This is a genomic window from Pseudonocardia sp. Ae505_Ps2 (assembly GCF_001932425.1).
GTDB lineage: Bacteria > Actinomycetota > Actinomycetes > Mycobacteriales > Pseudonocardiaceae > Pseudonocardia.
Genome location: NZ_MCIP01000001.1, coordinates 3,355,425 through 3,467,351 on the forward strand (window position 1 = coordinate 3,355,425; position 111,927 = coordinate 3,467,351).

Annotated in this window: 107 protein-coding genes, 7 tRNA genes and 2 pseudogenes (1 of these 116 cut by a window edge); 68 read left to right on the top strand and 48 right to left on the bottom strand. The window is 74.1% G+C overall.

All coding sequences use genetic code 11. The features are described 5' to 3' along the window. Positions 1-107 precede the first annotated feature (107 nt). A complete protein-coding gene (locus Ae505Ps2_RS32050) occupies positions 108-806 on the bottom strand; it encodes a PadR family transcriptional regulator (protein ID WP_170917048.1) in 699 nt (232 codons plus the stop codon). A gap of 291 nt (positions 807-1,097) precedes the next feature. On the opposite strand from Ae505Ps2_RS32050, the gene Ae505Ps2_RS32055 reads away from it, so the two are divergent. Beyond that, positions 1,098-1,451 (top strand): hypothetical protein, encoded by a 354-nt coding sequence (locus Ae505Ps2_RS32055; RefSeq protein ID WP_075333575.1) that lies wholly within the window; start codon positions 1,098-1,100, stop codon positions 1,449-1,451. A gap of 96 nt (positions 1,452-1,547) precedes the next feature. Here the strand turns inward: Ae505Ps2_RS32055 and Ae505Ps2_RS16055 are convergent, their stop codons facing one another. Then, on the bottom strand, positions 1,548-2,045 hold the full coding sequence (locus Ae505Ps2_RS16055; protein ID WP_075553746.1) for a MarR family transcriptional regulator: 498 nt from the start codon (positions 2,043-2,045) through the stop codon (positions 1,548-1,550). A 120-nt stretch (positions 2,046-2,165) separates the two neighbouring features. Between Ae505Ps2_RS16055 and Ae505Ps2_RS16060 the strand changes: the two genes are divergently transcribed. Both Ae505Ps2_RS16060 and Ae505Ps2_RS16065 read left to right on the top strand, forming a co-directional pair. Continuing rightward, a complete protein-coding gene (locus Ae505Ps2_RS16060) occupies positions 2,166-2,609 on the top strand; it encodes a CBS domain-containing protein (RefSeq protein ID WP_020624641.1) in 444 nt (147 codons plus the stop codon). Between the two features lie 120 nt (positions 2,610-2,729). After that, positions 2,730-3,125, top strand: a complete 396-nt coding sequence (locus Ae505Ps2_RS16065; protein ID WP_020624642.1) for a YkvA family protein — start codon at positions 2,730-2,732, stop codon at positions 3,123-3,125. Here the strand turns inward: Ae505Ps2_RS16065 and Ae505Ps2_RS16070 are convergent. The 3 genes from Ae505Ps2_RS16070 to Ae505Ps2_RS16085 form a co-directional block, all read right to left on the bottom strand. Continuing rightward, the gene (locus Ae505Ps2_RS16070; protein ID WP_043279148.1) at positions 3,101-3,568 is read right to left on the bottom strand and encodes a hypothetical protein; all 468 of its coding nucleotides are present in this window, start codon (positions 3,566-3,568) and stop codon (positions 3,101-3,103) included. The genes Ae505Ps2_RS16065 and Ae505Ps2_RS16070 overlap by 25 nt on opposite strands. Before the next feature lie 774 nt (positions 3,569-4,342). After that, a complete protein-coding gene (locus Ae505Ps2_RS16080) occupies positions 4,343-5,170 on the bottom strand; it encodes a glycerophosphodiester phosphodiesterase family protein (protein WP_198932200.1) in 828 nt (275 codons plus the stop codon). Between the two features lie 111 nt (positions 5,171-5,281). Further along, positions 5,282-6,100: an SGNH/GDSL hydrolase family protein gene (locus Ae505Ps2_RS16085; RefSeq protein ID WP_158071505.1), complete on the bottom strand. Its 819-nt coding sequence runs from the start codon at positions 6,098-6,100 to the stop codon at positions 5,282-5,284. A 492-nt stretch (positions 6,101-6,592) separates the two neighbouring features. Between Ae505Ps2_RS16085 and Ae505Ps2_RS33465 the strand changes: the two genes are divergently transcribed. Continuing rightward, positions 6,593-7,591: a M23 family metallopeptidase gene (locus tag Ae505Ps2_RS33465; protein WP_233147588.1), complete on the top strand. Its 999-nt coding sequence runs from the start codon at positions 6,593-6,595 to the stop codon at positions 7,589-7,591. Position 7,592: 1 nt separating this feature from the next. Here the strand turns inward: Ae505Ps2_RS33465 and sthA are convergent, their stop codons facing one another. Beyond that, a complete protein-coding gene (gene sthA, locus Ae505Ps2_RS16095; RefSeq protein ID WP_139318761.1) occupies positions 7,593-9,023 on the bottom strand; it encodes a Si-specific NAD(P)(+) transhydrogenase in 1,431 nt (476 codons plus the stop codon). A gap of 57 nt (positions 9,024-9,080) precedes the next feature. Continuing rightward, a pseudogene (locus tag Ae505Ps2_RS16100) lies at positions 9,081-10,573 on the bottom strand (FGGY-family carbohydrate kinase). 195 nt (positions 10,574-10,768) lie between these two features. Between Ae505Ps2_RS16100 and Ae505Ps2_RS16105 the strand changes: the two are divergent. After that, a complete protein-coding gene (locus Ae505Ps2_RS16105) occupies positions 10,769-11,902 on the top strand; it encodes a DUF4192 domain-containing protein (protein ID WP_075307117.1) in 1,134 nt (377 codons plus the stop codon). A gap of 104 nt (positions 11,903-12,006) precedes the next feature. Here the strand turns inward: Ae505Ps2_RS16105 and galE are convergent, their stop codons facing one another. After that, the gene (gene galE, locus Ae505Ps2_RS16110; protein WP_020623755.1) at positions 12,007-12,975 is read right to left on the bottom strand and encodes a UDP-glucose 4-epimerase GalE; all 969 of its coding nucleotides are present in this window, start codon (positions 12,973-12,975) and stop codon (positions 12,007-12,009) included. A 15-nt stretch (positions 12,976-12,990) separates the two neighbouring features. Then, entirely contained in the window at positions 12,991-13,707 is a 717-nt protein-coding gene (locus Ae505Ps2_RS16115; protein WP_075333573.1) for a metal-dependent transcriptional regulator, read from the bottom strand. Positions 13,708-13,800: 93 nt separating this feature from the next. Between Ae505Ps2_RS16115 and Ae505Ps2_RS16120 the strand changes: the two genes are divergently transcribed. Genes Ae505Ps2_RS16120 through Ae505Ps2_RS16130 form a run of 3 tightly spaced genes read left to right on the top strand, consistent with a single transcriptional unit; the run spans position 13,801 to position 18,660 of the window. Further along, positions 13,801-14,718: a sulfurtransferase gene (locus Ae505Ps2_RS16120; RefSeq protein ID WP_083695801.1), complete on the top strand. Its 918-nt coding sequence runs from the start codon at positions 13,801-13,803 to the stop codon at positions 14,716-14,718. Positions 14,719-14,752: 34 nt separating this feature from the next. Further along, on the top strand, positions 14,753-15,925 hold the full coding sequence (locus Ae505Ps2_RS16125; RefSeq protein ID WP_075553747.1) for an acetoin utilization protein AcuC: 1,173 nt from the start codon (positions 14,753-14,755) through the stop codon (positions 15,923-15,925). A gap of 8 nt (positions 15,926-15,933) precedes the next feature. After that, on the top strand, positions 15,934-18,660 hold the full coding sequence (locus Ae505Ps2_RS16130; RefSeq protein WP_075307111.1) for a bifunctional GNAT family N-acetyltransferase/acetate--CoA ligase family protein: 2,727 nt from the start codon (positions 15,934-15,936) through the stop codon (positions 18,658-18,660). Positions 18,661-19,005: 345 nt separating this feature from the next. Here Ae505Ps2_RS16130 and Ae505Ps2_RS16135 read toward each other — a convergent pair whose 3' ends face one another. After that, positions 19,006-20,655 carry a fumarate hydratase gene (locus Ae505Ps2_RS16135; RefSeq protein ID WP_020624347.1) on the bottom strand — a complete coding sequence of 550 codons (1,650 nt, stop codon included), beginning with the start codon at positions 20,653-20,655 and terminating at the stop codon, positions 19,006-19,008. Between the two features lie 111 nt (positions 20,656-20,766). Here Ae505Ps2_RS16135 and Ae505Ps2_RS16140 point away from each other — a divergent pair, with 111 nt between their 5' ends. From Ae505Ps2_RS16140 to Ae505Ps2_RS16150, 3 genes are all read left to right on the top strand, one after another. Further along, a complete protein-coding gene (locus tag Ae505Ps2_RS16140; protein ID WP_075553748.1) occupies positions 20,767-23,142 on the top strand; it encodes a xanthine dehydrogenase family protein molybdopterin-binding subunit in 2,376 nt (791 codons plus the stop codon). A gap of 353 nt (positions 23,143-23,495) precedes the next feature. Beyond that, positions 23,496-24,335, top strand: a complete 840-nt coding sequence (locus Ae505Ps2_RS16145) for a fumarylacetoacetate hydrolase family protein (protein WP_075553749.1) — start codon at positions 23,496-23,498, stop codon at positions 24,333-24,335. Positions 24,336-24,382: 47 nt separating this feature from the next. Then, positions 24,383-25,117 carry a maleylpyruvate isomerase family mycothiol-dependent enzyme gene (locus Ae505Ps2_RS16150; RefSeq protein ID WP_240051623.1) on the top strand — a complete coding sequence of 245 codons (735 nt, stop codon included), beginning with the start codon at positions 24,383-24,385 and terminating at the stop codon, positions 25,115-25,117. Here the strand turns inward: Ae505Ps2_RS16150 and Ae505Ps2_RS16155 are convergent. Then, positions 25,100-25,900 (bottom strand): hypothetical protein, encoded by an 801-nt coding sequence (locus tag Ae505Ps2_RS16155; protein WP_020624351.1) that lies wholly within the window; start codon positions 25,898-25,900, stop codon positions 25,100-25,102. The genes Ae505Ps2_RS16150 and Ae505Ps2_RS16155 overlap by 18 nt on opposite strands. Before the next feature lie 4 nt (positions 25,901-25,904). After that, positions 25,905-26,072, bottom strand: coding sequence for a hypothetical protein (locus Ae505Ps2_RS32060; protein WP_020624352.1), 168 nt, complete (start codon positions 26,070-26,072; stop codon positions 25,905-25,907). Positions 26,073-26,254: 182 nt separating this feature from the next. On the opposite strand from Ae505Ps2_RS32060, the gene Ae505Ps2_RS16160 reads away from it, so the two are divergent. Then, on the top strand, positions 26,255-27,358 hold the full coding sequence (locus tag Ae505Ps2_RS16160) for a glutamate-cysteine ligase family protein (protein ID WP_075333571.1): 1,104 nt from the start codon (positions 26,255-26,257) through the stop codon (positions 27,356-27,358). 184 nt (positions 27,359-27,542) lie between these two features. On the opposite strand, the gene panB is transcribed toward Ae505Ps2_RS16160, so the two are convergent. Continuing rightward, positions 27,543-28,397, bottom strand: coding sequence for a 3-methyl-2-oxobutanoate hydroxymethyltransferase (panB, locus tag Ae505Ps2_RS16165; protein ID WP_075307105.1), 855 nt, complete (start codon positions 28,395-28,397; stop codon positions 27,543-27,545). Positions 28,398-28,640: 243 nt separating this feature from the next. Between panB and Ae505Ps2_RS16170 the strand changes: the two genes are divergently transcribed. From Ae505Ps2_RS16170 to Ae505Ps2_RS16180, 3 genes are all read left to right on the top strand, one after another. Continuing rightward, positions 28,641-30,203: an alpha/beta hydrolase gene (locus Ae505Ps2_RS16170; protein ID WP_043281037.1), complete on the top strand. Its 1,563-nt coding sequence runs from the start codon at positions 28,641-28,643 to the stop codon at positions 30,201-30,203. A 93-nt stretch (positions 30,204-30,296) separates the two neighbouring features. After that, the gene (locus Ae505Ps2_RS16175) at positions 30,297-31,640 is read left to right on the top strand and encodes a glutamine synthetase family protein (protein WP_075307103.1); all 1,344 of its coding nucleotides are present in this window, start codon (positions 30,297-30,299) and stop codon (positions 31,638-31,640) included. After that, a complete protein-coding gene (locus Ae505Ps2_RS16180; RefSeq protein ID WP_212567639.1) occupies positions 31,637-32,125 on the top strand; it encodes a cupin domain-containing protein in 489 nt (162 codons plus the stop codon). Before Ae505Ps2_RS16175 ends, Ae505Ps2_RS16180 begins: the two co-directional genes overlap by 4 nt. Here the strand turns inward: Ae505Ps2_RS16180 and Ae505Ps2_RS16185 are convergent, their stop codons facing one another. Beyond that, on the bottom strand, positions 32,126-33,340 hold the full coding sequence (locus tag Ae505Ps2_RS16185) for a flavin-dependent oxidoreductase (RefSeq protein ID WP_075307101.1): 1,215 nt from the start codon (positions 33,338-33,340) through the stop codon (positions 32,126-32,128). A gap of 67 nt (positions 33,341-33,407) precedes the next feature. Here Ae505Ps2_RS16185 and Ae505Ps2_RS16190 point away from each other — a divergent pair, with 67 nt between their 5' ends. Beyond that, positions 33,408-36,443, top strand: a complete 3,036-nt coding sequence (locus Ae505Ps2_RS16190) for a bifunctional [glutamine synthetase] adenylyltransferase/[glutamine synthetase]-adenylyl-L-tyrosine phosphorylase (protein WP_075307099.1) — start codon at positions 33,408-33,410, stop codon at positions 36,441-36,443. Here the strand turns inward: Ae505Ps2_RS16190 and Ae505Ps2_RS16195 are convergent. Further along, positions 36,422-37,390, bottom strand: a complete 969-nt coding sequence (locus Ae505Ps2_RS16195; protein WP_075553750.1) for a MerR family transcriptional regulator — start codon at positions 37,388-37,390, stop codon at positions 36,422-36,424. The genes Ae505Ps2_RS16190 and Ae505Ps2_RS16195 overlap by 22 nt on opposite strands. Positions 37,391-37,428: 38 nt before the next feature. On the opposite strand from Ae505Ps2_RS16195, the gene Ae505Ps2_RS16200 reads away from it, so the two are divergent. The 8 genes and pseudogenes from Ae505Ps2_RS16200 (at position 37,429) to Ae505Ps2_RS34035 (ending at position 42,855) form a co-directional block, all read left to right on the top strand. After that, a complete protein-coding gene (locus Ae505Ps2_RS16200; protein WP_075307095.1) occupies positions 37,429-38,322 on the top strand; it encodes a TIGR03619 family F420-dependent LLM class oxidoreductase in 894 nt (297 codons plus the stop codon). 26 nt (positions 38,323-38,348) lie between these two features. After that, positions 38,349-39,062, top strand: coding sequence for a M50 family metallopeptidase (locus Ae505Ps2_RS16205; RefSeq protein WP_226361971.1), 714 nt, complete (start codon positions 38,349-38,351; stop codon positions 39,060-39,062). A gap of 12 nt (positions 39,063-39,074) precedes the next feature. After that, positions 39,075-39,497, top strand: coding sequence for a nitroreductase/quinone reductase family protein (locus Ae505Ps2_RS16210; RefSeq protein WP_075553751.1), 423 nt, complete (start codon positions 39,075-39,077; stop codon positions 39,495-39,497). A 32-nt stretch (positions 39,498-39,529) separates the two neighbouring features. Further along, positions 39,530-39,964: a heme-binding protein gene (locus Ae505Ps2_RS16215; protein WP_020626168.1), complete on the top strand. Its 435-nt coding sequence runs from the start codon at positions 39,530-39,532 to the stop codon at positions 39,962-39,964. 731 nt (positions 39,965-40,695) lie between these two features. Continuing rightward, positions 40,696-40,962: a GlsB/YeaQ/YmgE family stress response membrane protein gene (locus Ae505Ps2_RS16220; protein WP_075307093.1), complete on the top strand. Its 267-nt coding sequence runs from the start codon at positions 40,696-40,698 to the stop codon at positions 40,960-40,962. 182 nt (positions 40,963-41,144) lie between these two features. Beyond that, positions 41,145-41,696: a barstar family protein gene (locus Ae505Ps2_RS16225; RefSeq protein ID WP_139318760.1), complete on the top strand. Its 552-nt coding sequence runs from the start codon at positions 41,145-41,147 to the stop codon at positions 41,694-41,696. 211 nt (positions 41,697-41,907) lie between these two features. After that, positions 41,908-42,105: pseudogene (locus Ae505Ps2_RS34255) on the top strand (cold shock domain-containing protein); the annotation flags it as partial. Positions 42,106-42,135: 30 nt separating this feature from the next. Continuing rightward, the gene (locus Ae505Ps2_RS34035; protein WP_304442463.1) at positions 42,136-42,855 is read left to right on the top strand and encodes a cold shock domain-containing protein; all 720 of its coding nucleotides are present in this window, start codon (positions 42,136-42,138) and stop codon (positions 42,853-42,855) included. Positions 42,856-42,972: 117 nt separating this feature from the next. Here the strand turns inward: Ae505Ps2_RS34035 and glnA are convergent, their stop codons facing one another. Then, on the bottom strand, positions 42,973-44,394 hold the full coding sequence (gene glnA, locus Ae505Ps2_RS16235; protein ID WP_020626170.1) for a type I glutamate--ammonia ligase: 1,422 nt from the start codon (positions 44,392-44,394) through the stop codon (positions 42,973-42,975). A 184-nt stretch (positions 44,395-44,578) separates the two neighbouring features. Between glnA and Ae505Ps2_RS16240 the strand changes: the two genes are divergently transcribed. After that, positions 44,579-45,049 (top strand): RDD family protein, encoded by a 471-nt coding sequence (locus Ae505Ps2_RS16240; protein WP_075307091.1) that lies wholly within the window; start codon positions 44,579-44,581, stop codon positions 45,047-45,049. Positions 45,050-45,059: 10 nt separating this feature from the next. Here the strand turns inward: Ae505Ps2_RS16240 and Ae505Ps2_RS16245 are convergent, their stop codons facing one another. Beyond that, the gene (locus Ae505Ps2_RS16245; RefSeq protein WP_075307090.1) at positions 45,060-45,737 is read right to left on the bottom strand and encodes a GntR family transcriptional regulator; all 678 of its coding nucleotides are present in this window, start codon (positions 45,735-45,737) and stop codon (positions 45,060-45,062) included. A 95-nt stretch (positions 45,738-45,832) separates the two neighbouring features. On the opposite strand from Ae505Ps2_RS16245, the gene Ae505Ps2_RS16250 reads away from it, so the two are divergent. The 10 genes from Ae505Ps2_RS16250 to Ae505Ps2_RS16295 all read left to right on the top strand — a co-directional run bounded on the left by Ae505Ps2_RS16250 (position 45,833) and on the right by Ae505Ps2_RS16295 (position 54,475). Continuing rightward, positions 45,833-46,903, top strand: coding sequence for a LuxR C-terminal-related transcriptional regulator (locus Ae505Ps2_RS16250; RefSeq protein ID WP_083695802.1), 1,071 nt, complete (start codon positions 45,833-45,835; stop codon positions 46,901-46,903). A gap of 245 nt (positions 46,904-47,148) precedes the next feature. After that, on the top strand, positions 47,149-47,550 hold the full coding sequence (locus Ae505Ps2_RS16255; RefSeq protein ID WP_075307088.1) for a heme-binding protein: 402 nt from the start codon (positions 47,149-47,151) through the stop codon (positions 47,548-47,550). Next, the gene (locus tag Ae505Ps2_RS16260) at positions 47,547-48,407 is read left to right on the top strand and encodes an MIP/aquaporin family protein (RefSeq protein ID WP_075307087.1); all 861 of its coding nucleotides are present in this window, start codon (positions 47,547-47,549) and stop codon (positions 48,405-48,407) included. The genes Ae505Ps2_RS16255 and Ae505Ps2_RS16260 overlap by 4 nt, the downstream gene beginning before the upstream one ends. After that, positions 48,404-48,829, top strand: a complete 426-nt coding sequence (locus Ae505Ps2_RS16265; protein ID WP_020626176.1) for a diol dehydratase small subunit — start codon at positions 48,404-48,406, stop codon at positions 48,827-48,829. The genes Ae505Ps2_RS16260 and Ae505Ps2_RS16265 overlap by 4 nt, the downstream gene beginning before the upstream one ends. 3 nt (positions 48,830-48,832) lie before the next feature. Next, positions 48,833-50,554, top strand: coding sequence for a propanediol/glycerol family dehydratase large subunit (locus Ae505Ps2_RS16270; protein WP_075307086.1), 1,722 nt, complete (start codon positions 48,833-48,835; stop codon positions 50,552-50,554). Continuing rightward, on the top strand, positions 50,551-51,141 hold the full coding sequence (locus tag Ae505Ps2_RS16275) for a propanediol/glycerol family dehydratase medium subunit (RefSeq protein ID WP_233147586.1): 591 nt from the start codon (positions 50,551-50,553) through the stop codon (positions 51,139-51,141). The genes Ae505Ps2_RS16270 and Ae505Ps2_RS16275 overlap by 4 nt, the downstream gene beginning before the upstream one ends. Positions 51,142-51,151: 10 nt before the next feature. Further along, on the top strand, positions 51,152-53,020 hold the full coding sequence (locus Ae505Ps2_RS16280) for a diol dehydratase reactivase subunit alpha (protein ID WP_139318759.1): 1,869 nt from the start codon (positions 51,152-51,154) through the stop codon (positions 53,018-53,020). Next, positions 53,017-53,460 (top strand): glycerol dehydratase reactivase beta/small subunit family protein, encoded by a 444-nt coding sequence (locus Ae505Ps2_RS16285; protein ID WP_075307084.1) that lies wholly within the window; start codon positions 53,017-53,019, stop codon positions 53,458-53,460. Before Ae505Ps2_RS16280 ends, Ae505Ps2_RS16285 begins: the two co-directional genes overlap by 4 nt. Beyond that, positions 53,457-53,675, top strand: a complete 219-nt coding sequence (locus Ae505Ps2_RS16290) for a hypothetical protein (RefSeq protein WP_075307082.1) — start codon at positions 53,457-53,459, stop codon at positions 53,673-53,675. Before Ae505Ps2_RS16285 ends, Ae505Ps2_RS16290 begins: the two co-directional genes overlap by 4 nt. Continuing rightward, on the top strand, positions 53,672-54,475 hold the full coding sequence (locus tag Ae505Ps2_RS16295) for a (2Fe-2S)-binding protein (protein WP_075307080.1): 804 nt from the start codon (positions 53,672-53,674) through the stop codon (positions 54,473-54,475). Before Ae505Ps2_RS16290 ends, Ae505Ps2_RS16295 begins: the two co-directional genes overlap by 4 nt. A gap of 91 nt (positions 54,476-54,566) precedes the next feature. Here Ae505Ps2_RS16295 and Ae505Ps2_RS16300 read toward each other — a convergent pair whose 3' ends face one another. Genes Ae505Ps2_RS16300 through Ae505Ps2_RS16310 form a run of 3 tightly spaced genes read right to left on the bottom strand, consistent with a single transcriptional unit; the run spans position 54,567 to position 57,277 of the window. After that, entirely contained in the window at positions 54,567-55,304 is a 738-nt protein-coding gene (locus tag Ae505Ps2_RS16300; RefSeq protein WP_020623524.1) for a DUF4191 domain-containing protein, read from the bottom strand. Between the two features lie 45 nt (positions 55,305-55,349). Further along, a complete protein-coding gene (lipA, locus tag Ae505Ps2_RS16305; RefSeq protein WP_020623523.1) occupies positions 55,350-56,354 on the bottom strand; it encodes a lipoyl synthase in 1,005 nt (334 codons plus the stop codon). After that, positions 56,351-57,277 (bottom strand): SDR family NAD(P)-dependent oxidoreductase, encoded by a 927-nt coding sequence (locus tag Ae505Ps2_RS16310; protein WP_075333568.1) that lies wholly within the window; start codon positions 57,275-57,277, stop codon positions 56,351-56,353. The genes lipA and Ae505Ps2_RS16310 overlap by 4 nt, the downstream gene beginning before the upstream one ends. Positions 57,278-57,359: 82 nt before the next feature. Between Ae505Ps2_RS16310 and Ae505Ps2_RS16315 the strand changes: the two genes are divergently transcribed. Next, a complete protein-coding gene (locus Ae505Ps2_RS16315; RefSeq protein ID WP_075307076.1) occupies positions 57,360-58,292 on the top strand; it encodes an LLM class F420-dependent oxidoreductase in 933 nt (310 codons plus the stop codon). A gap of 16 nt (positions 58,293-58,308) precedes the next feature. On the opposite strand, the gene lipB is transcribed toward Ae505Ps2_RS16315, so the two are convergent. From lipB to lpdA, 5 genes are all read right to left on the bottom strand, one after another. Continuing rightward, positions 58,309-59,031: a lipoyl(octanoyl) transferase LipB gene (gene lipB / locus Ae505Ps2_RS16320; RefSeq protein WP_020623520.1), complete on the bottom strand. Its 723-nt coding sequence runs from the start codon at positions 59,029-59,031 to the stop codon at positions 58,309-58,311. A 10-nt stretch (positions 59,032-59,041) separates the two neighbouring features. Further along, positions 59,042-60,307 carry an NAD(P)/FAD-dependent oxidoreductase gene (locus Ae505Ps2_RS16325; protein WP_075307074.1) on the bottom strand — a complete coding sequence of 422 codons (1,266 nt, stop codon included), beginning with the start codon at positions 60,305-60,307 and terminating at the stop codon, positions 59,042-59,044. After that, positions 60,304-61,194, bottom strand: a complete 891-nt coding sequence (locus tag Ae505Ps2_RS16330; protein ID WP_075307072.1) for a TIGR01777 family oxidoreductase — start codon at positions 61,192-61,194, stop codon at positions 60,304-60,306. Before Ae505Ps2_RS16330 ends, Ae505Ps2_RS16325 begins: the two co-directional genes overlap by 4 nt. 138 nt (positions 61,195-61,332) lie before the next feature. After that, the gene (gene sucB, locus Ae505Ps2_RS16335) at positions 61,333-63,135 is read right to left on the bottom strand and encodes a 2-oxoglutarate dehydrogenase, E2 component, dihydrolipoamide succinyltransferase (protein ID WP_075307071.1); all 1,803 of its coding nucleotides are present in this window, start codon (positions 63,133-63,135) and stop codon (positions 61,333-61,335) included. Positions 63,136-63,189: 54 nt separating this feature from the next. Beyond that, the gene (gene lpdA / locus Ae505Ps2_RS16340; protein ID WP_075333566.1) at positions 63,190-64,581 is read right to left on the bottom strand and encodes a dihydrolipoyl dehydrogenase; all 1,392 of its coding nucleotides are present in this window, start codon (positions 64,579-64,581) and stop codon (positions 63,190-63,192) included. Between the two features lie 201 nt (positions 64,582-64,782). Here lpdA and Ae505Ps2_RS16345 point away from each other — a divergent pair, with 201 nt between their 5' ends. Then, positions 64,783-65,190, top strand: a complete 408-nt coding sequence (locus tag Ae505Ps2_RS16345) for a hypothetical protein (protein WP_020623515.1) — start codon at positions 64,783-64,785, stop codon at positions 65,188-65,190. Positions 65,191-65,216: 26 nt separating this feature from the next. Here Ae505Ps2_RS16345 and Ae505Ps2_RS16350 read toward each other — a convergent pair whose 3' ends face one another. Continuing rightward, a complete protein-coding gene (locus tag Ae505Ps2_RS16350) occupies positions 65,217-66,065 on the bottom strand; it encodes an SDR family oxidoreductase (RefSeq protein WP_051050130.1) in 849 nt (282 codons plus the stop codon). Positions 66,066-66,145: 80 nt separating this feature from the next. On the opposite strand from Ae505Ps2_RS16350, the gene Ae505Ps2_RS16355 reads away from it, so the two are divergent. Further along, positions 66,146-66,718: a hypothetical protein gene (locus tag Ae505Ps2_RS16355; protein WP_212567640.1), complete on the top strand. Its 573-nt coding sequence runs from the start codon at positions 66,146-66,148 to the stop codon at positions 66,716-66,718. A 6-nt stretch (positions 66,719-66,724) separates the two neighbouring features. Here the strand turns inward: Ae505Ps2_RS16355 and Ae505Ps2_RS16360 are convergent, their stop codons facing one another. Next, on the bottom strand, positions 66,725-68,239 hold the full coding sequence (locus Ae505Ps2_RS16360; RefSeq protein WP_255407915.1) for a leucyl aminopeptidase: 1,515 nt from the start codon (positions 68,237-68,239) through the stop codon (positions 66,725-66,727). 209 nt (positions 68,240-68,448) lie between these two features. On the opposite strand from Ae505Ps2_RS16360, the gene Ae505Ps2_RS16365 reads away from it, so the two are divergent. The 3 genes from Ae505Ps2_RS16365 (at position 68,449) to Ae505Ps2_RS16375 (ending at position 72,139) form a co-directional block, all read left to right on the top strand. Beyond that, positions 68,449-69,807, top strand: coding sequence for an amino acid permease (locus Ae505Ps2_RS16365; RefSeq protein ID WP_139320178.1), 1,359 nt, complete (start codon positions 68,449-68,451; stop codon positions 69,805-69,807). A gap of 19 nt (positions 69,808-69,826) precedes the next feature. Further along, on the top strand, positions 69,827-70,954 hold the full coding sequence (gene gcvT / locus Ae505Ps2_RS16370) for a glycine cleavage system aminomethyltransferase GcvT (protein WP_020623028.1): 1,128 nt from the start codon (positions 69,827-69,829) through the stop codon (positions 70,952-70,954). 63 nt (positions 70,955-71,017) lie between these two features. Continuing rightward, the gene (locus Ae505Ps2_RS16375) at positions 71,018-72,139 is read left to right on the top strand and encodes a branched-chain amino acid aminotransferase (protein ID WP_075307063.1); all 1,122 of its coding nucleotides are present in this window, start codon (positions 71,018-71,020) and stop codon (positions 72,137-72,139) included. Positions 72,140-72,162: 23 nt separating this feature from the next. Here Ae505Ps2_RS16375 and Ae505Ps2_RS16380 read toward each other — a convergent pair whose 3' ends face one another. Continuing rightward, on the bottom strand, positions 72,163-73,152 hold the full coding sequence (locus Ae505Ps2_RS16380; RefSeq protein ID WP_075307061.1) for an AsnC family transcriptional regulator: 990 nt from the start codon (positions 73,150-73,152) through the stop codon (positions 72,163-72,165). A 115-nt stretch (positions 73,153-73,267) separates the two neighbouring features. Between Ae505Ps2_RS16380 and Ae505Ps2_RS16385 the strand changes: the two genes are divergently transcribed. Further along, a complete protein-coding gene (locus Ae505Ps2_RS16385; protein WP_233147585.1) occupies positions 73,268-74,710 on the top strand; it encodes an FAD-dependent monooxygenase in 1,443 nt (480 codons plus the stop codon). A gap of 16 nt (positions 74,711-74,726) precedes the next feature. Here Ae505Ps2_RS16385 and Ae505Ps2_RS16390 read toward each other — a convergent pair whose 3' ends face one another. Then, positions 74,727-75,551, bottom strand: a complete 825-nt coding sequence (locus Ae505Ps2_RS16390) for an adenosylcobinamide-GDP ribazoletransferase (protein WP_075333564.1) — start codon at positions 75,549-75,551, stop codon at positions 74,727-74,729. Next, a complete protein-coding gene (locus Ae505Ps2_RS32620) occupies positions 75,548-77,410 on the bottom strand; it encodes a bifunctional adenosylcobinamide kinase/adenosylcobinamide-phosphate guanylyltransferase (protein WP_170917049.1) in 1,863 nt (620 codons plus the stop codon). The genes Ae505Ps2_RS16390 and Ae505Ps2_RS32620 overlap by 4 nt, the downstream gene beginning before the upstream one ends. A 42-nt stretch (positions 77,411-77,452) precedes the next feature. Here Ae505Ps2_RS32620 and Ae505Ps2_RS16400 point away from each other — a divergent pair, with 42 nt between their 5' ends. Next, positions 77,453-78,067, top strand: a complete 615-nt coding sequence (locus Ae505Ps2_RS16400; RefSeq protein ID WP_075553752.1) for a VOC family protein — start codon at positions 77,453-77,455, stop codon at positions 78,065-78,067. Between the two features lie 24 nt (positions 78,068-78,091). Here Ae505Ps2_RS16400 and Ae505Ps2_RS16405 read toward each other — a convergent pair whose 3' ends face one another. After that, positions 78,092-78,757, bottom strand: coding sequence for a DUF3043 domain-containing protein (locus tag Ae505Ps2_RS16405; protein ID WP_020628307.1), 666 nt, complete (start codon positions 78,755-78,757; stop codon positions 78,092-78,094). Positions 78,758-78,795: 38 nt separating this feature from the next. On the opposite strand from Ae505Ps2_RS16405, the gene Ae505Ps2_RS16410 reads away from it, so the two are divergent. From Ae505Ps2_RS16410 to Ae505Ps2_RS16420, 3 genes are all read left to right on the top strand, one after another. Next, positions 78,796-79,911, top strand: a complete 1,116-nt coding sequence (locus Ae505Ps2_RS16410; RefSeq protein WP_075553753.1) for a glycerate kinase — start codon at positions 78,796-78,798, stop codon at positions 79,909-79,911. A gap of 125 nt (positions 79,912-80,036) precedes the next feature. After that, on the top strand, positions 80,037-80,408 hold the full coding sequence (locus tag Ae505Ps2_RS16415; RefSeq protein ID WP_020628305.1) for an iron-sulfur cluster assembly accessory protein: 372 nt from the start codon (positions 80,037-80,039) through the stop codon (positions 80,406-80,408). Positions 80,409-80,532: 124 nt separating this feature from the next. Further along, complete coding sequence (locus Ae505Ps2_RS16420; RefSeq protein WP_139320249.1) at positions 80,533-81,468, top strand: carbohydrate kinase family protein; 936 nt, start codon at positions 80,533-80,535, stop codon at positions 81,466-81,468. 66 nt (positions 81,469-81,534) lie between these two features. Here Ae505Ps2_RS16420 and asnB read toward each other — a convergent pair whose 3' ends face one another. Continuing rightward, positions 81,535-83,481 carry an asparagine synthase (glutamine-hydrolyzing) gene (gene asnB, locus Ae505Ps2_RS16425; RefSeq protein ID WP_075307049.1) on the bottom strand — a complete coding sequence of 649 codons (1,947 nt, stop codon included), beginning with the start codon at positions 83,479-83,481 and terminating at the stop codon, positions 81,535-81,537. A gap of 294 nt (positions 83,482-83,775) precedes the next feature. Here asnB and Ae505Ps2_RS16430 point away from each other — a divergent pair, with 294 nt between their 5' ends. Together Ae505Ps2_RS16430 and Ae505Ps2_RS16435 are read left to right on the top strand one after the other, a co-directional pair. Next, positions 83,776-84,726 carry a cytochrome c oxidase subunit II gene (locus Ae505Ps2_RS16430; RefSeq protein ID WP_020628302.1) on the top strand — a complete coding sequence of 317 codons (951 nt, stop codon included), beginning with the start codon at positions 83,776-83,778 and terminating at the stop codon, positions 84,724-84,726. 16 nt (positions 84,727-84,742) lie between these two features. Then, on the top strand, positions 84,743-85,141 hold the full coding sequence (locus Ae505Ps2_RS16435; RefSeq protein WP_020628301.1) for a cytochrome c oxidase subunit 4: 399 nt from the start codon (positions 84,743-84,745) through the stop codon (positions 85,139-85,141). A gap of 68 nt (positions 85,142-85,209) precedes the next feature. On the opposite strand, the gene Ae505Ps2_RS16440 is transcribed toward Ae505Ps2_RS16435, so the two are convergent. After that, entirely contained in the window at positions 85,210-86,121 is a 912-nt protein-coding gene (locus Ae505Ps2_RS16440; protein WP_075307047.1) for an SDR family oxidoreductase, read from the bottom strand. Between the two features lie 96 nt (positions 86,122-86,217). Here Ae505Ps2_RS16440 and Ae505Ps2_RS16445 point away from each other — a divergent pair, with 96 nt between their 5' ends. Continuing rightward, positions 86,218-86,790, top strand: a complete 573-nt coding sequence (locus Ae505Ps2_RS16445; protein ID WP_075553754.1) for a TetR family transcriptional regulator — start codon at positions 86,218-86,220, stop codon at positions 86,788-86,790. Between the two features lie 36 nt (positions 86,791-86,826). Here the strand turns inward: Ae505Ps2_RS16445 and Ae505Ps2_RS16450 are convergent, their stop codons facing one another. Beyond that, positions 86,827-87,984, bottom strand: a complete 1,158-nt coding sequence (locus tag Ae505Ps2_RS16450; RefSeq protein ID WP_060711624.1) for an acyl-CoA dehydrogenase family protein — start codon at positions 87,982-87,984, stop codon at positions 86,827-86,829. A gap of 140 nt (positions 87,985-88,124) precedes the next feature. Here Ae505Ps2_RS16450 and Ae505Ps2_RS16455 point away from each other — a divergent pair, with 140 nt between their 5' ends. Both Ae505Ps2_RS16455 and Ae505Ps2_RS16460 read left to right on the top strand, forming a co-directional pair. Further along, positions 88,125-89,564 (top strand): sensor histidine kinase, encoded by a 1,440-nt coding sequence (locus Ae505Ps2_RS16455; protein WP_020628297.1) that lies wholly within the window; start codon positions 88,125-88,127, stop codon positions 89,562-89,564. A 20-nt stretch (positions 89,565-89,584) separates the two neighbouring features. Next, the gene (locus tag Ae505Ps2_RS16460) at positions 89,585-90,226 is read left to right on the top strand and encodes a response regulator transcription factor (protein ID WP_043282742.1); all 642 of its coding nucleotides are present in this window, start codon (positions 89,585-89,587) and stop codon (positions 90,224-90,226) included. Here the strand turns inward: Ae505Ps2_RS16460 and Ae505Ps2_RS16465 are convergent. Continuing rightward, positions 90,223-91,998: an NHL domain-containing thioredoxin family protein gene (locus Ae505Ps2_RS16465; RefSeq protein WP_075553755.1), complete on the bottom strand. Its 1,776-nt coding sequence runs from the start codon at positions 91,996-91,998 to the stop codon at positions 90,223-90,225. The genes Ae505Ps2_RS16460 and Ae505Ps2_RS16465 overlap by 4 nt on opposite strands. 77 nt (positions 91,999-92,075) lie before the next feature. On the opposite strand from Ae505Ps2_RS16465, the gene Ae505Ps2_RS16470 reads away from it, so the two are divergent. After that, positions 92,076-92,882 (top strand): DNA-formamidopyrimidine glycosylase family protein, encoded by an 807-nt coding sequence (locus Ae505Ps2_RS16470; RefSeq protein ID WP_075334289.1) that lies wholly within the window; start codon positions 92,076-92,078, stop codon positions 92,880-92,882. 125 nt (positions 92,883-93,007) lie between these two features. Continuing rightward, positions 93,008-93,586, top strand: a complete 579-nt coding sequence (locus Ae505Ps2_RS16475; protein ID WP_075307041.1) for a hypothetical protein — start codon at positions 93,008-93,010, stop codon at positions 93,584-93,586. Positions 93,587-93,604: 18 nt separating this feature from the next. On the opposite strand, the gene Ae505Ps2_RS16480 is transcribed toward Ae505Ps2_RS16475, so the two are convergent. Beyond that, complete coding sequence (locus tag Ae505Ps2_RS16480; protein WP_075333561.1) at positions 93,605-94,276, bottom strand: phosphatase PAP2 family protein; 672 nt, start codon at positions 94,274-94,276, stop codon at positions 93,605-93,607. 47 nt (positions 94,277-94,323) lie between these two features. Then, on the bottom strand, positions 94,324-95,994 hold the full coding sequence (pgi, locus tag Ae505Ps2_RS16485; RefSeq protein WP_075307038.1) for a glucose-6-phosphate isomerase: 1,671 nt from the start codon (positions 95,992-95,994) through the stop codon (positions 94,324-94,326). A 470-nt stretch (positions 95,995-96,464) separates the two neighbouring features. Between pgi and Ae505Ps2_RS16490 the strand changes: the two genes are divergently transcribed. The 5 genes from Ae505Ps2_RS16490 (at position 96,465) to Ae505Ps2_RS16510 (ending at position 100,198) form a co-directional block, all read left to right on the top strand. After that, positions 96,465-96,932 carry a DoxX family protein gene (locus Ae505Ps2_RS16490; protein ID WP_075307037.1) on the top strand — a complete coding sequence of 156 codons (468 nt, stop codon included), beginning with the start codon at positions 96,465-96,467 and terminating at the stop codon, positions 96,930-96,932. 145 nt (positions 96,933-97,077) lie between these two features. Further along, positions 97,078-97,959 (top strand): HipA family kinase, encoded by an 882-nt coding sequence (locus Ae505Ps2_RS16495; protein WP_075553756.1) that lies wholly within the window; start codon positions 97,078-97,080, stop codon positions 97,957-97,959. Then, positions 97,956-98,387, top strand: a complete 432-nt coding sequence (locus tag Ae505Ps2_RS16500) for a DUF3037 domain-containing protein (protein ID WP_083695807.1) — start codon at positions 97,956-97,958, stop codon at positions 98,385-98,387. The genes Ae505Ps2_RS16495 and Ae505Ps2_RS16500 overlap by 4 nt, the downstream gene beginning before the upstream one ends. 95 nt (positions 98,388-98,482) lie before the next feature. Beyond that, positions 98,483-99,610, top strand: a complete 1,128-nt coding sequence (locus tag Ae505Ps2_RS16505) for a phosphotransferase family protein (protein ID WP_233147584.1) — start codon at positions 98,483-98,485, stop codon at positions 99,608-99,610. A 102-nt stretch (positions 99,611-99,712) separates the two neighbouring features. Next, positions 99,713-100,198: a DUF6069 family protein gene (locus Ae505Ps2_RS16510; RefSeq protein ID WP_075307034.1), complete on the top strand. Its 486-nt coding sequence runs from the start codon at positions 99,713-99,715 to the stop codon at positions 100,196-100,198. 2 nt (positions 100,199-100,200) lie between these two features. Here the strand turns inward: Ae505Ps2_RS16510 and Ae505Ps2_RS16515 are convergent, their stop codons facing one another. Then, the gene (locus tag Ae505Ps2_RS16515) at positions 100,201-101,541 is read right to left on the bottom strand and encodes a cytochrome P450 (protein WP_043278555.1); all 1,341 of its coding nucleotides are present in this window, start codon (positions 101,539-101,541) and stop codon (positions 100,201-100,203) included. Positions 101,542-101,667: 126 nt separating this feature from the next. On the opposite strand from Ae505Ps2_RS16515, the gene Ae505Ps2_RS16520 reads away from it, so the two are divergent. Together Ae505Ps2_RS16520 and Ae505Ps2_RS16525 are read left to right on the top strand one after the other, a co-directional pair. Further along, the gene (locus Ae505Ps2_RS16520) at positions 101,668-102,543 is read left to right on the top strand and encodes a metallophosphoesterase (RefSeq protein WP_075553757.1); all 876 of its coding nucleotides are present in this window, start codon (positions 101,668-101,670) and stop codon (positions 102,541-102,543) included. A gap of 56 nt (positions 102,544-102,599) precedes the next feature. Beyond that, entirely contained in the window at positions 102,600-103,943 is a 1,344-nt protein-coding gene (locus tag Ae505Ps2_RS16525) for an FAD-dependent oxidoreductase (RefSeq protein ID WP_020624104.1), read from the top strand. A gap of 65 nt (positions 103,944-104,008) precedes the next feature. Here Ae505Ps2_RS16525 and Ae505Ps2_RS16530 read toward each other — a convergent pair whose 3' ends face one another. Then, positions 104,009-104,305 (bottom strand): hypothetical protein, encoded by a 297-nt coding sequence (locus Ae505Ps2_RS16530; protein WP_075307032.1) that lies wholly within the window; start codon positions 104,303-104,305, stop codon positions 104,009-104,011. A gap of 20 nt (positions 104,306-104,325) precedes the next feature. Next, on the bottom strand, positions 104,326-104,580 hold the full coding sequence (locus Ae505Ps2_RS16535) for a type B 50S ribosomal protein L31 (protein WP_020624102.1): 255 nt from the start codon (positions 104,578-104,580) through the stop codon (positions 104,326-104,328). A 74-nt stretch (positions 104,581-104,654) separates the two neighbouring features. Here Ae505Ps2_RS16535 and Ae505Ps2_RS30435 point away from each other — a divergent pair, with 74 nt between their 5' ends. From Ae505Ps2_RS30435 to Ae505Ps2_RS16550, 3 genes are all read left to right on the top strand, one after another. Next, a complete protein-coding gene (locus tag Ae505Ps2_RS30435; RefSeq protein ID WP_139318757.1) occupies positions 104,655-105,059 on the top strand; it encodes a hypothetical protein in 405 nt (134 codons plus the stop codon). 73 nt (positions 105,060-105,132) lie between these two features. Beyond that, entirely contained in the window at positions 105,133-105,726 is a 594-nt protein-coding gene (locus Ae505Ps2_RS16545) for a helix-turn-helix transcriptional regulator (RefSeq protein ID WP_075307031.1), read from the top strand. A gap of 59 nt (positions 105,727-105,785) precedes the next feature. Continuing rightward, positions 105,786-106,604: an SDR family oxidoreductase gene (locus tag Ae505Ps2_RS16550; protein ID WP_198932197.1), complete on the top strand. Its 819-nt coding sequence runs from the start codon at positions 105,786-105,788 to the stop codon at positions 106,602-106,604. 2 nt (positions 106,605-106,606) lie between these two features. On the opposite strand, the gene Ae505Ps2_RS16555 is transcribed toward Ae505Ps2_RS16550, so the two are convergent. Further along, a tRNA-Gly gene (locus Ae505Ps2_RS16555) sits at positions 106,607-106,682 on the bottom strand. A gap of 113 nt (positions 106,683-106,795) precedes the next feature. Here Ae505Ps2_RS16555 and Ae505Ps2_RS16560 point away from each other — a divergent pair. After that, positions 106,796-107,542, top strand: a complete 747-nt coding sequence (locus Ae505Ps2_RS16560; RefSeq protein WP_075307029.1) for an SDR family oxidoreductase — start codon at positions 106,796-106,798, stop codon at positions 107,540-107,542. Positions 107,543-107,609: 67 nt separating this feature from the next. Here the strand turns inward: Ae505Ps2_RS16560 and Ae505Ps2_RS16565 are convergent. From Ae505Ps2_RS16565 to Ae505Ps2_RS16590, 6 genes are all read right to left on the bottom strand, one after another. Then, positions 107,610-107,684 (bottom strand) — tRNA-Val (locus Ae505Ps2_RS16565). Position 107,685: 1 nt separating this feature from the next. Further along, positions 107,686-107,757 (bottom strand) — tRNA-Cys (locus Ae505Ps2_RS16570). A 30-nt stretch (positions 107,758-107,787) separates the two neighbouring features. Continuing rightward, positions 107,788-107,860 (bottom strand) — tRNA-Gly (locus Ae505Ps2_RS16575). Between the two features lie 245 nt (positions 107,861-108,105). After that, positions 108,106-108,180 (bottom strand) — tRNA-Val (locus Ae505Ps2_RS16580). Positions 108,181-108,199: 19 nt separating this feature from the next. Next, a tRNA-Gly gene (locus Ae505Ps2_RS16585) sits at positions 108,200-108,272 on the bottom strand. Positions 108,273-108,428: 156 nt separating this feature from the next. Next, complete coding sequence (locus tag Ae505Ps2_RS16590; protein ID WP_020624097.1) at positions 108,429-108,857, bottom strand: SsgA family sporulation/cell division regulator; 429 nt, start codon at positions 108,855-108,857, stop codon at positions 108,429-108,431. A 279-nt stretch (positions 108,858-109,136) separates the two neighbouring features. Here Ae505Ps2_RS16590 and Ae505Ps2_RS16595 point away from each other — a divergent pair, with 279 nt between their 5' ends. The 4 genes from Ae505Ps2_RS16595 to Ae505Ps2_RS16610 all read left to right on the top strand — a co-directional run bounded on the left by Ae505Ps2_RS16595 (position 109,137) and on the right by Ae505Ps2_RS16610 (position 111,404). Further along, positions 109,137-109,814 carry a sigma-70 family RNA polymerase sigma factor gene (locus Ae505Ps2_RS16595; RefSeq protein ID WP_060711644.1) on the top strand — a complete coding sequence of 226 codons (678 nt, stop codon included), beginning with the start codon at positions 109,137-109,139 and terminating at the stop codon, positions 109,812-109,814. Positions 109,815-109,840: 26 nt separating this feature from the next. Further along, positions 109,841-110,716 (top strand): anti-sigma factor, encoded by an 876-nt coding sequence (locus Ae505Ps2_RS16600; RefSeq protein ID WP_075307027.1) that lies wholly within the window; start codon positions 109,841-109,843, stop codon positions 110,714-110,716. A gap of 125 nt (positions 110,717-110,841) precedes the next feature. Beyond that, a complete protein-coding gene (locus Ae505Ps2_RS16605) occupies positions 110,842-111,270 on the top strand; it encodes a TIGR02611 family protein (RefSeq protein WP_233147583.1) in 429 nt (142 codons plus the stop codon). A gap of 62 nt (positions 111,271-111,332) precedes the next feature. Next, positions 111,333-111,404: transfer RNA gene (locus Ae505Ps2_RS16610), tRNA-Val, on the top strand. 89 nt (positions 111,405-111,493) lie between these two features. On the opposite strand, the gene Ae505Ps2_RS16615 is transcribed toward Ae505Ps2_RS16610, so the two are convergent. Then, on the bottom strand, positions 111,494-111,927 hold the 3' portion of the coding sequence (locus Ae505Ps2_RS16615) for a tyrosine-type recombinase/integrase (protein ID WP_233147393.1). 601 nt of this gene lie beyond the right edge of the window; 434 of the gene's 1,035 nt are visible here — the last part of the coding sequence; the start codon falls outside the window, past its right edge; the stop codon is at positions 111,494-111,496.

Consider the following 111,927-nt stretch of genomic DNA (forward strand, 5'->3'; position numbering starts at 1 on the left):
TTCGGCGAGCCTCACACCGTGTGGTCTGCTCGTTCGGCGAGCCTCACACCGTGTGGTCTGCTCGTTCGGCGAGCCTCACTCGGTGTGGTCTGCTCGTTCGGCAAGCCTCACTCGGCGAGCAGCCGGTACAGCGCCTTGCGCGCCTCGGTCAGCGCCTCGGTCGCGGACGCCACCTGTGCCTCGGAGCCGGCCTCGGCGACCTGCCGCGCGGCGGCGGCGAGCCGGCCGAGCTCGGTGACCAGACCGCTCGCCGGGTCGGACTCGGCCTCCTCGGCGTCCTCGGCGAACGGCGCCCACACCGCGTCGAGCTCCGCGCGGTGCTCCTCGACGTGCCGGGTGCCCTCCTCGGTCAGGTGCACGACCCTGCGGCCCTCGGTCTGCTCGGAACGCACCAGACCCTCGTCCTCCAGCTGGGACAGCATCGGGTAGACCGAGCCGGGGCTCGGCTTCCACTGCCCGCCGGAGCGACCGGTGATCTCCTGGATGATCTCGTAACCGTGCCGCGGGCCGTCGGCGACGACCGCGAGCACCGCGGTGCGCACGTCGCCGCGGGCACGCTTGCCGCGGCGGCCGCGATGCCCACCCGGGCCGAACCCGGGGCCGAAGGCGCCGGGCCCGAACCCGCCCGGGCCGAAGGGACCGCCGGGGCCGAACGGCCCACCGGGGCCGAACCCGCGGCCGGGGCCGAAGCCCCGCCCGTCAGGGCCACGTCCTCGGCCGCGGGTGCGGCCCCGGCGGTGGCCGGGTCCGCCCTCGTGGCGGGTGTCGTCACGGTCGTCGCCGTGGAAGTCGGGGGTGTCGTGCATGGCTGCCTCCTCCGGGCCGCAGGGGAACCCGGCGCCGCGGTGGCCCCGGGGGTGTCGGTGGGTGCGGGGCCCGAACGGGCTCCGGAACATGTCGCGCGTGGTCATGACGCGTCGTCCTCTCGTCGTGAGCCTCCCTCTTCGATCGGCTCGTGTGCCATCACGATATATCGCGACTGCTCGCCGATGCAACATGGATTGCCCACGAATCTCCTGAGGGTGCGCGCGGCGGCCCGTGGCGGGTTCACTGTCCCGGCGGGCCGGTGGGCGGCCCGCCGGACGTGAGGGGGAGTCGTGGGGCGTCACGACGCAGGGGCCGGTCCGGCCAGCGAGGCACCGGAGGACGGCGAGGCACCGGAGGACACTGCCGAGGAGATCGACCTCAGCGGGGTCTCCGCCGAGCAGCTGCGGGACCGGCTCTCCGCACGGTCCGACGGCCGCGACGACCAGGTCGTCGAGGCCGCGCGCGAGCTGCGGGCGAGCCTGGACCGCCTCGGTGAGGGGCTGGCGGCACGGCGTGCGGCGCTCGTCGGACGGGCGGGGGAGATCGCCAGGGCTGCCGTCCCCTATGTCGGCGGTCTCGTCGCGACCGGAGTGGGGGCGGTGCTGGTGGTGCGTCGGGTCCGCCGTCCGCGCCGCAGTCGGTAGGTCGCAGTCGGGTAGTGCGGCGCGGTCCGACCCGGGCCGCTGCGGGGCGGCGGCCGAGCTCGGCGCACACCCGCAACGGGGCGAAGTCCGTCAGGTTCAGCCCTGGCCGGCGGTCCGGTGCGCCGAGGTCGGGGGCGTCGTCGGGCCCGCCGCGTCGGCCAGCGCGCTCAGCAGCTCCGCCGCACCCGCCCGTCGCTCGGGCGGCACCCGGTCCAGCAGGTCGGCGACCGCGGCGCGCCGGTGGGCGTCGATCTCGCAGATCAGCTCCCGTCCGGCCGGGGTGAGCTCGATGAGCAGGTGTCGTCGGTCCTCAGGGTCGGGTCGACGGTCGACCAGACCGGCCCGGCCGAGACGGACGAGGACGCGGGTGGCGTTCGACGGGTGGACGTCGAGCTCGCGCCCGACCGCGGCGACGTTGGTCTGCCCCGCCTCGGCGACCAGCATGAGGACCCGCAGCTGGGGCACGGTCACGGCATCCCCGGCCGCCGCCACCGCGCGCACGCTGATGCCGGTGAACGCGCGCGCGAGCGCCAGGCCCGCCTCCACCGCCGCGCCGTCCGGGTGATCCCGATCTCGGTCGTCCGTGTCGATCATCCCCGTCCACCTCCCTCACCAGCGATCTTTACCTCGCACTGACCGTTGCGTCGATCAATCTTTGCCATTGCACAACTACTGCGCAAGCGCAACAATAGGGGCCGTCGAAGGGAGAGTTCCATGAAGGTGTCGGACATCCTGCGGATCAAGGGCGACACGGTGCAGACCGTGTTGTCGTGGAACACCATCGCCGAGGCCGCGACCCGGCTCGCCGGACCGCCGGCGATCGGCGCGCTCGTGGTCTCCGACGACGGCCGTCGCGAACGCGTCGACGGCATCGTCTCCGAACGCGACATCGTGCGCCGACTCGCCACCGACGGTGCCGGCCTGCTCGACCTCACCGTCGGCGACATCATGAGCCGGCACGTCGTGACCTGCTCGCCGGAGGACTCGCTCGCCGACGCCATGGGTCTGATGAACCGCTGGCGGCACCGCCACCTGCCCGTCGTCGACGGCGGACGGCTCGTCGGGATGATCAGCATCGGTGACGTCGTCAAGCAGCGGCTGGCCGAGATGAGCACCGAGGCCGGGGTGCTGCGCGACATCTACCTGGCCTCGCACTGACCCGCACTGGCTCGTACTGACCCGCACTGACCCTGGACCGCACGACCGCCCCGGTCGTCCCCGGTGTGACCTGACCGTTTCGCCGGGAACGACCGGGGCGAGCCGTGCGTTGGACCGGACATGACTGCAGCGAGTGCCACCGCAGGTCGCCGCGCCGGCCGCACGGCCGCGTTCGCGACGCTCTTCCGTGCCCTCACCCGTCGTGGCCGCCCCGGCGAGCCCGGACCCGTCGAACGGTTCCGGGCGCTGCCCGCCATGGTCGGCGACGCCTGGCGCGGCACCTACCCGCACCTGGGCAGGGGCCGGGTCGCCCTGTTCCTGGCCGCGCTGGCCTACCTGGTGTCGCCGGTCGACCTGGTGCCCGAGGCGTTCCTGACCGTGTTCGGCCTCGGCGACGACGCGATCGTCGCGATGTGGCTGGGTGGGGCGCTGCTGGTCGAGGCCGACCGCTACCTCGGGTGGCGGCGGACCGCACCGGCGGTCGTCGACGGTCAGGTGCAGGTCGACCGGACGTAGTCCCGGATCCGCTGTGCGGCGGCCTGGTACTCCGGGTCCGTCCGTTCCTGGGCGATCCCCGGGTCGCGGGCGACGGCGAGGGTGTCCCCGCCGTTGGCCTCCAGCAGCGCCAGCTGACGCTCGACGAGCTGGTCCACCCGTTCGAAGTCCGCGCGGATCTCCTGCGGTGCCAGGGAGGTGACCTGCTGGTTCGCCCGCCGCACGTTCGCGGTGACCTCGCCGACGTCGGAGATCGAGCGGCCGATGCCCACCCCGCTGAACGGCTGGGTCGCGGTGCGGCTGGCCTCGACGGCGTCGCAGAACGGGCTGGAGGGACGGTTCTGGGTGGTGGTGACCGGGCGGGACGAGCTCGGCTGGGTCGCCAGCGAGCTGCCGCAGCCCGCCACCAGGAGCAGGGCCAGTACCGCCGGGACGAGCAGTCCTGGCCGCCGTACAGCCGTCATCCCCGATCCTCCGCTCACCGGCCGGGACGGTGCCCGATCCGTGAGTGAAGTCTAGGTCGCGGGGTGTGAGGTGGATGTCGGCGGTGGGTGGGGCTCGTTCCGTTGTCCCGCCCTGGTCAGCCGCCACCGGCGCATCGACACCGACGAGAGGGTTCTGCCCAGCTGGGCAGCGGCGTCCGTCGGCGGGAGACCCAGGACGACCTGGTCCTCCGCTTCGGTCCACCGACGAGGTGAGCTCCGTGCTCGCATTCCCTCGGGACGGCGCCACCGCGCGACGGTCTCCGCTGCGACGAGCTTGCGGGGCAGGGCAAGACTTCCCGGGGGATACAGGAACTCCGCGAGCGCGCCCCTCAGGTAAACCCCGGGGATGCACGGGAGCTGCCGGAGGCGTGACCGACCCGGACTTGTGCCCTGCCGGGAGGCCGAGCGCCTGCAGCTCCTTCCGGAAGCTCCACGCATGGGTCTTCCAGGTGGCGCTCTCGTGGCGTTCGGCGAAGTTGGTCCGCCGGACGCGGGTCCTCACGGTGCTGCGCAGACCGGGGGCGAACAGTCCGACGAAGGCGTCGAGCACGGCGATGTCGCGGACGCCCAGCTCGATCGTCGCCGCTCCACGGTTCCGGTCGGCGGCGCTGAGGTGACCATCGGTCTGGAAGAGGCCGAGGAAGTACGCATGATCCTCAACGGTGGGGTCCAGGTGCGCCATGCCGTCACTGTCGCGCGTTGCCCCGACAGTGAGCGCGGCTCCGCCACGTGTCTCCGACGGTGCGGACCGGGTCAGCCGGCGAGGACCTTCCGCAGCACCCGGGGCCGGTCGGTGATGATCCGGTCCACCCCGGTGGTCGCGACCCGCCGCATGTCGTCGGTGTCGTTGACCGTGTAGACCCCGGTCTGCATCCCGCGGGCCCGGGCCTCGGCGACCAGGGCGGCGTCGACGACCCGGAACGACGGGTTGATCTGGGTGACCCCGTGCGCGGCGGCGTCGTCGAGCCGTGCCGTGGTCGGGCGCCCGCCGAACAGCCATCCGGCCGGGATGTCCGGGGCGGCCTCGGCGAAGCGGCGCATCGCGTCGTGGTCGAAGGACTGCACGACGACGCCGGAGCGGAGGCCGTCGACCTCGTAGGCGACCTCCTTCTCCACGCCCGGGTACCGCGCCGGGTCCTTCAGCTCGACCAGCAGGTCCGCGCGGCCGCGGAGCCGTTCGGCGAACTCGGCGAGGGTCGGGACGCGCTCCCCGGCGAAGGCGGGGGAGAACCACGACCCCGCGTCGAGACGGCGCAGCTCGGCGAGGGTGAACGTGCCGACGGGTGCCAGGGCGCGGGTGGGGAAGACCCGTTCGACGTCGGTGGTGCGGGCGAGCGTGGCGTCGTGGACGAGCACGAGGTGGCCGTCGGCGGTGCGCTGGACGTCAACCTCGACGGCGTCGGCCCGCTGGGCCAGCGCCTCGTCGGCGGCGGCGACGGTGTTCTCCGGGGCGTCGGCGGAGGCGCCGCGGTGCGCGACGACCTCCGGGCCGGTCCGGGGACGGTCGGTGTCGGCGAGGGCGACCGTGGCCGTCGCGAGGAGGGCGGCGGGGACGAGAAGGGTACCGAGCAGGCGTCGCACGAGGTGAGTCCTCAGGATCGGGGGCGGTACCTGGGAACCATCGTGGCGCGGCCGGTCCGGTCGGTGTCGCGCGAGTGTCCTCCGGTGGACGACCCGGCGAGGACCTGGTGGTCAGGGTCGGGTGACGGCCGCCTCGAACGCGGGCAGGTAACCGTCGCGGTAACCCTGGGGGGTCGGGTGGTAAATCGCCGGGGCCGACGCCGGCGGGGGAGTGATCCACGGGTCTGCGGAGCAGACCCCGTGTCCGGCGAACGCGGCGCGGACGTCGACGAACTGGCCCCGGAAGCGTCCGGCTGCGTCGGCGAGGGCGGCGTCGAGGGTGTCGGCGGCCCGGTTCAGCGCCTCCCGGCGGACGGCGTTCGGGACGCCGGGGACGTCGCAGTCGGGGCCCGGCTCGAACAGTCGCGGGTAGCCCAGGACCAGGATCTTCGCCCCGGGGGCCTGCAGCCGGACACCGACGATCGTCGAGATCAGCCCGCCGGGAGCGATCCAGCGGGCGGCGCGCTCCCCGCCCCGGATGGCGCGCAGACAGGTCTCGTCGTCGCGGGCGGTGCTGCAGACGGCCAGGACCGGCCCGAACCCGGTGTCGTTGCCGCCGACGGTGATCGTCACCAGGGTGGTGTCGGCGGAGACGGTGCGCACCTGCCGGGCGATCACCTCGCCGCTGGTGGCGCCGCTGCACGCGACGCTGACGAACGACGCCGGGTCGTGGCGGGCCGCCCACAGCGCGGGGTAGGACGCTGCGCTGCGCCGGCAGTCGCCGGTGGCCGGGTCCGGCCGGGCCCCGACGCCCGCGGCGTAGGAGTCGCCGAGCGCGACGTACCGGACGGGGGCCGCGATCGCGACGGCCGGTGCCGGGTCGGCGAGTGCCGCCGGTGCCAGGACGACCAGCAACGCGCACGTCAGCAGGGGGACCAGGAGGCGGCGCACCCGTTCAGACAACCCCGGCGGCACCCCTGCGGCAATCCGGGCACCGGGTGAGGGGGTGCACGCGCCGTCGACGACGAGGTGCGCCGAACGGGTCCCGGCCGGGCCGCGTCCGCGGACGACATGCCGCGGAGCCGCCGCGCACGCGTCATCACTGTGGGTGAGTGCGTCGAAGGCGATCTGCCCGGCCACGACCACTCGACCCCGGCGCACTACAGGCGGAAAGTCCAGCTCAGGGCATTGTCCGAGGTGGATCGACCGGATCGGCGGCACGGTGAACGGCAGGTGGCCGGGGCGAGTGGCCGGCCTCGTCCGCTCACCGCCCGCAACGTCCCGTCGGTCTCGTGATCACCCGTTCGGGTTTGTCCGTCCGGTGCGTCCGGCTAGCGTCGGAATCAGATCACGGAACGGTCACGAACCGGACGCGGCTTCTCCCCAGGGGGCCGCCCGCTCCCCACGGGTTGTCCGCCGTTCCGCGATCCGGAAGGAATCGTCGTGGCACGGCATCGCTCCCCCCGGAGCCGTCGGACGAGCCTCGCGATCCCGGCCCCGCAGCTCGCGGTGGCCGGGATCGGGGCCCCGGTCGGCTCGTTCCCCGCAGGTCCCTACGTCCGGCGTGCCCGTGACATCCGGACCGAGGACGGTTCGCGCTGGTCGGCGTCCACCCGGATCGCCGCCGCCGTCGTCGCGGTGGGCGGCATCGCGGCCACCGCCCATGCGACCGTCGGCTCCGGCGACCTGTCCGCGGCCGTGACGTCCTGGTTCGACACGGCGGGATCGTCGGCTGCGGGATCGTCCTCGGTGTCGAACCAGAACGCCGCCCTTCCCTCCGCCGTGCCCGCACCCCGGTCCGCCGCGGACACCGCGACCTCCCCGATCGCGGACCCGGCCACCATCGCCTCGCTCGCCGCCCCGGCCGCCGCCCCCTCCGTGGCCGCGCGCACCGTCGCCGCCGCGGACACCGGCCGCGCCAGGGCCGCCTCCGCGGTCCAGGCCGCCACCGCCTCGGTCGACCAGGTCCGCAAGGCCGCCGAGGAGCGCGCCCGGGCAGTGGAGGCCGCCCGCGCCGCGGGCGCCACCGGCGCACTGCAGTCCGCGTCCGCGGGCGGTGCGGTGTCGATCGTGACCGGCCGGGTCACCTCGGGCTTCGGATCCCGCTGGGGCACCCAGCACATGGGGCTCGACATCGCCGCGCCGATCGGTACCCCGATCCACGTGCCTCTCGCCGGCACCGTCATCAGCTCCGGCCCGGCCAGCGGGTTCGGGATGTGGGTCCGGGTCCGGCACGCCGACGGCACGGTCACCGTCTACGGCCACATCAACCGCTCGCTGGTCTCGGTCGGGCAGAAGGTGGCGGCGGGCCAGCAGATCGCCGAGGTCGGCAACCGCGGCCAGTCCACCGGCCCGCACCTGCACATCGAGGTCGTGGACCCGAGCGGAACCAAGATCAACCCGAAGCCGTGGCTCGACGCGAACGGCTTCCGCTACACCTGAGTCAGGAGCTCTGGACCGCCTCCAGCGCCCGGATCTTGTTCGTCGCGTCCAGCGCGGCGACCTTGTAGGCCTCCGACAGCGTCGGGTAGTTCAGGACGGTGTCGACGAGGTAGTCCACCGTCCCGCCGCAGCCCATGATGGCCTGCCCGATGTGCACGAGGTCGGTGGCGTTGGTGCCGAACACGTGCACCCCGAGCAGCCGGTGGTCCTCGGGCGACACCAGCAGCTTGAGCATGCCGTAGGAGTCGCCGACGATCGCGCCGCGGGCCAGCTCGCGGTAGCGGGACAGCCCGGTCTCGTACGGGATCGCCGCCGCGGTCAGCTCGGCCTCGGTCCGCCCGCAGAACGAGATCTCCGGGATCGTGTAGATGCCGATCGGCTGCAGCTCGTGCAGCTCGCGGACCGGCTCGTCGAACAGGTGGTAGGCCGCCAGGCGGCCCTGGTCCATGCTCGTCGACGCCAGCGCCGGGAACCCGATCACGTCGCCGACCGCCGCGATGTGCTCGACCGAGGTCCGGTACTGCTTGTCGACCTCGATGCGACCCCGGTCGTCGGCCTGGATGCCCGCGGCGTCCAGGCCCAGCTCCTCGGTCATGCCCTGGCGGCCCGCCGAGTACATGACCATGTCGGCCGGGATCTTCTTGCCGCTGGCCAGGCTGGTCACCGTGCCGCGGCCGTTCACCTCGACCGAGGACACCTCCTCGCCGAACCGGAAGGTGACCGCCGAGTCCCGCAGGTGGAACTTCAGCGACTCCACGACCTCCGGGTCGCAGAAGCCGAGCATCGAGTCCCGCTTCTCCACCACGGTCACCCGGGTGCCGAGCGCGGCGAACATCGAGGCGTACTCGATGCCGATGACCCCCGCCCCGACGACGACCATCGAGCCCGGCACCCGGCCGAGCTGCAGCACCTGGTCGGAGTCGACGACCCGCTCGCCGTCGAACGCGACGGTGTCCGGCCGGGCCGGGCGGGTCCCGGTCGCGACCACGAAGTGCGAGGCGGTGACCTGGTTGTGGTCACCCCGCCCCGACCCCTCGACGACGACGGTGTGCGGGTCGGTGAAGCGCGCCGTCCCGGTCAGGATGTCGACGTGGTTGCGCAGCAGCTGGTTGCGGACGATCTCGGTCTCCCGGCCGATCACGTGCCGGGTGCGGGCCAGCAGGTCGTCGATGGTGATCTCGGACTTGACCCGGTAGCTGGCGCCGTACATCTCGCGCTGGCTGAACCCGGACAGGTACAGCACCGCCTCGCGCAGCGTCTTCGACGGGATGGTGCCGGTGTTGACGCAGACGCCACCCATCATGTGGCCGCGGTCGGCGATCGCCACCCGCTTCCCCAGCTTCGCCGCGGCGATCGCGGCCTTCTGCCCGCCGGGACCGGAGCCGATCACCAGCAGGTCGTAGTCGTGGGCGGGTGACTCGTCGGCACTCACCCGCACAGCGTGGTGGTCGGGGTTCCGCGCGGCAACCGTGCGGGTGTGAACAGCGTGTCACGGCCGGTAGGAGCGTCTCCGCTCGTCGGCGAGGAAGTGCGCGGTCTCCCGGGTGGCGGTGTAGAGCGAGCGGTAGTGCGGGTGGAAGCGGTCGTACACCTCGCGGGCCGCCGGGTCCGGCTCGATCGTGCGGGCGACGGGGTTCCAGTCGCGCAGCCGGGGTTCGGCCCCGGTCGCCACGGCGGCCAGCCAGGCGTCGCCGAGAGCGGCGCCCACGGTCTGCTCCGGTACGTCCTGCGGGACCCCGGTCACGTCGGTGACGATCCGGGTCCACAGGCCGCCCTGCACCCCGCCGCCGACGGCGACCAGGCGCTTCGTGCCGCCGCCCGCGGACCGCATGACCTCCAGGTTGTGCCGCACGCCGTGCGCGATGCCCTCCAGCGCGGCCCGGTACACCTCGCCGCGGGTGTGCCCGGTGGTCAGCCCGGCGACCACCCCGCGGGCGTCCGGGTCGAACAGCGGTGTCCGCTCCCCGGCGAAGTAGGGGAGCAGCAGCAGCCCGCCGCTGCCCGGCGGTGCCTCGGCGGCCTCGGCGACCAGTCCGGCGAACCCCTCCCCGGTGAGATCGCGCAGCCAGTTCGTGATCGCCCAGGAGGTCGCCATCCCGGCGGCCAGGGTGAACGACCCCGGTTCGACGCCGCGGGTCGTCCACATCGCCGGGTGCGGGTGCGGACGGTCGATGACCTCGATGAGGAACATCGTCGTCCCGTACATGACCATCACCTCCCCGGCGCCGGTGACGCCGGCGCTGGTGGCCTCGGCCCACGCGTCGACGGTGCCGGCGGTGACCGGCAGCCCCTCCGGCAGACCGGTCGCGGCGGCCGCCGCCGCGGTCACCCGCCCGGCGACCTCGGTCGGCCACAGCAGCCGGGGCAGCGTGATGCCCGGGGCGGTGCGCTCGGCCCAGTCGGGCGCCCAGTCCGCGGCGGTCAGGTCGTACATCGGGTCGCACTGGCTGGCCGAGTGGTGGTCGAGCACGTACTCGCCGGTGAGCCGGTGCACCAGGTACGACGAGCACATCAGGAACATCTCGGTGCGCGCGAACACCTCCGGTTCGTGCCGGGCCAGCCACCGCCACTTCGGCCCCACCGCCTGCGACGAGAGCGGTGTCCCGGCCCGGGCCAGGATCGCGTCGACGCCCAGCTCCGCGTTCAGCTCGTCGATCTCGGCGCCGGCGCGGGTGTCGACGCCGTAGAGGATGGCCGGGCGCAGCGGGCGGCCGTCGCCGTCGGCGGGGAGCAGGGTCGGCCCGATCCCCGACACCCCCAGCCCGGCGAGCTCGGTGCCGTCGTCGAGGGCGGGAGCAGCTCCCGCACGATCGCGACGAAGTCGCCCCACCAGACGGCTTCGGCGTCGTGCTCGACGTGGCCGGGCACCGGTTGCGCGGTGTCGTGTGCCCGGTCGGTCCGGGCCAGCACCCGGCCGCCGGCGTCGACGAGGACGCCCTTCGAACCCGACGTGCCGATGTCGACGCCCAGATACACGCGCATGGGACGTTCCTACCTCCCCCGGCCCGTGGTGCACACCGTGCGGGTGCAGAACGTTCGTGCAGGTCGACCTGCCGACCGCCGCGCCGCCCCGAACCATCCACGACACCCCCTCAGGAAGGGGTGTGACGCCCGGCTGTCCACAGCCGGGCGGGTGACGGTGTTCCGCACGCCCTGGCCCGGGCCGACCGTGGTGCCATGACCGCCTGCCCCCAGCCCGAACCCGCCCCGTCGCCGCCCGGGACGGCGGACCCGCCCGACCCCGGTCCACCGGAGCCGTTCGGCCCGCCGCCCCGGCTGGAGAGCCCCGCCGAGCTGATCGCCGCGATCCCGGTGCTGCTCGGGTTCCACCCCCGGGACTCGCTGGTCCTCGTCTCGCTCACCGGCTCGCGTCACGGGGGCGGGGTCGGGCTCACCGTGCGGGTCGACCTCCCGCGCTCGTCGGCCTCGACACGCCGGGTGTGCCAGGAGGCGGTCGGGGTGCTCGTCGGTGAACGGCCGGCCCGGGCACTGGCACTGGTCGTGCGCGACCCGGGCCCGGGCGGGCCGAGCCCGCGCCGGAGCCGCCGGGACATGGGGTCCGCCGCGCGGCGGGCGCTGCTCGACGCCGGGATCGAGCCCGTCGCGGTGCTCTGGGCGACGGGCACCGGGGCGGGGGACCGCTGGGGCTGTTTCGACCAGCCCTGCACCTGCGGCGGCATCCTGCCCGACCCGGCGTCGACCGCCCTGGGGGTCACGGCCGCGGTCCGCGACGGCCGGGCCGTCCTGCCCGACCGCGCTGCGGTGCTCGCCCCGCTCGACGGCGACGCCGGCGCCCGCCGCCGCCGGGCCCGGCTGCGCGACACCGGCGCCGCGCCCGCCAGGGTCTCCGCCGCGGTCGGCACCGCGCTGCTCGACGCCTGCCTGGACGAGGCCGCCGCGAGCCGGCTCGTCGTCGACGACCGGCTGGCGCTGGCCCTGTGCGGCGCCCTCGACGTCGGTGACGTGCGCGACGAGGCGCTGCGCCGCTGCCTGGGCGGCCGCGCGGCGGACGCCGAACAGCTGTGGGCAGTACTGGCCGCGGCCCTGCCGTCACCGCAGCGGGCGCACCCGCTGGCGCTGCTCGCGGTGTGCGCCCTGCTGCGCGGTGACGGCGCGCTCGCGACCGGGGCGGTGCAGCGGGCGCTGGCCGAGCGGCCCGACCACGTGCTCGCCGGGGTGGTGGCGAGCAGCCTGCACGGCACGCGTGACCCGCGCTCACCCGCCGCGCGGTGGGCGGGCCCGCGCGGACTGCGGCGGCTGCTCACCGCGATGCTCGACCCGGACGCGACCGACGACCCGGCCGCCCGGTGAGCCCGTCGGTCGAGGCGGCGGGCCGCTGCTCGGCCGGCCGGCACCCCGGTCGACCGACACCCCGCCGACCGGCACCCCGGCCGGGACACCGACGGCGGTCCGGGTCACCGGGACCGGGCGAACTCCCAGGCGTCGGCGACGATCTCGGCGATCGCGGTGCGCGACGGCTTCCAGCCCAGCTGCTGCGCGGCCTGCTCGCTCGAGGCCACCAGCACCGCCGGGTCCCCGGCCCGGCGCGGCGCGACGACGGCCGGGATCGGGTGCCCGGTCACCGTGCGGCAGGCCTGCACGACCTCGAGCACGGAGAACCCCTGACCGCTGCCGAGGTTGTAGATGTCGTGCCGGCCCGCGACGGCGTGGGTCAGCGCGAGCAGGTGGGCCTCGGCGAGGTCGTCGACGTGGATGTAGTCGCGCACGCAGGAGCCGTCGGGGGTGGGCCAGTCGTCGCCGTAGACCGAGATCGACTCCCGGGTGCCCGCGGCGACCTGCAGGACCAGTGGGATCAGATGCGTCTCGACCGCGTGCCGCTCCCCGAGCGGGGTGTCACCGGACAGGTGCGCCCCGGCCACGTTGAAGTACCGCAGGCTCGTCGCGGCCAGGCCGTGCGCCCGCGCATAGGAGGTGATCATGTGGTCGATCGCGAGCTTGCTCGCCCCGTAGGGGTTGGTCGGCCGGGTCGGCGCGGTCTCCGGGATCGGGACCTGCTCCGGCTCGCCGTAGGTGGCCGCGGTGGAGGAGAACACCAGCCGCGGCACCGCGTGCTCCCGAACGGCCTCCAGCAGCCGGAACGAGGCCACGACGTTGCCGTCCCAGTACTTCTCGGGCTGCTCGACGGACTCCCCGACCAGCGAGCGGGCGGCGTAGTGCAGCACGCCGTCGAACCCGCCGCGGCCCAGGACCTCCCCGGCGCGGGCGCCGAGCTCACCCTCGACGAACTCCGCCCCCGCGGGCACGGCGTCGCGGTGGCCGGTGGACAGGTCGTCGAGCACGACGACCTCGTGGCCGGCGTCGAGCAGGTGCGCGGCGCACACGCTGCCCACGTAACCCGCGCCGCCGGTGACGAGCAACTTCACGTGTCCGGATCCTCCTCAGATCGCGCGGACGAGCACGGCGTGCGCGACCGGCGGAGCGACGGTCGACTTCTCGTCGTCCGAGCTCACCGGCACCGGGTCGCCGAAGCGGGAGATCGGGCCCACCTCGACCGCGTTGCCGGGCACGATCCCCGCGAGCTTCAGCTCGCCCATGAGGTCGGAGTCCAGCTGCACGTGCTCGGCGATCCGCCGGATCTCCACGCGACCGCCGCCGCGGCGGGCCAGCTCGTCGAGCCGCTGCAGGCCGACCTCGAGGGTGGGCGGCACCGACGACGACGCCGAGGTGTCGTCACCGCGCTCCAGCTCCTCCAGACCCGGGATCGGGTTGCCGTAGGGCGAGACGGTCGGCTTGTCGAGCAGGTGCAGCAGCTTGCGCTCGACGTCCTCGCTCATCACGTGCTCCCAGCGGCACGCCTCGGCGTGGACGAGCTCCCACTCGAGCCCGATCACGTCGATCAGCAGCCGCTCGGCGAGCCGGTGCTTGCGCATGACGGCGACGGCGCGGCCGCGACCCTCGTCGGTCAGCTCGAGGTGGCGGTCCCCGGCCACGACGACGAGTCCGTCGCGTTCCATGCGGGCCACCGTCTGGCTGACGGTCGGCCCGCTCTGTCCGAGGCGTTCGGCGATCCGCGCGCGCAGCGGGACGACGCCTTCCTCCTCGAGTTCGTAGATGGTGCGGAGGTACATCTCCGTGGTGTCGATGAGGTCGTTCACATGGGGCCCCTTCGTTCGACGTCCAGTCTACCCAGCGCGGCTCCCGCGCATGGCGAGCCCGTCCGGGGCAGGATGGGGCGCGTGTCCGGATCCATGATCCCCCCTTCGGAACTCGCCGGCCTGCTGGGGCCCGCCCCGGCCGCCGACACCGCGCGACCGGTGGTGCTGGACGTCCGGTGGCGTCTGGTCGGCCCGCCCGGCCGCGCGGACCACGAGGCGCACCGGATCCCCGGAGCGGTGTTCGTCGACCTCGACACCGAGCTGTCCGCCGGCCCCGCGCGCCCGGGGCCCGGCGGGCGCCACCCGCTGCCCGACACCGGTGCGCTGCAGGAGGTCCTGCGCCGGGCCGGGGTCCGTGACGACACCGGCGACCAGCTCGTCGTCGCCTACGACGACCTCGACGGCTCGGTCGCCGCCCGCGCCTGGTGGCTGCTGCGCTGGGCCGGCGTCGCGCCCGGCCGGGTCCGGGTGCTCGACGGCGGGTTCGCCGGCTGGCAGGCCGCACGCCTGCCCGTCGCGGGGAGCGCCCCGGGTGCCGGGGCGCCGGAGCCGGAGCCCCTGCCGCCCGGCGACCTGGTGGTCCGGCCGGGCGGGATGCCCGTCGTCGACGCCGACGGGGCCGCCGCGCTGGCCCGCGACGGGGTGCTCCTCGACGCCCGCGCCGCCGCCCGCTTCCGCGGCGAGACCGAGCCGGTCGACCCGCGTGCCGGGCACGTCCCGGGTGCCCGCAACACCCCGGCCGCGGCGAACACCGGCCCGGACGGGCGCTGGCACCGCGCCGACGCGCTGGCCGAGCGCTTCCGCGCCGCCGGCGTCGCACCGGGCGTCGCGACCGGCGCCTACTGCGGGTCCGGTGTCAACGCCTGCGCCCTGGTGCTCGCGCTGGAGGAGTCCGGCCTCACCACGCCGGACACCCCGGCCGCGCTGTACCCCGGGTCGTGGTCGGAGTGGAGCGCCGACCCGGACCGCCCGGCCGAGATCGGGGACCGGCCGTGGGCCGCGCGGGAGTGACCGCGCCCGCCGGCCTGGCATACGGTTCCGGCCCATGAGCGCTCGCACGTCGGTGGTGTGGACTCCGGAGTTCCTGACCTACCAGCTGTCCGAGGACCACCCCCTCAACCCGGTGCGGCTGGAGCTGATGATGGAGCTCTCCCGCGGGCTGGGCGTGCTCGACGGCGTCGACCTGGTCGTCCCGGAGCCCGCGGGCGAGGTGGACCTGACCCGAGTGCACACCCCCGGCTTCCAGACGGCGGTCAAGTCAGCCCCCGAGTCGCCGTTCGGTGTCGGCCACGGGCTGGGCACCGCCGACAACCCGATCTTCTTCGGCATGCACGAGGCGTCCGCGCTGATCGCGGGCGGCTCGGTCGCCGCCGCCCGGGAGATCGCCGAGGGCCGCGCGGACCGCGCGGTGAACATGGCGGGCGGGCTGCACCACGCGATGCGCGACCGCGCCGCGGGCTTCTGCGTCTACAACGACTGCTCGGTCGCGATCGCCTGGCTGCTGGAGCAGGGCTACGAGCGGATCGCCTACGTCGACGTCGACGTCCACCACGGCGACGGCGTGCAGGACTGCTTCTACGACGACCCCCGGGTGCTGACGATCTCGATGCACCAGCATCCGCTCACCCTGTGGCCGGGCACCGGCTGGGCGGGGGAGACCGGCCGCGGTGCCGGCGAGGGGTACGCCGTCAACGTCTCGCTGCCCCCCGGCACCGGCGACGCGGGCTGGCTGCGGGCCTTCCACGGCGTCGTGCCGTCGCTGCTGGAGTCCTTCCGCCCGCAGGTGCTGGTCACCGAGTGCGGCGCGGACACCCACTCCGAGGACCCGCTGGCGAACCTGGAGCTGTCGGTCGACGGTCACCGGGCGATCTACCACGCGCTGCGCGAGATGGCCGAGACCACCGCGGGCGGCAAGTGGCTGGTCCTCGGCGGCGGCGGGTACGCGCTCTACCGGGTGGTCCCGCGCTCCTGGACGCACCTGATGGCGGTGGCGCTGGACCGCGACCTGGACCCGGACACCTCGATCCCCGCGGACTGGACGGCGCTCGCCGCGACCCGGACCCGGTCGCCGCTGCCGGTGTCGATGTCCGACGGCGCCGACCCGGCGTTCGAGCGGTGGGGCGGCTCGTTCGGCGAGCGCGTCGACTCCGCGATCCTGGAGACCCGTCGTGCGGTGTTCCCGCTGCACGGCTTCGACCCCGACGACCCGCGGGACTGAGACCGACCATGACCGAGACGACCGACGAGACCCCGGCCACCACCCCCGAGCACCCCTACCCGCGGCACTGGGAGGCCGACGTCGTCGCCTCCGACGGCGGGATCGTGCACCTGCGCCCCATCCTGCCCAGCGACGCCGACGCGCTGCTCGACTTCCACTCCAAGCTGTCCGACCGCACCCGCTACCTGCGCTACTTCGGCCCGTACCCGCGGATCTCGGCGCGGGACCTCGAGCGGTTCACCGTCGTCGACCACCGGACCCGGGTCGCGTTCCTGGCGCTGCTCGGCGACGAGATCATCGCCGTCGGCCGCTACGAGGGGCTGACCCCCGGCGGGGGAGCCGCCGCGCAGGACGGGGCCGGCACCGACAAGCCGGTCACCTCCGCGGAGGTGGCGTTCGTCGTCCGTGACGACCACCAGTCCCGCGGGCTCGGCTCGATCCTGCTCGAACACCTCGCCGCCGCCGCCCGGGAGAACGGGCTGTCCCGGTTCGAGGCCGAGGTGCTGGTGGAGAACCACGCCATGGTGCGGGTGTTCCGCGAGGCCGGCTACGGCGTCACGCGGGCCTTCGCCGAGGGCGTGCTGCACCTCGAGTTCGACATCGACCCGACCGAGAAGTCGATCGCGGTCCGCTACGCGCGCGAGCAGGCCGCCGAGGCCCGCAGCGTCGCGAACCTGCTGCACCCGACCTCGGTCGCGGTGATCGGCGCGTCCGCGGACGAGACCAAGATCGGGCACGCCGTCCTGCTGAACCTGCTGCGCGCCGGGTTCACCGGCCCGGTGTACCCGGTCAACCCCGACGCCCGCTCGGTGCGGGGCGTGCGTGCCTACCCGTCGGTGATCGACATCCCGGACGAGGTGGATCTCGCGGTCGTCGCCGTCCCGGCCGCGAACATCGACGAGGTCATGGATTCCTGCCTGGCCAAGGGCGTGAAGGTGCTGGTCGTGATCAGCTCCGGCTTCGCCGACGCCGGTGACGCCGGCGGCACCGTCGCCGAGCGTCGTCTGGTGGCCGAGGCGCGGGCGCACGGGATGCGGGTGGTCGGGCCGAACGCGCTCGGCGTCGCCAACCCCGACCCGGCGGTGCGGCTCAACGCCACCCTCGCGCCGCGGATGCCCGGTCACGGGCGCACCGGGTTCTTCTGCCAGTCCGGCGCGCTCGGCAGCGCCATCCTCGCCAACGCCCGCACCCGCGGGCTGGGGCTGTCGTCGTTCGTGTCGGCGGGCAACCGCGCCGACGTGTCGGGCAACGACCTGATGCAGTACTGGCAGACCGACCCGAACACCGAGCAGGTGCTGCTGTACCTGGAGACCTTCGGCAACCCGCGCAAGTTCGCCCGGGTCGCCCGCAGGCTCGCCCGCACCAAGCCGGTCATCGCGGTGAAGTCCGGCCGGCACACCGGGACGTTGCCGTCGCTCGCCTCGGTCGCGGCGCCGATCGACGAGTCCAGCGTGCAGGCGCTGTTCGAGCAGGCCGGCGTCATCCGCGTGCAGACCCTGCCGCAGATGTTCGACACCGCCCTGCTCATCGCCCACCAGCCGCTGCCGAAGGGCCGCCGGGTCGCCGTCGTCGGCAACTCCACCGCGGTCAACCTGCTGGTCCTCGACGGGCTGCTCGACGAGGGACTGGAGCTGGCGGGGGACCCGGTCGACGTCGGGACCCAGGCCTCGCCGGAGGCGTTCGCCGGCGCGGTCCGCGCGACCCTGGACGGCGACGTCCGCCCGGACGCACTCATCGCGGTGTTCGTCCCGCCGGTCGCGGTGGCGGGCCGGGACCACGCGCGCGCCCTGCGTGACGCGGCGGCCGGCGCCGGGGTCCCGGTCGTCGCGGTGTTCCTGGCCGCGGAGGGCATCCCGGCCGAGCTGTCGGTCCCCGGGACCGACGGCACCCCCGGCCGCGGGTCGGTGCCGAGCTTCGCCAGTCCCGAGCGGGCGACGTCGGCGCTGGGCCGGGTCAGCCGCTACGCGCAGTGGCGCGACACCGCCGTCGGGGAGTTCGTCGTGCCCGAGGGCATCGACGCCGACCGGGCGCGCGACCTCGTGGCGTCGTTCGGGCCGGACGTCACGCACCCCCTCACCGACGACGAGGCGGTCGACCTGCTCGCCTGCTACGGCCTGGAGGTGATCACCTTCCGCCGGGCGAAGGGCGCCGACGACGCCGTCGCCGCCGCCGGGGAGCTCGGCTACCCGGTCGTCATCAAGTCGACCGCGGACCAGTGGCGTCACCGCGGTGACTTCGTCGGGGTGCGCCTGGACCTGGTCTCGGAGGAGGCGCTGCGCGCCGCGCACGCGGAGCTGTCACGGGTCACCGGCTCCGACGAGGTCTACGTCCAGCGGATGGCGCCGAAGGGCACCTCGTGCACGGTGGAGGTCGTCGACGACCCGTCGTTCGGGTCGCTGGTCGCGTTCGGGCTGTCCGGGATGGCGACCGAGCTGCTCGACGACCGTGCCTACCGCGTCCTGCCGGTCTCGACCGAGGACGCGGCCCGGCTGGTGCGGGCCCCGCGGGCGGCGCCGCTGCTCACCGGCTACCGCGGCACCGACCCGGTCGACCTCGCCGCGCTGGAGGACGTCGTGCTGCGGATCGGACGGCTCGTCGAGGACCTGCCGCAGGTCCGCTCGCTCGCACTCGACCCGGTACTGGCCTCGCCGCAGGGCGCGTTCGTGGCCGGCGCACGGGTGACGATCGGCCCGGTGCCCGACCGCCGCGACGCGGGCCCCCGCCGCCTGCGCTGACGCTGCCTGCGCGCCCGCGCGGACGCCGAGCCGCGGCCCCGGGGAGGCCGCAGCCCCGGGGACGCCGTGCCGGGGACCCCCGCGCCACGGAGACCCCCGCGCCACGGAGACCCCCGCGCCACGGAGAACGCCGCGCCGCCGACCGTGCCGCGCCGCCAACCGCGCCAGATGACGCCGCCGCACCCCGCGACCGCGCGCGGCACCCCACGCGAGGGGTGCCACACGACGTCCCGGGGTGCGACGGCGCGGTGCCCACGGCGCGGTGCCCACGGCGCGGTGCCCACGGCGCGGTGGCACGCCCGGTGCCGGAGCGCCCCGGCGGAGCACGCCAGGGCAGCGTCGGGCTCAGGTGCGGAAGGTGACCTGCAGCGTCGGTGCGCTGGTGTCGGCGAAGAAGTCGTTGCCCTTGTCGTCCATCACGACGAACGCCGGGAAGTCCTCGACCTCGATCTTCCAGACCGCCTCCATGCCGAGCTCCGGGTACTCGAGCACGTCGACCTTGCGGATGCAGTCCTGCGCCAGGCGGGCGGCCGGGCCGCCGATGGAGCCCAGGTAGAAGCCACCGTTCGCGGCGCAGGAGTCCACGACCTGCTTCGACCGGTTCCCCTTCGCCAGCATCACCAGGGACCCACCGGCCTCCTGGAACTGCTTCACGTAGGAGTCCATCCGCCCGGCCGTCGTCGGTCCGAACGAGCCGGACGCGTAGCCCTCGGGGGTCTTGGCCGGCCCGGCGTAGTAGACGGCGTGGTCACGCAGGTACTGCGGCATCGGCTCGCCCGCGTCGAGCCGCTCGGCGATCTTGGCGTGCGCGATGTCGCGGGCGACGACCAGCGGCCCGGTCAGCGACAGCCGGGTCCGCACCGGCAGCTGCGAGAGCTGGGCGCGGATCTCGTCCATCGGCCGGTTCAGGTCGATGCGCACGACCTCGTCGGACAGGTCGCCGTCGGTGGTCTCGGGCAGGTACTGCGCCGGGTCGCGCTCCAGCTGCTCCAGGTACACCCCGGACGGGGTGATCTTGGCCTTGGCCTGGCGGTCCGCCGAGCAGGACACCGCGACGCCGACCGGCAGCGAGGCGCCGTGCCGGGGCAGCCGGATGACGCGCACGTCGTGGCAGAAGTACTTGCCGCCGAACTGGGCGCCGATCCCGAAGTTGCGGGTCAGCTCCAGGACCTGCTGCTCCAGGTCGGTGTCGCGGATGGCGTGCCCGAGCGGCGAGCCCTCGGTCGGCAGGGTGTCCAGGTAGCGGGCCGAGGCGAGCTTGGCGACCTTGAGGTTGAACTCCGCCGACATCCCGCCGACGACGATCGCCAGGTGGTACGGCGGGCAGGCCGCGGTGCCGAGGCTGCGCAGCTTCTCGTCCAGGAACGCGGCGAGCCGCTTGGGGTTCAGCAGCGCCTTCGTCTCCTGGTAGAGGAAGGTCTTGTTGGCCGAGCCGCCACCCTTGGCCATGACCAGGAACTCGTAGTACGGGTCCCGGCCCGGCTTGGCGTACAGCTCGACCTGCGCGGGCAGGTTGGTGCCGGTGTTCTTCTCGTCCCAGAAGCTGATCGGCGCCATCTGGCTGTAGCGCAGGTTCAGCTCCTGGTAGGCCTCGAAGACCCCGCGCGACACCGCGGCCTCGTCGTCGCCGCCGGTCAGCACGGTCTCGGTCTTCTTGCCGACGACGATCGCGGTGCCGGTGTCCTGGCACATCGGCAGCACCCCGCCCGCGGACACGCAGGCGTTGCGCAGCAGGTCGGTGGCGACGAACCGGTCGTTGCCGGAGGCCTCGGGGTCGTCGATGATGGCGCGCAGCTGCTTCAGGTGCGAGGGTCGCAGCAGGTGCTGGATGTCGGAGACGGCCGCGCGGACGAGACCGGTGATCGTCTCCGGCGGGACCTCGAGGAAGGTGCGGCCCGCGGCCTCGGTCACGGTTCCCGCGGGCAGGTCGAGCTCGCGGTACTCGGTGTCGTCCGGGCCGAGCGGGAGCACATCGGTGTGGTGGAACTCGGGCATGGCGGGGACGCTACCGGCCGTCGCCGGGCGGGCACCGCAGGTGGAGACGCAGGCGACGTGTGAGACGCACTAACCGGACGACCCTCCGGTTAGTGTTGTAGTGTGGACCACATGCCTGGCTCGATCCTGGGAACCTCCGTCCGCCGCGTCGAGGACGCCGACCTGATCACCGGTGCGAGCACCTTCGTCGGGAACCTGGTCCTCGGTGCCGACGCACCGGCGGGCCTCGCCCACGTCGCGTTCGTCCGCTCGCCGGTGGCGCACGCGCTGCTCACCGGCATCGACACCACCGCGGCCGCGGCCGCGCCCGGCGTCCTCGCCGTCTACACCGCGGCCGACCTCGACCTGCCCGCCCACCACGGCCTGATGGTCCTCAACCCCGCGCTGCCGCGCCCGCCGCTGGCGACCGACCGGGTCCGGTTCGTCGGCGAGGCGGTGGCACTGGTCGTCGCCGAGAGCCGCGCCGCCGCCGTCGACGCCACCGAGCTCGTCGAGGTCGACTACGACCCGCTGCCCGCGGTGACCGACATCGAGGCCGCGCTCGCCGACGACGCCCCGCTGCAGTTCCCCGACCAGGGCAGCAACCTCGCCGCCGGCGAGCGGGGGACCGGCGACCCGCTGCAGGGCGCCGAGGTCGTCGTCCGCGCGCGGATGGTGAACCAGCGCGTCGCGGCCGTCCCGATGGAGGGCAACGCGATCGCCGCCGACCCGACGACCACCGACTTCCCGCTGACCGTGCACGTCTCCACCCAGATGCCGCACGGCTTCCGCACCCAGCTCGCCGGGCTGACCGGGCTGGAGACCGAGCAGGTCCGCGTGGTCGCCCCGCACGTCGGCGGTGGGTTCGGCGCGAAGGCCGGTGTGCTCGCCGAGCACACCGCGACCGTCGTCGCCGCCCGGGCGCTCGGGCGGCCGCTGGCCTGGATCGAGACCCGCTCGGAGAACCTCGTCTCGATGCCGCACGGCCGCGGACAGGTCGGCTACTACGAGCTCGGCCTCACCCGCGACGGCCGGATGACCGGCCTGCGTGTGCGGGTCGTCGGCGACTCCGGGGCCTACGCCGGGTTCGGCGGCGCGCTCCCGCTGCGCACGACCTACCTCATGGCGACCGGCGTCTACGACATCACGAACCTGCGCTACGACGCGGTCTCCGCGCTGACCAACACCACCCCGATGGGCGCCTTCCGCGGCGCGGGCCGCCCCGAGGCCGCCGCCCACCTGGAGCGCCTGGTCGACCTCGCCGCCGTCGAGCTGGGCATCGACCCGGTCGAGCTGCGCCGGCGGAACCTGCTCGCGCCCGACGTCTTCCCGTACACCACCCCGACCGGCGCCCGGTACGACGTCGGCGACTACGACCTGCCGCTGCGCGAGGCCCTGCGCATCGCCGGCTACGACGAGCTGCGCGCCGAGCAGGCCCGCCGCCGCGAGGCGGGCGACCCGGTGCGCCTGGGCATCGGCATCGCGGTCTACGTCGAGGTCACCGCCGGTGGCGGGGGCGGCGAGTACGGCTCGGTGACCGTGCACGCCGACGGCTCGGCGACGGTGTCGGCGGGCACCTCGGCGCACGGTCAGGGACACGCGACCTCGTTCGCGATGCTGGTGTCGGACCGGCTCGGCATCCCGATGGACCGGATCCGCTACGTCCAGTCCGACACCGCGCTCGTCCCGCGCAGCGCCGGGACCGGCGGCTCGCGGTCGCTGCAGCTCGGCGGGACCGCGGTGTCCGAGGCCGCGCACGAGCTCCACGAGCGGGCCCGCAAGCTCGCCGCGCACCTGCTGGAGGCCGCCGCGGAGGACGTCGAGATCACCGGCGACGGCACCTTCGGGGTCGCCGGGGTGCCCGGCGGGCCGACCGTGAGCTGGAGCGACGTGCACCGGCAGGCCGAGGCCACGGGGGAGGAGCTGCACGTCGGCCTCGACTCCGCGCAGGACGGCGCGACCTTCCCGTTCGGGGCGCACCTGTCGGTCGTCGAGGTCGACACCGAGACCGGGCGGGTCACGCCGCTCCGGCACGTCGCCGTCGACGACTGCGGGCGGATCCTGAACCCGCTGCTCGTGGAGGGCCAGCAGCACGGCGGACTCGCCCAGGGCGTCGCGCAGGCGCTGCACGAGGAGGTCCTGTTCGACGACGAGGGCCAGCCGCTGACCTCCAGCCTCGCCGCCTACACGATCCCGACCGCGGCCGACCTGTTCTCCTTCGAGACCTCGACGACCGAGACCCCGACCCCGCTCAACTCGCTCGGCGCCAAGGGCATCGGCGAGTCCGCGACGATCGGGTCGACGCCCGCGGTGCAGAACGCCGTGGTCGACGCGCTGTCGGACCTGGGGGTGCGGCACATCGACCTGCCCTGCACCCCCGAGCGGGTGTGGCGGGCGGTCACCGCTGCCCGCGCCGGGGAGCCGGAGCAGGCGTGGCGCGAGCCGCCCGCGGTCTTCGACGACCTGCCGGTGCGCGGCGGTGGCGCCGAGGACGACGCCGCGATCTGACCCGGCACCGGCCCAGGCCGGTGGTGCCGTGGCGGATCCACACCCGCTGTCCGGCATCCACACCTGCTGCAACGGGTGTGGGCACCGGACAGCGGGTGTGGTTGCGGAGCGCCACGCCGCCGGGCGGGGCGGGGCGGGTGGCGGCGCGCCGGCGGGGGCGGTTCCCGGACGGGGGTGTCCGTCGCCGGGCCGGCGGAACGGGGGTCGCGCTCCGTCGCGGAATCGCCCGTACGGGTGAGTTCGGCGCGTCCACCGGCCGGGATGCGCGCCAACCCACCCCCCGACTGTTCCGCGGCCCCCCGGTGGCGCAGACTCTCGCCGGACGGCAACCGATACCGGGAGGCACCCGCACGATGAGGCTCGCGACGATCCGGACCGCGACCGGGCACCGGGCGGTGCGCGTCGACGGCGACACCGCCGTCGAGACGGGGGAGGCGGACGTGCGGGCGCTGCTGGAGCGTCCCGACTGGGCCGAGCACGCCGCGGGCGCCGCCGGCCCGGTGCACGAGACCGCGGGCCTGGACTACGCGCCGCTGGTGCCGTCGCCCGAGAAGATCATCTGCATCGGGCTGAACTACCGCGACCACGTGCTCGAGATGGGCAACGAGCTGCCCGAGTACCCCACGGTCTTCGGCAAGTACGCGCCCGCCCTGATCGGCGCGTACGACGAGATCGAGCTGCCCGAGCAGTCCGACCGCGTGGACTACGAGGCCGAGCTGGCCGTCGTCATCGGGCGTTCGGTCCGCCGCGCCGACCGCGAGGCTGCGGCCGCCGCCATCGCCGGGTACACGGTGCTCAACGACGTGTCGATGCGCGACTACCAGCGGCGCACCAAGCAGTTCCTGCAGGGCAAGACCTGGGAGCACTCGTCGCCGCTCGGGCCGGTGCTGGTCACGCCCGACGAGCTGCCCGCCGACCCGGCTGCCGGCGGCGCGCTGCGGATCTCCTCGGAGCTGTCCGGGGAGACCATGCAGGACTCCACGACCGACCAGCTCGTGTTCGGCGCGGTGGACCTGGTGGTCTACCTGTCGGAGATCCTCACCCTCAACCCCGGTGACGTCATCGCCACCGGCACCCCGGGCGGTGTCGGCGACGCACGCACGCCTCCGCGCTACCTCACCGACGGCGCCGAGATCGTCACCGCGGTGGAGGGGATCGGCGAGTGCCGCAACGTGTGCCGGGCCGTGCGGTGACGTCCGTACACCCACCCGGGGACGGCCGTGCCGTCGTCCCGCCGCCAGTGAGTGACGCACTGGCCTGGGCCGGCGACGGTCAGGCCCACCTGCGCGGGCTGATGACCCGGATGGCGGGCGAGGCGTTCCGCGCCCCGTCGGCACTGCCGGGCTGGACCCGCGCGCACGTGCTCACCCACCTCGCCCGCAACGCCGACGCCATGGTCAACCTGCTGACCTGGGCGCGGACCGGTGTCGAGACCCCGGCCTACCCCGACCTCGCGTCCCGCGACGCCGACATCGAGGCCGGGGCCGGGCGCAGCTCCGACGAGATCCGCGCCGACGTCATCGCCTCCTCCGACCGGCTCGCCGACGCGGTCCGCGCGATGCCGGAGAAGGCGTGGTCGGCGACCGTGCGCAATCCGCAGGGCGTCGAGATGCCGGTGACGGCGGTGCCGTGGAACCGGGCCCGCGAGGTGTGGATCCACGCCGTCGACCTCGACGTCGGCGCCTCGTTCAAGGACCTGCCGATCCCCATGCGGGAGGTGCTGGTCGCCGACGTGGTCGCGCGGCTGGAGCGCAAGCCCGGCTGTCCGCACGTGCGGTTGGAGGAGGTCCGCACCGGCGCGACGCTGGAGTTCGGTCCAGGGCCCGCCGGGCCGGACGGGGCCGAGCCGCGGGATCTCGGCACGGTCCGCGGCAAGGCGCACGACATCATGGCCTGGCTGCTGGGCCGCCCGTTCGACAAGGGGCTGCGCGACGCCGACGGGAAGATCCCGCCGCCGCTACCGGTCTGGCTCTGACCCCGGCTCCGCCGCGGGCCGGTCGCGGCCCTCGAGCTCGTCCAGGCGCGCGGTGGCCCGGCCGAGCTGGCGGGCCATCTCGTCGAGCCGGGCCTGCAACAGCGCCATCTCCGCGGTGAGCACGGCGACCGCGCCCGCGGCGGCGACCGGGTCGCCGATCACCCCGTCGGCCGCCTCGTCCCCGTGCGGGTCGGGGCGCTCGCCGAACCCCGCCGCGTCGGGTGTGGTCAGCGGGCCCGCCGCGACGTCGTCGGGCAGCAGGGTGAGCTCGGCCAGCTCGGCGAAGCGCTGCGCCGACAGCACCGGACGCGCCCCGGCGCAGCGCAGGCACACCGGTTCCAGCCGGCGCCAGCCGTGCTGCCCGGAGCCGGTGTCGGCCAGCACCGCGACCCGTGCCCCGCAGCGGCACGGTCGCATCCGGATCGTGCGCACCCGCTGCCGGGCGTAACGCAGGCCCAGCTCGTAGCGGCGGAACCGGCCGGAGGCGGCCACCTCGAGCAGGACCGCGCCCTGGTGCTCGGGCGCACACGCCAGCTCGCGGGCGTCGTCGGCGGTGTGGAAGCAGTAGAACCCGCAGTCGCACCACCGCGACGGGCAGGCGTGCCGGCAACCGTGCGCGCACACCGCGTCGTCGACGGTGCGGTAGACGTGCGCCCGCCCGAGTGTCACACCGCTGAAGCCCGCCGTCGTGCCGTCCGCGGACAGCATGGGGAAGGCCAGCTTGTGGCCCTCCAGCGGGCCGGTCGGGTACTCCAGCGGGGTTCGGCGGAACAGCCCGCGCACCCGGTCAGTCCTCGCGGGACCCCGAGTGCGCCGGCTGCTCGAGCGCCGGCGTCCACTCGGTGAACTCGGGCTCGACGGTGCGCCCCGGACGCGGTCGCTCCTGGGCGTCGGCCACCCGGTCGGCCTCGTGGTCCACGGCGAATCCCTCGGAGATCTTGCGGCCCAGCCTCATGACGCCTCCCGTGTGCTCCGGGTCCCGGCCACCTGGTGGACGTGGCCGCCATCACCAGGCTGACCGTTCGTCGCGGGGTTGTCCAGGGCGGAACGGGTGAGGAGCAGACGGGACGGATCACAGCCGGCGCCCGGACCGGCGTCGGTAACGTCGTGTGCCGGGACGGGGACCGGGGGTCAGCGATGCGGGGCGAGGCGCGCTACGGGCTCGAGCACGAGCTCGCGCTGCTGCGGGACGACGGGACGGTCGCCGACCACCGGTCGCTGACCCACGCGGAGGTCGCGGCCGTCGTCGACGAGCTGCCGGAGCTGCCCGACGACCAGTCGGACCTGCGGATCGGCGACGCCGGCATCCGCTGCAAGCGCTGGTACGCCGAGGGCTACGAGCGTCTCGACCCCGACGGCGAGCTGCTCCGGTTCGAGCCCAAGGGCATCGAGATCCGGACCTGTGTGCACGACTCGGTCGAGGCCGCAGTCGACGCGCTGGCCGCCGACGCCGTCACCCTGGCCGGGGTCGCGGCCCGGCACGGGCTGCGACCGGTCGCGTTCGGCCACCACCCCGAGCTGTCGGCCTACCGGTTGGACCCGCCGCCCAACGCCCACGAGCGGGCCCTGATGGCGGCCTCGCCGGAGGAGCGGACCTCCCACCTGCACATGGTCACCTGGGGCCCGGACCTGAACCTGTCGTTCCCGGAGTCGGGGACCGATCCCCGTGTGCTGGCCGACGCGGCGGCGAAGCTGACCTTCTACAGCCCGTACCTGGTGCCGTGGTCGTTCTCCTCACCGTTCCGCGACGGCCGTCCGTGGGGCGGGCTGCCGCCCGGCGCCCCGCTGCTGGCGACCGACCCCAGCCTGGTGCGGCACGCGGGCATCCCCGGCGAGGTGGGGCGGATCGAGTTCAAGGCGTTCGACGCCGTACCGGTGGTCGTGGGGGAGGAGCCCGCCGAGGGTGTGGGCACCGAGCTGCCCGCGGCGCTGCTGAGCCTGCTGACCGGCCTGCTGCGCGACGACACGCTGCCCGGCCGTCGTCGCACCCCGGACGCGGCGGCGCACCGCCGCTCGGCGCTGCGGGGCTGGTCGGACGCGGCGGTCCGGGTGGGGTCCCAGGCCGTCCTCGATGCCGCGGCGACCGCGCTGGCCGGCGACGACGCCCACCTCGCGCGGCTGGCGTCGCTGGCCCGGCGGCTGGCGCGCCGGGAGACCCCCGCGGACCGGATGCTGGCCCGCCACCGCGCGGGCGGCGGCATCCCGGGTCTCGGGCACCCGGTGCCACGCGGAACCGGCTGACCCGCGGGCCAGCGCAGACGGGCAGAGCCGCGGGCCGGCGCGGACCGGCTGACCCGCGGACCGGCTGACCCGCGGGCCGACGCGGACACGGCGGAGCCGCGTGCCGGAGCGGGTCGGCGCGGACCGGAGCGGGTCGGCGGACCAGCGGGGCCCCGGCTGACGCGCGCCGGGGCCCCGGTCCGGCTCAGCGGTAGCTGTGCTCCTCGGCGGGGTACTCGCCGTGCGCCACGTCGGCGGCGAACGCGGCCGCCGCGTCGTGCAGCGCCGAGCCCAGCTCCGCGTACTTCTTGACGAAGCGCGGCACCTTCCCGCGGTTCATCCCGGCCATGTCCGACCAGACGAGCACCTGGGCGTCGCAGTCGGGTCCCGCGCCGATCCCGACGGTCGGGATGCGCAGCTCCCCGGTCACCCGCTTGGCGACGTCGGCGGGCACCATCTCCAGCACGACGGCGAACGCGCCCGCCTCCTGCACGGCCAGCGCGTCCTCGACGAGCCGGTCGGCGGCGTCGCCGCGGCCCTGGATGCGGAACCCGCCCAGCGCGTGCTCGCTCTGCGGGGTGAACCCGAGGTGGCCCATCACCGGCACACCGGACGCGGTGAGCGCCTCGACCTGCGGCGCGAACCGCGCACCGCCCTCGAGCTTGACCGCGTGCGCCCCGCCCTCCTTCATGAACCGGAACGCCGTCTCCTGCGCCTGCGCGGGGGAGATCTGGTAGCTCCCGAACGGCAGGTCGGCGACGACGAGCGCGCTGCGGGCGCCGCGCACCACGGCCCGGGTCAGCGGGATCAGGTCGTCGACCGTGACCGGGATGGTGTTGTCGTGGCCGAACACGTTGTTGCCCGCGGAGTCGCCGACGAGCAGCACCGGGATGCCGGCGTCGTCGAAGATCTCGGCGGAGTAGACGTCGTAGGCGGTCAGCATCGGCCAGCGCCGACCCTCCTGCTTCCACTGCAGCAGGTGGTGGACGCGGGTCCGCTTCGGCGGGGTCGCGGGCGCCCGGTACGGGGCCGCCACCTCTCCGCTCTCCTGTGTGCTCACCGGTGAGCTCCTTCCGTGCCTCGAGGCCCACGCTGGTCGTGGGTCCCCGGGTTCGCCGTCGATGGCGGACGCCAGGGTGGCAGCGCAGGGCCCGGACCGCCCCGTGGTGTGGGCACCCTCACCCGCACCGTGACCCGCGACCGGTCACCGTCGGAGGTCGGTGGCATGCTCACGGTCATGCTCCCTCGGCTGTTGCGACCACGTGCCCACCGACCAGAGGCACCGGCCCCGGCCGGCCGGCGGATGCGCCCGGCCGCGCTCGCCGTGCTCGGCGCGGCGACCCTCGTCCTGGTCGGTGCGTGCGCCGACGCGGGCACCGGTGACCGGTCGCAGGCCGCGCAGAACCCGCCGGATCTCGCGCAGTTCTACGACCAGCAGCTGCAGTGGGGCCCCTGCAACGACTACGCCCCCACCGCGGCCGACGCGCAGACCTACGCCGACCCGCAGTTCGACTGCACCCGGGTGACCGTCCCGCAGGACTACGCGCAGCCCGGCGACGGGAAGACCATGCAGATCGCGCTGCTGCGCAAGAAGGCGACCGGCGCGAAGATCGGCTCGCTGTTCGCCGACCCGGGCGGCCCCGGCGCCTCGGGCACCTCGTTCGTCGCGCGCCAGGCCGCCACCTGGGCCACCAACGGCCTGGGCGACCGGTTCGACCTGGTCGGGTTCGACCCGCGCGGCACCGGAGCGAGCCAGCCGCGGATCCAGTGCCTCACCGACGCCGAGAACGACGAGGAGCGCACGAAGGTCTTCGCCGACCCCTCGCCCGCCGGGATCGCTGCCGCCGAGGCCGACAGCCGTCAGTTCGCCGAGCGCTGCACCCAGCGCACCGGCGCCGACGTGCTGGCCAACGTGGGCACCCGCGACGTCGCGAAGGACATGGACGTCATGCGCGCCGCCGTCGGCGACCAGAAGATGACCTACGCCGGCTTCTCCTACGGCACCGAGCTCGGCACCGCCTACGCCGAGGCGTTCCCGCAGAACGTCCGCGCGCTGCTGCTCGACGGCGCGATCGACCCCACGCAGTCGACCATCGACTCCGCGGTCAAGCAGAACGCCGGGTTCCAGCTCGCGTTCGACAACTTCGCCAAGGACTGCACCAGCCGCCCCGGCTGCCCGCTGGGCACCGACCCCGAGAAGGCGACCCAGGCGTTCCAGGCGATCATGCGCCCGTTGATCGACCGGCCCGCGCGGGTGGGCGACGGGCGCATCCTGAGCTTCGCCGACGCCCAGACCGGGGTCAGCCAGGCGCTGTACGTGTCCCAGCTGTGGCCGGCGCTGCAGCGGGGGATCTCGCAGGTCGCGAACGGCAACGGCGACCTGCTGATGCGCCTGGCCGACCTCTACTACGAGCGCGACGAGCAGGGCCGCTACTCCAACATGCTGCAGGCCTTCCAGGCGATCAGCTGTGTCAACCAGCCGGCGATCACGGAGCCGGCGCAGGCACTGGAGCTGGCGAAGCGGGCCGACGAGGCCGCACCGTTCCGCTCCACCGGCCGCGGCCCGGTCGGCGCCCGCGACGCCTGCGCGTTCTGGCCGGTCCCGCCCACCAGCGAGCCGCACACGCCGAAGGTCGACGGGCTCCCGCCGGTCGTCGTGGTGTCGGTCACCGGTGACCCGGCCACGCCGTACCAGGCCGGGGTGGACCTGGCGCAGCAGCTGAACGGCAGCCTGATCAAGGTCAACGGCAATCAGCACACCGCATCGCTGCAGGGTGACGCGTGCACCGACAAGCTCGCGATCGACTATCTGGTGAACCTCACGCTCCCGCCGCAGGGCGCGGAGTGCACGCTCGCGCCCAGCTGAGGGCCGTCGCCGGGGGTGTGCGGGCGACCACGACCGGGTCGGCCGCACACTTCCGAAACATCCGTGTAACACGGGCTTCCTAGGCTCCGCCGCATGGACCGCCAGCAGGAGTTCGTGCTCCGCACACTCGAGGAACGCGACATCCGTTTCGTCCGTCTCTGGTTCACGGACGTGCTCGGCTACCTCAAGTCGGTGGCGGTGGCCCCGGCCGAGCTGGAGGGCGCCTTCGCCGAGGGCATCGGCTTCGACGGCTCGGCCATCGAGGGTTTCGCGCGCGTCTACGAGTCCGACATGGTCGCCAAGCCCGACCCGTCGACGTTCCAGGTCCTGCCCTGGGAGACCGCCTCGGGTGAGCACTACTCGGCGCGGATGTTCTGCGACATCGCCATGCCCGACGGGTCGCCGTCCTGGGCCGACCCGCGCCACGTGCTGACCCGCGCGCTGAACAAGGCCGGCGAGGCCGGGTTCACCTGCTACGTGCACCCGGAGATCGAGTTCTACCTGCTCCGCGACCTGCCCGGCGACGGCAGCCGGCCCGTCCCGGCGGACTCCGGCGGCTACTTCGACCAGGCCAGCCACGACGTCGCCCCGCACTTCCGGCGCAACACCATCGAGACGCTGGAGTCGATGGGCATCTCGGTGGAGTTCTCCCACCACGAGGGCGGCCCCGGCCAGCAGGAGATCGACCTGCGCTACGCCGACGCGCTGACCATGGCCGACAACCTCATGACGTTCCGCTACGTCGTGAAGGAGGTCGCGCTCACCCAGGGCGTGCGGGCCTCGTTCATGCCCAAGCCGTTCTCCGAGCACCCCGGCTCGGCGATGCACACGCACTTCTCGCTCTTCGAGGGCGACCACAACGCCTTCCACGACCCGGACGACCCCTACGAGCTGTCCGCGACCGGCAAGGCGTTCGTCGCCGGGGTGCTCAAGCACGCCCGGGAGATCACCGCCGTCACCAACCAGTGGGTCAACTCCTACAAGCGCCTCATCACCGGTGGCGAGGCCCCGACCGCGGTGTCCTGGGGCCACGCGAACCGCTCCGCGCTGGTCCGGGTCCCGATGTACTCGCCGGGCAAGTCGTCGTCGCGCCGGGTGGAGGTCCGCACCCTGGACTCCGCGTGCAACCCCTACCTCGCCTACGCGGTCATCCTGGGCGCCGGCCTCACCGGCATCCAGAAGGGCTACGAGCTGCCCCCGCCCACCGAGGACGACGTGTGGGCCCTGACCGACACCGAGCGCCGGGCGCTGGGCTACGAGCTGCTGCCGCAGAACCTCACCGAGGCGCTCGACGTCATGGAGAAGAGCGAGCTCGTCGCCGAGTACCTCGGCGAGCACGTGTTCGACTTCTTCCTGCGCAACAAGCGGTCCGAGTGGGACGCCTACCGCCGGAACGTGACACCGCACGAGCTCGCCACGTACCTTCCGGTCCTGTGAGCGGCTTCGACGAAGAAGAGATCATCCTGGGCCCGCTGCCGAAGGGCATCACGCGGGCCGGCGAGGGCCAGTACAAGCGGGTGTGGAACGTGCTGGGCCACACCTACTGGGCGAAGGCGGTCAGCGAGACCAGCTTCGCCTTCGAGACCCTCGACCCGCCGGGCACCGGGGTGCCGCCGCACGTGCACACCACCCAGGACGAGCACATCCACGTCCTGGACGGGGTGTTCACGCTCTACCTGGACGGGCAGTGGGAGAAGGCCGGGCCGGGCGACACCGTCCTCATGCCCAGGGGTCTGCCGCACGCCTACTACAACAAGGAGCAGGGCGACGCGCGCGCCCTGTTCTGGGTGAGCCCGGCCAGCCGGCTGGCCCACCTGTTCGACCGGCTGCACGACCTGACCGACCCGGCCGAGGTCGTCCGGCAGTCGGCCCTGCACGACGTCGACTTCCTGCCCCCGGGCAGCGTCCCGGGCGCCGACTAGTCAGCGGGTGTTGCCCGACGCCCGGTGGTAGCCGGCGAAGATCTCCTCCAGCTCCCCGGGCGTGATCACCGCGTCGAGGTCGTCGAAGCCGTCGGGCGCGCGGCGCTCGACCTCGTCGATGACCCGCTCCGGGCCGCCCGCCCGGTTGCGGAGCACGACGTCGGCGGTCATCGGCAGCCGCTCGGCCTCGTAGGCGGCCAGCGCCGCCACCGGGTCGTCGCCCGCGGCCAGGTGCCGGGCGAGGGACTCGGCGTCGAGGATCGCCTGCCCGGCGCCGTTGGAGCCCATCGGGACCATCGGGTGCGCGGCGTCGCCGAGCAGCGTGACCCGGCCGTGCGACCAGCGCGGCAGCGGGTCGCGGTCGCACATCGGGAACTCGAAGATCTCCGGTGTCGCCGCGACCAGCGCGAGGTGGTCGACGTCGTCGAGGTGGAAGCGGCGGGCGTGGGCGAGGGTCTCGTCGCGGTCGGCGGGCCGTGACCAGTCCTGACGCTGGGGGGCGGGGTCGCCGTCGGCCCCGGTCGCGATGCACACCGCCCAGTTCGTGAGGACCGTCCCCGGGGCGCTTCCGGCGCCGACCGGGTAGACCACCAGCTTCGCCGCGTTCCCGCCCGCGACGACCATCGAGCGGCCCCCGCGGAACGCCGGCCAGTCGGTCGCGCCGCGCCACATCGACACCCCGTTCCAGTGCGGCGGTCCCTCGTCGGGGAACAGGCCCGCGCGCACCGCGGAGTGGATGCCGTCCGCGCCGACCAGCACGTCGCCGGTTACGGTGGGCAGCGCGTCGTCGGTGAACCGGACCAGGACGCCGTCCGCGGACCGCTCGACGCCGTCGACCCGGTGCCGGGTACGGATCGCGTCGGGCCCCAGCCGTGCGCGCACGGCGTCGGCGAGCATCCGGTGCACCCGGCCGCGGTGCCCGGCGACCTGCGGGAACGCGAACCCGGCCGCTACCCCGCAGGGCCTGCGCAGGATCGGCCGGCCGAGCCGGTGGGCGTAGGTGAGGTCGGTGGTCGCCACCCCGACCTCGGCCAGCTCCGCGGACAGGCCGAGCCCGTCGAGGACCCGCACGGCGTGCGGCAGCAGGTTGAACCCGACACCGAGCTCGCCCGCGCCGGAGCCCTGCTCGAGGACCGTGGACCTGATCCCGGCCCGCTCCAGCGCGAGGGCCGTGGTCAGTCCTCCGATACCCCCACCGACGATCAGGACGTGCATTCCCCGAGCCTGACCGCTGAGCGCCCCTGAGGGAAGGGCCGCCCGCAATGGGGCAGGATCACCGGTCATGGACCGTCGCACGGGGACCTCGCTGGCCCGGCTCGGCCTCACCGGTGAGGACGCGGCCACGACCCTGCGTGGTCTGGGCTGGTGGGCGACCGACGGACCGGTGCCCGGCTGCGAGGAGATCATGTGGGCGCTGGCCCGCAGCCCCGACCAGTCCCTCGCGCTGCGCGCGGTCGAGCGGCTGGCGCAGACCGCCCCGTGGCCCGCGATCGACCGGGCGCTGCGCACCGACCGGGGGCTGCGCGGGCGGCTGTTCGCGACCCTGGGATCGTCGACGGCGCTGGGCGACCACCTCGTCCGCCACCCGGACCGCTGGCCGCTGCTGGCCGACACCGCCGAGCGCGGGGACCCACCGCCGGACCTGGCCCGGCGCACCGCGAACCTGCTGCGCGCGGTCGGCGCCGACCCGGATGCGCCGACGCCGGGGACGGTCGGGGGAGCGCGGGCGTCGCTGACCGGGGCCGAGGCCGTCGCCGCGCTGCGTACGGCCTACCGCGACGAGCTGCTCGGCCTCGCCTCGGCCGACCTGGCCGCCGTCGGGGACCCGGAGCTGCCGGTGATGGAGGTCGACGACGTCGCGGCCCAGCTCGCCGACCTCGCCGAGGCCGCGCTGGCGGCGTCGCTGGCGGTGGCCGCGGCCGAGCAGGACCCGCCGGACGAGCTGCGTCTCGCGATCATCGGCATGGGCAAGTGCGGCGGCCGGGAGCTGAACTACGTCTCCGACGTCGACGTCGTGTTCGTCGCCGAGCCCGGCGGGGACCTCACCCCGGCCGCGACGAAGCTCGCGTCGCGGGTCATGCGCGTCGCGGGGGAGGCCTGCTTCGAGGTCGACGCGAACCTGCGCCCCGAGGGCCGTCAGGGTGCGCTGGTGCGGACCCTGGACGGGCACGTGTCCTACTACCGGCGGTGGGCCAAGACCTGGGAGTTCCAGGCGCTGCTGAAGGCCCGTCCGATCGCCGGGGACCCCGAGCTGGGCCGCTCCTACGTCGAGGCCCTCGACCCGATGGTGTGGCAGGCGTGCACCCGCGACGACTTCGTCGGCGAGGTGCAGGCCATGCGTGCCCGGGTCATCGAGAACATCCCCTCCGATCAGCGCGAACGCGAGCTGAAGCTCGGCCGCGGCGGGCTGCGCGACGTCGAGTTCGCCGTCCAGCTGCTGCAGCTGGTGCACGGCCGGACCGACGACACCCTGCACTCGGGCAACACCCTGGTCGCGCTGGCCGCCCTGTCCGAGCGCGGCTACGTCGGCCGCGACGATGGAGCCAACCTCGCCGCGTCCTACCGGTTCCTGCGCCTGCTGGAGCACCGGCTGCAGCTGCAGAAGCTGCGTCGCACCCACCTGCTCCCGGCCGTCGACGACACCGACGGGCTGCGCTGGCTCGCCCGGGCCGCGCGGATCCGCCCGGACGGGCGCCGCGACGTCGTCGGGGTGCTGGTCGACGAGTGGCAGCGCAACGCCCGCCGGGTGACCCGGCTGCACGAGAAGCTGTTCTACCGGCCGTTGCTGTCGGCGGTGTCCCGGCTGGCCGCCGACGGCGCCGACGCCGTGCTGACCCCGGAGGCGGCGAAGGCACGGATGAAGGCGCTGGGCTGGGCGTCGCCGGAGGGGGCGCTGGGGCACCTGCGGGCGCTCACCGGCGGGGTGTCGCGGGCCGCGTCGATCCAGCGCGCCCTGCTGCCGGTGCTGCTGGACTCGCTCTCGACCAGCCCCGACCCCGACCGCGGCCTGCTCGCATACCGGCGGGTCTCCGAGGCACTCGCCGACACCCCCTGGTACCTGCGGCTGCTGCGCGACGAGGGCGCGGTCGCGCAGCGCCTGATGACCCTGCTCGGCACCTCGGCGCTGGTCCCGGACCTGCTGGCCCGCGCTCCGGAGGTGCTGCGGATGCTTGCCATCTCCTCGGGGGTGCAGAGCCCGGAGCTGACCCGGGACCCGGCCGAGGTGTCGATGGCGCTGCGCACCACCGTGGCCCGGCAGGCCACACCGGAGATCGCGGTGGCGTCGGCGCGGTCCTACCGCCGGCACGAGATGCTGCGGGTCGCCTGCGCCGACCTGCTCGGCCTGCTGCCGGTCGACGCCGTCTGCGCGGCGCTGAACTCGGTGAACGAGGCGGTGCTGGCCGCGACCCTGGACGCGGTGCTCCGCGCCGAGACCGAGCGCCCGGCCGCCCTGGCGGTGATCGGGATGGGCCGTCTCGGCGGCGGGGAGTCGAGCTACGGCAGCGACGCCGACGTCATGTTCGTCTGCGCGCCCGCCGAGGGGGTCGACGACCACACCGCGGTGCGGTGGGCGACCCGCGTCGTCGAACGGGTGCGACGGCTGCTGGGCTCGCCGAGCCCGGACCCCGCGCTGCCGGTCGACGCGGACCTGCGCCCGGAGGGTCGCTCCGGGCCGATGGTGCGCACCCTGGCCTCCTACCGCGAGTACTACGCCCGCTGGGGCGAGGTGTGGGAGGCCCAGGCGCTGCTGCGGGCCCGGCCGATCGCGGGGGACCGGACGCTGGGCCGCGAGTTCACCGCGCTGGTCGACCCGATCCGTTACCCGGCGGACGGGCTGTCGGCGGCGTCGGTGTCGGAGATCCGGCGGATCAAGGCCAGGGTCGACGCCGAGCGGTTGCCCCGTGGCGCGGACCGCTCCACCCACACGAAGCTGGGCCTGGGCGGGCTCGCCGACGTCGAGTGGACGGTGCAGCTGCTGCAGCTCCAGCACGCGGGCGACGTCCCCGAGCTGCGCACCCCCTCGACGCTGGAGGGGCTGCACGAGGCCGCGGAGGCCGGTCTGATCGGCGCCGAGGACGCCGCCGAGCTGGAGGAGGGCTGGCGCACCGCCACCGCGGCCCGCAACGCGATCATGCTGGTGAAGGGCAAGCCCGGCGACCAGCTCCCGCGTTCGGGGCGTGAGCTGGCCGCCGTCGCCGTCGCGCTCGGGTACCCCGCCGGCGGCGACCCGGGGGAGTTCCTCGACGACTACAAGCGCGTCACCCGGCGGGCCCGCGCGGTCGTCGAGCGGGTGTTCTACGGCTGGTCCGAGGACTGACCGACCGGTGCGGCGTGCAGGGCGGCGGCGAACCACTCGAACGCCGGGATCGTCGGCTCCCGGGCCGGCGGCCACCCGTTGAGGACACCGAGCAGCGTCCAGTAGCGCTCGACGCGGCGGTCGGCGAACAGGTCGACCGTGTCCGCCCAGGCGGCCCGGTCGACCACCGAGAGCCCGGCGACGCCGGGGATCCGCTCCAGCGCCGCGGCCGCCGCGGGTGAGGCCGGGTCGACCCCCGCGGCGAGCGCGCCGCCGGCGTGTTCGGCCACCGCGACCGGGTCGGCCTGCCGCTCGCGGTGCTCGGAGACGGTGGCGCCGGCGACGGCCATCTCCCGGCAGCGGGCCCGGAAGCCCGGGTCGCCGACGAGCTCGGCCAGCTCCACCCAGGCCCCGACCTGCTCGGGGGTCGGGTCGTCGGGCAGCTCGGCCGGCATCGACCGCATCGCGGTGGCGATGCCCGCGCCGGGCGCGCCGGCGTCGATGCCGGCGAAGGCCTCGTTCACGAAGTCGTCGATCAGGTGCTGCCGCTGGGCCGCGGACAGCCGGGCGAGGTCGTTCATCAGGGTCACGCTCCGTTCGTCGGGTGGGGTGTCGCCGTCTCCGGTGCGGGCCAGCAACGTGCACACCGCGCGTTGCGCCCGCAGCTCCCGGATCCGGTCGTCCAGGGCCCGGACGTGTGCCGCCGCGATCTCGCCGACCCCCCGTCGGCGGGACAGCACGGCGCGCACGTCGTCCAGGCCCAGCCCGAGCTCGCGCAGGGTGCGGACGAGGTCGAGCCGTGCGACCGCGGCCGGTCCGTAGACCCGGTGGCCCGCGCCGTTGCGGTCGGCGGGGACGAGTCCCTCGTCGGACCAGAAGCGGAGCGTGCGCACGGGAACCTCGCTGCGCCGGGCGAGCTGCCCGATCGTCAGCGTGACAAGGTGGTCATCGGTACGTGGTGCGGTCACGGGGTACAGCCTCGGGGGTTCCAGCGACTGGAGGTCAAGTGCGAATCGGATTCGGGATCCCGCAGTTCGGTGCGGCCGCTGCCCACGTGGACGGGACCATGCGGTTCGCCGCGGGCGCCGAGGAGCGCGGCGCGGCGAGCCTGTGGGCCGGCGACCGGCTGCTGGTGGCCGTCGACCCGACGGTCGGCTACGGCGGCGGGCCCGGCGGCCCGGGCAGCGTGCCCGAGCAGTTCACCGCCGCGCACGACCCGCTGGCGCTGCTGACCGCTGCGGCCGCGGTCACCGCGCGGGTCCAGCTCGGTACCAGCACGCTCAACGCACCCTGGTACCCGGCGGCGCTGCTGGCCCGGCAGGCGACGACGATCGACAACCTGTCCGGCGGCCGGCTGCTGCTGGGTCTCGGCACCGGCTGGTCACCCGAGGAGTACGACGCCGTGGGTGTCCCGATGCGCGAGCGCGGCGCCCGGCTCGACGAGACTCTCGACCTGTTCGACGCCTGGTGGCACGACGACCCGGTGGAGTTCACCGGCCGCTTCGCGAGCGTCGCACCGTCGCACGTGCACGCCAGGCCGCGGCACGTGCCGGTCTACCTCGCCGGGTTCAGCCCCCGGGCGCGGCGGCGGATCGCCGAACGGGCCGACGGGTTCCTGCCGGTCGTCACCTCCGACGTCACCGACCTCGACGCCGCGGTCTCGGCGCCCTGGGCGGACCTGCGCGCCGCCGCGGCCGCGGCGGGCCGCCCCGCCGACGCGGTCGGCGCGGTGCTGCGGGTGAACCCGAAGCCGGGGGAGACCGCCGCCGACGCGGCCGCGCTGGTGCGCCGGGTCGGCACCGACACCGACGTCGACCACGCCTTCGTCGACCTCATGTACCTGGCCGAGGACACCGACTCGGCGCTGGCGGCGGTCGAGGAGATCCTCGGCGCGGTCTGACCGGACCCCGCTGGTTCACTGGGGCCGTGGCAGACCTGGACGTGATCACCCGCGGGTACGAGCTCGTCGCGGCCCGGCCGGCGTCGCTGCTGGCCGCGCTGCTGGCACTGGTGGTCGTCGCGTGGCGGCCGACCTGGCGGCTGACGCGCACCGCGGTGACGATCGCCCACGAGGGCGGGCACGCGCTCGTCGCGGTGCTGGTCGGGCGTGGTCTGGCCGGGATCCGGCTGCACGCCGACTCCTCCGGGGTCACGCACTCCACCGGCGCCGGGCGTGGGCCCGGCGTGGTCGCGATGTTCTTCGCCGGGTACGTCTTCCCTCCGTTGCTCGGCCTCGGCGGCGCGGTCCTGGTCGCCGCCGACGCCGCGCAGGCGATGCTGTGGATCGCCGTGGTGCTGCTCGCGGCGACGCTGCTGCAGATCCGCAACCTCTACGGCGGGCTGGCCGTCGTCGCCACCGGGGCGGTGCTCGTGCTCGTCGCGCTACGCGCCCCGGCCGACCTGCGCACCGGGTTCGCCGCCGCGCTGACCTGGTTCCTGCTGTTCGGTGGGGTGAAGGCCTGCCTGGAGCTGCGCCGGGGTCGTCGCGGGGGCAGGCTGCGGCACTCCGACGCCGACCGCCTCGCCGAGCTCACCCCGCTCGGCGGCGGGGCGTGGGCGGCACTGTTCGTCCTCCTCGCGGTCGCCGCCACGCTCGCCGCGTGCTGGGTCGTGTTCGCCCCCGGCGGGGCACCGGCCTGACAGCATGGGGTCATGGCAGAGGACTTCAACACCAGGGTGATCCGCGAGTTCCGCGAGAACGACGGCCGGGTCGGGGAGCTGTTCACCGGGCTCCCGATGATCCTGCTCCACCACATCGGCGCGAAGAGCGGCACCGAGCGCATCGCGCCGCTGCGCTGGTTCGCCGACGGCGACCGATGGGTCGTCGTCGCCTCCGCGGCGGGCGCACCGCAGCACCCCGCGTGGTTCCACAACCTGCTCGCCCACCCCGACGTGACCGCCGAGATCGCCGACGGTCACGGCGCGGTCGAGACCGTCCAGGTGCACGCGGCCGAGCTCGACGACGCCGACCGCGACCGCGTCTGGACGTGGATCAAGGAGAACAACGGCGGCTTCGCCGACTACGAGCAGAAGACCGACCGCAGGATCCCGCTGGTCGGCCTCACCCGGCGCTGACCGCCGCCCGTGGTGATGGCAGGGTTCCCGGCATGACCATCTCCCTCGAGCAGGCCCAGACCATCACCGCCGCTGCCCTGGCCCACGGCACCGAGCAGGGCTTCAACCCGCTCACGGTCGCCGTGCTCGACCCGGGCGGCGCGATCGTCGCGCTGGCCCGCCAGGACGGCTCGGGTTTCCTGCGTCCCGACCTCGCCGTCGGCAAGGCCAGCGGGGTGCTCGCCCTCGGCATGACCAACCGCGCGATCGCCGCCCGCGCCGCGGACTCCCCGGAGTTCTTCACCTCGGTGGCGAACCTCGCCGGCGGCAAGATCCTCTCCGTGCCCGGCGGTGTCTTCGTCAAGGATGCCGACGGCACGCTGCTGGGTGCCGTCGGCGTGACCGGTGACGCCTCGCTGAACGACGAGGCGGCCGCCGTCGCGGGGATCGAGGCCGCCGGTCTGGTCGCGGTCACCGGCGCCGAGTAGTCCCCGCGGGTTGTTCCCACGAGTCCCTCTATGTGCCGCGCCCCCGGGCGACGAGGTCAACCCGGGGACGCGGAGGGGACACGATCCTGCCGCCGAGGAAGGATCGTGCACGTGCGTGGTCGCCCCGGAGGGCACGGAGCGAGGCTGCGGTGCGCGCGTGGCCGGTGCCGTTCCTTGGACACCCGGTCGATGTCATCGAACGGAGTGGGTGGGCCGGTGTGGCCCGCACTCCGTGTGACCTGGAACACGGTAGGTCTGAGTCAAGCATCCGAGTTCCACTCCTGTCAACGAGTCCGCGGACGCGGTCGGTGAGAGGATCGCTGCACCGATTCCGCGTTTGGGATGCTCCGAGCGGCCCTGACCACGAGCGGGTGTCGCCGGCCCGGTCGTGCCGGTCGCGTGACGCGTGCGCATCGGGGAGGACCCCGACCGTGGGAACTCCGGCACCTGATGGTGGGGCAGGGGTGTTCCGCGATGTTCCCGTGACCGTCGGTGGTTAGCGTCGTCGACGTCCTACACGACATCGGGAACTGCGTGGTGGCGACGGGTGTACACCGGCGGCACCGGGCGTCTCCACGGTGCCGTTCGGAGCGGGCCGACGTCCTGTCGTCGCCTGATCGCATCCGAACGGTGACCACCGGGGACGTTTCGCCACGACCCCCACGGGTCACTCGATGCCGACCGGTCAGATTCGGTTCGTCACGAACGGACCGTAAGCGAGGGAGACAGACATGGGCATCATCGCGTGGATCGTGCTGGGGCTGATCGCGGGCGCCATCGCCAAGGCCATCATGCCGGGCAAGGACCCGGGCGGAATCATCGTCACCCTGATCCTGGGTGTCGTCGGAGCGCTGCTCGGCGGCTGGATCGGCAGCGCCGTGTTCGGCGTCGGTCTCGGCGGGTTCTTCAACATCTCCACCTGGCTGCTCGCCATCGTGGGTGCGCTGATCCTGCTGGCGATCTACCGCGTGATCGTGGGCCGCAAGGTCCGCGCCTGACACGCGCGTAACACCCTCGTCGGAGCCCGCCCGGAACTCTTCGGGCGGGCTCCGACGTATGTGCGGACCCGATCCTGCGAGCGAGGCGGGTAGCGGTCCGGTCGATCGAGGACGACGTGCCGTGCTGTCATCGCGAGAACGTCCTCCAGTTCTCTGTGCTTGCCGTGTCGGAGGGAGAAGCGTTGTCGACCACGTCGGAGTTCTGGCTCGATGTTCACTCCGAGATCTCGCGTGTCGCAAGAATGGAGCTGTCGACGAAGGATGCGGCGGACGGCGACTGGTTGCGCCGGTCGCAGTACAACCGGGTGATCGACTCTGCTGTCGCACGGGTGGCGCGACGGAAGGGGATTCACCGGGTCCTGGTCCAGGGGCAACGGTGTCGCACGTACAAGGATGCGCTCCGCAGCCTGGGGGACGCTCTCGAGCTGCCGGGCTACTACGGCCAGAACTACGACGCGCTCGACGAGTGCCTCAGGGAGCTGCTGGAAATCGACGATGGTCACCTGGGGGCCGTCTTCGGGGATCGAGTGGGGCGCCCGGCCTCCGGATTGTTGGTGGTGATCGACTACGCCGAGAACCTGCTGGCCGAGGAGCCCCCTCAGGAACTCGCCACGCTGATGTCGGTACTCGAACGGGCCGCGCATCCATTGCCGGATCCGCTGGGTCGACCTGAGCCGCGGACCGGTTCGTTCGACGTCCTGCTGTTCAGTCGAGGGTCGGAGAGGAACAGCTGAGGGGCGTTCGTCGACCGGTCCTCGGTGGTCCCGCTTCCTCTGTGCGGTCGCTCTCGCGTCGATGAGCGTGCTGCCCGACATCTCCCGTGGCATCTCGGTACCGGGTGTCGGCGGCCGACTCGTCCCGCCTCTTCGTGGGCCCGGCCCGTCGCACCGCGAGGGCCGTCGGGGAGACTGGGCCGGTATCCGCCTTTCCGATCTGGAGCTCTTCATGCCGCACGGGACCGTCCGCTGGTTCGACGCCGAACGGGGTTTCGGCTTCCTCGCCCCCGAGGACGGTTCGCCGGACGTGTTCGTGCACGCCTCGGAGATCGTCGGGGGCGGCGGCGCACCCGTGCTCCGCGAGGGTCAGGCCGTGGAGTTCGAGCTCGGCGAGAACGACCGCGGCCCGCAGGCGCTGCGCGTCCGGGTCACCGCCGACGCGGCCGCCGGCAGCGCGGTGGGCCTGCTCGGCACCGTCAGCTGGTACGAGCCGGCCAAGGGCTACGGCTTCGCGACGCCGGACGGCGGCGGCGCCGACATCTTCGTGCACAGCTCCGCCATCGTGACCGGCGGCGTGGTCGCCGAGGGCCAGCGGGTGGCCTTCCTGATCGTCGAGGGTGAGCGCGGCCCGCAGGCCGGGCACGTGATCCCGCTGGGGGAGGGGGCGGGCCTGCCCGCCGCGAACGGCGAGGCGGACGGCGACGACGGCGCCGACGGAACGGTGACCTGGTACGACGAGGGCAAGGGCTTCGGCTTCGTCACCCCCGACTCCGGCGACGAGGACGTCTTCGTCCACGCCAGGGCACTGGCCGAGGGACTGACCTGGCTCGCGGAGGGCGACCGCATCGCCTTCGAGGTGGCGCAGGCGGAGAAGGGCCCCCAGGCCCGTGACGTGCACCTGGTTCGCAGCGGCGAGCCCTCGACGCCGCGCCGGCCCGCTCCCGCCGCCGGACCGGCGTCGCGGGACGTTCCGGCACGGGGCGGCGAGGGCGTCGTCGTGCGCTATGACGAGGAGCGTGGCTTCGGGTTCATCTCCCCGGACGCCGGCGGGGACGACCTGTTCGTCCATGTGTCCGTGATCCGGGACGCCGAGGCGCTGCAGAAGGGCGACCGGGTCCGGTACGCGGTGCGCCAGAGCGACCGGGGCCCGCAGGCCGACCGCGTCGAACGTCTCTGACGTCTCGAACGCCTCCGACGAGGCGGCCCGCCCACCGGTCGCGCACCGGGCAGGACGCGCCGAGGCCCGGCTCCCTCGCGGGAGCCGGGCCTCGGTGTGACGTGGGTCAGGTGTGGATCACACGTCGTAGTACAGGGCGAACTCGTACGGGTGCGGGCGCAGCCGCAGCGGGTCGATCTCGTTCTCCCGCTTGTAGGAGATCCAGGTCTCGATCAGGTCCGGGGTGAACACGCCGCCCTCGAGCAGGTAGTCGTGGTCGGCCTCGAGCTTGTCGATGACCGCACCCAGCGAGGACGGGACCTGCGCGATGTCCTTGGCCTCCTCGGGCGGGAGCTCGTAGAGGTCCTTGTCGATCGGCGCCGGCGGCTCGATCTTGTTCTTGATGCCGTCGAGACCGGCCATCAGGATCGCCGAGAACGCCAGGTACGGGTTGCCCGACGAGTCGGGGCAGCGGAACTCGACGCGCTTGGCCTTCGGGCTGTCACCGGTCAGCGGGATCCGGATGCAGGCCGAGCGGTTGCGCGCGGAGTACACCAGGTTGACCGGCGCCTCGAAGCCCGGGACCAGGCGGTGGTAGGAGTTCACCGTCGGGTTGGTGAACGCCAGCAGCGACGGCGCGTGGTGCAGCAGGCCGCCGATGTAGTAGCGGGCGGTGTCGGACAGGCCGCCGTAGCCGGACTCGTCGTGGAACAGCGGCTGGCCGTCCTTCCACAGCGACGAGTGCACGTGCATGCCCGAGCCGTTGTCGCCGAAGAGCGGCTTCGGCATGAAGGTGGCGGTCTTGCCGTTCTGCCACGCCACGTTCTTCACCAGGTACTTGAAGAGCATGACGTCGTCGGCCGCACGCAGCAGCGTGTCGAACTTGTAGTTGATCTCGGCCTGGCCGGCGGTGCCGACCTCGTGGTGCTCGCGCTCCACCTCGAAGCCCGACGCCTGCATCGCGGTGACGATGTCGGCGCGCAGGTCGGCGTAGTGGTCGACCGGCGGGACGGGGAAGTAGCCGCCCTTGTAGTTGACCTTGTAGCCCAGGTTGCCCCCGACCTCCTCGCGGCCGGTGTTCCACCAGCCCTCCGCGGAGTCGATGTGGTGGTAGGCCTGGTGCGGGTCGGTGCCGAACCGGATCGAGTCGAAGACGTAGAACTCCGCCTCGGGCGCCATGTAGGCGGTGTCGGCGATGCCGGACGCGGCCAGGTACTCCTGCGCCTTGCGGGCCACGTTCCGCGGGTCCCGGGAGTACGGCTCACCGGTGATCGGGTCGTGGACGAAGAAGTTGATGTTCAGCGTCTTGTGCTTGCGGAACGGGTCGACGCGCGCGGTGGTGGTGTCCGGGAACAGCGCCATGTCGGACTCGTTGATCGCCTGGAAACCGCGGACGGAGGAGCCGTCGAAGGCGGCGCCGTTCTCCAGGAGGTCGCCGGCCGTCTTGGCGGGGACGGTGAGGTGCTGCATGACGCCGGGCAGGTCGCAGAACCTGATGTCGACGTACTCGACCTTCTCGTCCGAGATGTACTTGAGTACCTCTTCGGCGTTGCTGAACACTCTCTCGGGCTCCTTCATTCGCTGGTGGAGATCGTGGGTGACGGTAGGAGCGGCGTGTTGCTCACCCATCACTCATCTGTTTCACCGACGTTAACTGACCCGACCGCGAGATCGATCACGTTCGTCATCGGTGTCCGGTCCGGTCCCGCTCGGTGCTGCGGTTACGCCGCCTACGCTAGAGAGCATGGCCCGTTGGATCGAGTCCTGGCTCCCCGGTTCATCCGCAGGAGGTTCCGCCCCTGCCGGACACCCCGGCGAGCGCTTCGGGCTGCCCGCGACCGGCCACTACTCGGTCGCCGGGTTCGGGCGCCGGATCGCCGGCGTCGTCCTCGACTGGTTCCTGGCCTACCTGCTGGTGCTGCTGGTCGCCGGGGTCGACGCGCTCGGCTCCCCGGAGTTCGGCTGGTGGGTCCTCGGGACCTGGTTCGTGATCACCGCGCTGACCGTGTCGGTGCTCGGCACCGCGCCGGGGCACCTCGCGCTGGGCATGCGCGTCGCGCGCACCGACATGGCGACCCACGTCGGCGTGCCGCGGGCGCTGCTGCGCACCGCGATGATCGCGGTGGTGCTGCCGCCGTTCCTGCGCGACGCCGACGGCCGCGGCTGGCACGACCGCGCCAGCCGTACGGTCGTCGTGCGGGTGCTGCGGGGCTGACCCCGGCGGGTCAGACGCTCACCGGGGGAGTGCCCAGCACCGACGCCCGGGTGCCGGCCAGGTGCACCCGCAGCACGGCCACCGCCGCCTCGGTGTCGCGGGCGCGCAGCCCGGCGAGCAGCTGCCGGTGCTCGGAGACCAGACGCTCGGCGCGGCCGGGGAAGCGCCCGCCGAGGGCGCCCATGTTCATCCGCAGCTGCCGGTCGCGCAGCGAGCCGTAGACCTCCAGCAGGATGCTGCGGCACCCGGCCCGCACCAGCACGGTGTGGAACGCCCGGTCGGCCTCGACGAAGGCGAGCTCGTCGCGGGAGGCGACGGCGGCGAGCTGGTCCTCGATCGCGGCGTCCATCGCGGCGGCGATGTGGGCGAGGGTCTCGTCGTCGACCCCGACGACGGTGGCGATCGCGTGCGACTCGATCACGTCCCGGGCCTCGACCACGGCGTCCACCTCGCCGGGGGAGACCGGCACGACCAGCGCGCCGCGCTTCGGGAAGAGCTTCAGCAGCCCCTCGGCCTGCTGCTGCAGGAACGCCTCGCGGACCGGGGTCCGGCTCAGCTGCAGCGGCCGTGCGACCTGGCCCTCGCTGATGAGCTCGCCCGCGGGCAGGGTCCCGTCGAGGATGCCGGCCTTGGTGAACCGGTACGCCCGTTCGGCGGCGGTCCCGCCCGCCCGTGACCCGTCGTCCACGTCCGAATCATGCCTGACCGCGACCGCCCCGGATCCGAGAGGCTTGCCCGCCCCGGTCGACGTCCCTACCGTTCATCCCCAAGGACGCGGCATAGATGCAAGATGGATACCGGGAGGACCGGGTGATCCTCGCTCACGGTGCGGTGCAGGACCGGGGTGTGACGCCGCTCCTCGACGACCTCGTCCGGCGCACCACCCAGCGCCTCGGCGGAGGTGGCGGGGCCGTGACGCTGCTCGGTGACCGGGCGCCGGTGGTCCACCGTGAGCCCCTGCCCCCGGTCGACGACGTGTTGGCGCGGCTGGTCCGGGAACCGCGCACCCTCCTGATGGAGGGGGACGGCCCCGGCAGGTCGGACGTGCTCGGCACCCCCCTCTGGTGGGACGACGAACTGCTCGGGGCCTGTGCTTTCGGTGGGGGTGGATCCTTCTCCGCCAGCGACGTCGCCGCGGTCGAGGGATTCGCCGCACAGGCCGCCGTCGCGGTGATGGCGGCGCGGCTGCTCACCGAGGCCCCGGTCGCTACGACCGCGGACGCCGGGCACCGGCTGCTCCCCGAGCTGCGGGCCGAGCTGGACCGTGCCCTGCGCGCGCTCGGGGCCCGGGGCGGCGTCGTCACCCTGGGCACCGAGCGGGTGCCGGACCCGGTCGTCGCGACCGGGGTGCGCGAGGTCGCGCGGCTGCTGCTCGACAACGCGGTGCTCCACTCCGGCGCGGGCACGCTGCGGGTGGGGCTGGCGTTCGAGGCGGGCGAGGTCCGCCTGCTCGTCGACGACGACGGCCGCGGCTTCGACCCCGTCACCGCGCCCCGGTCCGGGCTGGACCGGGTCGAGTCCACCGTGCGCGCCGCGGGTGGCCGGCTGGAGATCGACAGCGTCCCGGGCTGGGGGACGCGGGTGCGGGCCTGCTGGCCCGATCCACCTACCCCGTATCCGGCCGGCCCGCTCGCGGCGCCCCCCACGGGTCTGCAGCCGGCCCGCGGCCAGCACCTGCTGACCCTACGCGAGCGGGAGGTCCGCGCGCTCGTCGAGCAGGGCCTGGCGGACAAGCAGATCGCCACCCGGCTGGCCATCTCGGTCAAGACGGTGGAGAAGCACGTCGGCGCGGTGCTGCGCAAGACCGGCGCCCGCAACCGGACGATGCTCGCCCGCTTCGGTGCGGCCACCTGAGCGTTCCCGGCTCCCCGAGCACGCCCGGCCCCCCGCCGCGGATCCCTTCCGACACTCCACAGGGTCACCCCGCACGAGCGAGGCGTCCGCGCCGGACGGCTGGGCCGTACGGCCCTCCCCGGAGGGTGTGGGGGTGGGGGTGAGGTAGGGAGAGTCCTCATACCTCGCGGGTGCTCGCGCTCCTAGCGTCGTCGACGTACCCGGTACGGACCGGGTTGCCCGACTCGACGAGGAGTGAGGCCCGGATGGCACGACTGACCCTCCAGGACGCCGAGAAGGCGCTGGCCGCCGGACTGGCGAAGGCGACCGAGATCGGCCAGCCGATGAACGTCGCGGTCGTCGACGACGGCGGTCATCTGCTGGCCTTCGCCCGCCAGGACGGTGCGATCCGCGCGAGCATCGACATCGCCCAGCGCAAGGCGCGCACCTCGATCCTGATGGACCTGCCGACCGCGGCGCTGACCCCGCTGGTGCAGCCCGGTGCCGAGCTCTACGGCCTGGAGCACACCGCCGGTGGCATGGTCATCTTCGGCGGCGGCATCCCGATCCACCGCGACGGTGAGCTCGTCGGCGCGGTCGGGGTCAGCGCCGGCTCGGTGGAGCAGGACGTGACGGTGGCCGAGGCCGCCGTCACGGCACTCGCGTGAGCCGCGGGGACACCGGCGAGCTCGCAGCCGAGTTCGCCGGGACCTTCGTCCTGATCCTCATCGGCTGCGGCACCGTCGCGCAGGTCGTGACCTCCGAGGGCGCCAACGGCGACTGGGGCACCCTGGTCTGGGGCTGGGGTGTCGCGGTCACCATGGGCGTCTACGTCGCCGGCCGGGTGAGCGGCGCCCACCTCAACCCGGCCGTCACCCTGGCACTGGCCGTGTTCAAGGGCTTCGCCTGGCGCAAGGTCGCGCCCTACTGGCTGGCCCAGACCGCGGGCGCGTTCCTCGCCGCGCTGGTCGTGCGCGCCGTCTACGCCGGCCCGATCGCGGCGGTCGACCCCGGCCACACCGTCGCCACCCAGACCATCTTCTCGACCCTGCCCGGTGAGCACGTCTCGATCCTCGCCGCGTTCGGTGACCAGATCGTCGGCACCGCCCTGCTGGTGTTCGTGATCTTCGCGCTGACCAACGCGCTCAACAACCCGCCCGGCGCCAACATGGCCCCGTTCATGATCGGCTTCCTGGTCGTCGGCATCGGCATCGCCTTCGGTGCCAACGCCGGCTACGCCATCAACCCGGCCCGTGACCTGGGCCCACGTCTGGCCTCGTTCGTCACCGGCTACGACACCGCGTTCGTCACGGGCACCGGCGTCCCGTACTGGTGGCTGCCGATCGTCGCTCCGCTGCTCGGCGGCCTGATCGGGGGCGGCGCGTTCGTCCTGCTGGTCGAGCGCTTCCTCGCCCCCGCCGAGCTGGAGGCCGCCGCCACCGGCGACGTGCCGGTCGGCCGCATCCCACACCCGGAGGTCCCGGCCGAGCCGGCCGTGGCGTCCCGCCTGGAGGAGACCCGATGAGCACCACCCTCGGCCCCGCCGACTACCCGCTGTCCGTGCAGCGGCCCGACCTGCTGCGCACCCCGACCGGCCGGCCGCTCTCGGAGGTCACCATGGCCGCCGTCGTGTCCGGGGAGATCCGCAACGAGGACCTCCGCATCTCGGCGGAGACGCTGACGCTGCAGGGCGAGATCTCCGACGCCGTCGGCCGCCGCCAGCTCGCCGAGAACATGCGGCGCGCCGCGGAGCTGACCACCGTCCCCGACGAGGAGGTCCTCGCGATCTACAACGCGCTGCGGCCCCGCGCGTCGTCGGCCGCCCGGCTCGCGGAGATCGCCGACCGGCTGGAGAACGACTACGCCGCCACCACCTGCGCCGCGCTCGTCCGCGAGGCCGCACAGGTCTACGCGGCCCGCGACCTGCTCGCCCGCGAAGGAGACTGACCGATGACCAGCACCCTGCCCGAGGCGGCCACCCCGGCGACCGGGGCCAGGACCTCCAAGCGCACCGACATGCTCGAGTCCCGCCCGGTCAACCTCGACGGGTTCGTCGAGGAGTGGCCCGAGAAGGGTCTCGTCGCGATGGAGAGCGACTTCGACCCCGCGCCGAGCGTGCGGGTCGAGAACGGCGTGATCGTCGAGATGGACGGTCGCGAGCGCGCCGCGTTCGACTTCATGGACACCTTCATCGCCGACCACGCGATCGACGTCGAGGTCGCCGAGCGCGCCACCGCGATCCCCTCGACCGACATCGCCCGGATGCTCGTCGACCCGGGCGTGACCCGGGCCGAGCTCCTCGACATCACCCGCGGCCTCACCCCGGCCAAGCTCCTCGACGTCGTCAAGCTGCTCAACGTCGTCGAGATCATGATGTCGATGCAGAAGATGCGGGCCCGCCGCAGCCCCGCCAACCAGGCGCACTCCACCAGCGCCCGGGACAACCCCATCCAGGTCGCGGCCGACGCCGCCGAGGCCGCGCTGCGCGGCTTCGCCGAGATGGAGACCACCCTCGGGGTCCTGCGCTACGCCCCACTCGTCGCCATCGGCCTGCAGGTCGGCGCCCAGTCCGGGCGCGGCGGCGTCATCACCCAGTGCGCGCTGGAGGAGGCCACCGAGCTCGACCTGGGCATGCGCGGCATCACCGGCTACGCCGAGACGATCTCGGTCTACGGCACCGAGTCCGTGTTCGTCGACGGCGACGACACCCCGTGGTCGAAGTCGTTCCTCGCCAGCGCCTACGCCTCCCGCGGCATCAAGATGCGCTTCACCTCGGGCACCGGGTCGGAGGTGCAGATGGGCAACGCCGAGGGCCGCTCCATGCTGTTCCTCGAGATCCGCTGCATCCTGATGGCCAAGGGCGCCGGCGTGCAGGGCCTGCAGAACGGCTCGATCAGCTGCATCGGCGTACCGGGAGCGGTCCCGGGCGGCATCCGCGCCGTCGCCGCGGAGAACCTGGTCTGCAACATGGTCGACCTGGAGTGCGCGGCCGGCAACGACCAGTCGTTCTCGCACTCGGCGATGCGCCGCACCAGCCGGCTCATGCCGCAGCTGCTCTCCGGCCAGGACCTGGTGTGCTCCGGCTTCTCCGGCGTCCCGAACTCGGACAACATGTTCGCCGGGTCGAACCTCGACGTCGAGGACTACGACGACTGGAACACCATCCAGCGCGACCTGCAGATCGACGGCGGCCTGCGCCACGTCCGGGAGCCGGAGATCCTCGCCGTGCGGGAGAAGGCCGCCCGCGCGATGCAGGCCGTGTTCGCCGAGCTGGACCTGCCGCGGATCACCGACGAGGAGGTCGAGGCGGCAACCTACGCCAACTCCAGCGCCGACTACCCGCTGCGCGAGGTCCTGGAGGACCTCAAGGGCGCCCAGTCGGTCATGGACCGCGGCATCACCGGACTCGACCTGGTCAAGATCCTGGAGCGCACCAGCTTCCACGACGTCGCGGAGAACCTGCTGCAGGTCCTGCGCCAGCGGGTGTCGGGCGACCTGCTCCAGACCTCGGCGATCCTCGACGGGAACTTCGTCCCGCAGGCCGCCATCAACGACGCCAACGACTACGCAGGCCCGGGCACCGGCTACCGCCTGACCGGTGAGCGGTGGAACGCCCTCAAGAAGCTGCGTCACGTCACCAGTGCCGAGAACCCCGAGGAGGAGGTCTCGTGAGCATCGCGACCGACAACCCCGCCCCGACCCCGCTGTCGTTGACCGAGGTCGGGCCCGCCGAGCGCGGCACCCGCCCCGACGAGGTCGTCATCGCGGTGTCCCCGGCGTTCGCCGGGTTCTTCACCCGCACGATCGTGAACGTCCCGCACGCCGAGGTGCTGCGCCAGCTCATGGCGGGCATCGAGGAGCAGGGCGTCATCTCTCGGCTGATCCGGGTGTGGGACACCGCCGACCTGGCGGCCATCGCCCACACCGGCGCGAAGCTGTCCGGCTCCGGGATCTGCGTGGGCCTGCTGTCGCGGGGCACCACGATGATCCACCAGAAGGACCTCGCACGGCTGTCGAACCTGGAGCTGTTCCCGCAGTCGCCGCTGCTCGACGCCGAGGTGTTCCGCGGCATCGGCTCCAACGCCGCCCAGTACGCCAAGGGGGAGTCGCCGCAGCCGGTTCCGACGCGCAACGACCAGATGGCCCGTCCCCGCTGGCAGGCCAAGGCGGCGCTGCTGCACCTCAAGGAGTTCGAGCAGATCCGCCACGGGGTGCGTCCGGTCGAGGTCACCCTCGGTACGTCGGTCGACGCGGGCTGAAGGAGACACGGTGCACGGGACGGACGGCTCGCGGCTGGTCGTGGGCGTGGACATCGGCAACTCGACGACCGAGGCCTGCGTGGCCTCGATCGACGCGCACGGCCGGGTCGACCACCTCGGGACCGCCCTGACCCGCACCACCGGGGTCAAGGGGACCCCGGACAACACCGCCGGTGCGGTGACCGCGGTCCGCCGGGCGCTGGAGGGGGCCCGGCGGGCCGTGGCCGACCTCGACGAGGTGCTGCTCAACGAGGCGACCCCGGTGATCAGCGGTCTCGCCATGGAGACCATCACCGAGACGATCATCACCGAGTCCACGATGATCGGGCACAACCCGTCGACGCCCGGGGGTAGCGGCCTCGGGGTCGGGACCACGGTGTCGATCGACGACCTCACCGGCAACGGCCCCCTCCCGGACGGGCCGGTGATCGTCGTCGTCGGGCGGGGGTGGGACTTCGACCGGGTCGCGCAGGTTCTCACCGCGGCGCACGAGCGCGGGTGCGAGCTGGTCGCGGCGGTCCTGGCCCAGGACGACGCGGTGCTCGTCGCGAACCGGGTCCCGGTCGCGATCCCGATCGTCGACGAGGTCGGCGCGGTCGAGCGGGTGCCGCTGGACATGGTCGCGGCGGTGGAGGTCGCCCTGCCGGGCCGCACCATCCGGACCCTGTCGGACTCCTACGGCCTGGCCACGGTCTTCGGGCTCGACCCCGACCAGACCCGTCAGGTCTCCCCGGTCGCGCGGGCGCTGACCGGCAACCGGTCGGCGGTCGTCGTCCGGACCCCGGCCGGTGACGTCACCGACCGGCGCGTCCCGGTCGGCGAGCTGGTCCTGACCGGGGCCGGGAAGACCCTGCGGATCGACGTCGACGCCGGTGCCGAGGCGATCATGGACACCCTGGCCAGGGTGCAGCCCCTCGACGACGCGACCGGGCAGCCCGGCACGCACGTCGGCGGGATGCTCGCGCAGGTCCGGGACACGATGACCGACGTGACCGGGCAACCGGCCGCGGAGATCCGGATCCGCGACGTGCTGGCGATCGACACGTTCGTCCCGCGGGAGGTGCGGGGCGGTCTGGCCGGCGAGGTGTCGCTGGAGAACGCGGTCGCGCTCGCCGCGATGGTGCGCACCAGCCGCAGCCGGATGCAGGTCGTCGCCGACCGGGTCGCCGAGAGCCTCGGCTGCTCGGCCCGGATCGGCGGCATCGAGGGCGAGATGGCGGTCCGCGGGGCGCTCACCACCCCGGGCACCGACACCCCGATCGCGATCCTCGACATGGGCGGCGGTTCCACCGACGCGGCGCTGCTCCTGCGGGACGGCACGTGCACCGCGGTGCACGTGGCCGGCGCGGGCGAGCTGGTCACCAAGCTGATCGACTCGGAGCTGGCGCTCGAGGACCGGGAGACCGCCGAGCAGGTCAAGTGGTACCCGCTGGCGAAGGTGGAGAGCTTCTTCCACCTCCGCCACGAGGACGGCTCGGTCGAGTTCTTCACCGAGCCCCTGCCCTCGCACGTGTTCGCCCGGGTGGTCGTCATGACCCCGGACGGGCCGGTCCCGATCAGGACCCGGCACTCCATCGACCACGTCGTGCGGGTGCGCCGCGAGGCCAAGCGCCGGGTCTTCGTGGTGAACGCCCTGCGGGCGCTGCGCCAGGTCGCGCCGGGCGGTTCGCTGCGCATGCTCGACTTCGTCGTGCTGCTCGGCGGGTCCGCGCTGGACTTCGAGATCCCGCAGATGGTCGCCGACGCCCTCGCCGGACAGGGCGTGGTGTGCGGGACCGGCAACGTGCACGGCACCGAGGGGCCGCGCAACGCCGTCGCGTCCGGGCTGGTCGACGCGCACGCGAGCGCACTGGTCGGCAGCGGGGAGCCCGCGGCATGAGCCGGCCGGGCCCGGCGTCGGCCCCGGAGCCGCCGTCGGTCGTCGTCGGTCACCACCCGGACACCCCGGCCCCGGTGCTGCGCGAGGTCCTCGCCGGCGCCGAGGAGGAGGGCGTCCCGGTCACGACCTGGCCGGACCCCGCCGCGGCCGGCGGTCCCGACGGGCTCGTCGCACTGGCCCACCGGGCGGCGCAGCGGTCCCGGCTCGACGTCGGCGTGGGGATCGACGCCGACGGCTCGGTGGTCGTGCACCACACGAAGCTGCCCACCGACCGGCCCGCCTTCACCGAACCCGCACACGGCCCGGCCGCGCCGGCCGGGTCGGGCGGTCCGGGCGGGTCGGGCTCGGGGGACCGGCCGCACGGGCGCCACGCGGGCGCGGCGGCGGCCCGGATCGTGACCGGGCTGCCGCTGCCCGGACCGGCCGGTGTCCGGCCGTGACGCACCTGCCGCCGTCGGCGACGCTGACGGGACGGGTGACCGCCCGGGGCCTCCTCTGGCTGACGGTGCTCGCCGCGCTGGTCACGTCGTCGACGGCGGCGCAGGCGGTCGCGGTCGTCGCCGCGGCGGGGGCGGTGCTGTGGATCGGGCCGCTCGCCGGGACCCTCGCGAACGGCTCGCCCGGGACGATCCGGGATGCGAGGCTGCCACGGTGACCGGCCCGACCCACAGCACCGACCACACCGACCTCGCGGGCCCGGCCACCGCCCCGCAGGTGAGCGAGGTGCTGGCCGGGCTCGCGGCGGTCGGACCGTTCTTCGAGCTCCTCGACGTCACCGAGGAGCGGGCGGCAGGGCGGTCGGTCCGCCCGTTCGCCGCCGTCCTGGCCCCCGACGCGCTGCTCGACCGGGTCGAACGAACCCGGATCGCACTCGGGGCCGAGCCGCCGCTGGGCCGGCGGATCGCCGCGTCGATCGCGGTGCAGGGGCTCGCGGCGAAGCTGCTGTCCGGGCCGGTCGCGGCGCTCGCCCTGTACGGCGTGCTGGTCGACCTGCGGCCGCAGACGCTGTGGTGGTCCGCCACGCCGCTGGGCGACGTCGTCGCGCTGGACCCGCCGCGGATGGTCCGCCGCCGGGTCCCCGGGGCCGACGCGCTGGCCCCGCTCGTCGACGAGGTGCTCACCCCGCTGGTGGAGATCGCGGGCGAGCGTTTCGGGGTGTCCGCGACGGTGCTGTGGGGCAACGTCGCGTCGTCGGTCGCGGGAGCGAAGCGGGTGCTCGACATCCAGCGCCCCGACGCCGCGGACGCCGTCGCGGCCGTCGCCACCGACCTGCTGGAGCACCCGCGGCTCACCGGTACCGGGGAGCGGCGCGCTCCGGTGGCCCCGGACCACGCCTGGACGTTCCGGCGCCGGTCCTGCTGTCTGTACTACCGGGTGCCCGGCGGCAGCACGTGCGCCGACTGCGTCCTCGCGGACCTGCGCGGCGAGCCGGCGTCCGGCGAGACGGCCGACTGAGCCGACGGCCGTCGCCGCTGCGGGCCGCGCGGCCGGGCGCGGAGCGGCCCGGCCGGCGGTGGGACCGGCGGCCGGGTCAGCAGCGGGAGGGTCAGCGGCGGCGGACGGTGCGCTGGATGCTGCGCATCTTCGCGCCCTGGGGCATCGGCCCCTTGGGCATCGCCGCGGCGCGGCTGCCGAGGGCGTTGAGCTTGCCCTCCAGGGAGTCCATCTCGGCGGCGGAGATGTTGCGGGGCAGCTTCATGAGGTGGCGCTGCAGCCCCTTGAGCGGGACCTGACCCTCCTCGTTGCCCACGATCACGTCGTAGATCGGGGTGGTGCCGGCGACCCGCGCGGTGCGCTTCTTCTCCTGCGCGAGCAGGGTCTTCACCCGGTGCGGGGCCCCTTCGGCGACGAAGATGATCCCGGGCCGCCCGATGACCCGGTGCACCGCGTCGAGGTGGGTGGTGCCCGCGACGCCCTGGGTGATCCGCCACTGCCCGCGCATGTTGTCCAGCGCCCAGCCCGCGGCACCCGGTTGCCCGTCGGCCTTCACGTAGATCGAGCGCTGTACGCGGCGGCCGAAGATGCTGAACGCCGCCAGCGCGCCGATCAGGATGCCGAAGGGCACGAAGAACCAGACCAGGCCCAGCAGCCAGCCGATGAGCGTGACGACCACGATCGACCCGACGAACACGCCGATCATGATCGGGAGGAGCTTGGAGTCCTCCTTGCGCTGCATCTGGAACGCCTGCCAGATCTGCTGGCGGCGTTGCTTCGACGCGGCCTTCTTCTGGGCCTTGAGCGCCTTCTTCTCGTCGGGCGAGGGCTTACGGGGCTTGCCGGGCATGTGACCAGCCTACGTCCGACCGGTGATCGACGGTGCGAGCAGGTGTCAGCTGCGTGCCAGCAGGGAGCTGGCCTCCTGCGCGGCCGGGCCGGAGTCGGCCAGGTGCGCCAGAGCGGGGGAGAGCTCCTCGCCGCGGTGGGCCACGGTCTGCGCGTAGAGCCTGCCGGCCCGGTAGGACGAGCGGACCAGCGGACCGGCCATGACACCGGCGAAGCCGATCTCCTCGGCGGCCTTCGAGTGCTCCACGAACTCCTCGGGCTTGACCCAGCGCTCCACCGGGTGGTGGCGCTTGGTCGGGCGCAGGTACTGGGTGATCGTGATGATCTCGCAGCCCGCGTCGTGCAGGTCCTGCAGCGCCGAGGTGACCTCCTCGGGGGTCTCGCCCATGCCCAGGATCAGGTTCGACTTGGTGACCAGACCGAACGCGCGCGCCTTGCCGATGACCTCCAGCGACCGGTCGTACCGGAACGCCGGACGGATCCGCTTGAAGATCCGCGGGACGGTCTCGAGGTTGTGCGCGAACACCTCGGGGCGGGACTCGAAGACCGGGACGAGCTGGTCGTCGATCGAGTTGAAGTCGGGGGCCAGCAGCTCGACGCCGGTACCCGGGTTCAGCTCGTGGATCTTGCGGACGGTCTCGGCGTAGAGCCAGGAGCCGCCGTCGTCCAGGTCGTCGCGGGCGACACCGGTGACGGTGGAGTAGCGCAGCCCCATCTGCTGCACCGACTCCGCCACCCGGCGTGGCTCGTCGGTGTCCAGGTCGGCCGGCTTGCCGGTGTCGATCTGGCAGAAGTCGCAGCGACGGGTGCACTGCTCCCCGCCGATGAGGAACGTCGCCTCCCGGTCCTCCCAGCACTCGTAGATGTTGGGGCAACCGGCCTCCTCGCACACCGTGTGCAGGCCGCCCGAGCGGACGAGACCCTTCAGCTCGGTGTACTGCGGACCGGTCTTGGCGCGGGTGCGGATCCAGGACGGCTTGCGCTCGATCGGGGTCTCGCTGTTGCGGACCTCGAGGCGGAGGAGCTTGCGGCCTTCGGGTGCGATGGTCACGCGCCCAGCCTACGCCCGGGGTCGGGTGTGACGCCGGTCGCGGCGGCCGTGACCTGCCACAACCGGGCGGCGAGCACCGGGTCCTGCGCGGCAGCGGACCGGCGGGCCGGACCGGCCGGTCCGTGCGCCTCCAGGGGACCGGACGGGCCCAGGTAGTCCCCACCGTGCACCGGCCCGGTCGCGGCGGCCCACTGCGCGGCGATGCCGTCCTCCACCGGCTGCACGACCAGCCGTTCGGCGGCGAGCAGCACCCGGGCCCGCAGGCCGCCGCCGCCCGCACGCCGGTAGGAGTTCGCCAGCAGCTGCGACGCCGTCATCCCCGGGTGGGCCGCCACCGACAGCACCGGCTGCCCGGACAGCCGCAGCCGCCGGTCCAGCTCGGCGGCGAACAGCAGGTTCGCCAGCTTCGAGGCGCCGTAGGCGAACACCGGGGAGTACCGGCGCCGCCGCCAGTGCAGGTCGTCGAGGTCGAGACGGGCGCTGCGGTGCCCGATGCTGGAGGTCGACACCACCCGCGACGGGCGCTCCGGGTCCCCGGCGCCGCACAGCGCGGGCATCAGCAGCCAGGTCAGCGCGGCCGGGCCCAGATGGTTGGTGCCGATCTGGAGCTCGAACCCGTCCGCGGTCTCGCTGCGGGGCCCCACCGCGACGCCCGCGTTGTTCACGAGCACGTCCAGCCGGTCCCCGGTGCGCTCGCGGATCCGGGCCGCCGCGGCCCGCACCGAGGCGAGGTCGGCCAGGTCGAGCAGCACGAGCTCGCCGCCCACCTCGCGGGCCGCGGCCCGGCCCCGCGTGTCGTCGCGGGCGGTCATCAGCACCCGCGCCCCGGCGCGGACGAAGCGCGCCGCCAGCGCGCGGCCGAGGCCGGAGGTCGTGCCGGTGACGACGACGGTACGGCCGCTCAGGTCGGGGAAGGACTGCACGGCGGCACCGTAGCGGCAGACCCCGACAGCGATACGACGGCGGCCGGGCGGGCGCCGGGCGGGGCAGCTAGCGTCGGCGTCCGTGGACTTCCGGATCTTCACCGAGCCCCAGCAGGGCGCCCGCTACACCGACCTCCTGCGGGTCGCGCGCACCACGCAGGACGCCGGGTACGACGCGTTCTTCCGCTCCGACCACTTCCTTGCGATGGGCGACGGCAGCGGCCTGCCCGGCCCGACCGACGCCTGGGTGACCCTCGCCGCGCTCGGCCGCGAGACCGAGCGCATCCGGCTCGGCACCCTGGTGACCAGCGCGACGTTCCGGCTGCCCGGCCCGCTCGCCGTCGCCGTCGCCCAGGCCGACGAGATGTCCGGCGGCCGCATCGAGGTCGGGCTCGGCTCGGGCTGGTTCGAGGCCGAGCACCGGGCACTGGGCATCCCGTTCCCGCCGCTGGCCGAGCGCTTCGAGATCCTCACCGAGCAGCTGGAGATCCTCACCGGGCTGTGGGCGACCCCGCTCGGCGAGCGCTTCACCCACCAGGGGCGGCACTACACGCTCACCGACTCCCCGGCGCTGCCGCGCCCGGTGCAGGACGCGCCGCCGGTGATCGTCGGCGGGATGGGGAAGAAGAAGACCCCGGCGCTGGCCGCCCGGTTCGCCACCGAGTTCAACGTGCCGTTCCAGCAGCCCGAGGCCGTCGCCGACCAGTTCGGGCGGGTCCGCGAGGCCTGCACCGCGGCCGGGCGCGACCCTGGCACGCTGACCTGGTCGACCGCGCAGATGCTGTGCCTGGGCAAGGACGACGCCGAGGTCGAACGCCGTGCCGCCTCGGTCGGCCGCGACGCCGCCGAGGTCCGGGAGAACTGCCTGGCCGGCACCCCCGGCCAGGTCGTCGACCAGCTCGGCCGGTGGTCGGAGGTCACCGGGACGACCCGGTTCTACCTGCAGATCCTCGACCTGTCCGACCTCGCCCACATCGAGGACTTCGCCGCGACGGTGATGCCGCAGCTGACCTGAGGCACCGGGGCCGGGGTCAGCCCAGGCCGGACATCAGGTCGACCTGGCGGACGACCGGGTGCTCGGTCACCGGCAGCCGCCCGTCGAGCGCGTCCAGCACGGCGGCGGCCGCCGGGCCGGCGACCTCGTCGACGGTCACCGCACGGTCCAGCTCCGCGCTCAGCGTGGTCACACCGGCGTCGGCGATCCCGCACGGCACGATCCTGCCGAAGTCGCCCAGGTCGGCGTCGCAGTTGATCGCGAAGCCGTGCTGGGTGACCCCGCCGGCGATCCGGACGCCGATCGCGGCGACCTTGCGCTCGGGGGTGAAGCCCTGCGCGGGCAGCCACACGCCGGAACGCCCCTCGACGCGGCCCGCGTCGGTGACGCCGAGGTCGTGGCAGACCCGGATGAGGGCCTCCTCCAGGCGGCGGACGTAGTCCACGACGTCCATCGGCTCGCCGAGGGCGACGATCGGGTAGCCGACGAGCTGCCCCGGCCCGTGCCAGGTGATGCGCCCGCCCCGGTCGACGTCGACGACCGGGGTGCCGTCGGTGGGCCGGTCCTCCGGCCGGGTGCGCCGGCCCGCGGTGTAGACGGGCGGGTGCTCCAGCAGCATCAGCACGTCCGGCCCGCCGTTCTTGCGGGCCTGCGCGTGCGCCTTCTGGGTGTCCCACGCCGCCTGGTACTCCACCCGCCCGAGCCGGTCGACCCGGACGTCGTCGGTGCGGGCGCGGCAGGACAGGTGCGGAGCGGCCATGGCGGCGAGCCTACGCCGCACCCAGCCGGGCGAGGACGGCCTGCGCGGCCCGGCGACCGCTCACCAGCGCACCCTGGGTGGACGGGGTGTCGCGGTGGTCGCCCGCGACGAACAGGTTCTCCCCGAGGTCGACGTCGCGGCGGACCGGGCGCCCCGCCTCGAACAGCGGCAGCGCCTCGTCGACCTGGGCGGTGTGCAGGTGCAGCCAGTCGTCGGTGCCGACCCCCCAGATCCGGGCCAGCTCGCGACGCACCGCGGGCTCGTCGAGCCCGGTGGACCCCGGGGTCCCGACGATCGACGACGCCACCAGTGGGCGCCCGTCGGCGGAGTAGCCCGGCGCGGCCGCGGTCAGCACCATCGTGTTGACGACCGGCCCGCCGGTGCCGTCCAGGTGCAGCAGCGCAGCGGCCGTCGGGGCCTGCGGCGGGACGTGGAAGAACGTGGTCAGCGCGTTCATCCGCGGCTCGGCGACCCCGGGCAGGAGCGCGGCGGCCGTCCGCGGGTCCGCCGCGACGACGACCGCGCGCGCCGACAGGGTGCCGCCGTCGGTGTCCAGCTCGGGCGCGGGTCCGCCGCGGACGGCGTGCACCCGGGTCCCGAGCGTCACCGTGCCCTCGGGCAGGGCCGCGGCGAGGCGCCGGGGGAGTGCCTCCATGCCGTCGTCGGGGACGACGATCGTGCCCAGGGCGAAGCTGCGCCACACCAGCCGCACGAACGCGGTCGAGGTCTCCAGCGCCGTCTCGGCGAGCACCCCGGACAGGAAGGGGCGCAGGAACCGGTCGGTGACCGCGCCGCCGAGGCCCGCGGCGTCGAGGTCCTGGGCGGCGGAGGAGCCGACGAGCGTCGCGGTCCGCGACGGCGGCGAGGCCAGCACCTTCGCCGTCCACGCGACGAGCTTGGCCTTGTCGATCGGGCCGAACAGGTCGTCCAGCGCGGTGGCCGGGGCGGACGCGGGCCGGCGCAGCGGGTTGACGAAGCGGTGCAGCTCGCCGTCGCCGGCCCGGACGGCGGCCCCGGGCTCGAACGCCCGCGCGCCCAGGGTGTCGAGCCCGTGCGGGGCGAGAGCGGCGTGCAGCGCGGGGTAGGAGCTGTTCAGCACCTGGAACCCGCGGTCGCAGCGGAACCCGTCGACGACGTCGGTCGCCATCCGGCCGCCGAGCCGGTCGGCGGCCTCCAGCACGCGCACGGTCAGCCCGCGCCGGTGCAGGACGGTGGCCGCGCGCAGGCCGGCGAGGCCCGCCCCGACCACCAGGACGTCGACCCCGGACGGGGTCATGACCCGACCGCGGCCGAGAGCGCGTCGCCGATGGTGTGGTGGCGGAACTGGAACCCGGCGTCGAGCAGCGCCGCCGGCACCGCCCGCTGACCGCCGAGCAGCATCTCGCGGCCCATCTCGCCGAGCACGGTGGAGATGACCGGGCCGGGGACCGGGAACGGCGCGGGACGCCCGACGGCGGCGGCCGTCTCCTTGGTGAACTCGGCGTTGGTGACCGGTACCGGGCCGGTCACGTTCGCCGGGCCGGACAGCGACTCGGTCTCGACGGCGAACCGGATCGCGGCGACCTGGTCGTCGAGCGAGACCCAGGGCATGTACTGGGTGCCCTTGCCGATCCGCCCGCCGAGGAAGCCCTTGAACAGCGGGCGCAGCATCGCGAGCAGCCCACCGGACGGGGACAGGACCAGACCGGTGCGGACGAGCACCACCCGGGCGCCGGCGTCCACGGCGGGGGCGGTGGCGGCCTCCCAGTCGCGGCAGACGTCGGCGAGGAACCCCGAGCCCGACGGCGCGGACTCGTCGACGACGACCTGGCCGGTGTCGCCGTAGTAGCCGACGGCCGAGCCGCTGACCAGCACCGGGACCCGATGCCGGGCCACGGCCTCGGCGAGGACCTCGGTGGGGACGTTGCGCGAGTCGCGGATCAGCTGCTTGCGGGCGCCGGTCCACGGCCGGTCGGCGATGCCGGCGCCGTTGAGGTTCACGACCGCGTCGACACCGTCGAGGGTGCCGTCCTGCAGGGTGCCGGCCGGTGGGTCCCAGCCGCGCTCGTCGGGGGCGGCGGGGGTGCGCCGCACCAGGCGCAGCACCTCGTGCCCCGCGCCCCTCAGGTGGGCGACCAGGGCTGTTCCGATGAGTCCGGACGAACCGGCCACGACGACTCGCACGGCGGAGATCCTTCCCGGTCCCGGGCGGACGCGCGAGCCGGACATACCGCGACCGTCGTCACCGGTCACCCGGACCGGTGACGACGGCGGCCCGCCCCGGGGGAACCGGGACGGGCCGCCGTGTGTCGTGCGGGGTGCCTACAGGCCGAGCTCGGCCTCGAAGGCGCCCTCCTCCAGACGGGCCTTGACCGCGGACAGGAAGCGGCCAGCGTCGGCGCCGTCGACCAGGCGGTGATCGTAGGTCATCGGCAGGAAGCACACCGAGCGGACGGCGATGACGTCGTCGCCCTCGGGGCCGGTGACGACCTTCGGCTCCTTCGAGATCGCGCCGGTGCCCAGGATGGCGACCTGGGGCTGGTTGATGATCGGCGTGTCGAACAGCGCGCCGGCGGACCCGATGTTCGTGATCGTGAAGGTGCCGCCGGACAGCTCGTCCGGGCCGATCTTCGAGGCCCGGGTGCGGGCCGCGACGTCGGCGATCTTCTTGGCGATCCCGGCCAGCGACAGGTCGTCGGCGTCCTTGATCACCGGGACGAGCAGGCCGCGCGGGGTGTCCACGGCGATGCCCATGTGGACCGAGCCGTGGTAGGTGACCTGCTTGTTGTCCTCGGAGATGGAGGCGTTCAGCGACGGGTACGCCTTGAGTGCCTCGATGGTCGCCTTGGCGATGAAGGCCAGGAAGGTGAGGTTGGCGCCCTCGCGGCGCTTGAAGTCCTCCTTGACCCGGTTCCGCAGCTTGACGATGCGGGTGAGGTCGACCTCCTGGACGGTGGTCAGCTGCGCCGAGGTGGCGAGCGACTCGTTCATCCGCTGCGCGATGACCTGGCGCAGGCGCGGGAGCTTGACCGTGGTGCCCGGCTCCGGCGCGTCGTCCGCGCGGGTCGGGACGGCCTGCGGCGTCTTCGGCGCGCCACCGGAGGCGGGCTGCCCAGCCGGGGCGGACGCGGCGGCCGGCGTCTCCTTCGCGGGGGCCTTCGCCTGCTCGGCGGCAGCGAGGACGTCCTGCTTGCGGATGCGGCCGCCGACGCCGGAGCCGGTGACCGAGTCGAGGTCGACGCCGTGCTCCTGGGCCAGCTTGCGCACCAGCGGGGTCACGTAGGGCTTCTCGCCCGAAGAGCCGTTCGAGGAGGGTTCGATGCTCCCGGTGGGGGAGTCCTCGGAGCCGGCCGGGGCCTTCTCCTGCTTCTCCTCGGCCTTGGGGTGCTCGGCCTTGGGCTCGGGCTTCGGCTCGGGCTTCGGAGCCTCCTTCTTCGGCTCCTCCTTCTTCTCGGGCGCCTTCTCCTGCTTCGGCGCCTCGTCCTGCGCCGGGGCGGCGGAGCCGTCGCCGACCAGCGCGAGCTGCGCGCCGACCTCGACGGTCTCGTCCTCGGCGACGGTGTGCTCGAGCACGGTGCCCGCGACCGGCGAGGGGATCTCGGTGTCGACCTTGTCGGTGGAGACCTCGAGCAGCGGCTCGTCGACCTCGACGGTGTCGCCGACCTGCTTGAGCCAGCGGGTCACGGTGCCCTCGGTGACCGACTCACCGAGCTCGGGCATCGTCACCGGGGTGCCGGAGCCCCCACCGGACGACGAGCCACCGGAGGACGGCTTCGGGGCCTCCTCCTCGGCCTGCTCGGGCTCGGGCTCGGTCTCCGCGGGCTCCTCGGCCTTCTCGGAGGAGGCCTTCTCGGAGGACGAGTCGGAACCGGCGCCGTCGGCCTCGTCGGCGTCGCCGATCACGGCGAGCTCACCGCCGACCTCGACGGTGTCGTCCTCGCCCGCGATGATGCGCTTCAGCACGCCCGCGGCGGGCGACGGAATCTCCGTGTCGACCTTGTCGGTCGAGACCTCGAGCAACGGCTCGTCGACCTCGACGGTGTCGCCCTCGGCCTTGAGCCAGCGGGTGACGGTGCCCTCGGTGACACTCTCGCCCAGGGCGGGCATCTCAACGGTGACGGCCATGTCGGGTGGAGCTCCTCTTGTTCCGCGTGGGTGTTCGGGTCGTGGGGGCCGGGATCAGCCGTGGGTGTGCAGCGGTCTCCCGGCCAGTGCGAGGTGGGCCTCTCCGAGGGCCTCGCTCTGCGTGGGATGGGCGTGGATCAGGGCGGCGACGTCGGTGGGCAGAGCCTCCCAGTTGTAGACCAGTTGCGCTTCCCCGACGAGCTCCCCGATCCGGGAGCCCACCATGTGTACGCCGAGGATGCGTCCGCCCTGTCCGGCGGGTCCCTGGGCGACGAGCTTGACCGCCCCGGAGGTCTTCAGGATCTGCGACTTCCCGTTGCCCGCCAGGTCGTAGGTCAGGGTGTGCACCTCGCCGTGGCGGTCCCGCGCGGCCTGCTCGGTCAGCCCGACCGAGGCGACCTCGGGGTCGCAGTAGGTGACGCGTGGGATGCCGTCGTCGGTGACCGGGCGGGGCGCGAGCCCCGCGACGTCCTCGGCGACGAAGATCCCGTGGGCGAAGCCGCGGTGGGCGAGCTGCAGGCCGGGGGTGACGTCCCCGACGGCGTACACGCCGTCGAGGTTGGTGCGCAGCCGCTCGTCGACGGTCACGAATCCGCCGTCCATCGCGACGCCGGCCTCGGCGAAGCCGTGACCGGTGGTGTTGGGGCCGCGGCCGACCGCGACCAGCAGCAGGTCGGCCTCGATCTCCTCGCCGGACTCCAGCGACACGGTGACGGTGTCGCCGCTGCGGGTCGCCGTCGCGAGCCGCACCCCGGTGCGGGTGGTGATCCGGCGACGCCGGAACGCCCGCGCGAGCTGGGTCGAGCAGAACTCGTCCTCGTGGGGCACGAGCCGCGGCAGCGCCTCGACGACCGTGACCTCGGCCCCGAACGAGCGCCAGACGCTGGCGAACTCGACGCCGATCACGCCGCCGCCGAGCACCACGACCCGGCGCGGGGCCTCGTCGAGGGAGATCGCGGCGTCGGAGGTGACGATGCGGTCGTCGAGCTCCAGGCCGGGCAGCGACCGGGCGTAGGAGCCGGTGGCGAGCACGACGTGGCGGCCGGTGATCCGCTCGTCGCCCACCCGGACGGTGCCGGGGCCCTCCAGGGTGCCCGCGCCGGGCACCACGGTGATCCCGCGGGAGGCGACCAGGCCCTGCAGTCCCGTGTACAGCCGGGAGACCACGCCGTCCTTGTAGGCGTTCACCCCGGCCATGTCGATGCCGTCGAAGGTGGACCGGACGCCGACCTGCGCGCCGTCCCGGGCGTGGTCGGCCACCTCGGCCGCGTGCAGCAGTGCCTTGGTCGGGATGCAGCCGCGGTGCAGACAGGTGCCGCCGAGCTTGTCCTTCTCGACCAGGACCACCGACAGGCCCAGCTCCGCGGCCCGCAGCGCGCAGGCGTAGCCACCGGAGCCGCCACCCAGGATCACCAGGTCGGCGGAACGAGCGCCCGGGTCGGACACCGATCAGCTCCCTCCGGGGGTCACCGCCGGTGGACCGGCTCCGCCGGACGGGACCCCGCTACGCGGCGACCATCTTGTCATCCGGTCGCGGCTGCGCCACTGGGGTGTCGGGAGCAAAACGGTGATCCCGTTCGTTGGGCACCTGGAGCTACCGTGTCCGGTTCGTAGGGGTGGGACCGGATCGAGGAGAGGATGACGCGCATGGGTCTGCTCGACCTGTTCCGGTCACGGGGACCGTCGGGTGCCAGGTCCGGCCGGGGATCCGGCTCCGGGGGGAGGCGTGGCGCGTACGCGGAGGGGGAGGCGCACCTGCGTGCGTGGTCGGCCGCCCGGATCGGGGTCGAGGCCTTCGTCGAGCCCCGCACCACGGTGACGGAGACGACCGTGGTCTTCGTCGCGCACGACGGCGAGTGGACCCGCAGGCGGGTCGCGAGCCCGAACGCGGCGAAGAAGCTGGCCCGGTCGCTGCAGATGCCGATCTACGACGTGCAGCTCGTCGGCTACCCGAACCGGATGCGCGAGCACGACGCCCGCGACCGCGCCCTGCGCAAGCGCGAGCGCCAGGAGCGGATGCTGCGCGAGCTGCGGGCCAAGGACCGCGACGCCTGACGGTGCGGATGTAGGTGGGACCCGGGTCAGGGGCGCAGTGAGCGGGCGCGTCGCTCGCCGAGCGCGCGCATCGCGGGCTCCAGGCGCAGCGCGGGCCCGGGGGCCAGTGCGGTGAGCCGCAGCAGCGCACCCCGCCAGGCGGGCAGCGTCCGGTAGACCCGGCCGGTCCCGAACATCCCGACCAGCGCCGTCGCGACCTGCTCGGGGGTGACCAGCACCCCGGACCGCACGAGCGCCTGGCCCTGGCCGCCGGGCGTCATCGACCGCAGCAGCTCGGTGTTCACCCCGTCCGGGCACACCGCGTGCACCCCGATGCCCTCCCGCCGCACCTCCGAGGCCAGCGCGGACACCACCGACAGCGCGCCTGCCTTCGACGCCGCGTACACCGACAGTCCCGGTACCGGCCCGAGGCCGGACAGCGACACGGTCACCCCGATCTCGCCGCCCCGGGTGGTCCCCGCGTCGGCCTGCTCGCGGAACGCGGTCACCGCGGCCCGGGCACCCCAGATCGGGCCCAGCAGGTTGACCTCGACCAGCGCGCGGGCCCGGTCCTCGGCGATGTCGGTGACGGTGCCGTCGAACCCGACGCCGGCGTTGCTCACCCAGGCGCCCAGCGGCGCGAGCTCGCGGGCCCGGGCCACCGCCGCCGCGGACGCCGCGGGGTCGGTGACGTCGCAGGCGGTGCCGGCGGCCGCCCCGATCCGGGCCGCGGTGGCCCGTGCCGCTGCCTCGTCGAGGTCGGTGACCAGCACCCGGTAGCCGCGCCCGACGAGCTCCCGGGCGATCTGCTCGCCGATGCCGCGGGCCGCGCCGGTGACCACCGCGGAGCGGGGCGAGTGCGCGGGGACCTCGTGTCGACGACGCTGCCGGCTCATGCGCGGCAGTATGCCCTACCCGCGGGTAACCCCCGGCCCGGTGTCGCGGCCGGTGCCCGGCAGGGCCAGACTCCGGACCCGTGACCGCCGCGATGCACCTGCCCCGCTTCCTCGTCCGCCAGCGGATCACCCTCGGCGTGAACCGCTACGACGTGCACGCCGCGAACCCCGACGGCAGCGCGGGGGCGCTCATGGCGTTCGCCCAGCAGAAGCGGTTCGCCTTCAAGGAGCAGGTCACCTTCTGGTCCGACGACACCCGCTCCCGCGCGGTGTTCTCCTTCCGCGCCCGCCAACGCCTCGACGTCCGCGCCGAGCACGACGTGTTCGACGAGCACGGCCAGGTGATCGGCACCTTCGGCAAGCGGTTCGGGGCGAGCCTGCTGCGCTCGACCTGGACGCTGACCGCGCCCGGGATCGCCGCGACCGGGCGCGAACGCAGCCTGGGCGTCGCGCTGCTGCGCCGGGTCGCGGAGAACCTGCCGCTGCCGTACCACTTCGACGTCACCGACGACGCCGACGGCACCCTGCTGATGAGCAGCGCCCGGCGGTGGTCGCTGCGCGACTCCTACGACGTCGCCGTCCCGGACCCGCGCGTCGACTTCCGCCTGGCCGCCGCGTTCGCCGTCGCGCTGGACGCGTTGCAGGAACGCTGAGGCCGGTCAGCCGTTCGCTGCCACGTCCTCCAGGAACGCCAGCAGGGTGCGCACCGGGACACCGGTGCCGCCCTTGGTCGTGTAGCCGCGCGGCCCGCCGGTGTTGAACGACGGCCCGGCGATGTCGATGTGCGCCCACGGCAGCCCGGCGGGCACGAACTCCTTGAGGAACACCCCGGCCAGCAGCATCCCGGCGAACCGCTGCCCGCTGACGTTGCTGATGTCGGCCACCCGCGAGTCCAGGTCGCTGCGCAGGTACTCCGGCAGCGGCATCGCCCAGGCGTCCTCGCCGGTGGCGGCACCGTGCGCGGCGACCCGGTCGCGCAGCTCGTCCGACCCCATCACCCCGGCGGTGCGCATGCCGAGCGCGACCAGCTGCGCGCCGGTCAGCGTCGAGGTCTCCACCAGGTAGTCGGGGTCGTCCTGGGCGGCGCGGACGATCGCGTCGGCGAGGATCAGCCGCCCCTCGGCGTCGGTGTTGAGCACCTCGACGGTGGTGCCGCCGAACATGGTCAGCACGTCGCCGGGCTTGTACGCCGTCGACGACGGCATGTTCTCCGCCATCGGCACGGTCGCGGTCACGGTGACCGGCAGCTCCAGCTTCGCGGCCAGCACGACGGTCGCGACGACCGCGGCCGCCCCGCCCATGTCCGAGGTCATGTCGGCCATGCCGGCGTTGGGCTTGAGCGAGATGCCGCCGGTGTCGAAGGTGATGCCCTTGCCGACGAGCGCGACCCGCTTCGACGGGGCGGCGCCGCCGTTCCAGGTCAGGCGGACCAGCCGCGGCGGGTTCGCCGACCCCTTCCCGACGCCGGTGATGCCGCCGTAGCCGTTCTCCCGCAGCTGCGCGTCGTCGAGGACCTCGGTGACCAGGCCGGCACGCTCGCCGAGGGCGACCGCGTGCGCCGCGAAGGTCTCCGGGACCAGCACGTTCGGCGCGGTGTTGACCAGGTCCCGCGCGGTGACGACGGCCTCGGCGACCAGCGTCGCCCGCTGCACGGACCGGTCGTCGGTGCCGGTGAACGACCAGCTGCCGACCGGGGCGGCCGCGGCGTCGGTCGAGGTCCGGTGCCGGTCGAAGCGGTAGCCGCCCAGGACGGCGCCGACGACCGCGGCCTCGGCGTCGACCGCGGACAGCGTGCTCAGCGCCGAGCCGGTCCCGGCCAGCGCGCGGGCGGCGGCACCGGCGCCGCGCCGGACCGCCTCGGACGCCTTCGGTCCCTCGGCCGGGCGGCCCAGACCGACCGCGACCAGCCGTGGCGCGGACAGCGCCCCGCGGGTCGGCAGCGAGACGACCTGCTCGGCCTTGCCGGTCGCGCCGACGGTGGTGAGCAGCTCCAGCAGCTCCCCGGAGAACGCGGCGTCGACGCCGTCGGCGCCCGCGGCCAGGGCCGGGCCGGTGCCGTCGGCGGCGTCGGCCGCGGGGGCGTACAGACCGACCACGACGGCGTCGACGACCGCCTCCGTCTCGGCACCGCTGTGCGCGGCGGTCTGGGGGAGGGTCGGGACGTCGATCGGCACGGGTGGCACTCCTCGGGTCGGACGGGAACGGTGGGTATCGGACGAGTGGTTCCGCCTCGCCCGATCTCACCCTGCGTGGCCGGTGCGCGTGTCCTGTGCGCCGGGCGGGTGGGGAGCCGGGTGGCGGGCGGGACGACGAGACCGGACCGAGATGGTAATGACACCCCCGCGGCGCCGCGCGGCACAGGGGTGGATGGGAAGGTGAACGGGTGCCTCGCCCCCCGTACCGGATGCCGACCGTGACCGCGGTCGTCGTCGCCCTCGCGGCGACGTTCGGTACCGGGCTGTACGCCGCGCTCGGGCCCGCTGCGGCGTCGGCGGGCACCTGGTTCCCGCTCGGGGTGCTGCTCGCCGCGCTGCTCGCGCTCGGCGTGGTCGCCTCGACCGCGCACCTGTCGCTCGCCCGCCCGGCCGGTCCGGAGCTGGCCCGCGGTGACCTGCCCGCCCCGGCGCTGCGGCTCGGGGCGGTCGCGCGGGTGACCTCGCGGGTCGCCGCCGGGTCGGCGGCGGCACTGGTGTTCGGCGCCTACGTGCTGCCGACCCAGCCGGTGACGATCGCGGTGGTGGCGGTGCTCGCCGTCGTCGCGGTGAACGCCTTCGGGGTGCGGATCTCGCACGGCGCCGCGCGCGGTCTGGTGGTGGGCACGCTGCTCGCCCTGACCGTCGCGATCGCGGTGGGCCTGAGCTCGGAGGGGCCGCAGGCGGTGCTGTCCTCGGCGATGCCCGCCGCGGCGACCGGGGCCGGCATCGCCGGCGACGGCGCCGGGACGCCCGACGACCCGGCCGTCGCCACGCTGCAGGCCGCGATCGAACCGGGCCCGCTCGGGGTGCTCGCGGCCGCCGGGTTCGTCTTCCTCGCCTTCACCGGTCTGTCGCGCGTCGCCGAGCTCGGTGGCAGCCTGCGGGACCCGGTGCGGGCGATCCGCCGGGCCCCCGCGCTCGCGGTCATGATCACGACGCTGCTGCTGCTCCTGCTGTCGGCGGCGCTGCTGCGCGGGCTCGGGGCGTCCGGGCTGGCGTCGGCGTCGGCTCCGCTGGCCGCACTGATGGACACCAGCAGCAGCGCCCAGGTCGGGGTGCTGGTGCGGATCGGGGCCGCCGCCGCCACGATCGCCGCGCTGCTCGGTGCGCTCTCGCGGGCCGCGGCCGGGGCCGCCCGGCTGTCCCGCGAGGGGGAGCTGCCCGCGTTCCTGGGGCGGGGCGGGTCGCGTGGCACGCCGTGGGTGGCCGACCTGACGCTGGGGGCGCTGACCCTGGCGATGACCCTGCTGCTGTCCGCGACGACGGCGATCGTGGTCACCGTGGTCGCGGCCCTGGTCCACCACGCGGTGGTGCACGCCGCGGTGCTCCGGCTGCCGGGGCGCCCGGTGCGGGCGGCGGTCGTCGCCGTCGCCGGTGGGGTGGGGTGCCTGGTCGTCGCCGCGGCGATGCCGCTGTGGCCGCTGCTCGCGACCGTCGGGGCGCTCGCCGCGGGCTGGCTGCTCTGCGCGGTCACCGCGCGCTCCCGTGCTCGTGCCGCGGACGAGGAACCCGTGCGCCGCACCGATCCCGAGGAGCAGGCGGCCTGAGGCCGATAGGGTCGGGCGCGTGACCGACGAGCTCCTGCCCAGCCCACTGCACGACCGGCACGTCGCCCTCGACGCCACCCTCGGCGAGTTCGGGGGATGGTCGATGCCGATCTCCTACCCGGGCGGCACCGTCGCCGAGCACACCTCGGTCCGGGAGACGGCGGGACTGTTCGACGTCAGCCACCTCGGGACCGTCCCGGTCACCGGGCCGGGGGCGGCCGCGCACCTGAACGCCTGCCTCACCAACGACCTCGGCCGCATCGGCCCGGGCCGGGCCCAGTACACCCTGGCCTGCGACGCCCGCGGCGGCGTCGAGGACGACATGATCGTGTACCTGGCGGCCGACGACGACCTGCTGCTCGTCCCGAACGCCGCGAACTCCACCCGGATCGTCTCCGCGCTCGCCGCCGACGCCCCGCCCGGGGTCGTGATCACCGACCGGCACCGCGAGCTCGCGGTGCTCGCGGTGCAGGGCCCCCGGTCCCGCGAGGCGCTGGTCGCGGCGCTCGGTGCCGCGGGCGACGCCGTCGCCGGGCTGGACTACATGGCCTTCACCGACATCGAGGGCGGCCTGGGCGACGGCGGCGTGCGGATCTGCCGCACCGGCTACACCGGCGAGCTCGGCTACGAGGTCGTCCTCGCCGCCGGGGCCGCCCCCGCGATGTGGGACGCCCTGCTCGACGCCGTCCGCGCGGTCGGCGGCGGGCCCTGCGGGCTCGCCGCGCGGGACACCCTGCGCACCGAGATGGGCTACCCGCTGCACGGCCACGAGCTGTCCACCGAGATCAGCCCGGTCCAGGCCGGGAGCGGCTGGGCGGTCGGCTGGGACAAGCCCGCGTTCTGGGGCCGCGACGCGCTGCTGGCCGAGCGCGCGGCGGGCCCGGCGCGGCGGCTACGTGCGCTGCGGGCGACCGGGCGCGGTGTCCCGCGGGCGGGCATGACCGTCCTGGACGGCGAGGGCGGCAACCCGGTCGGCGTCGTCACCTCCGGGACGTTCTCGCCGACGTTGCGCACCGGCATCGCGCTGGCCCTGGTCGACACCGCACCGCAGGTGGCCGTCGGGGACACGCTGGTGATCGACGTCCGGGGCCGTGCGCTGCCGGTGGAGGTCGTGAAGCCGCCCCTGGTGCCCTCGCACGTGCGGTGACCCGTTCCGATGGTCGGGAATCCGACTGTCTGCCGGATGGACGCCGGCGATACCGTTCGTGTCATGAGCGCGCCGAAGTTCTCCGTGACCCGCAACCCCGCCCCGGCGTCCCCCCAGCGGCGCGCCGACGTACTGGCCGCCCCTGGTTTCGGCCGGTACATGACCGACCACATGGTGACGATCCGGTGGACCGCCGGGACCGGCTGGCACGACCCGGCGGTCGTGCCCTACGGCCCGCTGACACTGGACCCGTCGTCGATGGTCCTGCACTACGGGCAGGAGATCTTCGAGGGGCTCAAGGCCTACCGCCAGCCCGACGGCTCGATCGCCTCGTTCCGCCCCGACGCCAACGCCGCCCGGTTCGCCGGCTCCGCGCGCCGGCTCGCGATGGCAGAGCTCCCCGAGGAGCTGTTCCTCGCCTCGCTGTCCGAGCTGCTCGCCGTGGACTCCGAGTGGGTGCCCGAGGCGGGCGGCGAGGACTCGCTCTACCTGCGGCCCTTCATGATCGCGACCGAGGTCGGGCTGGGGGTGCGGCCGTCGTCGGAGTACCTCTACGCGGTCATCGCCTCGCCCGCCGGGCCGTACTTCGCCGGTGGGGTCCAGCCGATGGACGTGTGGCTGGAGACCGAGTACACCCGCGCCGCGCTCGGCGGCACCGGCACCGCCAAGTGCGGCGGGAACTACGCGGCGTCGCTGCTGCCGCAGTCGGTCGGCGCCCAGCACGGCTGCGCCCAGGTCGCCTACCTCGACGCCGAGGAGCGCCAGTGGATCGACGAGATGGGCTCGAACAACCTGTTCTTCGTCTTCCGCGGCGACGACGGCTCGGTCGAGATCGCGACGCCGGACCTGCGCGGCTCGGTGCTCGCCGGCATCACCCGGGACTCGCTGATCACCGTGGCGGAGGACCTCGGGATGTCCGTGGTCGAGCGCCGCATCTCCGGCCAGGAGTGGCTCGGTGGTGCCGCGAGCGGCGTGCTGACCGAGGCGTTCGGCTGTGGCACCGCCGCGGTGATCACCCCGATCGGGACGGTCAAGCACAGCGGCGGCGAGGTGGCCATCGGCAACGGTGAGCCCGGCCCGGTCACCCTGCAGCTGCGTGACGCGCTGACCGCGATCCAGCGGGGTGCGGCCCCGGACCCGCACGGCTGGATGCACACGCTGGTGCCGGCCTCCGCGTCGGTCTGAGACGCGCAGTCGGGCGGCGCGGTCTAGTGGCGGGGCCGTGCCCGTGGCACGGTTCCGCCGCCGACCTCCTTGACGATCCGGATCACCGGCGCCGTCTCGACGTGGGCGACGGACGGCAGCGTCGCGACCTGCTCGGTCAGATATCGGTAGACCCCCCGCTGGTCGGCGCAGAGCACCGTGGCGCACAGGTTCGTCGGGCCCGTGGTGGCGGCGGCGAAGGCGACCTCGGCGTGCCCGGCGAGGGCCTCGCCGACGGGAGCGAGGTCTGCCGGCGGCACCGAGAACCAGCACAGGGTGCGCACACCGCGGCCGAACAGGCGCGGGTCGACATCGAGATCGACATGAACCGCTCCGCGGCGACGTAGCTCGTGCAGCCTGCGACGCACGGTCGAGGCGGACCAGCCGGTGCGTGCGGCCAGCTGCTCGTAGGTGCTGCGTCCGTCGTCGGCCAGTGCGGCGACGAGCTCGCGGTCGCCGTCGTCGAGGCGGACGGGCCCGCCCGGTCCGTCCGGCGGTGCGGGTCGCAGGCGGGCGGCGGCAGCCGCGTCGAGCGGCCCGAGCTTGGCCACCGGGCTCTCCGCGCCGCCGTAGAAGGTGTGCAGCACCGAGTGCGCGCTCACGGCCTCCACCCGTGACGTGCGGGGGAGCCGGTCGAGCAGCAACGTCTCGCTGTCCGTGTCGTGTTCGGCGCGCACTGCGCACACGATCTCGGTACCGCCCGAGGTGAGCATCACCCACGAGGTGTCCGGTCGCCGCGCGAGTGCCTCCGCGACGGCGACGGCGGCGGACGGCGCACAGCGCACGCGCAGGAACCACTCCACGGCGCCGGTCGCGACGGCGGCCGGGCGGCCCACGACCCGGATCGTTCCGGTCGAGCGCAGCCGGGTGTAGCGCCGGGCGACCGTCCGCTCGGAGACCTCCGCCACCTCCGCGATGAGGCTGAACGGGGCCCGGCCGTCGAGCGCCAGCGCGTGCGCCAGCCGACGGTCGATCTCGTCGAAGTCGTCATCCATCACCTCGGAGCCTACGGCGCCGGAATCCGCCGGATCCGTGCGGTTCAGCGGCGGTGATCACCGAACACGGTGAACAGTCGGCTCGACGCGGACACACCGACCCGAGGAGCTTCCGATGACAGACCCCGTGGACACCGAGGTACTCGTGGTGGGGGCCGGGCCCACCGGTCTCGTACTGGCCGAGGAGCTGCGCCTCGCCCAGGTGCCGTTCGTCCTGGTCGACCGGTTGGCCGAGCGCAGTACGCTGTCCAAGGCCGGGGGGATCCAGCCCCGCACCCAGGAGGCGCTCGACCAGCGAGGCCTGCTGGAGCTCCTGCTCGCCCAGGACTTCGCCCGGCCGGTCCCGGCCCACTTCGCCGGCATCCGGCTCGACGACCCCGATGAGCGGCTGGCGTGGCGTACCGCGCCGCAGGTGGAGATCGAGAAGCTGCTGGAGGGGCACCTCGCCACGCACGGCGTACGTGCCCGGCGCGCGTGCGAGCTGACGGCGCTCACCCAGGACGACGACGCGGTCACCGCCCTCTGCGCCGACGGCACCACACTGCGCGCACGCTGGCTCGTCGCCGCCGACGGCGGACGCAGCACCGTGCGCTCCCTTCTCGACGAGCGGTTCCCCGGCACTCCGGGGACGGTGACCGTCGTCGCTGCCGACGTCCGGCTCAGCGGTGAGTACCAGCTCGTCACCCACACCCGTGGCGACGACGGGACCTGGACCGAGATCTTCCCCCTCGGCACCGACCGGCAGGGGCGCCCACTGCACCGCCTGGCCCTGGGCGGGCCACGCTCGCGGCCCCGCGACGTCCCCGTCACCGAGGAGGAGATCCGCGACGGCCTGCGGGCGGTGTACGGGACGGCCGTGGAGCTGCTGGAGACCAGCTACGCCTACCGGATCACCGACGCCGCCCGCCAGGCCGCCCGCTACCGGCACGGACGGGTGTTCCTGGCCGGCGACGCCGCCCACGTCCACCTGCCCCTCGGCGCCCAGGGCATGAACACCGGCATCCAGGACGCGATGAACCTCGGGTGGAAGCTCGGCGCCGCCGTGCACGGCTGGGCCGGGCCCGGACTGCTCGACACCTACCACGACGAGCGCCACCCGGTCGGCGCCGCGGTCCTGCGCAACGTCGCGGCCCAGAGCCTGCTGATGGACTGGGCCGGCACCGGAACCCCCGGCGTCACGGCGGCCCGGGACCTCGTCGTCGAGCTGGCCGCGCTGCCTGAGGTGCGTCGGAGGCTGACCGAGACGCTCTCCGGCCGGACCGTCCGCTATCCGATGCCCGGCGTGGGAGAGCACCCGCTGGTCGGTCGTCCCGCCCCCGACGTCGACCTCGGTCCGGCCCGGCTCCACGAGCTCCTGCGCGCCGGTCGTGGTGTGCTCGTCGATCCCCGGGGCCACTACGGCGAGCAGGAGCGCCGCTGGAGCGGCCGGATCCAGCGCGCCGGCCGGGGCGCCGACACCGACGCCCTGCTGGTCCGGCCCGACGGCTACGTCTGCTGGGCCGGCGACCCCTCGACCCTCGACGTCGCCCTCGGCCGCTGGTTCGGGGAACCGCGGTGACCCGCTCGGCGGCCCGTCAGCCCGGGAGCGCGGCCGCCAGCACGACGAGGACGGCGGTGCCGCCCACCTCGCAGGCCGCGCCCAGCACGTCGCCGCTCATCCCGCCGAACCGGCGCCGGGTGTGGTGGGCCAGCCCCACCACCAGCAGCGCCGCGAGCAGGACCGCCCCCACCACGGCCGCCGTCGTCACGACGGTGCCCGCCGGACCCGTCGCGGCCAGCGTCACGGTGGCGGCCGAGGCCAGCCCGGCCCACCACAGCGGCGCCACCCACACCGGCTGTGACCCGGCGACCGTCGCACCGAGACCACCCGGGCGCGCGGCGGGCGTGCCGCGGCGCGCGACCCAGCAGAACCCGGCGCGCCCGGTCGCCGCGGCCAGCGCACAGACCACCAGCACGACGACCGGTGGCGCGGCCACCAGCTGGGCGAGTGCCGCGGCGCGGGCGCCCAGCACCACCAGCAGCGTGACGACGGCGAACGGCCCCGCCCCGCCGTCGGCCATGATCCGCAGCGCCCGCTCCGGCGGTCCGTAGCTGCCCAGACCGTCAGAGGTGTCGGCGATGCCGTCGACGTGCATCCCGCGCGTCGCCAGGGCACCCGCCCCGACCGTGAGCAGGCCCGCGACCAGTGGGGACACCCCGGCCGCGACCAGACCGGTGAGCAGCGCCCCGCCCGCGACGCCGAGCCCGGCACCGACCAGCGGCGCCCAGCGCAGCGCGGCCGCGGCGACGCCGTCGGGCAGCGCGCCGTCGTCGGCGGTGCGCACCCGGGCCGGCACGACGGTCAGCCAGCTGACCGCCAGCGCGAGCCCGGCGAGGGGGCCCGGCCGGGGTCCGCTCACCGCCCGGCGCCGGCCGCCGCGGTCACGTCGCCCGGCACGACGCCGGTGTCGCGCGCCGTCCCGGTCTCGGCGAGCAGCCGCGCCGCGGTCACCAGCAGCGGCAGCGCCGTCACCGCGGCGGTGCCGTCCTCGGTGCGCACCGCCAGGTCCAGCAGCGGCACCAGCGACAGGTGCTCCAGGACGAGCGTCGCGGCCGGCTCGGTCGACGGCTGCGCCGCGACCCACCAGTCCTTCGCCCCGGGGGCCAGCTCGTCGGCCAGCAGCGCCGCCGCGCCGACCGCCAGACCGTCGAGCACCGCGGGCACCTTCCGCTCCGCGGCCCGGGCGAGGAACCCGGCGAGCACGATCAGGTCCGTGCCGCCCACGGTGCGCAGCAGCGCCAGCGGATCGCGCAGGTGCGGACGGGCCCGGCGCAGCGCGTCGCGGATCGCGACGGCCTTGCGCATCCAGGCGCGGTCGTCGATCCCCGACGCCCGCCCCACGACGGCGACCGGCTCGGCCCCGGTCACGGCCGCGACCAGCGTCGCGGCCGGGGTCGTGACGCCGACGGCGAGCGTCGCCGGGATCAGCAGGTCCGCCCCGGCGTCGATCTCGGCGTCGGCCAGCCGGCGCCCGGTCAGCCACGCGGTGGTGGCGCGCTCACCGTCGAGGGCGTCCTCGCGGTCGATCCGGCCGGTGCCGTGGGCGACCAGCCAGCCCGGTTCGGCACCCTCGGCCCCGGACACCAGCCCGACGTCGACGACCCGCACGGTCGCCCCGGCGGCCCGCGCGGCGACGGTCACCGGCAGCCGTCCGGCCGCGGCGGCGGTCGCCCGCACCGCGGACACCTCGGGCGGGTAGGCCGAGACACCGTTCGCGGCGATGCCGTGGTCGGCGGCGAGCAGCAGCACCCGGGCGCGCACCGGGGCCTGCGGCGGGCAGACGCCCTGGCAGGAGGCCAGCCACACACCCAGCTCACCGAGCCTGCCGAGCCCACCGGTGGGCATCGCGAGCCCGTCCACCAGCGCGACGGCCTCGCGGCGGCTGCGGGAGTCCGGCCGCCCGACGGTGACCGGGACGATCTCGACGTCGGACTCCGACACCGAGTCGGGCGTCGGCGCGGCCCCGGCGACGGCGCCCGCGGCGGCTCCGGTCGCGGGGACGACCGCACCCGGCACCCCGGCCGGGGTGCCGGCGACGTCCCCGGCGGGATCCGCGACCTCCGTCGCGGCGATCCCGGCAGCGGGGACCTCGGGCTCCGGGGTCTCTGCTGCCGGGACTTCGGTGACCGGAGCCGGAGCGACGGCCGGAGTCCCGGCGGTGCCCCCCGGGGGCAGCGCGAGCGCCCGCCCCGCCACCACCAGCACGACGTCGTCACACACCCGCGCGACGGCGGCGTTCAGCTCGCCGAGGCGGTCGCGGAACAGCCGCCCGGCACGGGTGTCCGGCACGACGCCCAGCCCGGTCTCGGCGGACACCAGCACCAGCGGCCCGGGCGCGGCGGCGACCGCGGAGACCAGCCCGTCGACGGCGGCGTCGACGCCGGCGGGCACGACCGGGGCGGCCCAGGTGCCGGCGTCGTCCAGGACACCGGTCAGCCAGGTCGCCAGGTCGTCGACCAGCACCGGGCCGGGCCGGGCGAGCGCGGTGGCCAGCTCGGTGCCGACGACCTCCTCGGTGGTCCAGTGCGCGGGGCGCCGGGCGGCGTGCGCGGCGATGCGCGCGTCCCAGTCGGTGTCGCCGGGGATCCGCCGACCGGTCGCCAGGTAGCGGACCGCCGCGTCGCAGGGCAGCCCCTCGAGCAGTTCCTCGGCGTGCCGCGACTTGCCGGAGCGCGTGCCCCCGAGGACGAGTGTCCGCAGTTCGACGGGAGGAGTCACGCCGCACATCGTGTCCTACCGGTCCCCGGTAGCGTCGCGAAGGTGCTCGATCATCTGGTCCTGGCCACCCCCGACGTCGACGACACCGCCGCTGACCTGGCCGGACGTCATCTCCACACGATCGAGGGCGGACCGCACGTCGGTGTCGGCGCCCGCAACCGGCTGGCCGGGATCGGGCCGGGCCGCTACCTGGAGGTCGTGGGCCCCGACCCCGCCCAGGACGAGCCGGGCGCACCGCGCCCGTTCCGGATCGACACCCTGACCGCGCCCGCCCTGGTGACCTGGGCGGTGCGCGTCGAGGACCTCGACGCCGCGCTCGCCGCGGCCCGCGCCGCCGGGCACGACCCGGGACCGGCCCGGGACATGTCCCGCAGACGCCCGGACGGCACGCTCCTGGCGTGGCGGCTCGCGTTCCCGCCCGACGACGCGGGCGGGGTGCTGCCGTTCCTCATCGACTGGGGCACCACCCGGCACCCGGCCGCCGACCTCCCGGTCCCGGCGAGCCTGCGGACGCTGCGCCTGACCCACCCCGAGCCGGAGCGGGTGACCGCGCTGCTCGACGCGCTCGGCGCGGGCGGGGAGGCCGAGGTCGTCGCGGGGGAGACGCCGTCGCTGCAGGCCGTGCTGGACCTGCCCGGCGGGCCGCTCGTGCTCTGAGAGCAGGGGCCCGCCGGGACGGTGTCAGACCGTGTCGCCGCGCTTGACGCGCGGCTTGGGCACCCGCATCCGTCGCGGCTGGGTGGCGCGGGAGAACGCGTACCACCCGGTGCCGAGGCCCTTGATCTCCTCGTCGGGGAACTTCGCGCGGGCCTTCTTCAGGACCTGCATGCCCAGCAGCGTGCCCTCGACGACCATCACGATCAGCATCAGGAACGTGAACAGCGTGACGTACTGCTGGATCATCGGGTTCTGGATCAGCGCCGCGACCAGCACGAGCGCGGCCAGCGGCAGGAACAGCCCGATGACGTGCGGGCGCGAGTCGACGATGTCACGCACGTACGCCCGCACCTTGCCGCGGTCACGGGGGAGCAGCACGCGGTCGTCACCGGCGTCCATCCGCTTGCGGCGCTCCAGCGCCTTCGCCCGGCGCTCGTCCTTCGACGGCCGGGTGGCGCGGGCCAGCTTCGCGGCCTCCCGCTGGGTGCGCGGCGGGGGCGGCGCGGGGCCGCGCCGCCTGCCTTCGGCGTCACGGCGCTTCGGCGTCGCCCGGCCCTTGCCGGGGGTGGTGCGGGGACGCGAGCGGGTCGCGCCCTCGTCCTCCGTCTCCGCAGCGTCCGTGTCCGCCGGGGACTCGACGGCCGTCTGACCGGCCTGGTCGGAACTCTCGGAGCGGCGCAGGAACCTCACAGGAGCCCACAATACGGGCCGCCGCTAGCCTGCCCCGCATGCGCATCGTGGTGGCTCCCGACTCGTTCGGCGGAACGCTGAGCGCACGGGAGGCGGCCGAGGCGATCGCCGCGGGCTGGCGTCGCGGGGTGCCCGGCGCCGACGTCGCGATCGTCCCTCTCGCCGACGGCGGCACCGGCTTCGCGGAGGTGCTGCACACCGCGCTCGGCGGGACCCTGCACGAGCAGGAGGTCACCGGTCCGCTCGGCGACCCGGTGACCGGGTCCTGGCTGCGCGTCGGGGACACGGCCTACCTGGAGTGCGCCTCGGCGTGCGGCCTGCACCACGTCCCGCGCGAGGACCGGATCCCCGGGGTCGCCCGCACCGCGACGACCTCCGGCGTGGGGGAGCTGCTCGCCGCCGCCCGGGACACCGGGGTCACCACCGCCGTCGTGGGGCTGGGCGGGTCCGCCACCACCGACGGCGGCGCCGGCCTGCTGGCCGCCCTCGGCGCCGTCCCCGTCGACGAGGACGGTCTCCCGCTCCCACCCGGCGGCGCGTCCCTGGACTGCTGTGCCCGCCTCGACGGCACACCCGACCTGGGTGGGATGACCCTGGTCGCGGCGAGCGACGTCGACAACCCGCTGCTCGGACCGCACGGCGCCGCCGCGGTGTTCGGCCCGCAGAAGGGCGCCGACGACGCCGCGGTCACCGAGCTGGACCGCGCGCTGACCGTGTTTGCCGGGGTGCTCGCCGGCCTGGCCGGGCGCGACGTGAGCGACCTGCCCTCGGCAGGGGCCGCGGGCGGTCTCGGTGCCGCGCTGCTCGCCCTCGGCGCGCGGGTCGAGTCCGGTGCCGGACTGGTCCGCGACCTGGTCGGGCTCGACGCCGAGCTGGACGCCGCCGACGTCGCGGTGACCGGGGAGGGCAGCTTCGACTGGCAGTCGCTGCGCGGCAAGCTCGTCACCGCGGTCGCCCGGGGCGCGGCCGAGCGCGGCACGCCGTGCGTGGTGCTGGCCGGTCAGGTGAGCGTCGGGCGCCGGGAGGCCGCCGCGGCGGGGGTCGACGCCGCGTTCGGGGTGGCCGAGGAGTTCGGGCTGGAGGCCTCGCTGGCCGACCCGGCCGGGACCCTCGCCGACCTGGCCGAACGTGTCGCTCCGCGCTGGAGTCGGTGATCCCCGTCACCCTCCCGGCGACGAATCGCACGGTCTCCGCGCGGATGCGGACCTGCGGGACGTCGTACTATGGATTCCGACGCCCGGTGGGAACAGGGCGGACCACGCACGTTGTTGGGAGAGTCATGACCGTTGACAACACCGTGAACGCGGGCGCGACCACGGAGCAGACGCACGGCGTGGAGCTGACCGACTCCGCTGCCGTCAAGGCGCGCACCCTGCTCGAGCAGGAGGGCCGTGACGACATGCACCTGCGCATCGCCGTGCAGCCCGGTGGCTGCGCCGGCCTGCGCTACCAGCTCTTCTTCGACGACCGGTCGCTCGACGGTGACCTCTTCCGTGACTTCCACGGTCTCAAGGTCGGCGTCGACCGGATGAGCGCCCCGTACCTGCAGGGCGCCACGATCGACTTCGTCGACACCATCGAGAAGCAGGGCTTCACGATCGACAACCCGAACGCGGGCGGCTCCTGCGCCTGTGGCGACAGCTTCAACTGACGTCGCACGACAGCACCTCCGAAGGGCCCCGCCGGTGATCTCCGGCGGGGCCCTTCGGCTCGGGTGACGTAGGCTCCCCCGTGTGCCTATTGCCGTGACGGGGTCGATCGCCTCCGACAATCTCATGCACTTCCCCGGGAAGTTCTCCGAGCAGATCCTGGCCGAGCAGCTCGACCGGATCTCGGTCAGCTTCCTGGTCGACGACCTGACGATCCGCCGGGGCGGCGTGGCCGGCAACATCGCCTTCGCGCTCGGTGTGCTCGGCCAGAACCCGGTGCTGATCGGCGCCGTCGGCGCCGACTTCGCCGAGTACCGGAAGGTGCTCGACGACCTGGGGGTCGACACCTCCGGGGTGCACACCCACGACGACGTCCACACCGCCCGCTTCGTCTGCACCACCGACGACGACATGCGGCAGATCGCGTCCTTCTACACCGGCGCGATGGCCAAGTCGAAGGAGATCGAGCTCGCCCCGATCGCCGAGCGCGTCGGCGGGTTCGACCTGGTGCTCATCGGCGCCAGCGACCCCGACGCGATGCTGCGCCACACCGACGAGTGCCGCGCCCAGGGCTACCCCTTCCTCGCCGACCCGTCCCAGCAGCTGGCCCGCATGGAGGGTCCCGAGGTGAAGCGCCTCATCGAGGGCGCCACCTACCTGGTCACCAACGACTACGAGTTCGAGCTGCTGCTCAAGAAGACCGGCTGGACCGCCGAGGAGATCGGCGCCAAGGTCGGCACCCGGATCACCACCTTCGGCGAGCGGGGTGCGCTGATCGTCGAGGCCGACGGCACCGAGACCCGGATCGACGTCGTCCCGCCGACCGAGCTGGTCGACCCGACCGGCGTCGGTGACGCCTGGCGCGCCGGGTTCCTCACCGCGCTCGGCGCCGGGCTGTCGCTGGAGCGCTCGGCCCAGCTGGGCGCGCTCATCGCGACCTACGTCCTGGAGTCCGACGGCCCGCAGGAGTGGACCTGGGACCGCGACGCTGCCCTCATCCGGCTGCGCGACGCGTTCGGTGACGCCGCCGCCGACGAGATCCGGGCCGTCCTGCCCGGCTGACCCCGCCGTAGTGGCCGAACGGGCCGGCACCCCCAGGGGTGCCGGCCCGTCGTCGTGCGGGACCGCTCAGATCTTGACCGGGTAGGTCGGGGTCGGGACCTCGGGAACGATCCGCTTCTCGACGAAGATCCCGTGCCACAGCAGGAAGACCAGCACCGCCCAGATCCGGCGGGAGTGGTCGACCGGGCCCTCGCGGTGCGCGTCGAGCATGCGGTGCACGGCCTGCAGGTCGATCAGGTGCCCGGCCCCGGAGTTCTGCAGGATATCGCGCGCCCAGGCGTACATCTCGTCGCGCAGCCAGTGCCGGATCGGCACCGGGAAGCCCAGCTTCGGCCGGTTCAGCACGTGCGGCGGGATGATGCCCTCGCAGGCCCGGCGCAGCGCGTACTTCGTGGTGCCGTTCGAGCCGTGGGTGATCTTCTGCGACTGCGGCAGCGACGAGGCGATGTCGAAGACCTCGGGGTCGAGGAACGGCACCCGCAGCTCCAGCGAGTGCGCCATCGTCATCTTGTCGGCCTTGACCAGGATGTCGCCACGCAGCCAGGTGAACAGGTCCACGTGCTGCATCCGGGCGACCGGGTCCCAGTCGTGGCTGGCGAAGTAGTGCGGCGCCGTGACGTCCTGGTGCGACACCCGCGGGTCGTAGCCGCGCAGGACCTCGTGGAGCTGGTCGTCACGGAAGATGCGGGCGTTGCCGTAGTAGCGCTGCTCCATCGACAGCGACCCGCGGCGCAGCAGGTCCTTGCCCCGCATGCCCTCGGGCATCTTGCGCGAGGCCCGGCGCATGAGCGGCTTGAGCGTGCCGGGGACCTTCTCGAACGGCGACAGCGACAGCGGCTCGCGGTAGATCGAGTAGCCGCCGAACAGCTCGTCGGCGCCCTCGCCGGACAGGACGACCTTGACGTGCTGGCGGGCCTCGCGGGCGATGAACCACAGCGGGACCAGCGCGGGGTCGGCGACCGGGTCGTCGAGGTACCAGATGATGAGCGGCAGGGCCTCCATCATCTCGTCCGGCTTGACGGTGCGCACCACGTGCCGCACGCCGATCGCCGCGGCGGACTCGGCGGCCACGTCGACCTCGGAGTAGCCCTCGCGCTCGAACCCGGTGGTGAAGGTGATCAGGTTCGGGTTGTGCTCCTTGGCCAGCGCCGCGATGGCGGTGGAGTCGATCCCGCCGGACAGGAACGCGCCGACGGTGACGTCGGCCCGCATGTGCTTGGCGACCGAGTCGCGCAGCACGTCGGCGATCTCGCCGTGCACGATCGCCTCCGCCTCGGCGCTGGCCGGGGCGTGGCTGGGCAGTGAGATGAACTTCGGCGCGAAGTAGCGCTGGTGCAGCGGCTCCTCGCCGGGGCGCACGGTGACGTGCGTGCCGGACTCGACGCGCGAGATCATCCGGTGCAGCGACATCGGCTCGGGCACGTACTGCAGGGTCAGGTAGTGCTGCAGCGCGGCCGGCTCCAGGTCGAGCCCGATCTCGAGCTCACCGGCCAGGGACAGCAGCGACTTCTTCTCGCTGGCGAACGCGGTGCCGACCGGGGTGGTGGCCAGGAACAGCGGCTTGATGCCGAACGGGTCGCGGGCCAGGAACAGCTCGCGCTCCACGACGTCCCAGATCGCGAAGGCGAACATGCCGCGCAGGCGCTGGACGGCGTCGGGGCCCCAGTAGTGGAACGCCGCGACGATGACCTCGCCGTCGCCGTCGGTGGCGAAGGCCGCGTCGTAGGTCTCGATCAGCTCCTCACGGAGCTCGAGGTAGTTGTAGATCTCGCCGTTGAAGACGATCGTGTAGCGGGTGTCCTCTCCCGGCACCGGCCCCCAGTGCAGGGGTTGGTGGGAATGGTCGACGTCGATGATCGACAGCCGGTTGAACCCCAGGACGAGGTCGTGGTCGTTCCACGTCTCGCTCTCGTCGGGTCCCCGGTGCCGCGCACAGCGCAGCCCGTCGGCGATCGGCTCGACCCGGGTCGCGGCGTCCGCCCCGGCGGTCAGCAATCCCAGCAGTCCGCACACACCGGTCAGTATGCCGAGTCAGCCGGACGGGTCTCGCGCGCCCCGGTGCGAAACGGTCTTCCCGCTGAGAGACTGCCGGTTTCCCCTGCGGCGGTGACGACGTTCACTCGCCGGCCGGGAACCCCCGGGGGGCGCGGCCCGACCGGGGTTCGTCTAGGCTCTACGCGAGGTCGAAGACGGTGCTCCATACGGGTGGCACAAGATCCCCTTCGGCCGCGGTGTCGTGACGGCGGAGCAAGGAAGAACGTGCTGGCAGTGCGGCGTACGCAGGAGACGACAGGAAGGCGGCGTGCAGTGGCCCGAACCGAAGGCCGCTCCCGGATCGCCCGGGCGGCGAAGGTGGCCGTGGTCGGCCTGCTGGCGGCGCCGGCTCTGGCCGGTTGCTCGGTCCAGGAGGTCATCCGGTTCGGGTGGCCCGAGGGGGTGACCCCCGAAGCCGAGTCGATGCGCCACCTGTGGACCTGGTCCGCGATCGCGGCGCTGATCGTCGGTGTCATCACCTGGGGCGCGATGTTCTGGGCGATGATCCTGCACCGCAAGCGCAAGGACGACGACGGCTCGCTGCCGCGCCAGACGCAGTACAACCTGCCGGTCGAGCTCGTCTTCACCGCCATCCCGACCGTCATCGTCGCCGTGCTCTTCGGCTTCACGGTGAACGTGCAGAACTTCGTCGACAAGGAGAACCCGACCGCGGGTGGCCCGGCCGACCTGCGGGTCGACATCGTCGGGTTCCAGTGGAACTGGGAGTTCTCCTACCCCGACGAGGCCGGCCCGGGCGGACGCCCGGTGAGCACGCTGGGCACGAGCGACACGATCCCGATCATGGTCCTCCCGACCGACCGGTCGATCCAGTTCACGCAGCGCTCGCCCGACGTCATCCACTCGTTCTACGTGCCGGAGTTCCTCTTCAAGCGCGACGTCTTCCCGTTCCCGGAGCGGAACGAGCAGGACAACACCTACATCATCGACCGGATCGACCGTGAGGGTGCGTTCGTCGGTCGCTGCGCCGAGCTGTGCGGCACGTACCACTCGCAGATGAACTTCGAGGTGCGTGCCCTGGAGCCCGCGCTGTTCGACCGGTACATCCAGCTCCGCAAGGAGATCAACCCGCAGACCGGGCAGGCCTACTCGACCGGCGAGGCGCTGCAGGCGCTGAACTGCGGCGAGTGGTGCGCGCCGGAGGCGATCAGCACGCAGCCGTTCTCGACCGACCGCGGCCAGCTCGCCGCGCAGGTCACGGGCTGAGGGAGGACGCGCACCCATGAAGATCGAGTCCCGGCTCTTCGAGATCGTCACCGGCTTCTTCATCCTGGCCGCGCTGGCGTACATGTTCATCGCCGGTGAGGTCGTCGGCGTGACCGCGCTGTGGCTGACCGCGGGTCTGTCGCTGATCGTCGGCACGTACTTCCGGTTCGTCTCGCGCCGCCTGGAGGAGCGTCCCGAGGACAACCCCGAGGCCGAGGTGTCCGACGGCGCCGGTGAGGTGGGCTTCTTCTCGCCCGGCAGCTACTGGCCCCTGGGTCTGGCCGCCGCGGCGGCGTTCGCCGCGCTGGGTGTGGCGTTCTGGTACGCCTGGATGATCGTCGTCGGCATGACGCTGGTGCTGATCGCCGTCGGCGGGCTGGTGTTCGAGTACCACCGGGGTCCCGCCGCCCACTGATCCACCGCACCGTACGAACGGCCCCGCCCGGGAATCCCGGGCGGGGCCGTTCGTCGTTGGCCGGTGCCTCAGCTCGTCGGCTGTGCCGTGGTGGCCCTGGTGTAGTGCCGCTCGATGTCCTCGACGAGCGTGGGCCCCTCCGGCCGCCAGCCGAGCAGCGCCCGGGTCCGGTCGCTGAGGGCGACGATGTCGAGCGCGGCGAAGGCGCCCAGGTGGCCGAAGTGCTCCGGCTGCACCTCCCGCACCGGCACGTCGAGCCCGCGGCCGATCGCGCCGGCGATCTCGCGCATCGGCACGCCCTGCTCGTCCGCGGCGTGCAGCACCGTCGCGGCCGGGGCGGACTCGCAGGCCAGTCGGAACAGCCGTGCCGCGTCGGTGACGTGCACGGCGGGCCAGTGGGTGCTCCCGTCGCCGACCTGGGCGCTGATCCCGGTCCGGCGTGCGGTCTCGACGAGCACGGACACGAAGCCGGTGTCGCCCGCGCCGTGCACGGTGGGGGCGAGCCGCACGCTCGTCGAGCGCACGTCCGCCGAGGCGAGGGCCAGGACGTCCCGCTCGGTGGCCATGCGGTGCGCCGCCGGGCTGTCGGCGGCGGGCGGGTCGTCCTCGGTGACGGGCGTGCCGGAATGGTGTCCGGCCAGTCCGGAGGCGATGACGAGCGGGCGGCCGGTGCCCTTCAGCGGTGCGGCGAGTGCGGCGACGGCCGCCCGGTCCGCGGCGACCGCGGCGGGGAAGTCGCCACCGAAGGCCAGGTCGTGCTTGAAGGCGAGGTGGACGACGCCGTCGACCTGCGCGGCCGTGGCGGACAGCAGGTCGAGGTCGTCCAGGTCGCCCCGGACGACCTCGGCTCCCGCCGAGTCGAGAGCGGCAGCGCCGGCGTCGGACCGGGACAGTCCGACGACGCGGTGGCCCGCCCCGAGGAGCTCGGGAACGAGGGCGGAGCCGATCCAGCCGGTCGCCCCGGTGACGAGGATGCGCATGTGGTGCCTCCGTGAGTGATGACGACCAGGTGATGTCACCTGATGACATCACCGTACACCAGGATGACACGAGGTGTCATCACGTAGGCTGCGCGCATGGGCAGATGGGAGCCGGACGCCGCCGGACGGCTGCGTGGAGCGGCCCTGGACCTGTTCGAGGAGCACGGCTTCGACGGCACGACGGTGGAGGACATCGCGTCCCGGGCCGGGGTCACCAAGCGGACGTTCTTCCGGCACTACGCCGACAAGCGGGAGGTGCTGTTCGGCGGGGACTCGGGGGAGTCGTTCGTGGCCCTGTTCGCCGCGGGGCTGGCCGCCGTGGGCCCGGACGTGCCACCCGAGCGTGCGCTGAGCGCCGCGCTGGAACACGCGGCCGGCGCGTTCGACCCGGGGTGGGAGTTCGCGCGGCGCCGGCAGGGGGTGCTGATGGCGAACGTCTCGCTGCGCGAGCGGGAGCTGGTGAAGATGGAGGCGGTCACGCGGGTGCTCGCCGAGGGACTGCGTGACCGGGGCGTGGGCGAGCCGGGTGCGACCGTGGCGGCCGAGGCGGGCGTCGCGGTGTTCCGCACGGCCTTCACCCGCTGGGTCTCCGCCCCGGTGCCGGGTGACCTGGTGGCGGAGATCCGGGTGGTCTCCGCGGTGCTGCGCCGGGTGCTCGCCGGCGGGTGACCGGCGGCCCGGACGGGCCGGACCGCAGGCGAACGGTCAGCCGCGGGCGGCGCGGCCCAGCGCGTCGCGGGCGATGATCACCTGCTGGATCTGGCTGGTGCCCTCGTAGATCCGGAAGAGCCGGGCGTCGCGGTAGAACCGCTCGACCGCGACCCCGCGCATGTAACCCGCCCCGCCGTGCACCTGGACGGCGCGGTCGGCGACCCGGCCCACCATCTCCGAGCAGAAGTACTTCGCGGCGGCGGGCCCGGAGACCATGTCGGTGCCGTCGTCGAAGCTGCGAGCGGCGTCGAGGACCAGACCGCGGCCGGCACGCGCGTCGGTGACCGAGTCCGCGACCAGGCCCTGGACCAGCTGGAACCGCGCGATCGGCTTGCCGCCCTGCTCCCGGGTCCTGGCGAACTCGACGGTCTCGTGGACCAGGCGGTCGGCCATCCCGACGCAGACGGCGGCGATGTGCAGCCGGCCGTGGGCCAGGCACTTGGCGGCGACGAGGAAGCCCTTGTCGATGCCGTCCTCGCCACCGACGACGTTCTCGAACGGGACGCGGACGTCGTCGAGGTACACGTCGGCGGTCCACGCGCCGAACTGGCCCATCTTGTGGTCCTTCGGCCCGACCGAGAGGCCGGGGGTGCCCTTCGGGACGAGGAAGGTCGAGATGCCGCGGTTGCCGGGGGCGTCCGGGTCGGTCCGCGCGAACACCATGATCACGTCGGCGACGGGGGAGTTGGTGATGTAGCGCTTGGAGCCGTTGAGGACCCAGCCGTCGCCGTCGCGGACGGCCCTGGTGGTGAGCGACGACGGGTCGGAGCCCGCGTCGGCCTCGGTCAGCCCGAACGAGGCGGTGACCTCACCGGACGCCAGCCGGGGCAGCCACTGCTTCTTCTGCTCCTCGGTGCCGCCCTCCAGCAGCACGTGCCCGGCGATGCCGTTGTTGGTGCCGAACAACGAACGCAGCGCAGGGGTCGTCCAGCCGAGCTCGAACGCGAGCCGGACCTCCTGTGAGGCGGTCAGACCGAGGCCGCCGTACTGCTCGGGGATGGTGAAGCCGTAGAGGCCCATCTCCTTGCACTGGGCGACGATGCGCTCGGGGACGGCGTCCTCGGCGTCGATCCGCTCCTCCTGCGGCACCACCTCGGTGCGGATGAAGTCACGGACGGAGTCCAGGACGTCGGTGAGGTCGGCGGGGTCCACGGGCACACCTTCTCGCGTCGTCGCGTCTGTTACCGAGTGGTAGCTCACCATGTCGCCCCCGCCCCACGCGACCCCGGCGCGGCGTTCGTCACCGCCTATCCTGCGCAGGGGACGACCGGCAGGCGAGGAGGTGGACCGTGATGGCGGAGGAGCAGGCCGTCCGGCCGCGGCCGGACCCCGACGAGCCGGGCGGCAGCCACCTGGACCCGCACCTGGTCCGTGCGCTGGAGGGCTGGGGCAACGGCGCGCTGCGCGAGTACCTGCTGCGCGACGGCGGCCTGCACCTGCCGCACGCGCCGGGCTGGCCGTCGACGTGGCCGGGACGCACCCGGCTCGGCGCGCAGATGGCCTACCTGCTGGCCGGGCTGCCGCTGGCGGTCGTCAGCGGGGTGGTGGTGCTGGTCGGGCTGGTGCTGGGGGCGAGCACGTTCGTCATCTGGATCGGGCTGCCCATCACCGTCGGTCTGCTGGCCGCGGCGCGTGGGTTCGCCGAGCTGGAGCGCCGGGCCACCGAGGGCGCGACCGGCGGTCCGCTCCCGCCGCACCACTACCGGCCCAACCGCGGGCGCTCGCTGATGGGACGGCTGTTCCGGGCGCTGGCCGACCCCCAGAGCTGGCGCGACGTGGCGCACGCGGTCGCCGCCCTGCCGGTCCGGATCCTGACCGCGGTGGTCGCGCTGGTGTGGGCGGTCACCGGGCTCGGCGGGCTGTTCTACGTGTTCTGGCAGTGGTCGTTGCCGCGCGGGCCGGAGAACTGGACGCTGTTCGGGTCCGTCACCGGCATCGACTCCACCCTCGGCGACGTCGCGCTCAACACCGGGCTCGGGGTTCTGCTGCTCGTGACCCTGCCGACGGTCGTGCGGTGGCTGACCGACATGCGCGCACTGCTCGCCCGCGGCCTGCTCACCAACCAGACGGCCGCACTGCGGGCCCGCGCGCTGGCTCTGGCCGCCGGGCGGCGGGCGGCCGTCGCGGCCGAGGCACAGACCCTGCGCCGGCTCGAACGCGACATCCACGACGGGCCGCAGCAGCGGCTGGTGCGGCTCGGCATGGACCTGGAGTCCGCCGTCCGGCGCCTCGACGACGATCCCGAGCGCGCCCGCCCGCTGCTGCACGAGGCACTGGAACAGAGCCGTGAGGCGCTCTCGGAGCTGCGCGCGCTGTCCCGGGGCATCGCACCACCGATCCTCGCCGACCGCGGGCTCGGCCCGGCGCTGCGGGCCGCCGCGGGCCGCTGCCCGGTCCCGGTCGACCTCGACGTCGGCCTCGACGACGGTGCCCGGCTGCCCGCCCTGGTCGAGAACACCGCGTACTTCGTGGTGACCGAGGCGCTCACCAACATCGCCAAGCACGCCGGCGCGACCGCGGTGACCGTCACGGTGACCGTCGACGAGACGCTGCTTCGGGTCAGCGTCCGCGACGACGGCCGCGGCGGCGCCCACCCGGGCAAGGGCCACGGCCTGGCCGGGCTCGCCGACCGGCTGGAGATCGTCGAGGGACGCCTGGAGGTCGACAGCCCGCCCGGTGGCCCGACCGTCCTGACCGCGGAGGTCCCGGTCGCCGGCCTCGGCGACGCGTGACCCAGGATGGGTCCATGACGATGCGGGTGGTGCTCGCCGAGGACTCGGTGCTGCTGCGCGAGGGCCTGGTCCGGCTGCTGGAGGAGGCGGACGCGACGGTGCTCGCCGCCGTCGGGGACGGCACCGCGCTGGTCGCGGCGGTGGAGGAGCACCAGCCCGAGGTGGCCGTCGTGGACGTCCGGATGCCGCCGTCGTTCACCGACGAGGGGTTGCGGGCCGCGCTGGAGATCCGCCGGAGGTTCCCGTCGGTGGGGATCCTCGTGCTGTCCCAGTACGTCGAGGAGTCCTACGCCACCGACCTGCTGGAGGCCGGTGGCGGGGTCGGCTACCTGCTCAAGGACCGCGTCTCCAAGCTCGCTGACCTGTCCGACGCGCTCGGCAGGGTCGCCGCGGGCGGCACCGTGCTGGACCCGGAGGTCGTCTCCGCGCTGCTCACCAAGCGCCGCCGGCGTGACCCGCTGGCCGAGCTGTCCCCGCGCGAGCGCGAGGTGCTGGAGCTCATGGCCCAGGGCCGCACCAACATCGCGATCGGGCGGCTCATGGTGATCACCCAGGGCGCGGTGGAGAAGCACATCTCCTCGATCTTCACCAAGCTCGGACTGCCGCCGTCCTCGGACGACCACCGCCGCGTGATGGCGGTGCTCGCCTGGATGGAGGGCTAGACCGACCGCAGGTCGAGCTCCAGCTCGGCCGGGCCGTCGTCGCCGACGGTCACCGGGATGCCCCAGTCCTGCTGGTAGCGGTGGCAGGCGGCGAACCCGTCCGACGGGTCGTCGCAGGCCGCCGCGGTCACCGCGACCTGCAGCACCCCGGCGCCGACGGACGGGTCCAGACGCAGCTCGCGGGTCAGCCCGGTCGCGGTGCCGCCGCCGCCCCGCAGCAGCGACGGCGGGTCGGCGACCACGGTCAGCGACGTCGGGTCGCCGTAGCGGTCGTCGAGGTGCTGGCCGGTGGGCGGGGTGAACCCGATCCGCAGCGTCACGTCCGGGGCGAGCGTCGTCGGGGTACGCCGGACGACGTGGGCGTCGCCGGCCACGAGCGACCCGGCCGGGACGGGCAGCCGCACCAGCCGGTGCGCCGCGGACTCGACGACGACCAGTGTCTCGCCGTCGACGAGCAGGTCCGACGGTTCGGCGAGCCCCTCGGCCAGCGTCGAGACCCGGTTCGTGGCCGGGTCGAACCGGCGCACGGCACCGTTGTAGGTGTCGGCGACGGCGACCGAGCCGTCGGGCAGCACGGTCACCCCGAGCGGGTGCTGCAGCAGCGCCTGCGCGGCCGGGCCGTCGCGGTGCCCGAACTCGAACAGCCCCTGCCCGACGGCCGTCGCGACCGCGGCCCCGGGGCCGTCCCCGATCCGTCGCAGCGCGGAGATCTCGGAGTCGGCGACCCACAGCGTCCCGTCGGGGCCCACCGCGAGCCCGGAGGGCTGGGCGAAGAACGCCTCGTCGAACGCCCCGTCGCGCAGCCCCTCGGTGGTGGTCCCGGCCAGCACCCGGGCCTCGCCGGTGGCGGGGTCGAGGGTCCACAGCTGGTGCGGGCCCGCCATGGCGGCGACGACCGTGCCGCCCCACCACGCGAGGTCCCACGGCGAGGACAGCAGCGTCGACGTGGCGCCCACCGCGACCCGCTCGCGCAGCTGCTCACCGGTCCCGGCCAGGGTGGACACGGTGCCGTCGGCCAGGTCGACCCGCCGGACCGCGTGGTTGACGGTGTCGGCGACCAGGACGGCGTCGCCGGAGGGGAGGACCAGCAGCCCCTGCGGCTCGGAGAACCGCGCCGCCGACGCCGCGCCGTCGGCGAACCCGCGCTCCCCGGCCCCGATCCGCCGCACCTCGGTCTCCAGGTCGCCCGCCAGCTCGACGAGCTGGTGGTGGGCGGTGTCGGACACGAGGAACGTGCCGCCGGGCAGCGCGACGGCCGAGCCGGGGAAGCGCAGCGCGGTGTCCGGCGCGGGCGGCGGGACGTACGGGTCGTCCCCGCGGCGCAGCCGGTCGCCGTGCGTGGCGACCAGCTCCCGGACCAGCGCGGCCAGGCCGGGGCCGTGGCCCTCGCCCGCCATCCGGGCGACGACGAACCCGTCCGGGTCGACGACGGCCAGGGTCGGCCAGGCGCGGGCGGCGTAGGCGTCCCAGGTGGTGAGCTCGGGATCGTCGAGGACGGGGTGGGTGACGTCGTAGCGCTCCACCGCGGCCTCGACGGCGGCCGGGTCCGCCTCGTGCACGAACTTCGGCGAGTGCACCCCGATGATCGTCAGGACGTCGCCGAACTCGGCCTCCAGGGGCCGCAGCTCGTCGAGCGCGTGCAGGCAGTTGACGCAGCAGAACGTCCAGAAGTCGAGCACCACGATCCGCCCGCGCAGCCCGGCGAGGGTCACGTCCTCGCCGCCGGTGTTGAGCCACCGCCGTCCGCGCAGTTCGGGCGCCCGCACCTTCATCCGTTCACCAGCAGTCACACCGGCCCCAACGACGGACCGGCGCGCGCGTGTTCCCCGGCCACGCCACACTGACCGTCATGCCGGAGCTGCCCGAGGTGGAGAACGCACGCACCGTCCTCGCCGAGGCCGTCGGCCGCACGATCACCGCCGTCGACGACCGCGACGACTGGGTCTGCCGCCCGCACCGGCCCGGTGACATCGCCTCGGCGCTGAAGGGCGGGCGGCTCACCCGGGCGAACCGGATCGGCAAGACCATGTGGTGCGACACCGAGACCGCCGACGGCGAGGCGGGGCCCGCGCTCGGCGTGCATCTCGGGATGGGCGGACGGATCGTGGTCACCGACTCCGACGGTGAGCGCATCGGCGGCGGCCCCGCCCGCCTCGACCGGCAGCCGCGCAAGGCCGAGTGGGACCGGTTCACCCTGACCTTCGACGACGGCGGGCAGCTCCGGCTGTTCGACAAGCGCCGTCTCGGCCGGGTCCGGCTCGACCCCGACCTGTCCGGCCTCGGACCCGACGCCGAGGGCATCGACCCCGCCGAGTTCCGCGAACGCCTGCTGCGCGGCACGTCGGCGGTGAAGGCCCGGCTGCTCGACCAGTCCGTGCTGGCCGGCGTCGGGAACCTGCTGGCCGACGAGACACTGTGGCAGGCGAGGATCTCGCCGACGGCCCCGGTCCGCGACCTGACCCGCGCCGACCTGGATCGGCTGCACCGCGACCTCGGCCGCGCGCTGGAGCGGGCCATCGCCCACGGCGGCGTCCACACCGGTGAGGTCGTCGAGCACCGGCGTCCGGGCGGGCACTGCCCGCGCTGCGGGACGGAGATGGTGCACGGGACCGTCGGCGGGCGGTCGACCTGGTGGTGCCCGCGGGAGCAGGTCTGAACCCGGGCGGAGCGACCGCACGTGCCCGCCCCGTCCCCACGGCCGGACGTGACGTCGGCGAGCTCGCTCACCGGGTACGCGAATCCCGCGGTTCCGTCCTCCCGGGAGCCGTGCACAATCACCCCATGCCGGACGCGTCCGACACCGCTCTGCTGTACGTCGACCGCGGCCTCGTGCGCGCCGACGACACCCCACCCGACCCCGGGGTCCAGCGCCGGGCCCACCTCCTGGCCCGGACCGCCCGCGGGGTCCGGTGGGCGGTCCCCGCGCTGCTGCTCGTCGTGCTGGTGCTCGCGTTCACCCCGGTGGCGGGCGCGGCGTTCTGGGCGACGGCGGTCGTCGTGCTGGTCGCGGTGGTGGCCGCGGTGCTGCTGCTGACCCGCGCCGCCGCCGTCGCCCAGGCCACGGCGGGACTCCCGGTGCCGATCGAGATCACCGGGAAGGTCGCGACCGCGACGCGTGCCGTGCTCGCGATGACCGGTGCGCTGCGCACGCACCGGAAGGCCGCGGGCGCCGCCGAGGGGGTCGCGCTGCTGCGGCAGTGGACGACGGCGACGGAGGCACTGCGCGCGGCGTGGCTGCGCGAGGACATCGGTGCCTGGCACGACCACGCCCGCACCCTCGCCGCGGCGGGGGAGCGGGCCACGCGCGTCACCGGCGCCCTGACCGGCGCCGGGACACCGGACGCCGACCCCGGGGCCTGACCGGCGCCGGTGGCCGGGTCAGGCCGCGGTGACGTCCCGTCGCCGGGTCCGCCGGTAGAGGACCAGCGACAGCACCGTCACCCCGGTGAACGCGAGCGCCGCCCCGAGCGTCCATCCGGCGAGCACGTCGGACAGCCAGTGCACACCCAGGTAGATGCGGGTGAACCCGACGGCTCCGGCCCACAGCACCGCGAACGCGGTGAGCAGCACCCGGCCGCGCGGGCGCAGTACCGGCCACAGCACGAGCACCAGCGCCGTCCAGGCGGCGGCGACCATCGTCGCGTGTCCGGAGGGCAGGGACTCGTTCGCGATGAAGGTGACTTGCAGGTCCGCGGGTGGGCGGGCCCGGTCGAGCAGCTGCTTGATCACCGTGAACACCACGCTCGCGACGAGCGGCACCGCGGCCAGGCACAGCCCCTCGGCGGCCCGGCCGCGCAGCGCGAGCACGGCCGCGCCGACCAGGGCGACCGCGGTGCTGCCGACGGTGTTCCCGAGCTCGGTGACCACCAGCGCCACCACCGTGACCCCCGGGATCCGGTCCGCGGCGAGTCCGATCGCGGTCTCGGTGTCACCGCTCTGCAGCACCCCCGTCGCTGCCAGGGCGATCAGCACCCCGGCGAGCAGGAGCAGGGCCGCAGCGACCGGACCGGTGACGCGGGCCCGCAGCGGGGCCGACCGTGGATCGTTCACCGGGCGATTCTCGCCCGGCGGGACGGGGCCCCGCCGGGCGAGGGGTCTCAGCGACCGCGCCAGGCGCGGTAGCGACCGATCAGCGCGGCGGTGGACGCGTCGAGACCGGACTCGGCGGCGTCCGGCGGGTTCGCGCCGTAGAGCGCGGGCCCGAACTGCTTGGCCATGACCTTGCCGAGCTCGACCCCCCACTGGTCGAAGGAGTCGATGCCCCAGATCGTGCCCTCGACGAAGGTGACGTGCTCGTAGAAGGCGATGATCTGCCCCAGCACCGACGGGGTCAGCTTCTCGGCCAGGACCGTCGACGACGGCCGGTTGCCCGGCATCACCTTGTGCGGCACGACGTCGGCCGGGGTGCCCTCGGCCTCGATCTCCGCGGCGGTCTTGCCGAACGCCAGCGCCGCGGACTGGGCGAACAGGTTCGCCATGAACAGGTCGTGGGAGTCGGCCGCGTCCTCGCCGGGCAGGTCGTGGTGCGGACGGGCGAAGCCGATGAAGTCGCACGGCACGAGCCGGGTGCCCTGGTGCAGCAGCTGGTAGAACGCGTGCTGGCCGTTGGTGCCCGGCTCGCCCCAGAAGATCTCGCCGGTGGTCGTGGTGACCGGGGTGCCGTCACCGCGCACCGACTTGCCGTTGGACTCCATGGTGAGCTGCTGCAGGTAGGCCGGCAGCCGGTGCAGGTACTGCGAGTACGGCAGCACCGCGCGGGTGTCGGCGCCGAAGAAGTTCGAGTACCAGACGCCGAGCAGCCCGGAGATCACCGGCAGGTTCTGCTCGAGCGGGGTGTGGCGGAAGTGCTCGTCCATGGCGTGCATGCCGGCGAGGAACTCCGCGAAGTGCTCGCGGCCGATCGCGCACATCAGCGACAGGCCGATCGCCGAGTCCACCGAGTAGCGCCCGCCCACCCAGTCCCAGAACCCGAACATGTTGTCGGTGGAGATGCCGAACTCCGCCACCTTCTCGGCGTTCGTGGAGACCGCGGCGAAGTGCTTCGCGACCGCTCCGGTGTCGTCCGTCCCAAGCCCGGACAGCAGCCAGGACCGCGCGTTGCGGGCGTTGGTGAGCGTCTCCTGCGTGGTGAACGTCTTCGACGAGACGACGAACAGGGTCGTCGCCGGGTCGAGGTCGCGGGTCTTCTCGTACAGGTCGGTCGGGTCGATGTTGGACACGAACCGGCACTCGAGGTCGCGCTGGGCGTAGTCCCGCAGCGCCTCGTAGGCCATGACCGGGCCCAGGTCGGAGCCACCGATGCCGATGTTGACCACGGTGCGGATCCTCTGCCCGGTGAACCCGGTCCACGCCCCGGAGCGGACGGCGTCGGTGAACTCGCCCATCCGGTCCAGCACGGCGTGCACGTCGGCGACGACGTCCTGGCCGTCGACGGTGAGCGACGCGTCCCGCGGCAGCCGCAGGGCCGTGTGCAGGACCGCCCGGTCCTCGGAGGTGTTCACGTGCTCACCGGTGAACATCGCCTCGATGCGCGCGGGCAGTCCGGCCGCGCGCGCCAGGTCCGTCAGCAGACCGACGGTGTCTCGGGTGATGCGGTGCTTGGAGTAGTCGAGCACCAGGTCGGCGCCGGTGGCGGTGAGGGCGGCGGCGCGGTCGGGGTCGTCGTCGAACAGCGACCGCAGGTGTCGGGGTTCGACCTCCGCCGCGTGCTCGGTCAGCGCCGTCCATTCCGTGGTCGCCGTGATGTCGTGGCTGTTCGTGTCGGACACGCGGCCATCATGGCGCAGCACCCCGGCGCGAGCGCGCCGGCACGAGCCGGGGCGCGTCGCTGGGCCGCTCGGGCGAACCGCCCGTCGTACGCGACGATCCGCGGGACGAGCGGCACGTCCGGAACGCCGGGCTGCACGACGTGACGACCGTCGGTGACCCCCTGCGGAGTGGTCGTCGAACCACTGCGACATACGGGTGATGGCCGCCCGGAAGGTGCGACCCTCCGTGCTCGTGACCTGCGGTGATGCGCCCGTGCGGCGACCGCTCGTCCGGTCGTACCGCGTGACGCACCGGCCGCAGCGCTCCCCGGTCGGGTGACCGGCCGTCCGGTGCGCCTCGTCGCGCCGTGCGGCCATTTCGTCGCGCAGAGTTGCTGAACTCGGCGGAGTAGCACGTTCGTGCGCTTAGGTCTTGTGCATTCCGTGGTGACGAGCTCACCCGCGGTGACCAACTCGCTCCTGGAGGAACCGTGTACCGCTCCCTGACCGGAACCCCGCGCGACGTCGCGCTGCTCGTCGCCCGTCTGCTGCTGGCCTACATCATGGTCATGCACTCGTGGAAGAAGATCGACGCCGGTCTGTTCGACACCGCCGCCGTGTTCGCGAAGTTCGGCATCCCGCTGGCCATCGGCGCGGCGTCGTTCACGATCGTGGTCGAGCTCGTGTTCTCGCTGTCGGTCGCCCTCGGTGTCCGCATGGTCGTCCCCGGTGCACTGATGACCTTCGTGATGGCCGGCGCGATCTGGTTCGTCCACGGCAAGAACGGCCTGTTCATGGCCGACAACGGCTGGGCGCCGGTCGGCACGATCATCTGCGCCACGCTGATCCTCATGTCCAGCGGCCCGGGCCGGTTCAGCGTCGACGAGCTCCTGGCCCGCCAGGCGGCCCGCCGCATGGAGCAGACCCAGGCGATCCCGCGCCAGACCGTCTCGGTCTGACCCGTACCTCCCGGCCCGCCCGCGCGCCCCGGAGCCGGGCGGGCCGGTGATCCTCCTACCGGCCCGGCCGGCGAGCGCGACCACGGCCCGCACCCCGACGCCACGGGGTGCGGGCCGTTCGCACGTCCGGCGCTAACCTCCGCGGGTGAGCCAGGAGCCGACGACCGAGAAGCGGGCCCTGCCCCGGCTGACCGCGATCCGGTACGTGACCCCGCTGCGCGAGGGCGGGTCGCTGCCCGGACTGATGGAGGCCGACGACCTCGGCACCTACGCGGTGAAGTTCACCGGCGCCGGGCAGGGCCGTCCGGTGCTGGTCAACGAGATCGTCGCCGGGGAGCTCGCCCGCGCGCTGGGCCTGCCCGTCCCGCGGATCGCGACGATCGTCGTCGACGGGACGCTCGGGCGCACCGAGCCCGACGAGGAGGTCCAGGAGCTGCTCCGGAACTCCGACGGGCTCAACCTCGCCGTCGACTTCCTGCCGGGGGCGCTCGACCTGGACCCGGTCGCGTTCGACGTCGGGCCCGGGTTCGCCGGGCGGGTGCTCTGGTTCGACGCGCTCGTCGGGAACGTCGACCGCTCCTGGCGCAACTCGAACATGCTGCTCTGGCACCGCAGGCCCTACCTGATCGACCACGGCGCGACGCTCACCTTCGCCCACGACTGGTCGGCCGCGTCGCGGTTCGCCCACCGTCCGTTCGACGCCGGCGACCACGTGCTGCTCGGTGCGCACCCCGACCTCGACTCCGCCGTCGCCGCGCTCGCCCCGCAGGTCACCCCGGCCCTGCTCGACGAGGTGCTGGCACTCGTCCCCGACGAGTGGATCGCCGACGTCGACGGCGTCGGCGGTCCCGACGCCGTCCGTGCCGCCTACGCCGAGGCCCTGCTGGCCCGGGTCGCGGCACGCGGGGACTGGTTGCCGGGCGTCGCCGCGACGGTGGCCGCGGGCAGACCCCGGCCGGTCGACCGGGCGCCCCGCCGTCCACCGTGGCTGCGGATCGGTGGCGTCGGCGGCGGGGAGGGCCGGTGAGCGACCTCGTCCCCTACGAGTACGCGCTGCTGCGGGTCGTGCCGCGGGTGGAACGCGGGGAGTCGATGAACGCCGGGGTGCTGCTGCACTGCCGGGCCCGCGACGTCCTCGCGGTGCGCGTCCACCTCGACCGTGCCCGGCTGGCCGCGCTCGACCCGACCGCCGACGCCGACGCCGTCGACGAGCTGCTGGCGACCGTGGCCGCGGTCGCCGCGGTGCCCGAGCCGCCGCGGTCGGACCGGCACGCCACCGGCGCGCTGGCCGCCCGCGGCCCCGGCGCGGGGGAGGACATCGGACGCCGTTTCCGGCGCCTCACCACCGCCCGCAGCACCATCGTGTGCCCCGGCCCAGTGCACACCGGGCTCACCGCGGACCCGGCCGCGGAGGCCGAACGCCTGCTGGCCCGGCTCGTCCTGCCACCGTCCTAGGAGCGGACGCCTCGGCCGGTGCCGGGAAACCCAGGGCCGTGCCGCCGGGGCCGCCGGTGCCACTGGTCGCGCGGTCCGGCCCGGAGGACGTGCCGGTGTTCTCCGTCCGGGGGCTGGTCGGCGCGGGGGCGATCATGTTGCATCGGGGGATGACCGACGCACACGACGGGGTGGACCCGGTCGCCCTGACCCGCTGGCTGGCGGCCGAGGTGCCGCAGGTCGAGCTCGGCGACGGCCCGGTGGCCGTGGAGCGGATCTCCGGCGGACACTCCAACCTCACCTTCCGGGTCACCGACGCCCGCGGCACGCCGTACGCACTGCGCCGCCCACCGACCGGGGGTGTGCTCGCCACCGCGCACGACATGGGCCGGGAGTGGCGCTTCCTGACCGCACTGGCCGGCACCGCGGTCCCGGTGCCGGAGCCGGTCGCCCTCTGCACGGACACCGCGGTGCTCGGCGCCGGCTTCTACCTGATGGGCTGGGTCGACGGTGTCGTCCCGGGGGACCGCGCCGCGGGCGAGGCCGTCCCCGAACCGGAACGGCGGGCCTGCGGTCTCGACACCGCCGAGGTGCTCGCCGCACTGCACTCCGTCGACCCCACCGAGGTGGGGCTCGCCGACCTGGCGCGGCCCGGCCGCTACCTGGAGCGGCAGCTGCGCCGCTGGCACCGGCAGGCGCACGCCGGCGCGTTCACCGACCTCGCCGCGCTCGACGCCGCGCACGCCGCACTGGTCGAGGCGATGCCGCCGGAGCCGTCCGACGGTCCGCGGATCGCGCACGGCGACTACCGGCCGGGCAACCTGTCGTTCCGCGGCGGCCGGATCACCGGTGTCTTCGACTGGGAGCTGGCGGCCCTGGGGGAACCGCTGGCCGACCTCGGGTGGCTGCTGGCGTCCTGGGAGCGTCCCGGCGACACCCTGCCGGCGATCACCAGCGGCCCGACCGCGGCGCCCGGCTGGCCCGACCGTGACCTCGTCGCCGCCCGCTACGCCGCCCGCTCCGGGCGGGCGCTGGACCAGCTGCCGTACTGGGTGGCGTTCGCGCACTGGCGCTGCGCCTGCATCGGGGCCGGGGTCTGGACGCGGTACGCCCAGGGCAACATGGGCTCGGGCGCCGAGTCGGGGGAGGCCCTGGAACGCCGTGGCGAGCGGGTGGTCGCCGACGCGGAGGCCGCACTCGCCGCGTTGCGCCGCGGGCGGACGGGGCGTCGTCGCGGGGCGTAGTCTTCTGCCCACCACAGGTGATCACCCGGCGCGGGTGGTCACCGCCGCGCGGCGCCGCACCGACGCCGCGCACGGCCCGTCCGCGACCGGGGGAGTACGACGATGTCCGAGGCCGACGACCGCACCCGAGAGATGAGCCGGGAGACCGCCCGGCCGCGTCCCCGCAGCGGGGTGAACCCCGGCCGGCTGTGGGCCGGCGGTGTGGCGACGGCGGTGACCGCCGCGCTGATCGCCCTGGTGGGGCTGCTGATCCTGCAGGTCCTGCTGCAGATCCCGTACCTGGCCCCGGCCGTCTCCGAGCCGCTCGACGGGTGGGCCGCGGCGCAGAGCCTCGCGAGCTGGGCGGCGGTCGCCGGTCTCGCGGCCACCGGCCTCGCGCACCTGCTGCTGGTCGCGGTGCCCAGCCCCATGTCCTACTTCGGCTGGATCGCCGGGCTGCTCACCGCGCTGGCCGCGGTGTCGCCGCTGATCCTCACCGAGCAGCCCTGGACGGTCCGCATCGCCACCGCGGTGATCCACCTCGTCATCGGGATGTCGATCATCAGCCTGGTGACGACGACGGTCACCAGCGCCACCAACCGGGCCTGAGCTCAGACGTCGACGGGGACCCGGGCGTCGCCCAGGCGGACCGGCAGCGTCCGGTAGCCGCGCAGCACCCGGGTCCCGCGCAGCTCGGCGGGGCCGTCGGCACGCAGGTCGGGGTAGCGGTCGAACAGCGCCCGGAGCCCGACCTCGCCCTCCATCTTCGCCAGTGCCGCACCCAGGCAGTAGTGGATGCCCTGGCTGAACGCGACGTGGCGGTCAGCCCCCTCGCGCCCGACGTCGAAGCGGGCCGGGTCGGCGAACACCTCCGGGTCCCGGTTCGCACCGCCGAGGTGGGTGACCACCAGCGCGCCCCGCTCGACCGGGAACCCGCACACCTCGGTGTCGCGGGCGGCGACGCGCGCGGTCCGCTGGACGGGGGAGTCGTAGCGCAGGATCTCGTCGGCGGCGTTCGGCCACAGTGCCGGGTCGGCCTGCAGCCGGGCGAGCTCGTCGGGGTGGGTCAGCAGCAGGCGGGTGCCGTTGCCGATCAGGTTGACCGTCGTCTCGAACCCAGCGGCGAGCAGCAGCATCGCCAGCGACAGCAGCTCGTCGTGGGTGAGCCGGCCCTCCTCCTCGTCGTAGGTGGCGACCAGGGAGGACAGGATGGAGTCGTTGGGCTCGCGGCGCAGCCGCTCGAAGTGCTCGGCCATCCACTCGGTGAGCGCGTCGATGTCGCGCTCGGACCGGCGGAACTTCGCGTAGTCCAGTCCCATGTCCAGGGAGTAGGCCCCGCCGGCGCCCCACTCGAGGAACTGCTCCCGCATCTCCACCGGAGCGCCGAGCATCTCGGTGATGACCGTGGCCGGCAGCAGCGAGGCGTAGCCGGAGATGACGTCGGTGCGCCGGTCGGCGCCGGCCCGGGCCTCGAGGTCCGCGAGCAGCTGCGCCGCGATCTCCTCGGTGCGTCCGCGCAGCGATGAGATCGCCTTGGCACTGAACGAGCGGGTGACCAGCTTCCGGATCCGGTTGTGGTCCGGCGGGTCGATCGCCAGCAGCGACGGCGGTTCGGCCGGCCCGAGCGGCCAGGTCCCGCCCGCCGCGAGCAGCGCGCGCAGCAGGCCCGGGGCGTTCTCCGGCATGCGCATGCCCACGCAGAAGTCGGGGCTGCGCAGCACCTCGGTGGTGATCTCGTGGTCGACCGTGGTCCAGGTCAGGGCCGAGCGCACCATCCGGCCCTGACCACGGATCTGCTCGTAGGCCGGGTACGGGTCCCGGACCACCTCCGGGCTGATGATCATGTGGGCGCCCAGGTCGCCCTTGCCCGCCTGGCGGGTCACCTCCTGGCGCATCGCCCCGTGCCGCAGCACCCACCGGATCCACCGTCGTACGCCTCGCGATGCCGCCATGCCGGCCTCCCCGCCTCGTCGTCGAGCTCGAATCCGAAGCTACCAGGGGTAAGTTACCGCGGGTAGGCGCGTTTCGCCGCCCCGGCGGGGGGGGGTGGCCCCGGTGTCACCGGGTACCAATGACGGGTGACCGCCGTCGGGGAGCCGCGCCTGCTCGCGGTCAGTGACCTGCATGTGCGGTACGCGGAGAACGGTGACATCGCCGCGGGGCTGCGCCCGTCGGACCCGGGCGACTGGCTGATCGTCGCAGGTGACGTCGACGAACGGATCGAGAGCGTCGTCGCGACGCTCGCCGCGCTGCGCGACCGCTTCGCCCGGGTGCTGTGGACACCGGGCAACCACGAGCTCTGGACCCGCGCCAAGAATGTCCGGGCCGACTCGGTCGAGCGGCTCTCCGGTGTCGCCCGCTACGACGAGCTGGTCCGCCGCTGCCGGGAGATCGGGGTGCTGACCCCGGAGGACGCGTGGCCGGTGTGGGACGGGCCGGGCGGACCGGTCGTCGTCGCGTCGCTGTTCGTGCCCTACGACTACTCGTTCCTGCCCGCCGGCACCTCGACCCCGGAGGAGGGGCTGGCCGCGGCCCACGCCGCGGGTGTCGTCTGCACCGACGAGTACCTGCTCCACCCGGACCCGTACGCGACGCGGGCGGAGTGGTCCGCGGCCCGGGTGGCCGCCACCGTCGCCCGCCTCGACGCGCTCGACCCGGACCTGCCGACCGTCCTGGTGAACCACTGGCCGCTGGTCCGCGAGCCCTGCGACGTCCTGTGGTACCCGGAGTTCGCGCTCTGGTGCGGGACGACGGCGGCGGCGGACTGGCACCGCCGCTACCGGGCCCGGGCGGTCGTGCACGGTCACCTGCACATCCCGCGCACGGTCACCGTCGACGGCGTGCCGTTCGTCGAGGTGTCGCTGGGCTACCCGCGGGAGTGGCGACGCCATTCCGAACGGGTCGGCGGGCACTTCCCGGACCAGTTGCCGCGCACGGTGTTGCCTGCATCATAGTTAGGCAAGGCTTACCTTGCTATAGCCTCGGGGTCCGTCGACACCCGAGGAGAACGATGACTGCGCTGCGCGTCGCCGTGATCGGTGCCGGTCCGGCCGCCGTCTACACCGCCGACACCCTGCTGAAGTCCGACGCCGACGTCACCGTGGACCTGTTCGAGAAGCTGCCCGCACCGTTCGGGCTGGTCCGCTACGGCGTCGCCCCGGACCACCCGCGGATCAAGCAGATCGTGCACGCCCTGCACCGCGTGCTGGACCGCCCCGGTGTGCGGCTGTTCGGCAACGTCCACGTCGGGACCGACATCACCCTGTCCGACCTGCGCGAGCACTACGACGCGGTCGTCGCGGCCACCGGCTGCGAGCGGGACCGGGACCTCGACGTCCCCGGGATCGACCTGCCGGGCAGCCACGGTGCCGCCAGCTTCGTGCAATGGTACGACGGCCACCCCGACGTACCCCGGGACTGGACGCTCGACGCGTCGTCGGTCGCGGTGATCGGTGCCGGGAACGTGGCCCTGGACGTCGCCCGGATCCTGGCGAGCACCGCCGAGGACCTGGCGAGCACCGAGATCCCGGACTCGGTCCACGCCGGGCTCTCCCGCAACCCGGCCACCGACGTGCACGTGTTCGCCCGTCGCGGGATCGCCCACGCCCGGTTCAGCCCGATGGAGCTGCGCGAGCTCGACCACGTCCCGGGTGTCGAGGTGATCGTCGACCCGGCCGACGTCGAGTTCGACGACGTCGCCGCCGCCGAGGTCCGCTCCGCCAAGCACGTCGAGATGGTGGTGCGGACCCTGCAGGGGTGGGCGCTGCGCGACCGGCGCGGCGATCCGCGCCGGGTGCACCTGCACTTCCTCTCGCGCCCCGAGCGGATCCTCGGCACCGACCGCGTCGAGGGCATCCGGATCGAGCGCACCGAGTACACCGGCCACGGCGACGTCCGCGACACCGGCCGGTTCACCGATTTCCCGGTCGGTGCGGTCTACCGGGCGATCGGCTACACCGGCTCGCACCTGGCCGATCTGCCGTTCGACCACGAGCACGGCGTGCTGCCGCACCGCAAGGGGCGGGTGCACGACATCGACGGCCAGGAGCTGCCCGGCGTTTACGCCGTCGGCTGGATCAAGCGCGGACCGGTCGGGCTGATCGGGCACACCAAGGGCTGCGCGTCGGAGACCGTCGCAAGCCTGCTGGCCGACGCCCCGCAGCTGCCCCGGGCGCCCCGCCGCGATCCGGCGGAGGTCGAGGCGCTGCTGGAGCGCCGGGGCGTGGCCTACACGACCTGGAGCGGCTGGCTCGCGCTCGACAAGCACGAGCGCAGCCTCGGCGAGGCGCGCGGCCGCGAGCGGACGAAGGTCGTGCCGCGCGAGGACATGGTGGAGATCAGCAGAACGGGATGACCCTCCGGCCCACGACGCCGGATGCCGGGGTGGGTGGTCGCGGAACTCCGCGGCCGCCCACCCGATCACTCCCGCGGCTCCCGCGGCGCGGGCAGTGCCCGCGGGGGCCGGCGGCCGACCGGTTCGCGCCGTCCGCGCTCCCGGGACGGGACGAACAGCCACAGCACCCACACTCCCGGGCCGCTGGCCAGCAGGATCGCGGTGGCCAGCCACCCGTCGCGCCACAGGGCGCCGGCGACGAGCCAGCCCGCGATCCACACCGCCATCGCGACGAGCCGGATCCGGATGCGACGACCGTGCTCGACCGCCAGCGGCTCGGTCAGGTCGGTGACGACCTGGACCCGTTCGCGACGGCGGCGCATGCCGGCGACGCTACGCGGGGTCAGCCGCGCGTGCGCTCCCCGAAGCGTCGGCGGAACTTCTCGACCTGGCCGGCGGCGTCGAGCACCCGCGCGTTGCCCGTCCAGAACGGGTGCGACGCCGAGGTCGTGTCCACCTTGATCAGGGGATAGGTGTTCCCGTCCGACCACTCGACGGTCTCGCGCGAGGTTTCGGTCGACCGGGTCAGGAACTCGTCGCCGGTGGACGTGTCGCGGTAGACGACCGGGCCGTACGGGGGGTGGATGCCGGGCTTCACGGTGTTCCTCCTGCGTCGCGGGTGTTACCGTCATAGTAATCGACAATGATTACTGTTTACAGGAAGGGGTGCCGGTGGACGGGTTCACGGTGGTCCGGTGCGGGGCCTGTGCCCACGCGCCGTCGGGATTCGACGAGGACGCGCACGGCACCGTCGCGGCCCTGCCCGGCATCGACGAGGTGCTGGTGGAGGGCCTGCGCGCGGTGGTGCAGGACAGCGCCCACGGGGTGCTCGTGACCACCGGGTGCCGGCTCGGTCCGGGCGTCTGTGCGGTCCGCCGGCCCGGGCTGATGCTGCTGGTGCAGGCCTGCGACGCGACCCGCACCCGTCCCGAGTCGCCGGTGGTCGCGGTCGGCCCGGTCCGCAGCACCGACGACGTCCGCGCGGTGACCCGCTGGCTCCAGGACGGCGCGCCCGACCCGCAGGCACTGCCCGCACGGCTGCGTTGCGCGATCACCCCGGAGACGGCTCGGGGCTGATGCCTGCCTCTCCGAGAGGCCGGGCCCGCCGCTCCGTCTTGCAAGGAACCTTGCCGATCGGCAATCTGGCGGTGTGGACGACACCGGACGCGACGTGCTCGCCGGGGTGGGCCCGCGGCTGCGGGACCTGCGCCGTCGCCGCGGCGCCACCCTCGACCAGCTCGCCGCGGAGACCTCCCTGACCGCGAGCACGCTGTCCCGGCTGGAGACCGGAAAGCTGCGGCCGACGCTGGAGCAGCTGCTGCCGCTGGCCCGGGCCCACGGGGTCCCGCTCGACGACCTGGTGCAGGCACCACCGACCGGCGATCCCCGCATCCACCTGCGCCCGGTGCGTCACCGCGGGCTGGTGTTCGTCCCGCTGACCCGGCGCGGTGGTGGGGTCCAGGCCTTCAAGGTGATCTACCCTCCGGCGGCCGCGTCCGCGACGACCGCCCTGCAGACCCACGAGGGCTACGAGTGGTTCTACGTCCTCGACGGCCGGGTGCGGCTGGTCCTCGACGACACCGAGCACCTCCTCGACCCCGGCGAGGTCGTCGAGTTCGACACCGGCACACCGCACTGGATCGGCAGCGCCGACGACCGGCCCGCCGAGACGCTCGCGCTGTTCAGCCTGCAGAGCGAGCACGCACACCTCAGCCACGGCGCAGCGGGTCCGGGCCGCCACTGAGCCCGGTCCGCCCACTTTCTCCCTCGCGCGGCCGGGGCGTGGTCGGGCAGGGTCGGGGTGTGAGCACCCTGCGCCGGGACCCGATGCCGTTGCGCGGCCGGACCGCGCTCGTGACCGGCGGTGGCCGTCGCGGCGGGATCGGGCACGCGACCGCCTGCCGGCTCGCCGCGTACGGCGCGGCCGTGGTCGTGCACCACTTCGCCCCGCACGACGCGGCGCAGCCGTGGGGCGCCGACGACGTCGACGACGTGCTGGCCGAGGTGCGGACGCACGCGACGGCGCCCGTCGCCGGGGTGCACGCCGATCTCGCCGACCCGTCCGCGCCGCAGCGGCTGCTCGACACCGCCCGTGAGCTCGCCGGGCCGGTGGATCTGCTCGTCGCCAACCAGGCGCTGTCGGGGTCCGACGGCCCGCTGGGGGAGCTGTCCGTGGAGCTGGACCGGCACTGGGCGGTCGACGCGCGTGCCTCGATCCTGCTGGTCCAGGCGTGGGCGAACGCGCACGACGACACCCGTCCCGGTGGCGCGGCCGTCCTGCTCACCTCGGGGCAGGCACGCGGGCCGATGCCCGGTGAGGTGGCCTACGCCGCGGCGAAGGCGGCCGTCGCGGGGATCACCCCGACCCTGGCCGACCAGCTCGCGGACCGGCGGCTGCGGGTCAACACGGTGAACCCGGGGCCGGTCGACACCGGCTACCTCGGCGCGGACGCGTTCCGCGAGATGGCCCCGATGTTCCCGTTCGGCCGGTTCGGTGAGCCGGACGACCCGGCCCGGCTAATCGCCTGGTTGTGCACCGACGAGGCGGCCTGGATCACCGGACAGGTGATCGACTCCGAAGGTGGGTTCGCGCGGCACCGGAACGGGTGGCGCCCCGGGTGAGGTGGAGCGGACGACGGGATTCGAACCCGCGACCCTCACCTTGGCAAGGTGATGCGCTACCAGCTGCGCTACGTCCGCATGCGCACCGTCCCCGGTGCGTGCCCGACCACGATAGCCCACCGGATCCTGGTCTCCGCGCCGCACCCCGGCGATGATCATTACTGCGCCCGGGGTGCGGGTACACCGCCGTCATGAGCGGACGGTTGGACGGGACGACGGTGATCGTGACGGGAGCGTCGAGCGGCATCGGTGAGGCGACCGCACGGGCGCTGTCGGCCGAGGGTGCGACGGTGGCGCTGCTGGCCCGGCGCCGGGAGCGGCTCGAGGAGCTGGCGGACTCGCTGCCGGGGTCGTCGGTGCACCCGGTGGACGTCGCCGACGACGACGCGCTGCACGCCGCCGTGGCGGCCGTGGTCGAGCAGCACGGCGGGCTGGACGTGCTGGTCAACAACGCCGGCGTCGGGGCCTGGGGCCCGGCGGCCGAGGCCGACGTCGCGGACTGGCGCAGGATGATCGACGTCAACCTCATGGGTGTGCTGTCGGCGACGCACGCGGCCCTGCCGCACCTGGCGTCGGCAGCCGGTGGCCCGCGCGGCGTCGCCGACGTGGTGACGATCAGCTCGGCGGCCGGACGACGGGTCCCCTCCCCGCACAGCAATGTCTACGCGGCCACCAAGCACGGGGTCGGCGCGTTCTGCGAGGCGCTGCGCCAGGAGTACGCCGAACGCCACGTGCGGGTGGGCCTCGTGGAGCCCGGCCTCGTCACCTCGGAGATGACGACCTCGGGTGCGCAGTACGCGCCGGACGTGACCTCGACGGGCGAGCGCGGGGTGCTGCAGCCGGCCGACATCGCCGACGCCGTCGTCTACATCGTGACCCGACCGCGGCACGTGGCGGTCAACGAGGTGCTGGTGCGGCCGGTGGAACAGGTGCGGTGACCTCGGCGCGGAGCCCGGAAACGCAGAATCCCCGGGGCCGGGATTCCGGCCCCGGGGATCCGGGACATGGTGCGCGATACTGGGATTGAACCAGTGACCCCTACCGTGTCAAGGTAGTGCTCTCCCGCTGAGCTAATCGCGCGAGGCGGCGGCGGGAATCGAACCCGCGTACAGGGCTTTGCAGGCCCTTGCCTAAGCCACTCGGCCACGCCGCCGGAAACCGGCCTGCTGTCGCGGCCCGGCAGAGCGGACGACGGGATTCGAACCCGCGACCCTCACCTTGGCAAGGTGATGCGCTACCAGCTGCGCTACGTCCGCATGTCGCACCGTTCCCGAAGCGTTTCCGCGAGTTCCCGGTGCGTTGGGAGAACAGTAGCGCACGGTCCGTGGCCGCTGTCGAGGGGGTACCCGATGATCGTCTGCCCAGGTCGGCGGCGCTATGACGGCCGGAGGCGTCCGGGGGAGCGCGCTGCCGGCCTCTCGCGGGCCGTGTCGGCCATCCGGTCACGTTCGGGAAAAGCAAGATCCCCGAGGCCGACGTGCGGCCCCGGGGATCTGGGAAATGGTGCGCGATACTGGGATTGAACCAGTGACCCCTACCGTGTCAAGGTAGTGCTCTCCCGCTGAGCTAATCGCGCGTGGGAAGAGAAGTCTCCGAGCGGACGACGGGATTCGAACCCGCGACCCTCACCTTGGCAAGGTGATGCGCTACCAGCTGCGCTACGTCCGCACCGTGCACCGCGTCCCGGGCCGTGAGGCCCGTCCGCGGCGCGGTGAGAGAACATTAGCACCCGCCCCGAGGGGGGTCCGACCGCCCCCTCTCTCCACCACCGGATGTCCTCTCACGTGCGGAGACGCGCTCCGCCCGGTGGTGGGGTGCCTCGGTTCAGTCCCGGGCGGTGGTGTCCAGCAGGTCCGCGAGGGCGGCGTCGAAGTCGAGCCACGAGTACTCGGCGGCGGCGGGCACGGCGTCGTAGGTCGCCTGCAGGAACTCCGACAGCGTCGCCGCGGAGGTGGTGAACAGGGCGTGGCCCGAGGGGGAGGTGAGCTCGAGCTCGATCCGGGTCGGGTCGTCGCTCATCGGCTGCACCCGGACGTCGCCGGTGCCGGCGGAGTCGACCAGGCCGTCGCCGAGCAGGTCGCGGGCGAAGACCCAGTCGACCGTGGTGTCGTGGCCGGTCTTGAACGAGGCCTGGACGGCGTAGGGGTCGCGGCTCGTGTAGGACAGTTCGACCTTCACGGGCACGACGGGCGCGTCCGGAGCGATGAGCTCGAACATGGCCGTCGCCCGGATCGTCTTGGACTCGTCGCGCATCGGTGATCCTCTTTCGTGGGGGCGTTGCGTGGGGCGTCAGTGTGGGAACGAGAGAGAAGGCCTCGGGGTGACGGGTTCGATGCGCATGAACGTGGGTCACCGTGGGATGACCCCCGATCGAGTCACAACGGTGTAACTCACCGCGTGCGACGACAGGGCTGAACGGGGCTCGGCGCCGTCCTGGCGTGTGAGCCGCGCAGCGCAGAACGACTACTCTCGTCGGAGTCCGAACCGGAACGGGTGCGGACACCGAACACAGCAATCGTGAGGACAACGCTGGTGGCAGGCATCGCCGATCCGCCGGACCGCCCCGAGCACGGGCGGGCCGCCGGGCCTGCCGCGCGCCGTGATCCGTCACGTCGCGACGACGCCGGGGACGCGCGTCTCGTGCAACGGATCGTGTCCGGGGACTCGACCGCACTGGGCGAGCTGTACGACCGGTTCGGGCGCCAGGCCTACTCCCTCGCGCGCCGCATCTGCGCCGACGAGGGTCTCGCCGAGGACGTCGTCCAGGAGGTCTTCCTGGCCTTCTGGCGCGACCCGTCGCGCTTCGACCCCGCCAAGGGCCGGTTCGGCACCTGGCTGTTGACACTGGTGCACCACAAGTCCGTCGACGCCGTCCGCCGGGAGAGCGCCATCCGGCGTCGCACCGTCCCGGCGTCGGAGGACGGCTCGGAGTGGAACGCCCCGCCCGGGCCGGGCGCCGACGAGGGAGCCATCGGCGCGCTGGTCGCGGGCCACGTGCGTGACGCGCTCGATCAGCTGCCCGCCGACCAGCGGAAGGTCCTGGCGCTGGCGTACTACGGCGGCTACACGCAACGCGAGGTGGCCGCGATGACAGGGGTGCCGCTGGGCACCGTGAAGTCCCGCATGTTCACCGGGGTGGCCAAGCTCCGGAATCTGCTGGGCCCCGTGGTCGGGGACGCCGGGGCGGACCTGGCGGGAGGGCTGTCGTGAACGACAACGAGGGGAGGCCCTGTCCGATGAACGAGCAGACGGTCGGCTGGGCGCTCCACGCCCTCGAGCCCGACGAGGAGATCGAGGTGCTGCAGCACCTCGAGGGCTGCGACGAGTGCCGTCGGCTCGCCGCCGACGTGGCCGAGACGACCACCGTCCTCGGCGGCGCGGTGCAGCAGGTGGAACCGCCCGCGTCGCTGCGCGACGCGATCCTGGAGCAGGCCCGGAACACCCCGCAGGTCGGACGGGTCGGTGACCGGGCGCTCCCGCGCCACGCGCTGCGCGACGACGTCGCGTCCTCCGGAGCTTCGCCCGAGGGCGGGGCGCGCCCGTCGCGGTCCGAGCGGCCCACCGTCGCCGCGACACGCCCGCCGGCGGGGCCCGGACGCGGCCGCACCCGGAACGGGTGGCTGCGCCGCCCCGGTCGGGTACTGGTCGCGGCGGCCGTCGCACTCGCGGTGATCGTCAGCGGGGGAGTCGTCGTCGGGCAGATGCGGTCGATGCAGGCGGAGCGCGACGCGAGCCTCGCGCAGGCCCAGGAGATGCGCGACGTACTCTCCGCCATCGCGCAGCCCGGGACCCCGCACGCCTTCCTGTCCCCCGAGCCGGGAGGACCGATGGTCGCGGCCGTCGTGATGAAGGACGGACAGCGGGAGGTCATGCCGATGGGGCTCGACCCGAACGAGCCCGCCGACCAGACCTATGTCCTGTGGGGGCTGAACGGGGACGGAACTCCGCGGGCGATCGGCACGTTCGACGTGCGAGCGGGTCAGTCGGGACCGGTATCCGTAGAATCGCCCGACAGCGGGAGCTACGGGACATACGCCGTCTCGCTCGAGCGCGGAAGGGAGGCTCCCCACGCGCCGACCAACGTAGTCGCGGCCGGGCAGGTGGAGACCTGAGTACGACGGAGAAGAACGACGCCGGTGCTCCGGCGTCCGGGAGCACGACCTCCGGGCGCCGGTACACCGCTGTCCGCAGGAGGTACCGGCGGGCGAAGGTCCGCTACCGTGCGTTCCGGGCGGGGGTGGCCCGCAGCCCGGTGCTGGACCTGACCTACCGCATCACCATGGGGGTCCTCGGCGCCGCGATCGTCATCATCGGGATCATCGCGCTGCCCGCGCCGGGTCCCGGCTGGGCGATCATCTTCCTCGGCCTGGGCGTGCTCGCCGCCGAGTTCAGCTGGGCCCAGCGGCTCCTGCACTGGGTCCGCGTCCGCTACGACGGCTGGGTCGCCTGGATGGGCCGCCAGAACCGTGTCGTGCAGCTGCTGGTGATGACCTTGATCCTCGGCACGGTGGCGGTCTGCGCGTGGCTTTTCGGGATCTTCGCGACGGTCGGAGGCTGGGTGGGGATCCACTGGGAGTGGCTGCACTCGCCGCTGCTGCCGTTGCTCCAGCCGCCGCCCCCGCCGGTGCCCGTACCCGGATCGGAGCTGGTCACGGGCCCGCGGTGATCCACCGGTGACCCCCGTGAACGGCGGGGGGACGGGCTGTGTAGAGTTGGTTTCACCGCTGAGGGCGATTAGCTCAGGGGGAGAGCGCTTCGTTCACACCGAAGAGGTCACTGGTTCGATCCCAGTATCGCCCACAGTCAAAACCCCTGGTCACAGGCTCAGTGAGCCGGATGTGACCAGGGGTTTCGTTGTTGCGCGGGGACCCGAGTAACTAACTGAGTACCTACGTGGCCGAGTCCGGGAAGATCTTGTTCATGGCGGTGGCTCCGGTGTCGATGACGGGCCGGATCTGCTTCCGGTACACGCGCTCGGTGACCCCGCTACCGCCCGCGTGTCCGACCAGACTGGCGATCTGGTCGACCGTCATGCCGCTGTCGGAGAGCAGGGACACGAAGCTGTGGCGCAGCTCCCGCGGTGTCCACTCGGCGGCGTTCAGCCCGATCTCCTTCAACTCTGGCGCGCCGAGCACCCGGCGGAATCCTCGTCGGACGTTGGCGGCGTCCAGCTCGGTGCCAGTCTCCGAGGCGAACACCAGCCCGTTCTCCTCCCACCGGGCCCCGGCCTGATTCCGGTGCCGGGCCTGGCGACGGCGCTGCTCGCGGAGAACGTCGACGCAGCGACTCGGCAGGGCGATCGTCCGGCGTGACTTCCGGGTCT

Excerpts from the sequence above, each read along its gene's own strand:
- Ae505Ps2_RS32050 (WP_170917048.1), bottom strand. The coding sequence starts at position 806 with ATGCACGACACCCCCGACTTCCACGGCGACGACCGTGACGACACCCGC.
- Ae505Ps2_RS16055 (WP_075553746.1), bottom strand. The coding sequence starts at position 2,045 with ATGATCGACACGGACGACCGAGATCGGGATCACCCGGACGGCGCGGCG.
- Ae505Ps2_RS16060 (WP_020624641.1), top strand. The coding sequence starts at position 2,166 with ATGAAGGTGTCGGACATCCTGCGGATCAAGGGCGACACGGTGCAGACC.
- Ae505Ps2_RS16065 (WP_020624642.1), top strand. The coding sequence starts at position 2,730 with ATGACTGCAGCGAGTGCCACCGCAGGTCGCCGCGCCGGCCGCACGGCC.
- Ae505Ps2_RS16070 (WP_043279148.1), bottom strand. The coding sequence starts at position 3,568 with ATGACGGCTGTACGGCGGCCAGGACTGCTCGTCCCGGCGGTACTGGCC.
- Ae505Ps2_RS16105 (WP_075307117.1), top strand. The coding sequence starts at position 10,769 with ATGACCGCCTGCCCCCAGCCCGAACCCGCCCCGTCGCCGCCCGGGACG.
- Ae505Ps2_RS16120 (WP_083695801.1), top strand. The coding sequence starts at position 13,801 with ATGATCCCCCCTTCGGAACTCGCCGGCCTGCTGGGGCCCGCCCCGGCC.
- Ae505Ps2_RS16125 (WP_075553747.1), top strand. The coding sequence starts at position 14,753 with ATGAGCGCTCGCACGTCGGTGGTGTGGACTCCGGAGTTCCTGACCTAC.
- Ae505Ps2_RS16130 (WP_075307111.1), top strand. The coding sequence starts at position 15,934 with ATGACCGAGACGACCGACGAGACCCCGGCCACCACCCCCGAGCACCCC.
- Ae505Ps2_RS16135 (WP_020624347.1), bottom strand. The coding sequence starts at position 20,655 with ATGCCCGAGTTCCACCACACCGATGTGCTCCCGCTCGGCCCGGACGAC.
- Ae505Ps2_RS16140 (WP_075553748.1), top strand. The coding sequence starts at position 20,767 with ATGCCTGGCTCGATCCTGGGAACCTCCGTCCGCCGCGTCGAGGACGCC.
- Ae505Ps2_RS16145 (WP_075553749.1), top strand. The coding sequence starts at position 23,496 with ATGAGGCTCGCGACGATCCGGACCGCGACCGGGCACCGGGCGGTGCGC.
- Ae505Ps2_RS32060 (WP_020624352.1), bottom strand. The coding sequence starts at position 26,072 with ATGAGGCTGGGCCGCAAGATCTCCGAGGGATTCGCCGTGGACCACGAG.
- Ae505Ps2_RS16160 (WP_075333571.1), top strand. The coding sequence starts at position 26,255 with ATGCGGGGCGAGGCGCGCTACGGGCTCGAGCACGAGCTCGCGCTGCTG.
- Ae505Ps2_RS16170 (WP_043281037.1), top strand. The coding sequence starts at position 28,641 with ATGCGCCCGGCCGCGCTCGCCGTGCTCGGCGCGGCGACCCTCGTCCTG.
- Ae505Ps2_RS16175 (WP_075307103.1), top strand. The coding sequence starts at position 30,297 with ATGGACCGCCAGCAGGAGTTCGTGCTCCGCACACTCGAGGAACGCGAC.
- Ae505Ps2_RS16185 (WP_075307101.1), bottom strand. The coding sequence starts at position 33,340 with ATGCACGTCCTGATCGTCGGTGGGGGTATCGGAGGACTGACCACGGCC.
- Ae505Ps2_RS16190 (WP_075307099.1), top strand. The coding sequence starts at position 33,408 with ATGGACCGTCGCACGGGGACCTCGCTGGCCCGGCTCGGCCTCACCGGT.
- Ae505Ps2_RS16210 (WP_075553751.1), top strand. The coding sequence starts at position 39,075 with ATGGCAGAGGACTTCAACACCAGGGTGATCCGCGAGTTCCGCGAGAAC.
- Ae505Ps2_RS16215 (WP_020626168.1), top strand. The coding sequence starts at position 39,530 with ATGACCATCTCCCTCGAGCAGGCCCAGACCATCACCGCCGCTGCCCTG.
- Ae505Ps2_RS16220 (WP_075307093.1), top strand. The coding sequence starts at position 40,696 with ATGGGCATCATCGCGTGGATCGTGCTGGGGCTGATCGCGGGCGCCATC.
- Ae505Ps2_RS16240 (WP_075307091.1), top strand. The coding sequence starts at position 44,579 with ATGGCCCGTTGGATCGAGTCCTGGCTCCCCGGTTCATCCGCAGGAGGT.
- Ae505Ps2_RS16250 (WP_083695802.1), top strand. The coding sequence starts at position 45,833 with ATGCAAGATGGATACCGGGAGGACCGGGTGATCCTCGCTCACGGTGCG.
- Ae505Ps2_RS16255 (WP_075307088.1), top strand. The coding sequence starts at position 47,149 with ATGGCACGACTGACCCTCCAGGACGCCGAGAAGGCGCTGGCCGCCGGA.
- Ae505Ps2_RS16265 (WP_020626176.1), top strand. The coding sequence starts at position 48,404 with ATGAGCACCACCCTCGGCCCCGCCGACTACCCGCTGTCCGTGCAGCGG.
- Ae505Ps2_RS16270 (WP_075307086.1), top strand. The coding sequence starts at position 48,833 with ATGACCAGCACCCTGCCCGAGGCGGCCACCCCGGCGACCGGGGCCAGG.
- Ae505Ps2_RS16285 (WP_075307084.1), top strand. The coding sequence starts at position 53,017 with ATGAGCCGGCCGGGCCCGGCGTCGGCCCCGGAGCCGCCGTCGGTCGTC.
- Ae505Ps2_RS16300 (WP_020623524.1), bottom strand. The coding sequence starts at position 55,304 with ATGCCCGGCAAGCCCCGTAAGCCCTCGCCCGACGAGAAGAAGGCGCTC.
- lipB (WP_020623520.1), bottom strand. The coding sequence starts at position 59,031 with ATGGCCGCTCCGCACCTGTCCTGCCGCGCCCGCACCGACGACGTCCGG.
- Ae505Ps2_RS16325 (WP_075307074.1), bottom strand. The coding sequence starts at position 60,307 with ATGACCCCGTCCGGGGTCGACGTCCTGGTGGTCGGGGCGGGCCTCGCC.
- sucB (WP_075307071.1), bottom strand. The coding sequence starts at position 63,135 with ATGGCCGTCACCGTTGAGATGCCCGCCCTGGGCGAGAGTGTCACCGAG.
- Ae505Ps2_RS16345 (WP_020623515.1), top strand. The coding sequence starts at position 64,783 with ATGGGTCTGCTCGACCTGTTCCGGTCACGGGGACCGTCGGGTGCCAGG.
- Ae505Ps2_RS16350 (WP_051050130.1), bottom strand. The coding sequence starts at position 66,065 with ATGAGCCGGCAGCGTCGTCGACACGAGGTCCCCGCGCACTCGCCCCGC.
- Ae505Ps2_RS16375 (WP_075307063.1), top strand. The coding sequence starts at position 71,018 with ATGAGCGCGCCGAAGTTCTCCGTGACCCGCAACCCCGCCCCGGCGTCC.
- Ae505Ps2_RS16380 (WP_075307061.1), bottom strand. The coding sequence starts at position 73,152 with ATGGATGACGACTTCGACGAGATCGACCGTCGGCTGGCGCACGCGCTG.
- Ae505Ps2_RS16385 (WP_233147585.1), top strand. The coding sequence starts at position 73,268 with ATGACAGACCCCGTGGACACCGAGGTACTCGTGGTGGGGGCCGGGCCC.
- Ae505Ps2_RS16410 (WP_075553753.1), top strand. The coding sequence starts at position 78,796 with ATGCGCATCGTGGTGGCTCCCGACTCGTTCGGCGGAACGCTGAGCGCA.
- Ae505Ps2_RS16415 (WP_020628305.1), top strand. The coding sequence starts at position 80,037 with ATGACCGTTGACAACACCGTGAACGCGGGCGCGACCACGGAGCAGACG.
- Ae505Ps2_RS16420 (WP_139320249.1), top strand. The coding sequence starts at position 80,533 with ATGCACTTCCCCGGGAAGTTCTCCGAGCAGATCCTGGCCGAGCAGCTC.
- Ae505Ps2_RS16435 (WP_020628301.1), top strand. The coding sequence starts at position 84,743 with ATGAAGATCGAGTCCCGGCTCTTCGAGATCGTCACCGGCTTCTTCATC.
- Ae505Ps2_RS16440 (WP_075307047.1), bottom strand. The coding sequence starts at position 86,121 with ATGCGCATCCTCGTCACCGGGGCGACCGGCTGGATCGGCTCCGCCCTC.
- Ae505Ps2_RS16445 (WP_075553754.1), top strand. The coding sequence starts at position 86,218 with ATGGGCAGATGGGAGCCGGACGCCGCCGGACGGCTGCGTGGAGCGGCC.
- Ae505Ps2_RS16455 (WP_020628297.1), top strand. The coding sequence starts at position 88,125 with ATGGCGGAGGAGCAGGCCGTCCGGCCGCGGCCGGACCCCGACGAGCCG.
- Ae505Ps2_RS16460 (WP_043282742.1), top strand. The coding sequence starts at position 89,585 with ATGCGGGTGGTGCTCGCCGAGGACTCGGTGCTGCTGCGCGAGGGCCTG.
- Ae505Ps2_RS16465 (WP_075553755.1), bottom strand. The coding sequence starts at position 91,998 with ATGAAGGTGCGGGCGCCCGAACTGCGCGGACGGCGGTGGCTCAACACC.
- Ae505Ps2_RS16470 (WP_075334289.1), top strand. The coding sequence starts at position 92,076 with ATGCCGGAGCTGCCCGAGGTGGAGAACGCACGCACCGTCCTCGCCGAG.
- Ae505Ps2_RS16475 (WP_075307041.1), top strand. The coding sequence starts at position 93,008 with ATGCCGGACGCGTCCGACACCGCTCTGCTGTACGTCGACCGCGGCCTC.
- Ae505Ps2_RS16510 (WP_075307034.1), top strand. The coding sequence starts at position 99,713 with ATGTCCGAGGCCGACGACCGCACCCGAGAGATGAGCCGGGAGACCGCC.
- Ae505Ps2_RS16515 (WP_043278555.1), bottom strand. The coding sequence starts at position 101,541 with ATGGCGGCATCGCGAGGCGTACGACGGTGGATCCGGTGGGTGCTGCGG.
- Ae505Ps2_RS16525 (WP_020624104.1), top strand. The coding sequence starts at position 102,600 with ATGACTGCGCTGCGCGTCGCCGTGATCGGTGCCGGTCCGGCCGCCGTC.
- Ae505Ps2_RS16530 (WP_075307032.1), bottom strand. The coding sequence starts at position 104,305 with ATGCGCCGCCGTCGCGAACGGGTCCAGGTCGTCACCGACCTGACCGAG.
- Ae505Ps2_RS16560 (WP_075307029.1), top strand. The coding sequence starts at position 106,796 with ATGAGCGGACGGTTGGACGGGACGACGGTGATCGTGACGGGAGCGTCG.
- Ae505Ps2_RS16590 (WP_020624097.1), bottom strand. The coding sequence starts at position 108,857 with ATGCGCGACGAGTCCAAGACGATCCGGGCGACGGCCATGTTCGAGCTC.
- Ae505Ps2_RS16600 (WP_075307027.1), top strand. The coding sequence starts at position 109,841 with ATGAACGAGCAGACGGTCGGCTGGGCGCTCCACGCCCTCGAGCCCGAC.